The sequence below is a fragment of the Streptomyces sp. NPDC057623 genome (genome assembly GCF_042800355.1).
GTDB lineage: Bacteria > Actinomycetota > Actinomycetes > Streptomycetales > Streptomycetaceae > Streptomyces.
The window spans coordinates 87,596-201,189 of the sequence record NZ_JBHVGZ010000008.1; the positions used below are offsets into that span (position 1 = coordinate 87,596).

The 113,594-nt window shown below is 71.6% G+C and carries 101 protein-coding genes and 1 pseudogene (2 of these 102 running past the window's edge); 40 read left to right on the top strand and 62 right to left on the bottom strand.

From position 1 onward, the window contains the following. Window positions 1-1,213, bottom strand: partial view of a tetratricopeptide repeat protein gene (locus tag ACFU95_RS11500; RefSeq protein ID WP_383825225.1) — the start only. It extends 2,108 nt beyond the left edge of the window; the window shows 1,213 of its 3,321 coding nt (coding positions 1-1,213); the start codon lies at window positions 1,211-1,213; the stop codon falls past the left edge of the window. A gap of 126 nt (window positions 1,214-1,339) precedes the next feature. Between ACFU95_RS11500 and ACFU95_RS11505 the strand changes: the two genes are divergently transcribed. Continuing rightward, the gene (locus tag ACFU95_RS11505) at window positions 1,340-2,446 is read left to right on the top strand and encodes a pentapeptide repeat-containing protein (protein ID WP_383825227.1); all 1,107 of its coding nucleotides are present in this window, start codon (window positions 1,340-1,342) and stop codon (window positions 2,444-2,446) included. 5 nt (window positions 2,447-2,451) lie between these two features. Further along, the gene (locus tag ACFU95_RS11510; RefSeq protein ID WP_383825230.1) at window positions 2,452-2,946 is read left to right on the top strand and encodes a DUF2165 domain-containing protein; all 495 of its coding nucleotides are present in this window, start codon (window positions 2,452-2,454) and stop codon (window positions 2,944-2,946) included. A 7-nt stretch (window positions 2,947-2,953) separates the two neighbouring features. Here the strand turns inward: ACFU95_RS11510 and ACFU95_RS11515 are convergent, their stop codons facing one another. The 4 genes and pseudogenes from ACFU95_RS11515 to ACFU95_RS11530 form a co-directional block, all read right to left on the bottom strand. Further along, window positions 2,954-4,114 carry a DUF418 domain-containing protein gene (locus ACFU95_RS11515; protein ID WP_383825232.1) on the bottom strand — a complete coding sequence of 387 codons (1,161 nt, stop codon included), beginning with the start codon at window positions 4,112-4,114 and terminating at the stop codon, window positions 2,954-2,956. 94 nt (window positions 4,115-4,208) lie between these two features. Beyond that, entirely contained in the window at window positions 4,209-4,760 is a 552-nt protein-coding gene (locus ACFU95_RS11520) for a hypothetical protein (RefSeq protein ID WP_383825234.1), read from the bottom strand. 88 nt (window positions 4,761-4,848) lie between these two features. Continuing rightward, the gene (locus ACFU95_RS11525; protein WP_383825238.1) at window positions 4,849-7,446 is read right to left on the bottom strand and encodes a bifunctional FO biosynthesis protein CofGH; all 2,598 of its coding nucleotides are present in this window, start codon (window positions 7,444-7,446) and stop codon (window positions 4,849-4,851) included. Window positions 7,447-7,605: 159 nt separating this feature from the next. Next, window positions 7,606-8,479: pseudogene (locus ACFU95_RS11530) on the bottom strand (LLM class F420-dependent oxidoreductase). Window positions 8,480-8,687: 208 nt separating this feature from the next. On the opposite strand from ACFU95_RS11530, the gene ACFU95_RS11535 reads away from it, so the two are divergent. Continuing rightward, window positions 8,688-10,211, top strand: a complete 1,524-nt coding sequence (locus ACFU95_RS11535; protein WP_383825241.1) for a CehA/McbA family metallohydrolase — start codon at window positions 8,688-8,690, stop codon at window positions 10,209-10,211. An 11-nt stretch (window positions 10,212-10,222) separates the two neighbouring features. On the opposite strand, the gene ACFU95_RS11540 is transcribed toward ACFU95_RS11535, so the two are convergent. Continuing rightward, window positions 10,223-11,056, bottom strand: a complete 834-nt coding sequence (locus ACFU95_RS11540; protein ID WP_383825244.1) for an endonuclease/exonuclease/phosphatase family protein — start codon at window positions 11,054-11,056, stop codon at window positions 10,223-10,225. 144 nt (window positions 11,057-11,200) lie between these two features. Here ACFU95_RS11540 and ACFU95_RS11545 point away from each other — a divergent pair, with 144 nt between their 5' ends. After that, a complete protein-coding gene (locus ACFU95_RS11545; RefSeq protein ID WP_383825246.1) occupies window positions 11,201-11,596 on the top strand; it encodes a nitroreductase family deazaflavin-dependent oxidoreductase in 396 nt (131 codons plus the stop codon). 15 nt (window positions 11,597-11,611) lie between these two features. Here ACFU95_RS11545 and ACFU95_RS11550 read toward each other — a convergent pair whose 3' ends face one another. The 5 genes from ACFU95_RS11550 to ACFU95_RS11570 all read right to left on the bottom strand — a co-directional run bounded on the left by ACFU95_RS11550 (window position 11,612) and on the right by ACFU95_RS11570 (window position 17,760). Beyond that, window positions 11,612-12,418: an alpha/beta fold hydrolase gene (locus tag ACFU95_RS11550; protein WP_383825249.1), complete on the bottom strand. Its 807-nt coding sequence runs from the start codon at window positions 12,416-12,418 to the stop codon at window positions 11,612-11,614. A 63-nt stretch (window positions 12,419-12,481) separates the two neighbouring features. Continuing rightward, a complete protein-coding gene (locus ACFU95_RS11555) occupies window positions 12,482-13,978 on the bottom strand; it encodes an aldehyde dehydrogenase family protein (RefSeq protein ID WP_383825252.1) in 1,497 nt (498 codons plus the stop codon). Then, a complete protein-coding gene (locus tag ACFU95_RS11560) occupies window positions 13,975-15,708 on the bottom strand; it encodes an amidohydrolase family protein (protein ID WP_383825255.1) in 1,734 nt (577 codons plus the stop codon). The genes ACFU95_RS11555 and ACFU95_RS11560 overlap by 4 nt, the downstream gene beginning before the upstream one ends. Before the next feature lie 48 nt (window positions 15,709-15,756). Next, window positions 15,757-16,875, bottom strand: coding sequence for an LLM class flavin-dependent oxidoreductase (locus ACFU95_RS11565; RefSeq protein ID WP_383825257.1), 1,119 nt, complete (start codon window positions 16,873-16,875; stop codon window positions 15,757-15,759). A 114-nt stretch (window positions 16,876-16,989) separates the two neighbouring features. Next, window positions 16,990-17,760, bottom strand: a complete 771-nt coding sequence (locus ACFU95_RS11570; RefSeq protein ID WP_383825260.1) for an SDR family NAD(P)-dependent oxidoreductase — start codon at window positions 17,758-17,760, stop codon at window positions 16,990-16,992. A 181-nt stretch (window positions 17,761-17,941) separates the two neighbouring features. Here ACFU95_RS11570 and ACFU95_RS11575 point away from each other — a divergent pair, with 181 nt between their 5' ends. Together ACFU95_RS11575 and ACFU95_RS11580 are read left to right on the top strand one after the other, a co-directional pair. Then, on the top strand, window positions 17,942-18,685 hold the full coding sequence (locus tag ACFU95_RS11575) for a hypothetical protein (RefSeq protein WP_383825262.1): 744 nt from the start codon (window positions 17,942-17,944) through the stop codon (window positions 18,683-18,685). A 58-nt stretch (window positions 18,686-18,743) separates the two neighbouring features. Beyond that, window positions 18,744-19,532 carry a hypothetical protein gene (locus ACFU95_RS11580; protein WP_383825265.1) on the top strand — a complete coding sequence of 263 codons (789 nt, stop codon included), beginning with the start codon at window positions 18,744-18,746 and terminating at the stop codon, window positions 19,530-19,532. Window positions 19,533-19,540: 8 nt separating this feature from the next. On the opposite strand, the gene ACFU95_RS11585 is transcribed toward ACFU95_RS11580, so the two are convergent. The 3 genes from ACFU95_RS11585 to ACFU95_RS11595 all read right to left on the bottom strand — a co-directional run bounded on the left by ACFU95_RS11585 (window position 19,541) and on the right by ACFU95_RS11595 (window position 22,457). Beyond that, window positions 19,541-20,176 carry a response regulator transcription factor gene (locus ACFU95_RS11585; RefSeq protein ID WP_383825267.1) on the bottom strand — a complete coding sequence of 212 codons (636 nt, stop codon included), beginning with the start codon at window positions 20,174-20,176 and terminating at the stop codon, window positions 19,541-19,543. A 125-nt stretch (window positions 20,177-20,301) separates the two neighbouring features. Continuing rightward, window positions 20,302-21,222, bottom strand: coding sequence for a TIGR03619 family F420-dependent LLM class oxidoreductase (locus ACFU95_RS11590; protein WP_383825270.1), 921 nt, complete (start codon window positions 21,220-21,222; stop codon window positions 20,302-20,304). Then, window positions 21,219-22,457, bottom strand: coding sequence for an amidohydrolase family protein (locus tag ACFU95_RS11595; protein WP_383825273.1), 1,239 nt, complete (start codon window positions 22,455-22,457; stop codon window positions 21,219-21,221). Before ACFU95_RS11595 ends, ACFU95_RS11590 begins: the two co-directional genes overlap by 4 nt. Window positions 22,458-22,642: 185 nt before the next feature. Here ACFU95_RS11595 and ACFU95_RS11600 point away from each other — a divergent pair, with 185 nt between their 5' ends. Both ACFU95_RS11600 and ACFU95_RS11605 read left to right on the top strand, forming a co-directional pair. Next, the gene (locus ACFU95_RS11600) at window positions 22,643-25,609 is read left to right on the top strand and encodes a BTAD domain-containing putative transcriptional regulator (protein ID WP_383825276.1); all 2,967 of its coding nucleotides are present in this window, start codon (window positions 22,643-22,645) and stop codon (window positions 25,607-25,609) included. A gap of 216 nt (window positions 25,610-25,825) precedes the next feature. Continuing rightward, a complete protein-coding gene (locus ACFU95_RS11605) occupies window positions 25,826-26,014 on the top strand; it encodes a hypothetical protein (RefSeq protein WP_383825278.1) in 189 nt (62 codons plus the stop codon). A 111-nt stretch (window positions 26,015-26,125) separates the two neighbouring features. Here ACFU95_RS11605 and ACFU95_RS11610 read toward each other — a convergent pair whose 3' ends face one another. Beyond that, window positions 26,126-27,676, bottom strand: a complete 1,551-nt coding sequence (locus ACFU95_RS11610; RefSeq protein ID WP_383825281.1) for a FadD3 family acyl-CoA ligase — start codon at window positions 27,674-27,676, stop codon at window positions 26,126-26,128. Window positions 27,677-27,771: 95 nt separating this feature from the next. Between ACFU95_RS11610 and ACFU95_RS11615 the strand changes: the two genes are divergently transcribed. Genes ACFU95_RS11615 through ACFU95_RS11625 form a run of 3 tightly spaced genes read left to right on the top strand, consistent with a single transcriptional unit; the run spans window position 27,772 to window position 30,110 of the window. After that, window positions 27,772-28,920, top strand: coding sequence for a lipid-transfer protein (locus tag ACFU95_RS11615; RefSeq protein ID WP_383825283.1), 1,149 nt, complete (start codon window positions 27,772-27,774; stop codon window positions 28,918-28,920). A 6-nt stretch (window positions 28,921-28,926) separates the two neighbouring features. After that, on the top strand, window positions 28,927-29,343 hold the full coding sequence (locus tag ACFU95_RS11620; protein WP_383825286.1) for a Zn-ribbon domain-containing OB-fold protein: 417 nt from the start codon (window positions 28,927-28,929) through the stop codon (window positions 29,341-29,343). Further along, entirely contained in the window at window positions 29,340-30,110 is a 771-nt protein-coding gene (locus ACFU95_RS11625) for an enoyl-CoA hydratase/isomerase family protein (RefSeq protein WP_383825289.1), read from the top strand. The genes ACFU95_RS11620 and ACFU95_RS11625 overlap by 4 nt, the downstream gene beginning before the upstream one ends. 1 nt (window position 30,111) lies before the next feature. Here the strand turns inward: ACFU95_RS11625 and ACFU95_RS11630 are convergent, their stop codons facing one another. From ACFU95_RS11630 to ACFU95_RS11640, 3 genes are all read right to left on the bottom strand, one after another. After that, window positions 30,112-30,633, bottom strand: a complete 522-nt coding sequence (locus ACFU95_RS11630) for a hypothetical protein (RefSeq protein ID WP_383825292.1) — start codon at window positions 30,631-30,633, stop codon at window positions 30,112-30,114. A 152-nt stretch (window positions 30,634-30,785) separates the two neighbouring features. Beyond that, window positions 30,786-33,161, bottom strand: coding sequence for a PQQ-binding-like beta-propeller repeat protein (locus ACFU95_RS11635; protein WP_383825295.1), 2,376 nt, complete (start codon window positions 33,159-33,161; stop codon window positions 30,786-30,788). A 224-nt stretch (window positions 33,162-33,385) separates the two neighbouring features. Beyond that, entirely contained in the window at window positions 33,386-34,123 is a 738-nt protein-coding gene (locus ACFU95_RS11640; RefSeq protein WP_383825298.1) for a VOC family protein, read from the bottom strand. A gap of 122 nt (window positions 34,124-34,245) precedes the next feature. Here ACFU95_RS11640 and ACFU95_RS11645 point away from each other — a divergent pair, with 122 nt between their 5' ends. Further along, window positions 34,246-34,893, top strand: a complete 648-nt coding sequence (locus ACFU95_RS11645) for a TetR family transcriptional regulator (RefSeq protein WP_383825301.1) — start codon at window positions 34,246-34,248, stop codon at window positions 34,891-34,893. 103 nt (window positions 34,894-34,996) lie between these two features. Here the strand turns inward: ACFU95_RS11645 and ACFU95_RS11650 are convergent, their stop codons facing one another. After that, window positions 34,997-35,449: an Lrp/AsnC family transcriptional regulator gene (locus ACFU95_RS11650; RefSeq protein ID WP_383825304.1), complete on the bottom strand. Its 453-nt coding sequence runs from the start codon at window positions 35,447-35,449 to the stop codon at window positions 34,997-34,999. 82 nt (window positions 35,450-35,531) lie between these two features. Here ACFU95_RS11650 and ACFU95_RS11655 point away from each other — a divergent pair, with 82 nt between their 5' ends. Beyond that, a complete protein-coding gene (locus ACFU95_RS11655) occupies window positions 35,532-36,155 on the top strand; it encodes a LysE family translocator (protein ID WP_383825307.1) in 624 nt (207 codons plus the stop codon). Here ACFU95_RS11655 and ACFU95_RS11660 read toward each other — a convergent pair. Together ACFU95_RS11660 and ACFU95_RS11665 are read right to left on the bottom strand one after the other, a co-directional pair. Continuing rightward, window positions 36,150-36,623, bottom strand: a complete 474-nt coding sequence (locus tag ACFU95_RS11660; RefSeq protein ID WP_383825310.1) for a nitroreductase family deazaflavin-dependent oxidoreductase — start codon at window positions 36,621-36,623, stop codon at window positions 36,150-36,152. The genes ACFU95_RS11655 and ACFU95_RS11660 overlap by 6 nt on opposite strands. Next, a complete protein-coding gene (locus ACFU95_RS11665; RefSeq protein WP_383825313.1) occupies window positions 36,620-37,894 on the bottom strand; it encodes an acyl-CoA dehydrogenase family protein in 1,275 nt (424 codons plus the stop codon). The genes ACFU95_RS11660 and ACFU95_RS11665 overlap by 4 nt, the downstream gene beginning before the upstream one ends. 93 nt (window positions 37,895-37,987) lie before the next feature. Here ACFU95_RS11665 and ACFU95_RS11670 point away from each other — a divergent pair, with 93 nt between their 5' ends. From ACFU95_RS11670 to ACFU95_RS11680, 3 genes are read left to right on the top strand one after another with little or no spacing between them, the layout of a single operon-like run. Then, the gene (locus tag ACFU95_RS11670; RefSeq protein WP_383825315.1) at window positions 37,988-39,163 is read left to right on the top strand and encodes an acetyl-CoA acetyltransferase; all 1,176 of its coding nucleotides are present in this window, start codon (window positions 37,988-37,990) and stop codon (window positions 39,161-39,163) included. Window positions 39,164-39,185: 22 nt separating this feature from the next. Next, the gene (locus tag ACFU95_RS11675) at window positions 39,186-39,611 is read left to right on the top strand and encodes a pyridoxamine 5'-phosphate oxidase family protein (protein WP_383825318.1); all 426 of its coding nucleotides are present in this window, start codon (window positions 39,186-39,188) and stop codon (window positions 39,609-39,611) included. Window positions 39,612-39,644: 33 nt separating this feature from the next. After that, complete coding sequence (locus ACFU95_RS11680) at window positions 39,645-40,310, top strand: pyridoxal 5'-phosphate synthase (protein ID WP_383825320.1); 666 nt, start codon at window positions 39,645-39,647, stop codon at window positions 40,308-40,310. 10 nt (window positions 40,311-40,320) lie between these two features. Here ACFU95_RS11680 and ACFU95_RS11685 read toward each other — a convergent pair whose 3' ends face one another. From ACFU95_RS11685 to ACFU95_RS11695, 3 genes are all read right to left on the bottom strand, one after another. Then, on the bottom strand, window positions 40,321-41,904 hold the full coding sequence (locus tag ACFU95_RS11685) for a serine/threonine-protein kinase (protein WP_383825323.1): 1,584 nt from the start codon (window positions 41,902-41,904) through the stop codon (window positions 40,321-40,323). A 125-nt stretch (window positions 41,905-42,029) separates the two neighbouring features. Beyond that, window positions 42,030-42,914, bottom strand: a complete 885-nt coding sequence (locus tag ACFU95_RS11690) for a GNAT family N-acetyltransferase (RefSeq protein ID WP_383825326.1) — start codon at window positions 42,912-42,914, stop codon at window positions 42,030-42,032. Between the two features lie 64 nt (window positions 42,915-42,978). Next, the gene (locus ACFU95_RS11695) at window positions 42,979-44,286 is read right to left on the bottom strand and encodes an RNA-guided endonuclease InsQ/TnpB family protein (RefSeq protein WP_383825329.1); all 1,308 of its coding nucleotides are present in this window, start codon (window positions 44,284-44,286) and stop codon (window positions 42,979-42,981) included. A 593-nt stretch (window positions 44,287-44,879) separates the two neighbouring features. Here ACFU95_RS11695 and ACFU95_RS11700 point away from each other — a divergent pair. Beyond that, window positions 44,880-45,908, top strand: coding sequence for an NAD-dependent epimerase/dehydratase family protein (locus ACFU95_RS11700; protein ID WP_383825332.1), 1,029 nt, complete (start codon window positions 44,880-44,882; stop codon window positions 45,906-45,908). 10 nt (window positions 45,909-45,918) lie between these two features. Here the strand turns inward: ACFU95_RS11700 and ACFU95_RS11705 are convergent, their stop codons facing one another. Continuing rightward, window positions 45,919-47,241 (bottom strand): DNA-binding protein, encoded by a 1,323-nt coding sequence (locus ACFU95_RS11705; protein ID WP_383825335.1) that lies wholly within the window; start codon window positions 47,239-47,241, stop codon window positions 45,919-45,921. Between the two features lie 328 nt (window positions 47,242-47,569). On the opposite strand from ACFU95_RS11705, the gene ACFU95_RS11710 reads away from it, so the two are divergent. From ACFU95_RS11710 to ACFU95_RS11730, 5 genes are all read left to right on the top strand, one after another. After that, window positions 47,570-47,797, top strand: coding sequence for a hypothetical protein (locus ACFU95_RS11710; RefSeq protein WP_383825337.1), 228 nt, complete (start codon window positions 47,570-47,572; stop codon window positions 47,795-47,797). Beyond that, window positions 47,794-48,243, top strand: coding sequence for an ATP-binding protein (locus ACFU95_RS11715; RefSeq protein WP_383825340.1), 450 nt, complete (start codon window positions 47,794-47,796; stop codon window positions 48,241-48,243). Before ACFU95_RS11710 ends, ACFU95_RS11715 begins: the two co-directional genes overlap by 4 nt. 215 nt (window positions 48,244-48,458) lie before the next feature. Beyond that, complete coding sequence (locus tag ACFU95_RS11720; RefSeq protein ID WP_383825343.1) at window positions 48,459-49,493, top strand: radical SAM protein; 1,035 nt, start codon at window positions 48,459-48,461, stop codon at window positions 49,491-49,493. Then, window positions 49,490-49,627 (top strand): hypothetical protein, encoded by a 138-nt coding sequence (locus ACFU95_RS11725; protein ID WP_383825345.1) that lies wholly within the window; start codon window positions 49,490-49,492, stop codon window positions 49,625-49,627. The genes ACFU95_RS11720 and ACFU95_RS11725 overlap by 4 nt, the downstream gene beginning before the upstream one ends. Before the next feature lie 69 nt (window positions 49,628-49,696). Next, window positions 49,697-50,476, top strand: coding sequence for an aminoglycoside phosphotransferase (locus tag ACFU95_RS11730; protein ID WP_383825347.1), 780 nt, complete (start codon window positions 49,697-49,699; stop codon window positions 50,474-50,476). Window positions 50,477-50,548: 72 nt separating this feature from the next. Here ACFU95_RS11730 and ACFU95_RS11735 read toward each other — a convergent pair whose 3' ends face one another. The 4 genes from ACFU95_RS11735 to ACFU95_RS11750 form a co-directional block, all read right to left on the bottom strand. Next, window positions 50,549-50,950: a Zn-ribbon domain-containing OB-fold protein gene (locus tag ACFU95_RS11735; RefSeq protein ID WP_383825349.1), complete on the bottom strand. Its 402-nt coding sequence runs from the start codon at window positions 50,948-50,950 to the stop codon at window positions 50,549-50,551. Beyond that, the gene (locus ACFU95_RS11740; RefSeq protein WP_383825352.1) at window positions 50,950-51,396 is read right to left on the bottom strand and encodes a DoxX family protein; all 447 of its coding nucleotides are present in this window, start codon (window positions 51,394-51,396) and stop codon (window positions 50,950-50,952) included. The genes ACFU95_RS11735 and ACFU95_RS11740 overlap by 1 nt, the downstream gene beginning before the upstream one ends. A 186-nt stretch (window positions 51,397-51,582) precedes the next feature. Next, window positions 51,583-52,734 carry an RNA-guided endonuclease InsQ/TnpB family protein gene (locus tag ACFU95_RS11745; protein WP_383825355.1) on the bottom strand — a complete coding sequence of 384 codons (1,152 nt, stop codon included), beginning with the start codon at window positions 52,732-52,734 and terminating at the stop codon, window positions 51,583-51,585. A 191-nt stretch (window positions 52,735-52,925) separates the two neighbouring features. Beyond that, window positions 52,926-53,339: a hypothetical protein gene (locus tag ACFU95_RS11750; protein WP_383825358.1), complete on the bottom strand. Its 414-nt coding sequence runs from the start codon at window positions 53,337-53,339 to the stop codon at window positions 52,926-52,928. 189 nt (window positions 53,340-53,528) lie between these two features. On the opposite strand from ACFU95_RS11750, the gene ACFU95_RS11755 reads away from it, so the two are divergent. The 6 genes from ACFU95_RS11755 (at window position 53,529) to ACFU95_RS11780 (ending at window position 60,820) form a co-directional block, all read left to right on the top strand. Beyond that, window positions 53,529-53,849 carry a GYD domain-containing protein gene (locus ACFU95_RS11755; RefSeq protein WP_383825360.1) on the top strand — a complete coding sequence of 107 codons (321 nt, stop codon included), beginning with the start codon at window positions 53,529-53,531 and terminating at the stop codon, window positions 53,847-53,849. A 157-nt stretch (window positions 53,850-54,006) separates the two neighbouring features. Beyond that, the gene (locus ACFU95_RS11760; RefSeq protein WP_383825363.1) at window positions 54,007-55,194 is read left to right on the top strand and encodes a flavin-containing monooxygenase; all 1,188 of its coding nucleotides are present in this window, start codon (window positions 54,007-54,009) and stop codon (window positions 55,192-55,194) included. A 173-nt stretch (window positions 55,195-55,367) separates the two neighbouring features. After that, entirely contained in the window at window positions 55,368-56,882 is a 1,515-nt protein-coding gene (locus ACFU95_RS11765) for a flavin monoamine oxidase family protein (RefSeq protein WP_383825365.1), read from the top strand. Window positions 56,883-57,001: 119 nt separating this feature from the next. Beyond that, complete coding sequence (locus tag ACFU95_RS11770; protein WP_383825368.1) at window positions 57,002-59,227, top strand: acetate--CoA ligase family protein; 2,226 nt, start codon at window positions 57,002-57,004, stop codon at window positions 59,225-59,227. A gap of 34 nt (window positions 59,228-59,261) precedes the next feature. Further along, window positions 59,262-60,107 (top strand): enoyl-CoA hydratase/isomerase family protein, encoded by an 846-nt coding sequence (locus tag ACFU95_RS11775; RefSeq protein ID WP_383825370.1) that lies wholly within the window; start codon window positions 59,262-59,264, stop codon window positions 60,105-60,107. Between the two features lie 74 nt (window positions 60,108-60,181). Next, window positions 60,182-60,820 (top strand): flavin reductase family protein, encoded by a 639-nt coding sequence (locus ACFU95_RS11780; RefSeq protein ID WP_383825373.1) that lies wholly within the window; start codon window positions 60,182-60,184, stop codon window positions 60,818-60,820. Window positions 60,821-60,855: 35 nt separating this feature from the next. Here the strand turns inward: ACFU95_RS11780 and ACFU95_RS11785 are convergent, their stop codons facing one another. Next, window positions 60,856-62,076 (bottom strand): RNA-guided endonuclease InsQ/TnpB family protein, encoded by a 1,221-nt coding sequence (locus tag ACFU95_RS11785; protein ID WP_383825376.1) that lies wholly within the window; start codon window positions 62,074-62,076, stop codon window positions 60,856-60,858. Between the two features lie 317 nt (window positions 62,077-62,393). On the opposite strand from ACFU95_RS11785, the gene ACFU95_RS11790 reads away from it, so the two are divergent. After that, window positions 62,394-62,972: a GNAT family N-acetyltransferase gene (locus ACFU95_RS11790; protein WP_383825379.1), complete on the top strand. Its 579-nt coding sequence runs from the start codon at window positions 62,394-62,396 to the stop codon at window positions 62,970-62,972. A 20-nt stretch (window positions 62,973-62,992) separates the two neighbouring features. Here ACFU95_RS11790 and ACFU95_RS11795 read toward each other — a convergent pair whose 3' ends face one another. Beyond that, a complete protein-coding gene (locus ACFU95_RS11795) occupies window positions 62,993-64,306 on the bottom strand; it encodes an MFS transporter (RefSeq protein ID WP_383825382.1) in 1,314 nt (437 codons plus the stop codon). Window positions 64,307-64,377: 71 nt separating this feature from the next. Between ACFU95_RS11795 and ACFU95_RS11800 the strand changes: the two genes are divergently transcribed. Next, window positions 64,378-65,436: a GlxA family transcriptional regulator gene (locus ACFU95_RS11800; protein ID WP_383825385.1), complete on the top strand. Its 1,059-nt coding sequence runs from the start codon at window positions 64,378-64,380 to the stop codon at window positions 65,434-65,436. A 45-nt stretch (window positions 65,437-65,481) separates the two neighbouring features. Here ACFU95_RS11800 and ACFU95_RS11805 read toward each other — a convergent pair whose 3' ends face one another. The 3 genes from ACFU95_RS11805 to ACFU95_RS11815 all read right to left on the bottom strand — a co-directional run bounded on the left by ACFU95_RS11805 (window position 65,482) and on the right by ACFU95_RS11815 (window position 68,712). Next, the gene (locus ACFU95_RS11805; RefSeq protein WP_383825387.1) at window positions 65,482-66,531 is read right to left on the bottom strand and encodes an alcohol dehydrogenase catalytic domain-containing protein; all 1,050 of its coding nucleotides are present in this window, start codon (window positions 66,529-66,531) and stop codon (window positions 65,482-65,484) included. After that, on the bottom strand, window positions 66,531-67,682 hold the full coding sequence (locus tag ACFU95_RS11810; protein WP_383825390.1) for an acyl-CoA dehydrogenase family protein: 1,152 nt from the start codon (window positions 67,680-67,682) through the stop codon (window positions 66,531-66,533). Before ACFU95_RS11810 ends, ACFU95_RS11805 begins: the two co-directional genes overlap by 1 nt. Window positions 67,683-67,797: 115 nt before the next feature. Beyond that, window positions 67,798-68,712: an SDR family NAD(P)-dependent oxidoreductase gene (locus tag ACFU95_RS11815; RefSeq protein ID WP_383825393.1), complete on the bottom strand. Its 915-nt coding sequence runs from the start codon at window positions 68,710-68,712 to the stop codon at window positions 67,798-67,800. Between the two features lie 95 nt (window positions 68,713-68,807). Between ACFU95_RS11815 and ACFU95_RS11820 the strand changes: the two genes are divergently transcribed. Continuing rightward, window positions 68,808-69,734 carry a cyclase family protein gene (locus tag ACFU95_RS11820; RefSeq protein ID WP_383825396.1) on the top strand — a complete coding sequence of 309 codons (927 nt, stop codon included), beginning with the start codon at window positions 68,808-68,810 and terminating at the stop codon, window positions 69,732-69,734. 460 nt (window positions 69,735-70,194) lie between these two features. On the opposite strand, the gene ACFU95_RS11825 is transcribed toward ACFU95_RS11820, so the two are convergent. The 3 genes from ACFU95_RS11825 to ACFU95_RS11835 all read right to left on the bottom strand — a co-directional run bounded on the left by ACFU95_RS11825 (window position 70,195) and on the right by ACFU95_RS11835 (window position 73,177). Next, window positions 70,195-70,656 carry an ATP-binding protein gene (locus tag ACFU95_RS11825; RefSeq protein WP_383825644.1) on the bottom strand — a complete coding sequence of 154 codons (462 nt, stop codon included), beginning with the start codon at window positions 70,654-70,656 and terminating at the stop codon, window positions 70,195-70,197. A 508-nt stretch (window positions 70,657-71,164) separates the two neighbouring features. After that, complete coding sequence (locus tag ACFU95_RS11830) at window positions 71,165-72,040, bottom strand: acyl-CoA dehydrogenase family protein (RefSeq protein WP_383825399.1); 876 nt, start codon at window positions 72,038-72,040, stop codon at window positions 71,165-71,167. Window positions 72,041-72,043: 3 nt separating this feature from the next. Beyond that, window positions 72,044-73,177 (bottom strand): acyl-CoA dehydrogenase family protein, encoded by a 1,134-nt coding sequence (locus ACFU95_RS11835; RefSeq protein ID WP_383825402.1) that lies wholly within the window; start codon window positions 73,175-73,177, stop codon window positions 72,044-72,046. Window positions 73,178-73,334: 157 nt separating this feature from the next. Between ACFU95_RS11835 and ACFU95_RS11840 the strand changes: the two genes are divergently transcribed. Further along, window positions 73,335-74,840, top strand: coding sequence for a class I adenylate-forming enzyme family protein (locus tag ACFU95_RS11840; protein ID WP_383825405.1), 1,506 nt, complete (start codon window positions 73,335-73,337; stop codon window positions 74,838-74,840). Between the two features lie 3 nt (window positions 74,841-74,843). Here the strand turns inward: ACFU95_RS11840 and ACFU95_RS11845 are convergent, their stop codons facing one another. Beyond that, window positions 74,844-75,356, bottom strand: a complete 513-nt coding sequence (locus ACFU95_RS11845; RefSeq protein WP_383825407.1) for an EF-hand domain-containing protein — start codon at window positions 75,354-75,356, stop codon at window positions 74,844-74,846. 152 nt (window positions 75,357-75,508) lie between these two features. Beyond that, complete coding sequence (locus ACFU95_RS11850; RefSeq protein ID WP_383825410.1) at window positions 75,509-75,889, bottom strand: STAS domain-containing protein; 381 nt, start codon at window positions 75,887-75,889, stop codon at window positions 75,509-75,511. Window positions 75,890-76,258: 369 nt separating this feature from the next. On the opposite strand from ACFU95_RS11850, the gene ACFU95_RS11855 reads away from it, so the two are divergent. Both ACFU95_RS11855 and ACFU95_RS11860 read left to right on the top strand, forming a co-directional pair. Continuing rightward, window positions 76,259-76,843 carry a sigma-70 family RNA polymerase sigma factor gene (locus tag ACFU95_RS11855; RefSeq protein WP_383825413.1) on the top strand — a complete coding sequence of 195 codons (585 nt, stop codon included), beginning with the start codon at window positions 76,259-76,261 and terminating at the stop codon, window positions 76,841-76,843. 119 nt (window positions 76,844-76,962) lie between these two features. Continuing rightward, on the top strand, window positions 76,963-78,231 hold the full coding sequence (locus tag ACFU95_RS11860) for a maleylpyruvate isomerase N-terminal domain-containing protein (protein WP_383825647.1): 1,269 nt from the start codon (window positions 76,963-76,965) through the stop codon (window positions 78,229-78,231). 163 nt (window positions 78,232-78,394) lie between these two features. Here ACFU95_RS11860 and purU read toward each other — a convergent pair whose 3' ends face one another. Together purU and ACFU95_RS11870 are read right to left on the bottom strand one after the other, a co-directional pair. Beyond that, window positions 78,395-79,276, bottom strand: coding sequence for a formyltetrahydrofolate deformylase (purU, locus tag ACFU95_RS11865; protein WP_383825416.1), 882 nt, complete (start codon window positions 79,274-79,276; stop codon window positions 78,395-78,397). 84 nt (window positions 79,277-79,360) lie between these two features. Further along, window positions 79,361-79,861, bottom strand: coding sequence for a hypothetical protein (locus ACFU95_RS11870; protein ID WP_383825419.1), 501 nt, complete (start codon window positions 79,859-79,861; stop codon window positions 79,361-79,363). 117 nt (window positions 79,862-79,978) lie between these two features. Between ACFU95_RS11870 and ACFU95_RS11875 the strand changes: the two genes are divergently transcribed. Next, window positions 79,979-81,289, top strand: a complete 1,311-nt coding sequence (locus ACFU95_RS11875; protein ID WP_383825422.1) for an ABC transporter substrate-binding protein — start codon at window positions 79,979-79,981, stop codon at window positions 81,287-81,289. Between the two features lie 31 nt (window positions 81,290-81,320). On the opposite strand, the gene ACFU95_RS11880 is transcribed toward ACFU95_RS11875, so the two are convergent. After that, window positions 81,321-83,294, bottom strand: coding sequence for a hypothetical protein (locus ACFU95_RS11880; protein ID WP_383825425.1), 1,974 nt, complete (start codon window positions 83,292-83,294; stop codon window positions 81,321-81,323). A gap of 201 nt (window positions 83,295-83,495) precedes the next feature. After that, complete coding sequence (locus ACFU95_RS11885) at window positions 83,496-84,881, bottom strand: transcriptional regulator (protein WP_383825428.1); 1,386 nt, start codon at window positions 84,879-84,881, stop codon at window positions 83,496-83,498. Between the two features lie 376 nt (window positions 84,882-85,257). Between ACFU95_RS11885 and ACFU95_RS11890 the strand changes: the two genes are divergently transcribed. From ACFU95_RS11890 to ACFU95_RS11900, 3 genes are all read left to right on the top strand, one after another. Beyond that, the gene (locus tag ACFU95_RS11890) at window positions 85,258-85,920 is read left to right on the top strand and encodes a bifunctional DNA primase/polymerase (protein ID WP_383825430.1); all 663 of its coding nucleotides are present in this window, start codon (window positions 85,258-85,260) and stop codon (window positions 85,918-85,920) included. Window positions 85,921-86,017: 97 nt separating this feature from the next. Further along, window positions 86,018-86,788, top strand: a complete 771-nt coding sequence (locus tag ACFU95_RS11895; RefSeq protein ID WP_383825433.1) for an ABC transporter ATP-binding protein — start codon at window positions 86,018-86,020, stop codon at window positions 86,786-86,788. Beyond that, window positions 86,785-88,377, top strand: coding sequence for a transporter (locus ACFU95_RS11900; RefSeq protein WP_383825434.1), 1,593 nt, complete (start codon window positions 86,785-86,787; stop codon window positions 88,375-88,377). Before ACFU95_RS11895 ends, ACFU95_RS11900 begins: the two co-directional genes overlap by 4 nt. Window positions 88,378-88,439: 62 nt before the next feature. On the opposite strand, the gene ACFU95_RS11905 is transcribed toward ACFU95_RS11900, so the two are convergent. Both ACFU95_RS11905 and ACFU95_RS11910 read right to left on the bottom strand, forming a co-directional pair. Then, window positions 88,440-89,327, bottom strand: a complete 888-nt coding sequence (locus ACFU95_RS11905) for an alpha/beta fold hydrolase (protein WP_383825437.1) — start codon at window positions 89,325-89,327, stop codon at window positions 88,440-88,442. A gap of 690 nt (window positions 89,328-90,017) precedes the next feature. After that, the gene (locus tag ACFU95_RS11910; RefSeq protein ID WP_383825439.1) at window positions 90,018-90,710 is read right to left on the bottom strand and encodes a metal-dependent transcriptional regulator; all 693 of its coding nucleotides are present in this window, start codon (window positions 90,708-90,710) and stop codon (window positions 90,018-90,020) included. Between the two features lie 269 nt (window positions 90,711-90,979). On the opposite strand from ACFU95_RS11910, the gene ACFU95_RS11915 reads away from it, so the two are divergent. Next, window positions 90,980-91,735, top strand: coding sequence for an SIS domain-containing protein (locus ACFU95_RS11915; protein ID WP_383825442.1), 756 nt, complete (start codon window positions 90,980-90,982; stop codon window positions 91,733-91,735). A 31-nt stretch (window positions 91,736-91,766) separates the two neighbouring features. On the opposite strand, the gene ACFU95_RS11920 is transcribed toward ACFU95_RS11915, so the two are convergent. From ACFU95_RS11920 to ACFU95_RS11940, 5 genes are all read right to left on the bottom strand, one after another. Further along, window positions 91,767-93,215 carry a PAS domain-containing protein gene (locus ACFU95_RS11920; protein ID WP_383825445.1) on the bottom strand — a complete coding sequence of 483 codons (1,449 nt, stop codon included), beginning with the start codon at window positions 93,213-93,215 and terminating at the stop codon, window positions 91,767-91,769. A 175-nt stretch (window positions 93,216-93,390) separates the two neighbouring features. Further along, the gene (locus ACFU95_RS11925) at window positions 93,391-93,855 is read right to left on the bottom strand and encodes a GNAT family N-acetyltransferase (protein ID WP_383825447.1); all 465 of its coding nucleotides are present in this window, start codon (window positions 93,853-93,855) and stop codon (window positions 93,391-93,393) included. Beyond that, window positions 93,848-94,258 carry a RidA family protein gene (locus ACFU95_RS11930; protein ID WP_383825450.1) on the bottom strand — a complete coding sequence of 137 codons (411 nt, stop codon included), beginning with the start codon at window positions 94,256-94,258 and terminating at the stop codon, window positions 93,848-93,850. The genes ACFU95_RS11925 and ACFU95_RS11930 overlap by 8 nt, the downstream gene beginning before the upstream one ends. 306 nt (window positions 94,259-94,564) lie before the next feature. Beyond that, the gene (locus tag ACFU95_RS11935; protein ID WP_383825453.1) at window positions 94,565-96,013 is read right to left on the bottom strand and encodes a serine/threonine-protein kinase; all 1,449 of its coding nucleotides are present in this window, start codon (window positions 96,011-96,013) and stop codon (window positions 94,565-94,567) included. A gap of 227 nt (window positions 96,014-96,240) precedes the next feature. Continuing rightward, window positions 96,241-97,341 (bottom strand): citrate synthase 2, encoded by a 1,101-nt coding sequence (locus ACFU95_RS11940; protein WP_383825456.1) that lies wholly within the window; start codon window positions 97,339-97,341, stop codon window positions 96,241-96,243. 322 nt (window positions 97,342-97,663) lie between these two features. Here ACFU95_RS11940 and pdxH point away from each other — a divergent pair, with 322 nt between their 5' ends. Continuing rightward, on the top strand, window positions 97,664-98,332 hold the full coding sequence (gene pdxH, locus ACFU95_RS11945) for a pyridoxamine 5'-phosphate oxidase (protein WP_383825459.1): 669 nt from the start codon (window positions 97,664-97,666) through the stop codon (window positions 98,330-98,332). A gap of 43 nt (window positions 98,333-98,375) precedes the next feature. Here pdxH and ACFU95_RS11950 read toward each other — a convergent pair whose 3' ends face one another. The 12 genes from ACFU95_RS11950 to ACFU95_RS12005 all read right to left on the bottom strand — a co-directional run. Continuing rightward, the gene (locus tag ACFU95_RS11950; protein WP_383825462.1) at window positions 98,376-98,999 is read right to left on the bottom strand and encodes a TetR/AcrR family transcriptional regulator; all 624 of its coding nucleotides are present in this window, start codon (window positions 98,997-98,999) and stop codon (window positions 98,376-98,378) included. Then, window positions 98,987-99,721 (bottom strand): enoyl-CoA hydratase family protein, encoded by a 735-nt coding sequence (locus ACFU95_RS11955; RefSeq protein WP_383825465.1) that lies wholly within the window; start codon window positions 99,719-99,721, stop codon window positions 98,987-98,989. The genes ACFU95_RS11950 and ACFU95_RS11955 overlap by 13 nt, the downstream gene beginning before the upstream one ends. Next, on the bottom strand, window positions 99,718-101,244 hold the full coding sequence (locus ACFU95_RS11960) for an AMP-binding protein (protein WP_383825468.1): 1,527 nt from the start codon (window positions 101,242-101,244) through the stop codon (window positions 99,718-99,720). Before ACFU95_RS11960 ends, ACFU95_RS11955 begins: the two co-directional genes overlap by 4 nt. Window positions 101,245-101,280: 36 nt before the next feature. Next, on the bottom strand, window positions 101,281-102,417 hold the full coding sequence (locus tag ACFU95_RS11965) for an acyl-CoA dehydrogenase family protein (protein ID WP_383825470.1): 1,137 nt from the start codon (window positions 102,415-102,417) through the stop codon (window positions 101,281-101,283). A gap of 68 nt (window positions 102,418-102,485) precedes the next feature. Beyond that, the gene (locus tag ACFU95_RS11970; protein ID WP_383825473.1) at window positions 102,486-104,327 is read right to left on the bottom strand and encodes a biotin carboxylase N-terminal domain-containing protein; all 1,842 of its coding nucleotides are present in this window, start codon (window positions 104,325-104,327) and stop codon (window positions 102,486-102,488) included. Between the two features lie 10 nt (window positions 104,328-104,337). After that, window positions 104,338-105,936, bottom strand: a complete 1,599-nt coding sequence (locus ACFU95_RS11975; protein ID WP_383825476.1) for an acyl-CoA carboxylase subunit beta — start codon at window positions 105,934-105,936, stop codon at window positions 104,338-104,340. Continuing rightward, on the bottom strand, window positions 105,933-107,633 hold the full coding sequence (locus ACFU95_RS11980) for an acyclic terpene utilization AtuA family protein (protein WP_383825650.1): 1,701 nt from the start codon (window positions 107,631-107,633) through the stop codon (window positions 105,933-105,935). The genes ACFU95_RS11975 and ACFU95_RS11980 overlap by 4 nt, the downstream gene beginning before the upstream one ends. Window positions 107,634-107,659: 26 nt before the next feature. After that, on the bottom strand, window positions 107,660-108,454 hold the full coding sequence (locus tag ACFU95_RS11985; RefSeq protein ID WP_383825479.1) for a TIGR03084 family metal-binding protein: 795 nt from the start codon (window positions 108,452-108,454) through the stop codon (window positions 107,660-107,662). A 153-nt stretch (window positions 108,455-108,607) separates the two neighbouring features. Continuing rightward, window positions 108,608-109,543 (bottom strand): DMT family transporter, encoded by a 936-nt coding sequence (locus ACFU95_RS11990; RefSeq protein ID WP_383825482.1) that lies wholly within the window; start codon window positions 109,541-109,543, stop codon window positions 108,608-108,610. A gap of 127 nt (window positions 109,544-109,670) precedes the next feature. Next, window positions 109,671-110,804, bottom strand: a complete 1,134-nt coding sequence (locus ACFU95_RS11995) for a lipid II:glycine glycyltransferase FemX (protein WP_383825485.1) — start codon at window positions 110,802-110,804, stop codon at window positions 109,671-109,673. Window positions 110,805-110,850: 46 nt separating this feature from the next. Continuing rightward, the gene (locus ACFU95_RS12000) at window positions 110,851-111,435 is read right to left on the bottom strand and encodes a hypothetical protein (RefSeq protein WP_383825488.1); all 585 of its coding nucleotides are present in this window, start codon (window positions 111,433-111,435) and stop codon (window positions 110,851-110,853) included. Between the two features lie 132 nt (window positions 111,436-111,567). Beyond that, on the bottom strand, window positions 111,568-113,594 hold the 3' portion of the coding sequence (locus ACFU95_RS12005; RefSeq protein ID WP_383825490.1) for an FAD-binding and (Fe-S)-binding domain-containing protein. 907 nt of this gene lie beyond the right edge of the window; only the last 2,027 of its 2,934 coding nucleotides appear in the window; its start codon lies off the right edge, out of view; the stop codon is at window positions 111,568-111,570.

A 113,594-nucleotide genomic window follows, 5' to 3' on the forward strand; every position in this document is an offset into this window, starting at 1 on the left:
CGCGGACCAGCTCGTGGTACCGGAGGCGGTCGCCGCGGTCGTCCACGAAGGCAAGCCCGCGCAGCCAGCCGAACAGCTCGTCGGCTTCCGTCTCGGGGCAGTCCACCGCCCCCCTGAACACATCCATGTCCAGCCGCCGGGGTAGCGCGCAGGCCAGGGCGACCGCGCGGCGTACGGGATCCTGCTCCCACCTCAGGAAGCGTTCGACGGCCGTGGCGCTGGGGTCGCCTATGTCGTCCGGGCCGGTCGGGCGTTGCTCGGCCAGGGTCGACACGAGCACCGGCAGTCCGCCGGTGAGCCGGAGCACCTCCTCGACGACCGGCTCGGCCGCGACGCCCTTGTCCGCCAGCAGTCCGCGCGCCTCGGACTCGGTGAACGGGCCGAGCGCCACATCGGTCATGAAGTCGGCGAAACCACCCCAGCGGGCGGCGTCGAAGGGGTGCTGCCCCGCGGTGACCACGACGACCGTGGCCGGGAGGGTGCCGTACCGGTCCGTGGTCATCACCTCGTGCAGCCAGCCGTCCAGCAGCGGGCCGGTGCGTTCGTAGGTGTCGAAGAACAGGACGATCCACGGCACCTCGGACGCCGCGTCGGACAGCTCGGTGAGCAGCACGGGTGTGAGGACCCGCTCCGGTGCCAGGACGAGCTGCACGTCGTCCTGGTTCCGCAGGCGTGCGCTGAGTCCCGCGCGCAACCGGTCGGCGCCCTCGGCGAGTTGGGCCGCGTCGAGTGCTCCGGCGAAGGCTCCGACGCCCGGCACCATCCCCAGCCCCACCAACCCGGCCCGTATCACCGCCGTACTGCCTGTCGACGGCCCTTCCGGCTCGGGCCCCAGTGAGGCGAAGGCGGCCTCCGCCTCGTGGCGTCGTTCCCGATGGGCGGCGAGCTGCCGATCGAGGTCCTTGAACCTGAAACCCTGAGCGGCGAACTGCCGGCTGATCGCCGCCATGGCCTCCGGTACGCTGCCGACGCTCTCGTCGACGTACGCCGTCAACGCTCCCCTCTCGCGGGCGATCTGCTCCAACTCCCGTACCAGAAAGGTCTTTCCGACGCCCGCGTCGCCGTGCACATGGAAGAGGAAGCGATGCCGCTCGTCCTCCGGCCGTAGATCGAGGTTCTCTCGGAACGCCGCCCGCTCGGTGCTCCGCCCCACGAACCCGGCCCGCCTGCGGAGCCTGATCAACTCCTGCATCGACGGCCGCGACTGCGCCATCCCACGTCTCCCTCGCCTCCGCCGACCGGTACCCCCTCATTCTGGTGCAACGTCCGGAAGTGGGGGTCCTGTGAAACGTGCCAACTCCCGTTCTCCCAGGGGCCGCTGTCGGATCCAATGGCAGCCATGACCAGAGGCATACCGCGGGCGGGGGCACGGAGCCGACAGCTTCGGAGGATCGCGGAGCGCCGGGCGGCGCAGCCGGGCCGGCAGGCCGGGCAACGCCCTGCGGCTCCACTGGGAGCCCGCCGCCCGGGACACCGCCGCGGGGCGCCGGAGCGGAACACCACGCGTGCCGGGTCGGGAACGGCCGACGCGCCCGCGGAGGGCGGGGGCCGGGGGCAGCGGGCCGTCTTCGTCGCGATGATGCTCCCCGGGGTCGCCGCGCTCGCCACTCTCGCCTTCACCTGGGTGTCCGTGTCGCAGGTGTCCGAGGAGCTGACCATCTCCGAGCAGGGGCAGATCGCCGACCGGTACGACAAGGCCATGGAACGCCTGGACGACGGCTCCGCCAACATCCGCCGAGGTGCGATCTTCTCCCTGCAAGGCATCATGGAGGACTCTCCGCGGCAGCAGCCGGCCGTGATCTACGCGCTGTCCGAGTACATCCGCACCCATGCCACCGAGAAGCCCGCCAAGAACACGTCCAAGAACCCCTCCAAGACCGAGAAGGCTCCGGACATCCAGGCGGCCCTGTCGGTGCTCGGCCAGCGCGACCCCGCCCACGACGGTGACCGCCCCATCGACCTCAGAGGCGTCCAGCTGGCCGGAGTCGATCTGCACGGGGCCGACCTGAGCCGGGCGAACCTCGCCGGCGCTGTCCTCTCCCAGGGCAACCTGGAGGACACCCACCTGTCCGGAGCGGACCTGCGGGGCGCCTCGCTCCGGGGGACGGTCCTGACCCGTGCCGACCTGGCCGGGGCGAACCTGGGCAGGGCCGTCCTCGACGACGCCGTTCTGACCGAGGCGAACCTCTCCCACGCGTTCCTCGACTCCGCCCGGCTGAAATCGGCCGACCTGGCGGGCGCGGACCTCTCCGATGCCCGTCTGCACAAGACGGACCTGCGGGAGGCGGACCTGACCGACGTGAAGCTGGACGGAGCGGACCTGACCGGCGCGCACCGCCCGGAAGCGGACCTGCCGACGGCGAGCCCGACGCCCACCGTGTTGCGCCAACTCCCGACGGAACCGGCCCAACGAGTTCCGAACACAGGGGCCGCACAGGGAAGATGACCATCATGCCTACGACACCCCCACGCACCGCACTCCACCTCGCCGCCGCCCTCCTCACCGGCACCGCGGCCCTCTACATCGCCCTCGTCGCCTTCGGCAACATCACCGACTTCGGCACCAACCAGCAGTTCGTGCAGCACGTCCTGGCGATGGACACCACGTTCAAGGACGACGACCTGATGTGGAGAGCCGTCACCAGCAAGGGACTTCAGGACGCCGCGTACGTCGCGATCATCGTCTGGGAGACCGTCGCCGCGCTGGTGCTGATATACGGGACCTGGCTGTGGGCCCGGCGCGACGACGTCCGTGCCCGCCGCTTCTCCACCTACGGCCTGCTGATGCTGATGCTCCTGTTCGGCGCCGGGTTCATCGCCATCGGCGGTGAATGGTTCTCCATGTGGCAGTCGGGGGACTGGAACGGACTGGACGCCGCGACCCGGGTGTTCCTGTTCAGCGGCGTCGTGCTGATCGTCAACCACCTGCCGCCGAAGGAGAGCTGACACCGCTTCAGTGGCGCAGGGCCCATTTCTGGATCGACTCCAGGGGCCCTGCCGAGAAGCGCCGCAGCCAGAGGGTGGAGCCCGCCATGAGGATCGCGCAGACCGTGACCCACAGGCCGACCACCCACCAGGGCCCGGTGTCGCCGAGTCGTTCCGCCAGGCCCAGGCCGATGCCGTACGAGACGAGCACGCACAGCACGTTCTGCAGGACGTAGCCGGACAGGGCCGTACGGCCGACCGACGACAGGCCCGTCATCAGCGGGCCCGGCCGCCGTACCCGGTCCACCATCGCGCCGATCAGCCCGATGTACCCGACGGCCAGCAGCGGGGCGGTGCCGTAGCGGGCCAGGAGGAAGAGGTCCTGGCCCGCCAGGGTCGCCGCGATGTTGAGCGGCAGGCCCAGGCCCAGCCCCCACGCCAGCAGGCGGGAGCGCAGCCGGCGTCCTGTCTCGTCCGCGCCGAATGCCCCGGCCCGGAACAGCCGTACGCCCAGGAGGAAGAGGAAGAGGAGAAGGAAGAAGGTCAGGACCGGTTCCATGCGGAGCGCGATCGCGTTCTCCAGGCGGAAGGTGACCTGGTCCAGGTAGGTGCCGTGGGCGTACAGGTCGACGACCTCCCCGGAGACAGCGCCACTGTCATCGCTGTCGGTCATGGCCAGGGCCGCCGTCAGCAGACCCATCAGCGTCAGGTGGATGCCCGCCGCCCACCACATCACCCGTCGCTGGGCCCGTTCCGAGCGGGTCAGCAGCCAGGCGACCAGCAGTGCGGTGACGGCGTATCCCATCAGTACGTCCCAGGCGAAGACCAGCACGAAGTGCACCGTGCCCTCGCCGAACAGGAACAGCGCCCGCCACCGGTAGCGCCCCGGCCACGGCTGCCCGCGCCGCTCCGCCGAGGCGTACTGGATGGCCAGTCCGACGCCGAACAGGATCGTCAGCAGCGACAGGAACTTGCCGTTCGCCAGCACGCTGAAGACGGCTTCGACGGCTCCCGTGTCCGTCCCGGCCTCCAGGGCGCCCCACTCCGCGCCCGGCCCGGTGAAGATCCATACGTTCGTCATGAGCGTGCCCAGGATGGCCGCCCCGCGCAGTACGTCGAGGAGGGGCAGCCGTCGTCCGGTGGGGGCGGCCTGCGGTGTCCGTGTCACTCGCGCGTCCGTGTGCGTCATGCGTTCATCGTCACGGCCGTATCGGACGCAATCGTCATGAGCGAAGTCGAACCCGGCCTACATCGAAAGATGCAGTGGCCTGCTGATACGGGTCCTACTTGACCACGACCACCGACGTACCCGTCTCCCCGAACGTCCACAGCGCCGCCCCGTCGGCCGCGCGCATCCGGACCCCGCCGGTCTGCTTGCCCGCGGCGGGCGGGGGCGAGGAGCCGTCCACGGCGTTGGAGAAGGCGATGGAGATGCCGGACTTGGCGGCGAAGTAGATGATGTTCTCGATCTGCACGCCGTCCGAGCCGGTGGTGGCCATGGTGCGCGACGACACCGCGTAGGTGCCGGCGTCCGGGCTCACCGTGCCCGGCCAGACGGCGAAGGTACGGCGGGTCGCCTCGCTCGCGTCGACCAGCCAGACCCGCTTCTGGCCGAGGGCGTAGACGATCCGGCGTCCCGTGCCCGAGGCGTCCGGCACCGCGGCGGGCTCGGCGGACTTCGACGGGGCGGGGCTCACGCCCGGCGACGCCGACGCGCTCGGGCGGGCGCCCGTGGCCGTCGGGTGCGGCCCCTTGTCGGCCTGCACGGCGAGGACGGTGACGGCGGCTATCGCTCCCACCGTCAGACCGGTCACCCAGACCTTGGGAGCAGGCACGGGCACGCATCTCCTCGGCTACGGAAAGCTACGGAACCCCTCCAGCGGGGGTCGGATCATCGTACCGACCCCCGCGGCACGCTCTTCCTCAGTCCAGCACCGGCAGCAGCTCCGGCAGATGCCCGTCCGAGGCCGCCGCCGCCCGCTGCCGCTCCTCCGGCACCTCGCCGTACAGGGTGGTGCGCGGCTTCGCCGGACGCCCCGCCGCGTCGGCGACGGCCACGAGGTCGCGTACCGACTTGTAGGAGCCGTACGACGAACCCGCCATCCGCGAGATCGTCTCCTCCATCAGCGTGCCGCCGAGGTCGTTGGCCCCGGAGCGGAGCATCTCCGCCGCGCCCTCCGTGCCCAGTTTGACCCAGCTGGTCTGGATGTTGGGGATGTGCGGGTGCAGGAGGAGTCGGGCCATCGCCGTCACCGCCCTGTTGTCGCGGACCGTCGGACCGGGGCGCGCGATGCCCGCCAGGTAGACCGGCGCGTTGGTGTGGATGAACGGCAGCGTGACGAACTCCGTGAAGCCGCCGGTGCGTTGCTGGATGCCGGCCAGGGTGCGCAGATGGCCGAGCCAGTGGCGGGGCTGGTCGACATGGCCGTACATCATCGTCGACGAGGAGCGGATGCCCAGTTCGTGCGCCGTCGTGATCACCTCGATCCACGTGGCCGTCGGCAGCTTGCCCTTGGTCAGGACCCAGCGGACCTCGTCGTCGAGGATCTCGGCGGCGGTACCGGGGATGGAGTCCAGGCCGGCTTCCTTCGCCGCCGTGAGCCACTCGCGGATCGACATGCCGGTGCGGGTGGCGCCGTTGACGACCTCCATCGGGGAGAAGGCGTGCACGTGCATGCCGGGGACGCGCTCCTTCACCGCCCGTGCGATGTCGAAGTACGCCGTCCCCGGCAGGTCGGGGTGGATGCCGCCCTGCATGCAGACCTCCACCGCGCCCACGTCCCAGGCCTGTTGGGCGCGGTCGGCGACCTGGTCCAGGGAGAGCGTGTAGGCGTCGGCGTCCGTACGCCGCTGGGCGAAGGCGCAGAAGCGGCAGCCGGTGTAGCAGACGTTGGTGAAGTTGACGTTCCGCGTGACGATGTACGTGACGTCGTCGCCGACCACCGACCTGCGGACGTCGTCGGCGATGCGCGTGAGCGCGTCCAGCGCCGGGCCGTCCGCGTGCAGCAGCGCGAGCGCCTCCTCGTCGGTCAGCCGGGTCGGGTCGTCGGCGGCGACCCGCAGCGCCTGGCGGACGTCGGTGTCGATGCGCTGCGGCGCCATGCCGGGCGCGGCGGCCTCGCGCAGGGCGCCCCAGTCGCCGTACACCTCGTCGAAGTCGTCGCGGCGGTCGGAGGTACGGCCCTCGGAGTCGATCGTCGTGTGCAGATCCGTACGGCCGGACGCGACGAAGACCTCGTCCGGCTCCTGCCACGGGTGGCCCTCGACCACCGCGTCCGGACGTGCCAGGCCCGTCTCCGGGTCGGCGAGCGCCCTCACGTGCGGGAGCAGCCGCGGATCCAGCCAGGGTTCGCCGCGCTGGACGAACTCCGGGTAGACGCACAGCCGTTCGCGCAGCTCGAAGCCGGCGGCCACCGACCGCTCGACCAGCTCCTCGATCTGCGGCCAGGGGCGCTCGGGGTTGACGTGGTCGATGGTCAGCGGGGAGACCCCGCCCCAGTCGTCGATGCCGGCCCGGATCAGCCGCTCGTACTCGCTGTCGACCAGGTTGGGCGGGGCCTGGAGGCAGGCGCTCGGGCCCATGATGTGCCGGGCGACGGCGACCGTGGCGACCAGCTCGTCGAGTTCCGCGTCCGGCATGCCGCGCATCGCGGTGTCCGGCTTGGCGCGGAAGTTCTGGATGATCAGTTCCTGGATGCCGTGGTAGGCCCGGGAGACCTTCCGGAGCGCGAACAGGGACTCGGCCCGCTCCTCGTACGTCTCGCCGATGCCGATGAGGATCCCGGAGGTGAAGGGGACGGAGGAACGCCCCGCGTCCTGAAGCACCCGCAGCCGTACGGCGGGCTCCTTGTCCGGGGAGCCGTGATGCGGGCCGCCGGGTTCGGACCACAGGCGGGTGGCGGTGGTCTCCAGCATCATGCCCATCGACGGGGCGACCGGCTTGAGCCGCTGGAAGTCGGTCCAGGACATGACGCCGGGGTTGAGGTGCGGGAGGAGCCCCGTCTCCTCCAGGATGCGGATGGAGATGGCGCGGACGTAGGCGATGGTGTCGTCGTAGCCGTGCGCGTCGAGCCATTCGCGTGCCTCGGGCCAGCGGTCCTCGGGCTTGTCGCCGAGGGTGATGAGGGCTTCCTTGCAGCCGAGGGCCGCGCCCTTGCGGGCGATGTCGAGGACCTCGTCCGGGGACATGAACATCCCGTGCCCGGCACGGCGCAGCTTGCCCGGGACGGTGACGAAGGTGCAGTAGTGGCACTTGTCCCGGCACAGCCGGGTGAGGGGGATGAAGACGCTCTTCGAGTACGTGATGACACCGGGGCGCTCCGCTTGTTCGAGGCCGGCGTCCCGCACCCGGCCGGCCGACGCGACGAGGTCGTCGAGTGCCTCGCCGCGGGCCTGGAGCAGGACGGCCGCCTCGGCGACGTCGAGGGCGACGCCGTCACGGGCGCGTTTGAGGGCGCGACGCATGGAGTTGTCGGTCGGGCCAGGTGTCGAGCCGGTTCCGGGGGTCGCGGGAGTCGTCATTCTTTGAGCATACGTTCGAGATTTGGAGGGTCGGAGGCGGTTCGGGGTGGTGCTGCGCAAGGCCGGGTGCGGGCTCGTTGTGGCTGGTCGCGCCCCGCGGCGGAGCCGCATATCGATACAGCCCCGCGCCCCTTTGGGGCCGGCTTCACTGCCCCTCGTCTACAAGTACGCGGCGTATTCGTCCAACACCCTGAGTACCCCCTCCTCCCCTGCCGGCGGCAGTTGCACCACTACCTCCTCGATGCCCAACTCCGCGTAGTGCGCGAGCTTCCCGGGGTTGGGATACACCGCGTACGGCACTACCTGGAGCGCCGCCGTGTCCCGTCCAGCGTGGGTCCAGGCGGCCCTCAGCCGGGGGAGACTTTCGGACAATCCGCGCCCCCCGATCGGCATCCACCCGTCCGCGTACTCGCTGATGTGCGCGAACAGCTTCGGCCCGGCCGCTCCCCCGATGAGCGTGCGAGGGCCGTTGACCTTCGGGACACGCGGCTTCTGCACTGGTTTGGGATAGGCGAAACTGGCGCTTACCGACCCGAACTCCCCCTCGTACGCGACCGGTTCGTCCGCCCACAGCGCCCGCATCAGGGCCATCCGGTCCCGGACCAGCTCACGCCGCGTCCGCCAGTCCACCCCGTGGTCGGCGGCCTCCTCGACGTTCCAGCCGAAGCCGAGGCCGAGGGTGAAGCGCCCGCCCGACAGGTGGTCCAGGGTCGCGATCTGCTTGGCCAGATCGATCGGGTCGTGCTGGGCGACCAGTGTGCTGTGTCGATATGCGGCTCCGCCGCGCGGCGGTGCCGAGACCGAGCCGCTCGGTGACGGCGGCGGCCTGGCCGAGGGCCACGAAGGGGTCGAGGGTACGGCCGTACTCGCCCGGCAGATCGCCGCCGGCCGGGTAGGGAGTGGTCCGCTCGACGGGGATGTGGGTGTGCTCGGGCAGGTACAGCCCGGCGAACCCGCGCTGCTCCAGCTCACGGGCGAGCCGGATCGGGGTGACGGTCTCGTCGGTGAGGAAGATCGTGACGGAGATGCGCATGACTGCATCTGTACCGCGCGGCCGCCACGATGTCCATACCGACCGGTCGGCCCAAATCGGTCAGCGCGCGGGCAGCGCCTCGAAACCCGCCGATTGGCTGCCGATTCCCTTCCCTTGTACGGCAGTTCACGGCTGAATACCAGAGTTGCACGCACCACCACTGCACCACCCACGCCCTGTCCTTCACGACGACCTGGGGAGCAGCAGCATGTGCGAGGACGACCACACGGGCCACGCGGGCCTGGGAAGACGCGCGCTGTTCGTGACGGGCGCCGCCGCCGCGCTTACGTTGGGAAGCGTGACCTTCGCCAGAGGCGCCGACGACAACCGGGACGGACAGACCCGCACCGTGCGGGGCACCCTGCCGCCCGGGTCCCCCGACTTCGTGTACGTGCCGGTCGAAGTGCCTTCCGGCGTACGGGAGATCAAGGTCTCCTACACCTACGAGAAGCCGTCCGTCCCGGCCGGCACCCCGGGCAACGCCCTCGACATCGGCATCTTCGACTGGCGGGGCACGGAGCTCGGCGGCCGTGGCTTCCGGGGCTGGTCGGGAGGGGCGCGCACGGAGTTCTTCATCCGGGCGGACGAGGCGACGCCGGGTTACCTCCCGGGCCCGGTGCGAGAGGGCACGTGGCACATCGCGCTGGGCCCCTACACGGTGGCACCGCAGGGACTGCCGTACGAGATCACCGTCACGCTGGCCTACGGCGAGCCCGGCGAGGCCGTCGAGCCGACGTACCCGCCGGACCGGGCGAAGGGCCGGGGCCGCGCCTGGTACCGGGGCGACTGCCACCTGCACTCCTGGCACTCCGACGGCCGCCGTACGCTCGCCGAGATCGCGGCGCTGGCACGGGCGGCGGGCCTGGACTTCATCAACAGCTCGGAGCACAACACCCACTCGGCGCACGCGCACTGGGCGTCCGAGGCGGGCGACGACCTCCTGGTCATGCTGGGCGAGGAGATCACGACACGGAACGGCCATGTGGTGGCACTCGGCACCGACCCCGGCACCTTCGTCGACTGGCGCTACCGCGCGCGGGACAACCGCTTCGGACGTTTCGCCCGCCAGATCCGCAGGTCCGGCGGCCTCGTCGTGCCCGCCCACCCGCACGCCACGTGCGTCGGCTGCAACTGGAAGTTCGGCTTCGGCGAGGCGGACGCGGTCGAGGTGTGGAACGGGCCCTACACGCCGGACGACGAGGTGACCCTGGCGGACTGGGACAGCATGCTGGTGGCCTCGGTGCGCGAGGGCCGTGACTGGATCCCGGCCATGGGCAACAGCGACGCCCACCGCGACCCCGACCCGGTCGGATCGCCCCAGACCGTGGTCCTCGCCGACGACCTGACGCGCGAGGCGATCCAGGACGGCATCAAGGCGGGGCGTTCGTACGTGGCCGAGTCGAAGAACGTCTCCCTGACCTTCGGCGTGTCCGGCGGCAAGGGCGAACACGCCGGCATCGGCGAGCGCCTGAGGGTCGACCGGAACAGTCCGGTGACGGTCCGCCTGGAAGCCTCGGGCGCCCCCCGCTGCACGGTCCGCTTCGTGACCGACCAGGGCGTCCTGTTCACCAGCCCGCCGCTGCCCGTGACGGGGTCGGGGGTCGTGGAGTGGCGCACGACCCCCTCGTACGCGGCCTACGTACGGGCGGAGTTGCGGCACGAGACGGCGGTGGGACCGCTGCCGGGGGCGCTGGCGGCGTTCACCAATCCGATCTTCCTGGGCCGTTCGTAGGCAGGGGGCGGTCAGTACGGCTGCGCCGGCCCGTCCCCCAGGTCCGCGACCACGGCCGCGTGGTCCGAGGGCCAGACCCCGTCGACCGGGCCGTCCCCCGCGCGCCGGACGCCGCGCACCTGCCCCAGCCCGCCCGTCCCGGGCGGCCCGACGTGGATGTAGTCGATGCGTACGCCCGGTTCCGGGCCGGCCGGCACGTACGGGTTCGAGCGGTCCCAGGTGACGCAGGGGGCGTCCGCCTCGGCGTGCTGCCAGGTGTCGAAGAAGACCTGGCGGGGCACGACCGGCGCGGTCCGGTGGCCGCCGAAGAGACGGATCTCGTCGGAGTCCGGTCCGGCGTTGAAGTCGCCGGTGACGACCGTCGGAAAGGGCGTGCCGCCCCGGTTCCGGGCGACGAACTCGGCGAGCGCGGTGACCTGGCGGCAGCGTACGGCCGAGCCCTGCGGGGCGGAGGTGAGGTGGGTGGTGACGAAGGGGATGTCGTACGCGGGGGTGGCCAGGCGGGTGAAGAGGGCGAGGCGGCCGTCGTCGACTTCGGCGGGCGCGGGGAGCCGCAGCGTCCGTTGCGCCGCCACCGGCCAACGGCTCAGTACGGCGTTCCCGATGTCGGCCGTGGGGTCCCCGATCCGCCGGCGCCAGCGCTCGGGGGCGGGTGAGGGGGCCCAGGCCCAGTGCATGCCGAGTTCGCCGGCGAGCCACTCGGCCTGGTTCTCGCGCCCGTCGGCCCACACCTCCTGGAGGCCGACGATGTCGGGGCGCAGTTCGCGCAGCTCGGCGAGTATCGCCTTCTGCCGGGCCTCCCAGGGCCCGAAGCGCCACCAGAGGTTCCAGGTCACGACCCGCATCCGCAGCCACCCGCTCTCGTCACGCCGCGTCGGAGACCATTGAAGCAACCGTTCGACCGTCGCGCCGTGACGCCCGCACGAGATCCACCAGACTCACGAGATACCCCGGATCCACCCGATCCACGAGACAGGAGCCCCACAGACATGTCCCGCCTCGCCGACCTCAGGTTCCGTGCCGCCACCACGTTCCAGCGCCGTGTCGGCAATCCCGTGCTCCGCCGCCTCCCCCTCCAGACGGTCCTGGAGACCACGGGCCGCGTCTCGGGGCAGCCCCGGCAGACGCCGGTGGGCGGCCGCCGGGTGGGTGACTCGTTCTGGCTGGTCTCGGAGTTCGGGGACAAGTCCCAGTACGTCCGCAACATCAAGGCCGATCCGCGGGTACGGGTACGGATCAGGGGGCGCTGGCACACCGGCACGGCGCACCTGCTCCCGGACGACGACCCGGTCGCCCGCCTGCGCGGCCTGCCCCGCCTCAACAGCGCGGGGGTGCGGGCGTTCGGCACGAACCTGCTGACGGTCCGGGTGGACCTCACGGACTGACGCGCACGGCGCCGGTCAGACGGCCGCCGCCCGCTCGCCCAGCTCCGTCAGCAACCGCGCGACGTCCTGCGGCGCCCGCAGCGTCGGGAAGTGGTCGCAGCCGGGGTGGCGGACCAGCCGGCAGCCGGGGATCCGGGCCGCCATCTCCTCGTTGCAGCGGATCACCTCGGGCTGGTCCCGCTCGCCGAGGAGGAGCGCGCAGGGGAGGTCCAGCTCGCCCAGCCGGTCGAAGGCCGGGGCGCCCGGGACCTCGTGGCCGTGTGTGGTGAACCAGGCGGGGATCGCGGCCCGCAGCTGCGCCGCGGCCTCGGTGTCGGGATCCGGGCCCGCCCCGCCCCACAGGCGCAGCGCCATCGCGACCAGGCCGTCCATGTCACCGGCGGTGGCCAGTTGCCCGATCTCCGCCATCACCTCCGCCGACTCCAGTCCCTCGTAGCCGTTGACGCCGGGGACCAGCAGGCCCAGGGCGGCCACCCGGCCGGGGTCGCTCAGCGTCAGGTCGATGACCGTCCTGCCGCCCATGCTGGAGCCGACCAGGACGACCCGGTCCAGCTCGAAGTGGTCCAGGACGCTCCTGAGGTCCTCGGCCTGGGTGTAGGAGACGGTGGGCTTCGGCGAGCGCCCGAAACCCCGGGCGTCGTACCGGATCACCCGGTGGCGTGCGACGAGGCCGGGCAGTACCGGGTCCCACATGCGGGAGTCCCCGACACCCGCGTGCAGCAGTACCAGGGGCGGCCCGGCGACGGCATGCCCCGCCACCCCGTCCGTGCCCGTGTCGTCCGCCCAGATCTCGCCACCCTTGACCTGCACCATGTGTCCCATACGGGGCACTCTGCCCGTCTCGCCCTCCCGGCGACAGTCACCGGCCGGTCATTCCCCCGCGCGTCACCCCGGCCACACGATCGCCTGCACCTCGCTGTACGCGTGCAGCGCGTACGAGCCGACGTCCCGGCCCACCCCGCTCTTCTTGAACCCGCCGAACGGCGCCTCCATGTTGCGGCCGACGGTGTTGACGCCGACGCCGCCGGCCCGCAGCCGTCGCGCCACCCGGAAGGCGCGGGCCACGTCGCCGGACCAGACGTAGTCGATCAGGCCGTAGTCCGTGTCGTTGGCGAGGGCGACGCCCTCTTCCTCCTCGTCGAAGGGGATGACGCAGACGACCGGCCCGAAGATCTCCTCCCGGGCGACCCGCATGTCGTTGGTGCAGTCCGCGAGGAGGGTGGGGGCGACGTAGAACCCCCGCTCGTGCGGGGGCCGTTCACCGCCGGCCACCACCACCGCGCCCTCTTTGCGGCCCGTCTCCACGTACGACTCCACCCGGTCCCGGTGCTCCGCCGAGATCACCGGGCCGACGATCGTGTCCGCCGCCCGCGGGTCCCCGACCTTCAACCGGCCCGCATACGCGGCCAGTTGCTCGACGAGCCGGTCGTACACGCCCCGCTGGGCCAGCACCCGCGTCGGCGCCGTGCAGATCTGCCCGCTGTAGAAGGAGAACGTCGTCCCGATCCCGGCCACCGCCGAGGCGACGTCCGCGTCGTCGTAGACGACCGCCGCGCCCTTCCCGCCGAGCTCCATCAGCTGGCGCCTCATGTCCCGCCCGCACACCTCGGCGATGCGCTGCCCGACCGCCGTGGACCCGGTGAAGCTCACCATGTCGACGTCCGGGGACGAGACGGCCGCCTCGCCCACCTCCACGGACCTGCCGGACACGACGTTCACCACACCCGCCGGCACGCCCGCCGCCTCCAGCGCCTCCGCCATCCGGTAGACGGACAGCGGGTCCTGCGGCGCCGGTTTCACGACGACGGTGTTGCCCATGGCCAGCGCGGGGGCGATCTTGCCGGCCGGGTTGGCCCACGGGTTGTTGTACGAGGTGACGCAGGTGACGACCCCGACCGGCTGGCGGACGGCCAGCGCCCCCATCACACCGGCCTTCCCCTCCCCCACTGCCTTAAAGGCGTGGGAGGTACCCCCATGCCCCGCCTCGTTGATCTGCGGCGGGATCGCCCACTCGGCGCTCTCCACCCGCGCGTACCGCCGGAATCGGGCCGCCCCGACACCGACCTGCATGCCCCGCGCCGTCCCCGTGGTCGCCCCGGTCTCGGCCTGGGCCAGCTCGGCGTACGGCACGAGGTGGCCGCGGATGATGTCCGCGGCCCGCCCCAGCACGGCCGCGCGCGCCTCCGGTGTCGTACGCGACCACGGCCCGAGAGCCTCGCGGGCCGCGGCGCAGGCCGCGTTCACCTGGTCCCGCGATGCCTCCGGAGCCCACCCGACGGTCTCCTCGGTCGCCGGGTCGACGACGGCGTAGTACCCGCCGTCCGGCTCGACCCACGACCCGCCCACGAACAACCGCTGCCGGTCGGCTCCCTCGAAGCTCACCTGGTGGCCACCGTCCTGGTGTCCCGGCCCGAGCGCAGCACACGCCCCGGCACGGCGCCGGTCACCACGTCGTCCCGGATCGCCTCGACGCCGTTGACCCAGACCGCCCGCACCCCGATCGCCCTGGAGTCCAGCCGCGGGCTGTCGCCCGGCAGGTCGTGCACCAGGGTGGCCGGGCCGGCGTCGATCCGCTGCGGGTCGAAGAGCACCAGGTCGGCATGGAAGCCCTCCGCCACCCTCCCCCGCTCACGCAGCCCGAACAGCCGCGCCGGGTCGTCGGTCAGCATCTTCACGGCCTGTTCGAGGCCGACCAGCTTCCGGCCGCGCAGACAGTCCCCGAGGAACCGGGTCGTGTACGGCGCCCCGCACATCCGGTCCAGGTGCGCCCCGGCGTCCGAGCCGCCCAGCAGTACGTCCTCGTGCTGCCAGGTCTCGGCGCGCAGGGTCCAGGACGCGGGGTCGTTGTCGGTGGGCATGGGCCACAGGACGGTCCGCAGATCGTCGGCGGCGCAGATCTCCACCAGGCACGCGAAGGGCTCCTGGCCGCGCTCACGCGCGATGTCCTCCACGACCCGCCCGCTCAGCCCGCGGTTCGCGGCACTGTACGTGTCCCCGATGACGTACCGCGCGAAGTTGGTCAGCCGCCGGAAGACGCCCGCCTCCTTGGCGGTGGCGTGCCGGAGCAGTTCGGCCTGTACGTCCGGTTCGCGGAGCCTGGCGATCCGCTCGGGCACGGGCAGCGCGAGGACCGGCCCCCATCCGGGGATGAGGTTCAGGGCGCAGAAGGTGCCCAGGGACATGTTCATCGGAGTGAGGATCGGCATGGTGAGGGCCACCACCCGCCCGCCGGCCTTCCGGGCCTGCTCACTGGCGAGCAGCTGCCGGGGCACCCGCTCCGGAACGGCCGAGTCGATGGTCAGGACGTTCCAGTTGAGCGGCCGTCCGGCGGCGGCGCTCATCTCCACGAACAGTTCGATCTCGGCGTCGCTGAACTGGTCCAGACACCCCGCGACGATCGCCTCGATCTGGGTCCCCTCGTGCTCGCCGACCGCCCGCGCCATCGCCAGCAGCTCGTTCGGCCCGGCGTGCCGGGAGGCCACCGGCTTGCCGTCCCCGTCGGAGTGGCTGGAGGACTGGGTGGTGGAGAAGCCCCAGGCGCCGGCGTCCATGGCGTCGTGCAGCAGCCGTACGATCTCGCCCAGTTGCTCCGCACTCGGCTGCCCGCCCACCGCGTCCGGCCCCATCACATGCCGGCGCAGCGCGCAATGCCCCACCATGAACCCGGCGTTGACGGCGATCCGCCCCTCGAGGGCATCGAGATACTCCCCGAAGGTCCGCCAGCTCCAGGGCGCCCCCTCCTCCAACGCCACCAGCGACATCCCCTCGACCTTGGACATCATGCGGCGCGTGTAGTCGGCGTCCTCGGGACGGGCGGGATTGAGCGGCGCGAGCGTGAACCCGCAGTTCCCGGCGGCGACGGTGGTCACCCCGTGATTGAGGGAGGGGGTGGCGTACGGGTCCCAGAAGAGCTGGGCGTCGTAGTGGGTGTGCGGATCGACGAAGCCGGGGGCGAGGACGAGCCCGCGCGCGACCTCAGCGGACTGGGATTCCTCGGTGACTTCCCTGCCGATCACGGCGATACGTCCGTCCCGTATCCCCACGTCGGCGATGTAGGCGGGCGCGCCCGTCCCGTCGACGACGGTCGCGCCCTTGATGACGTGATCGAGCATGACGGTTCCTCCTCGAATTCCGGGGCGGGCCGCGCCCCTCAGGGGCGATTACGTGGCAGCCCGGAACCGGGACGTCCGATGAACCGGATCCGTATCGATCTTCGGAATCACGTGCTCCCCGATCAACCGGATCGTCCGCAACGTCTCCTCCTTCGGCACTCCCACCGGCAGCCCGAAACTCAACTGGTCGGCCCCGGCCTGCTCCCACCGCTTGCACTGCGTGAGCACCTCGTCCGGGTCCCCGCAGATCAGCAGCTCCTCCTCGATGAGAAGCTCCACGAACTCGGCCGTGTACTCCGGCAACGTCTCCGGCCACACCGGGAACCCCTCGGGACGAGGAAACGTGTCGTGGTACCGGAACACCAGCGACGGCAGATAGTGCAGCCCACCGCTCAGGGCGACCTCGATCGCCTCCGCGTGGGTCGGCGCGCAGATGGCCGTCGTCGTCACCATCACGTTGTCGTTGACGAAGTCACCGATCGGCTCGGCGTTCACGACCGCCGTCTTGTACTGCTCCAGCACCCACTCCATGTCGGCGACCTTCTGCACGCTGAACCCGAGGACCCCGAGCCCCTTCTTCGCGGCCATCGCGTACGACGGCGGCGACCCGGCGGCGTACCACATCGCGGGGTGCGACTTCCCGTACGGCTTGGGCAGCACCTTTCGCGGCGGCAGCGACCAGTGCTTGCCCTGGAAGCCCACGTACTCGTCCTGGAGCCACATCTTGGGGAACTCGGCGATGGTCTCTTCCCAGATCTCCTTGGTGTAGTTCATATCCGTCACGCCCGGTATGAACCCCAGGATCTCGTGCGATCCCGCGCCCCGTCCGCTGCCGAACTCGAAGCGGTTGCCGGTGAGATGGTCGAGCATCGCGACCTTCTCGGCCACCTTGACCGGGTGGTTGACCTGTGCGAGCGGGTTGAAGATGCCGGACCCCAGATGGATCCGTTCCGTCGCGTGCGCCAGATAGCCCAGGTAGACGTCGTTGGCGGAGAGGTGCGAGTACTCCTCCAGGAAGTGGTGCTCCGACGCCCAGGCGTACTTGAAGCCCGACTTGTCCGCCTGGATGACGTACTCGGTCTCCTCCATCAGCGCCTTGTGCTCGGCGAGCGGGTCGGTTTCGGCGCGCTTGCCCACGTATCCCTGTACAAAGAGCCCGAATTCCAAGGAGGTTCACCGTCCCACGGTCGGCCACTTCTGACGGATCGTCAGATTTGATAGCCCGACTGTTCCACCGGCCTCGTGGAGCGTCAATAGCTGACGCCCCGTCAGGCGGAGGCGTCAGAGAACCGACACCCCGGCGAGCCAGCCCCCGTCGATCACGAACGGCTGCCCGGTGATGTAGGACGAGTCGTCGCACGAGAGGAACAGCGCGAGCCGGGCCACCTCCTGCGGCTGCCCGATCCGGCCGAGCGGCACGAGCTTGCGGTACAGGCCGTCCAGGGCCCTCGACGTCTCCTCGGCGTCGGCGGCCGGGTCCAGCTGGGCCGGGTTGGACATCGCGGTGTCGATGGCGCCGGGGCACATGGCGTTGACGCGTATGCGCCGGTGGGCCAGCTCCAGGGCGGCGACGCGGGTCAGGCCGAGGATGGCGTGCTTGGTGGCGGCGTACGCCCCCACGGCCGCCATGCCGGTGACGGCCGTGTACGAGGCGGTGTTCACGATCGTGCCGCCGTCCGCCATCTCGGCCGCCACCGTCTTGACGCCGAGGAAGCAGCCGACCTGGTTGACCCGTACGACCTGCATGAACTCGTCGAGGGGCGTGTCGACGAGGGAGTTGAAGCGCAGGATGCCGGCGTTGTTGACGAGGCCGTCGATCCGGCCGTGGGCCTCGCGCGCGGCGGTGACGGCGGCGCGCCAGTCGTCCTCCCGGCCCACGTCGAGGTGGACGTACAGCGCACCGATCTCCTTGGCGAGGGCCTCGCCCTGGTCGTCCAGCACATCCGCCACCACGACCTTCGCCCCCTCCGCGGCGAAGAGGCGCGCCTCCTGCTCGCCCTGCCCGCGCGCCGCCCCGGTGACGATGACGACCCGTCCGTCGAGCTTGCCCATTACGGCCCCCTTCGAAGGGTGGACACGGTGGACCCCGCATCGTGAACTTCGCATCGTAGCGCCATACCTGACGATGCGTCAGATACAAGCCCTGGAGGTTGCTGAGGCGAATATCACGTGACTCGCAAGTAGGGATGTTTGACCCTGTCGGCGTCCGTCAAGGGAATGCAAAATCCCTCGCATGTCCAAGCGGAGACTGAAGAACAGAAAGATCAGGTTCGTGGCGGTCGGATCGGCCGTCGTGACCGGCGGCGCCCTGGCCGCCGTACTCCTTCCGTCGGCGAACGCCGCCGAGGAGAAGACGCCCGACCAGATCATGGATCTGTGCAAGCGAGCCGAGGTGCTCAACGGGAAACAGCAGTCCATTTCCGATTTCGGCGGCCACCCGATCGCCGGCCCGAGTTTCGGGTCGGACAACTGCGATTTCGTGGAGACCGACTTCGAGACCTTCGACGGGCCCACCGAGAAGTCCTCCATCGACTTCCCGAACTGCGAACCCAACGCGACCGAACCGGCGAAGGTGTCGATCACCTGGTCGGCGACGGCGGCCCAGGGCCAGGGCAAGTACACCGTGACCCAGCAGGGCGGCGGCGGAGGGCTCTTCGGCGCCCTGAGCGGCTCCTGGGTCAAGCACAAGGGCACCCTCGACATGACCCTCAAGTCGGCGACGGCCGGCGACACGGAGCAGCGGGACGTGCCGGTCGGCAAGGTGCTCAGCATGGAGTTCACGCCGAAGATGCAGCGCATGACCGGCGAATGGCGGGTACGGATCGACGCCGACCCCGGGAGCTTCGCCGTGAACCCCTCCCCCGAGCAGAACTTCGTGGCGCCGGAGGTCGTCGAGGGCCCCGTCATCCTGCCGGGCGCGGCGGGCGCTCCCGGTGTCGCGGACGGCACCTCCAAGGCCGTCCTGAGCGACTGCTGAGCCCCTCACCCCGGCCTCCGTCCCCCTCCCCCACCTCCACCCCTCACAGGAGAACCCCATGACACGCCCCGGCCGCAGAAGCCACCGGAGCAAGAAGAAGCGCATCACCCTCGCGGTGGCCCCCGTGGCGGCCGTCGCGGTGGCCGCGGCGCTGATGAACTCGGCGGGTGCCGCCACCGCCTCCGAAGTGAGCGCCGACTGCTCGGCGGACTCCGACAGGCTGGAGAACTGCCAGTTCGTCGACGTCCAGTTCAAGCGGGACAACCTCGGACCCAACCAGCGGGTCTCCGCGGTGACCGACAACTGCGGATCGACGGCCACCGCCTCCAAGACCTTCAACGTGAGCGCGTCCGTCACGCGGACCATCCAGCTGGAGGACGGGTTCACCGCGAACGCCGACACCAAGCTCGGCAACTCCTTCTTCGAGATCGGCGCGAAGTTCAGCACCTCGGAGATCAACATCACGCGTGACGACAAGACGACCACCCTGGCGTTCAGCAGGACGGACACCGTTCAGGGCGACAGCCTCGGGTTCTTCATGTGGTCCGCCAAGCGCACCGACGTGAGCGGGTTCCTGAGGGCCACGTACAAGGAAGCGCAGGACGGTCAGAAGGTGTTCTTCTCGCCCGGCGAGGGATCGACGGGCGTGCATGTCTTCTATCCGCAGATCCTGAAGAACGGAACTCCCGACGGCCGCCTCTGGCTGCGCAATGTGAAATGCGGAACTCCTGAGGCCTCCGGCATCCAGAATTCGACGCGCGCCCTGCGGGCGGAACCCGGATTCGGCGAGGGCGGCGAGAACGTCACCGACGTCGAGATCCCGCTGTCGGAGGTTCCGGCACCGTAGCCGCGTTCTCAGCTGCGAAGTACGGGCGCGGCTCCCAGCCACCGCAGGACCGCGTCCGTGCTTCCGCGCGCGTCGAGCTTGGCGTAGATGTTGCTCAGGTTGTTGCGGACGGTCTTCTCGCTCAGCCGTAATCGCAGCCCGATCTCCTGTGCGGCCAGGCCGGTCGACAGCAGCTCCATGATCTGCCGCTCGCGCGGCGAGAGCGCCTCGCGCAGCCGCTCCATCGCCTCCCCGCCGGTGGGCAGCCGCCGGGCCCCCTCCCTCAGGGCGGCGCAGGCCGCGGGGGAGAGGTAGGTGTGCCCGACGCTGGCGCCCACGACGGCGGAGGAGAGCATGCAGGTGCAGTAGTCGCCCTCGACGAGATAGCCGGCGCCGCCGCGGAAGACCTCGACGATGGCCTCGGTGTCCCGGCACGGGCTGATCACGATCACGGGGACGTCGGTGGCCCGCAGTTCCCGGACGGCCGCCGCGGGGTCCTCGCGGCAGAGGATCACCACCACGTCCGTCGCCTCGCCCGCCCCCATCGGCGCGGTCAGGGGCGTCACCCGCCCGACGTACGGGTCGTCCGGGGCCGGCCAGTCGGGATGCGGCCAGGCGTCCTCGGGGCAGGCGAGAGCGACGGTGAGTTTCCGGGGAGTGCGCACGTCATTGTGTCCTTCCGCCGAAGCCGTACGGGCGTACGGGCGTACCTCTACGTCAGTACGTCCATACATACGGCGGTCGACGTGGACATGTTCAAGCTTTCAAGGAGCGCTGTGTGCCGGGTCCGCTACAACAGCGGTCCCACCCGCGCCCCGAACGCCTCGATCTGGTCGGTCAGTTCGGTCCGGCTCCGGCTCCGGAACCGCACCTGGATCTGGTGCACGCCCATGGCGCGGTAGGCGCGCAGCGACTCGGCCAGTTCCCCGGCCCCGCCGGACAGGGTCCGGCGTCCGACGTCCCATGTGGGCTCACCGACGTAGAGCGGCTCGGCTATGGCCCCGACGGTGAACGGCCCCCGCAGGGCCGCCTCTTCGCGCAACCGCCGGATCCGGGCGATCCGCGCGGGCAGCCGGTCCCGCGGATCCCCCTGGGGCAGCCACCCGTCCCCCCTGAGCGCGGCCCTGCGCACGGCGGCCGGGGAGGACCCGCCGACCCAGACCGGGACGCGCTCCTGGGCGGGCCGCGGGAGCTGGCCGAGTCCCTCGAAGTCGTAGAACTTGCCGTGGTGTTCGGGGAACTCGTCGGGCCCGAGGCAGGCGCGCAACGCGTCGATGGACTCGTCCAGCACCGGCCCGCGCCGCTCGAAGTCGGCCCCCAGCACCTCGAACTCCTCCGGCACGTGCCCCGCCCCGACCCCGAGGAGCAGGCGGCCGCCGCTGAGGTGGTCGAGGGTGGCGTACTGCTTGGCCGTGAGGAGCGGGTGCCGCAGGCCCACGACGGCGACATGGCTGAGCAGCAGGATGCGCTCGGTGACCGCGGCGAGATGGGCGAGGGTGGCGACGGGGTCGTACCAGACCGTGCTCATCGCGGGCGCGAGCCGGCGCGGAATGGCGACGTGGTCGCAGCTCGCGAGGTACGCGAAGCCCGCGCGGTCGGCGGCGCGGGCGATGTCGCGCAGGTCTTCGGGGCAGGCGGCGGCTTCCCAGGGCTCGGCGTAGATCGTGCTCTGCGACTGGACGGGGAGCTGGATGCCGTACGCGAGACTCACCTCGCACCACCGCCCGGCCACAGCCCGTCGTCCGTGAGCCCCAGCAGCTCGATGGCGTTCCCCCGCACGATCCGCTCCACGACGTCCGGTTCCAGGTGCCCCATCTGCGCCTCGCCGACCTCGCGGGACTTCGGCCAGGTGGAGTCGGAGTGCGGGTAGTCGGTCTCGTACAGGACGTTCCCGACGCCGATCGCGTCCAGGTTCCGGAGTCCGAAGGCGTCGTCGAAGAAGCAGCCGTAGACGTGGTCGGCGAACAGCTCGGACGGCGGCCGGTGCACCTTGTCGGCGACCCCGCCCCAGCCCCGGTTCTCCTCCCACACCACGTCGGCGCGCTCCAGAATGTACGGGATCCAGCCGATCTGGCCCTCCGCGTACATGACCCGGAGGTTCGGGAAGCGCTCGAACTTGCCGCTCATCAGCCAGTCGACCATCGAGAAGCAGCAGTTGGCGAAGGTGATCGTGGAGCCGACGGCGGGCGGGGCGTCGGCGGAGGTGGAGGGCATACGGCTGGAGGAGCCGATGTGCATGGCGACGACCGTGCCGGTCTCGTCGCAGGCGGCGAGGAAGGGGTCCCAGGCGTCGGTGTGGACGGACGGGAGCCCGAGGTGCGGGGGTATCTCGGAGAAGGCGACGGCGCGCACGCCCCGGGCGGCGTTGCGGCGAACCTCCGCCGCCGCCAGTTCGGCGTCCCAGAGCGGGATGAGGGTGAGGGGGATGAGCCGGCCCCGCGCGTCGGGCCCGCACCACTCCTCGACCATCCAGTCGTTGTAGGCCCGCACGCACAGCAGGCCCAGCTCGTGGTCCGCGGCCTCGGTGAAGGTCTGGCCGCAGAAGCGGGGGAAGGTCGGGAAGCAGAGGGCGGACTGGACGTGGTTGACGTCCATGTCGGCGAGCCGGGCGGGGACGTCGTACGACCCCGGGCGCATCTGCTCGTAGGTGATGACCTCCAGCTTGATCTCGTCCCTGCTGTACCCGACGGCGGTGTCGAGGCGGGTGATCGGCCGGTGCAGGTCCTCGTACACCCACCAGTCGCCGATCGGCCCGTCGTCGCCGGGCCGGCCCATGACGGGCTTGAACCGGCCGCCGAGGAAGGTCATTTCCTTCAGTGGCGCGCGCACGATGCGCGGTCCGGTGTCGAGGTACTTCTTCGGGAGCCGGTCCTGCCAGACGGTGGGCGGCTCGACCGTGTGGTCGTCGACGGAGATGATCAGCGGAAACGCGGTCTCGGTGTCCATGTCCGTCACGGTAGCGCCGATCTGACGACCCGTCAGCTATGCGGGAGTGGCGACGCCGTGCGAAGAGCACGTGAGGGCCTTGTGATATCCCGCGCGCCCACCTGTGATCAGGCCATCCACAGCTGACGCGGCTGCCGGAACAAGGCAGACTGACGGGGATGTAAACGGGTCCTAGGGGGACTGCGATGGGCGGGGTACCGCGAGTGCCGGAGCAATGGCGTCCCGGCTCCTCGACAGATGAGGCGGCACCTGCGGCGGTGCTGCGCTTCAGCGTGCTCGGACCCGTACGCGCGTGGCGCGGCGAGGAGCAGCTCCCCACCGGTTCCCCCCAGCAACGCGCCCTGCTCGCCGCCCTGCTGCTGCGCGAGGGCCGCACGGCGACCGCGCCGGAACTGATCGACGCCCTGTGGGGCGAGGAGCCGCCCTCGCAGGCCCTGGCGGCGCTGCGGACGTACGCCTCCCGGCTGCGGAAGGTGCTGGACCCCGGGGTCCTGGTGAGCGACGCGGGCGGCTACGCGGTGCGGGGCCTGGACCAGGGCGCGCTGGACCTGGCGGCGGCCCAGGAGTTCGCGGCGGAGGGGGAGAAGGCGCGCAGCGCCGGGGATCTCTGCCAGGCGCGGGACCTGCTGGGACAGGCGCTGGCCCGGTGGGACGGGGAGGTGCTGGCGGGCGTCCCCGGCCCGTACGCGGAGGCCCAGCGGGTCCGCCTGGAGGAGTGGCGCCTCCAACTCCTCGAAACCCGCCTCGACATGGACCTGGACCAGGGCTGCCACGCGGAGGCGGTGTCGGAGCTGACGGCGCTGACGGCCGCGCACCCGCTGCGGGAGCGGCTGCGGGAGCTGCTGATGCTGGCGCTGTACCGCAGCGGGCGCCAGGCGGAGGCGCTGGCGGTGTACGCGGACACGCGGCGCCTGCTGGCCGACGAACTCGGTGTGGACCCGCGCCCGGGTCTGCGGGAACTCCAGCAGCGCATTCTCCAGGCCGACCCCGGCCTCGCGGAGCCGTCCACGCCGGTCGCCGAACCGGCCGCGGTCCTGGTGCGCCCGGCCCAGCTCCCGGCCACGGTCCCGGACTTCACGGGCCGTTCCGCCTTCGTCTCGGAGCTGAGCGACGTCCTCGCCTCGGCCGAGGGCCGGGTGATGGCGGTGTCGGCGCTGGCGGGCATCGGGGGCGTGGGCAAGACGACGCTGGCGGTGCACGTCGCCCACCAGGCGCGTTCGGCCTTCCCCGACGGGCAGCTCTACGTCGACCTCCAGGGCGCGGGCCCGCGGGCGGCGGAGCCGGAGACGGTGCTGGGCTCGTTCCTGCGCGCGCTGGGCACCGCCGACTCGGCGATCCCGGACTCGCTGGAGGAGCGGGCGGCGCTCTACCGCTCGGTGCTGGACGGCCGCCGGGTCCTGGTCCTGCTGGACAACGCGAAGGACGCGGCCCAGGTACGCCCGCTGCTGCCGGGCATGGAGGGCTGCGCGGCGCTGGTGACGTCGCGGGTCCGCATGGTGGACCTGGCGGGTGCCCATCTGGTCGACCTGGACGTGATGTCCCCGGACGAGGCGCTGTCCCTGTTCACGAAGATCGTGGGCGAGGAACGGGTCGCCTCCGAACGGGAGGCCGCGCTGGACGTGGTCGCGGCCTGCGGCTTCCTGCCGCTGGCGATCCGCATCGCGGCCTCACGGCTGGCGGCGCGCCGCACCTGGACCGTGTCCGTCCTCGCCGCCAAGCTGGCCGACGAGCGGCGCCGGCTCGACGAGCTGCAGGCCGGTGACCTCGCGGTCAAGGCGACCTTCGAGCTGGGCTACGGCGCCCTGGAGCCCGCCCAGGCACGGGCGTTCCGCCTGCTGGGCCTGGCGGACGGCCCGGACATCTCGCTGGCCGCCGCCGCGGCCGTACTGGATCTGCCGGTGGAGGACACGGAGGACCTGCTGGAATCCCTCGTGGACACCTCGCTGCTGGAGTCGGCGGCGCCCGGCCGCTATCGGTACCACGACCTGGTGCGGCTCTACGCGCGTGCGTGCGCGGAGCGGGACGAGTGGCCGCCGAGCGAGCGCGACGCCGCCCTGTGCCGGCTGCTGGACTTCTACCTGGCCACGGCGGCGGGGGTCTACGCGATCGAGCGGCCGGGGGACCGGCTGGTGGACCATCTGGCGGCCACGACGTATCCGGCGGTGCCGTTCCCGGGCCGCAAGGAGGCGCGGGACTGGCTGTACACCGAGGCGCCCTGTCTGCTGTCCTTCGCCCGCCAGTGCGCCGACCACCCGGAGGCCCTTCGCCGCGCCGTCGACCTGCTGTGGGCCGCCGTCGACATCTCGGAGTCGGGGGCCAACTCCAAGGAGTACGAGGCCACGGCGAGGACCCTGCTGGAAGCCGCCCGGCGGCTCGGGGTGGAGCCGGTCGAGGCGCGTGCGCTGATGACCCTGTCCCACGCACACCTCGACAGCGGCCGGTTCGACATGGCCGACCAGGAAGCCGAACAGGTCATCAGCCTCGCCCACCGGGCCGACGACCTGCTGCCCGTCTGCTGGGCCCACAACGCCCGCGGGGTCATCGCCCTGTACCAGGGACGCAACGGGGACGGCGAGGAGCACCTGTCCCACGCCATAAGGCACTTCCGGGCCCTGGACGACCGCCCGGGCGAGGCCTCCATCCTGTGCAACCTCTCCCGGATCCACCTGGCGACCGGACGCACCCAGAGCGCGGTGTCCCTGGCCCAGGAGGGCATGGAGCTCTACGACGCCATGGGCAACTCCATGCGCGGCGCGAACGGCCGCTACGCCCTGGGCATGGCCCTCACCCAGAGCGGACAGCTCGGTCCCGCGGCCGAGCGGCTCCTCGAAGCGCTGGAAGTCTTCCGCGACAGCCGCCAACGGCTGTGGGAGGGGATGACCCTGTTCCGCCTCGCGGAGGTCGACATCGCCGCGCGGCGCTACGCCCAGGCGGCGGCGAACGCCGAGATGGCGCTGACCGTGCTGCGCGGCATCGGCGGCGAGTGGCGGCGCGGCAACGTCCTCACGGTGCTGGGCCGCGCCCTGACCGCCGTCGGCCACACGGGGCGCGCCCGGGTCTGCTGGGAGGAAGCCGTCTCCATCTACGACGAGCTGGACTCACCGGAGGCCGCGGCCGTGCGGGCACTGCTGGCTCCCGCCCAGGCCGCCTGAGGGGCTTGCCGCGGCGTTCATCGTTCGTTTATCGCCGCCCTACATCCTCTAGTCAGTCGATCCGTCGCGTCGGGGGGCAGACGGGTCGGGGAAGAGGGCCGCACACCTGCGGACTAGGGTGAACGGCCCGACGGGCCCGTCCGGCCATCCTCGGGGGAATGACCGGACGGGCCTTGTCAACCTACTGCCGGACAAGACCAGTGGAGAGCAACGATCATGAGTGACGAGCAGGTCGTCAAGCTGGAGGACATCCACGCCACCTCGGAGCCCGTCGAGGCCGCGGCCGCCGACAAGAAGGCGACGGACGGGGGCGCCACCACCCAGGGGGACATCCACGCCACCGAGGAGCCTCTCGAGACGAAGGACATCCACGCCACGTCGGAGCCCTTCAAGCCGAAGAAGTAGACCTCGTCCCACGGGGATCGGCCGCGGCGGCGCGGAGGGGGAGCCGTCGCGGCCGACGTGTGTGAGGCGACGGGCGGGTGTGCCTCGTCGTCGGCGGGGGGTCGCGCCGGCCTAGTCGCCCCGCAACTCCCCCTTGACCACCTTGCCGCTCGCGTTGCGCGGCAGTTCCCCCAGGAACTCCACCACCCGCGGCACCTTGTAGTTCGCCATCTCCCGCCGGGCCCAGGCGATCAGGTCGTCCCCGGTCAGCACCGTCCCCGGCCGCCGCACCACATACGCCTTGCCGACCTCCCCCAGCCGCGCGTCGGGTACGCCGACCACCGCCACGTCCGCCACATCGGGATGCAGGCCGAGCACCTGCTCTATCTCCGCCGGGTAGGCGTTGAAGCCGCCGACGATGAACATGTCCTTGATGCGGTCGGTGATCCTCAGACAGCCCGCCGGGTCCAGCACGCCCACGTCGCCCGTCCGCAGCCAGCCGTCCGCCGTCAGCACCTCCGCGGTGGCCGCCGCGTCCTCGTAGTAGCCCCGCATCACGTGGAAGCCGCGCACCAGGACCTCGCCGGGCTCGCCGGGCGGGGCCTCGACGCGGACCTCCGTGCCCGGTATCGCCCGGCCCGACGTCGACGCGATCACCTCCGGGTCGTCGCCGCGGCGGCACATCGTCACGATGCCGCTGGCCTCCGAGAGGCCGTAGGCGGTCAGGACCGTCTCCACGCCCAGCTCCCCGCGCAGGCGTTCCACCAGCCTGAGCGGCACCACCGCGGCGCCGGTCACCACCAGCCGCAGCGCGGAGAGGTCGTGGGAGTCGCGCGCGGGGTGGTCCAGGAGCGACTGGTGCAGGGTCGGCGGGCCGGGCAGCACCGACACCCGTTCCGCCGCGATGTTCGCCAGGGCCGTGCCGACGTTGAACACCGGCTGGGGGATCATCGTCGCGCCCCGCATCAGACAGGCGATCACCCCGGCCTTGTAGCCGAAGGTGTGGAAGAAGGGGTTCACGATCAGATAGCGGTCGCCCCGGCGCAGCCCGGCCAGGTCGCTCCACACCTCGTACGCCCGCAGCGTCTGCGCGTGCGTGATCACGGCGCCCTTCGGACGGCCCGTCGTACCGGACGTGAAGACGATGTCCGAGGGCCAGGAGCCCTCCACCGCCCCCGCGCGCGCCCGCACCTCCGCCTCGCTCACCCCGTCCCCGCTCGCCAGGAAGTCCTTCCAGGTGCGGAAGTCCGCCGGGGCGTCGTCCGAGAGCACGACGACCTGTTCCAGTTCCGGCAGCCCCGGCCCGCGCGCGACCGCCCGGCGCAACGACGCCACGTAGGAGGTGCCCAGGAAGGTGCCGGTCACGAAGAGCAGCCGGGCCCCGCTGCGGCGCAGCACGTCCGCGGCCTCCGTGCCCTTGAAGCGGGTGTTCAGCGGCACCAGCACCGCACCCGCCGCCACCGCGCCCAGCGCCGACACGATCCAGTCGAGCGTGTTCGGGGCCCAGATGGCGACCCGGTCGCCGGGTGTGATGCCGTTCGCGATGCAGGCGGCCGTCGACCGTTCGACGCGGGCGCCGAGTTCGCCGTACGAGATGCGGGTCCGGCCCTCCACCACCGCCTCGGTGTCCGCGTACCGCTCGGCCGCCGCGCGGACCAGCTCCGGGATGCTCTGCCACTGCACGATGGGCCTCCCCGAACACGCTAGCTGACTACCCGTCAGATTAGCTGTAGTCTGACGCTCTGTCAGCAGCCCGTCCGCAGCGCGGAGGTGTGCACATGGCAGGACTCAAGGACGCGACCGCCGTCGTCGGCATAGGCGAGACGCCGTTCGCCAAACACCTCCCCGAGGACGAGAAGACCCTCGCCTGCCGTGCGGTCCTCGCCGCCCTCGACGACGCCGGGATCGCCCCCGGCGAGGTCGACGCGCTCGCCTCGTACACGATGGAGGAGACGGACGAGGTCGAGCTGGCGAAGGCCGTCGGCCTCGGTGATCTGACCTTCTTCAGCAAGGTCGGGTACGGCGGCGGCGGTTCGTGTGCCACGGTCGCGCATCTCGCGGCCGCCATCGCCACCGGGCAGGCGACGGTCGGCGTCGCCTGGCGCTCCCGCAAGCGGGGCAGCGGGCCCCGGCCCTGGCGCGACACCGCCGCCCAACTGCCCACCCCCGCCCAGTGGACACGGCCGTACGGCCTCCTGCGCCCCGTCGACGAGATCGCGATGCTCGCCCGCCGCTACATGCACGAGTACGGAGCGACGCGCGACCATCTCTTCAACGTCGCCCTCGCCTGCCGCAACCGGGCCAACCAGAACCCCGCCGCGGTGATGTACGAACGGCCGCTGACCCGCGAGATGTACATGACCTCGCGGTGGATCAGCGAGCCCCTCTGCCTCTTCGACAACTGCCTGGAGACGGACGGCGCCCTGGCCTGCGTGATCGTCAGTCGCGAGCGCGCCCGCGACTGCCGGCACACCCCCGTCTACGTCCACTCCGCCGCCCAGGGCCTGCCCGCCCAGCACCACGGCATGGTCAACTACTGGAACGACGACCCGCTCACCGGTCCCGCCTGGACCGCGGCCCGCCACCTGTGGAAGCACGCCGACCTCACGCCGCAGGATGTGGACGTCGCCCAGATCTACGACGCGTTCACGGCCCTCATACCGCTCTCGCTGGAGGGATACGGGTTCTGCGGGCGCGGCGAGGGAGGCGCCTTCACGGAAGGGGGCGCCCTGGAGATCGGCGGGCGGCTGCCCCTCAACACCGGCGGCGGCGGGCTCAGCGAGGGCTACGTCCACGGCTTCAACCTCATCAACGAGGGCGTCAAGCAGCTCCGCGGCACCAGCACCGCCCAGGTCCCGGGCGCCGCCACCTGTCTCGTCACCGCCGGCGAAGGCGTCCCCACCTCCGCGCTGCTCCTGAGGAGTTGACCGAAGATGCTCTCCCCCGTCACCGACCCCGACGGCGCCCCCTTCTGGCAGTACGCCGCCCGGGGCGAACTCCGCGTCCAGACCTGCGCCGACTGCGGCGAGCCCCGCTTCCCGCCCCGCCCCTGCTGCCCGCACTGCCAGTCCTTCGCCTGCGAGTGGCGGCAGGTCGGCGGACACGGCCGCGTCTGGTCGTACGTCGTCCCCCACCCGCCCCTGCTGCCCGACTACGCCGAGCAGGCGCCGTACAACGTCGTCGTCGTCGAGCTGACCGACGCCCCCCGCGTCCGCCTGGTCGGCAACCTCGTCACCGACCCCGACGCGCCCCTGGACTCCCTCGCCCCGGACCGGATCCGCATCGGCGCCAAGGTCCAGGCCGTCTTCAGCGGCACCGGGCTGCCGCGGTGGGTCCTGGAGCGCCCATGAGCCTCGCCCTCACCACCGACAAGGACACGGGCGTCGCCGTCGTCACCCTCGACCGGCCCGACCGGCTCAACGCCATCGACCTGGAGATGCGGGACGAACTCGTCGCCGCCTGGCGGGAGTTGCGGTTCGACGACACCGTACGGGCCATCGTGCTCACGGGCGCCGGAGAGCGGGCCTTCTGCACGGGGCTGGACCGGGACGCCGTCGTCGCGCAGCCCAACTCGCCGTACATGACGGACGATCCGCTGCTGCGGGTCGGGCCCAAGGCCAACGACCTGTGGAAGCCGGTCGTCGCCGCCGTGCGGGGCATGGCCTGCGGCGGGGCCTTCTACCTCCTCGGGGAGGCGGACTTCGTGGTCGCCGACCCGACCGCCGCCTTCTTCGACCCGCACACCACCTACGGGATGGTCAGCGCGTACGAGTCCATGCTGATGGCGCTGCGGATGCCCTACGGGGAGGCCGCGCGCATGGCGCTCATGGGGAGCGCGGAGCGGATGTCGGCGCGACGGGCCCACGAGGTCGGGCTCGTCTCCGAACTCACCGAGACCGGCGGGGCGTTGGCGGCGGCGGTGGACCGCGCGGCCGTCATCGCCGGATATCCGGCGGAGGGCGTGCAGGGGACGGTGCGGGCGCTGTGGGCGGCCAGGGAGGCCGCCCTCGACCGGGCGTTCGCGCAGGCGCCGCACCTGATCGCGCTCGGGAACCTGCCGGGCGAGCGGCAGGCGGAGCTGTTCGCCGCCCGCCGCCCGGAGTTCAGGACGCGCTGACCTACCGCATGCGCGTGGCGTCCTTCAGCTCGCAGGTGCCGCCGCTGACCCAGAAGCCCTTGCCGGCGGGAGCCTTGCCCCCGATGACGAGGGTGGATTCGGCGGAGCCGGGGGCGACGGACATGATCCCGGCCTGCTGGGTCTTGAAGTGCTTGCCGTTCGGGTCCTTGAAGGACACCTCGAAGGTGTAGGAGTACGTCGTGGTCGCGCTGCTGTTGGTGGCACGGACATCAGCGACGAGGCCCTGGTCCTCGGGCTTGCACGACGTGATCTTCACGTCCTCGGTCGGCTCGGCGGCCGGATCCTCGGTGGCCTCGGCACCGCCGGACCCCGACCCGGCGTCGATGTCGATGTCGTCATCGTCGTCGTGCGTGCTGCCGCCGCTCGTCCCACCCGAACTGCTCGACGAGCTGCTGGAGCTGGAACTGCTGTCGCAGCCGCCGCCGCTGGAGTGCCGCGCACCCGTGAGCGCGACCACCACACCGACGAAGACAGCTACAGCGCGGACATGGCGAAGCTTCATGTGGTGCGACCCCCGAATGTCTGGCAACCCCGTTGCGTTGAGCGTGAGCACGTCACGCTAGCAGCGGTCGCACGGCGGCAAGAGCTCACCGGGCGTAGCGCGACGTGTAAGAGCGGTGAAGATGACCGCCCCGGCCGACGGCCGCACCGCGCCTACCCGGCGGAGCGTGCCGTGCCCGTGCCCTTCTCCGCGTCCAGCGCGTACACACAGCGGTCCTTGCTGCACGCGTACACGACTCCGTCGCGCACCACCGGCGACCCGGTGATCTCGCCACCGGTCGCGAGCTTCCAGCGCAGGCGGCCGTCGTCGGCCTTCAGGGTGTACAGCAGATGGTCGGTGGAGCCGAAGTGGATCCGGCCCTCGGCCACCGCCGGGGCGCCCACGATGTCGCCGCCCGCCTGGAAGCGCCACTTCGGCGTCCCGGTGACGGCGTCCAGCGTGTACAGGCCCTTGCCGCTGCCGACATGGACGTGCCCGCCGGCCACCAGCACCGGCTCGATCGAGGACCGGGACTCGGTGGCGATACGCCAGCGGTCACGGCCGTCGGTGGCGTCCAGGGCGTAGACCGTGCCGAGGTAGTCGGCGAGGTACACACCGCCGCCGGTCACCGCCGGGCCCGGCACGAAGGCCGGCGGGCACAGGAAGACCGCCGGGGCCTCGAAGTGCCAGCGGACCAGGCCGCTCACGACGTCGAGGGCGAGCACCCGGGTCCCGGCGGAGACGTACACATAGCCGTCGTGCGCCTGCGCCACCCGCACCGGCACCCCGCCGCAGGAGGCGGCGTCGCCGATGGGGTACGACCAGCGCTCGTCGCCCGTCCGGGCGTCCAGGGCCTTGAGCCGGGCGTCCTGCCAGACGTACACCGTGCCGTCGTACAGCGCCGGCCCGGCCTCCGGGGACTCGAAGTCGGCCTGGGCCCCGGTGAGCTCCCACAGCTTCTGGCCGTTCGAGGCCTCCCATGCCTGGACCCCGCCACCGCGCGTGCCGGTGATGACGGTGCCCCGCTCGGCCTTGAGGGAGTACACCCAGGCGTCCGTCTGGAGGCGCCAGAGGTCCGCGCCCTCGCGGCAGTCCAGGGCGAACAGGGTCGGGCCGTCGGAGGCGTGGATACGGCCGTCCGCGACCGCCATCGACCAGGCCACGTCCCGCGTCTTGAAGCGGCGGCGGCCCGTGGCCACGTCCAGGGCGTGCACCTCGAAGGAGGTGACGTAGACGAGGTCGTCGGCGACCGAGGGAGTGCCCCAGACGTCGTTCGACATGCGGAAACGCCAGGGCCGCCAGCCGGCCGCCGGCTCCGGGGGCGTGGGCGGCAGTACGGGGACGGCAGGGCCCACGGCGGGGTCCGTGCCGTTGACGCCGGGGCGGGGTCTGGACCAGGAGGCGACCAGGCCCGCCTCCGGCGGGGGTGCCTGCATGGCGGCGGCGCGGGCGTCGGAGACGCGGGGGCCGGGGCCGATGGGGACGGCGGCGCCGGCCAGCCGGACCGGGCCGGTGTCGGGGGCGCCGACCGGGACGGGCGCGGGCTGCCCGCCCGGCACCACCGGGTCGTGCGAGGGCGGCGGGGGGACCGGCCCGGGGCCGACGTGTCCGCCGCCGCTGCGGCCGGAGGACGACGGGGGCTTCGCCGCCTGGCGGCCGCCGCGCCGCGTCTCGATCAGGCCGACCGCCCGCTCGGGCAGCCACGCCGACGCCGTACCGCTGTCGTCGGAGCCGGAGCCGAAGAGGTGGGGGGCCAGCTGGGCCTGGAGATCGGCCGGGTTGGGCCGGGCCGTGGCCTCCATCTGCATACAGGACTCGATCAGCGGGCGCAGCTCGTCCGGGAGACCTTCGAGGTCCGGACCCTCACGCAGCAGCATGAAGACCGTCTCGACCGGGTTGGCGCCGTGGAACGGGGGGTGTCCGGTGGCGGCGAACACCAGCATCGAGCCGAGCGAGAAGACATCGCTCGCGCCGGTCACGCTGCGCGAGTCCTTCGCCTGCTCGGGCGACATGTAGGCGGGCGTACCGACGGCGACGTTGGTCATCGTCAAACGGGTGTTCGATACGCCGGACGCGATGCCGAAGTCGATGACGCGGGGGCCGTCCTCGACCACGAGCACGTTGGACGGCTTCAGGTCGCGGTGGACGAGTCCGGCGCCGTGGATGGACTGGAGCGCTTCGGCCACACCCGCCGCCAGCCAGCGCACCGCCTGGGCCGGGAGCGGCCCGCATTCGTTCACTATCTCTTCGAGAGAGGGCGCGGGAACGTACGCGGTGGCCAGCCACGGCACGGCGGCCCGCGGGTCGGCGTCGACGACCGCGGCCGTGTAGAAACCGGAGACCGCCCGGGCCGCCTCCACCTCGCGGGTGAAGCGGACGCGGAACAGCTGGTCCTCGGCGAGCTCCGTACGGACCGTCTTGATCGCCACGCGCCGGCCCGAAGCCGAGCGCGCGAGATAGACCAGCCCCATGCCGCCGGCACCCAGCCGTCCGAGCACCTCGAACGGCCCGATCCTGCGCGGATCGTGCTGCGTCAGCTGATCCACCACTCTGCCTGCCACCTCCCCGTACGGGCCCCGTCACCAGATATGTACGCGACCCCGTGCAGCGTCTCACCACCGCACCGCCTTGGCGGCACGCACCCCGATTCTTCCTGTCCGGAGGCGTGGTTGCGAACCCGCGGGCGGAACGGGGTGTCTTGGGACAAAACCACAGCCCGCCGCCCGGCGAAAGCGCCGGTTCGCATAGTGGGACACCGAAGGTAAGAGTGCGGTCAGCGTTCCAGCACCGCGAAGGACGCCCCCTGGTCGTCGGTGACCACGGCGACCGTGCCGTACGACGTTTCGAAGGGCGGCACCTGCACGCGTCCGCCGAGCCGGTTCACCGTGCCGAGGGCCTCCTCGCAGGAAGCCACCCGGAAGTGGACGAGGAAATGGGGCGGCATCATCTCCGGGAAGACCTCGGAGACGGCCGCACGCCCGAAGTCGGGCTTGGCGTCCGGCCCGAACAGGGCGTCCTGGAAGAGCGTGCCGTAGAACCGGTTGGCGGCCTCGGCGTCCCGGGCGTACAGCTGCGCCCAGGCGAAGGTGCCGGCCTCGTGCCGTCGGCCGAAGCCCTGGTGGCTGCCCGCCTGCCAGAGCGCGAAGACGGCACCCTCGGGGTCGGTGACCAGCGCGGCGGCGCCCAGCCCGGCCCCCATCGGCACGGGCGGGATGACCACCTGCCCGCCCGCTTCGCGGATGCGCTCCCCCAGCGCCCGCGCGTCCGGGGTGGCGAAGTACACCGTCCACACGGTGGGCATCCGCCCGTCCGTCTTACGGGAGAGCGCGGCGACCCGGTCACCGTCCAGGCGGGCCCATACGGTGGAGTCGTACGCCTCCTCGAAGTCCCACCCGAAGAGCTCGCCGTAGAACCGCTTGCCCGCCTCCACGTCGGCAAGCTGGACGTCCACCCAGCACGGGACGCCCTCCCCGTATCCCGTTCCGTCTGTGGATGCCCTGTTTTCGGCCATGTGGCAAAAGTAACGGCGTCTTCCGCGGCGCGCAGACCAGGCACACCCGCCTCCGCATGCTCATGCACCCCATTTGCAGTCGGCCGAATCGCGCCCCGATCACGCCTCGGTAAGCTGACGACATGACAGGACAAGTGCGTACCGTCGACGGCCGCGTGGCCGGCCGGCGTGGGCAGGCGACCCGGCAGAAGCTGCTCGACTGCCTCAGCGAGATGCTCAGCTCCTCCCCCTACCGGGACGTCAAAGTCATCGATGTCGCCCGGAAGGCGGGAACTTCACCCGCGACCTTCTACCAGTACTTCCCGGACGTCGAGGGCGCCGTACTGGAGATCGCCGACCAAATGGCCACCGAGGGAGCCGGGTTGACCGAGCTCGTCGAGGGCCGCAGCTGGGTCGGCAAGGCGGGCTGGCAGACCGCCCAGGAACTCGTCGACGGATTCCTGGAGTTCTGGCGCCGCAACGACGCGATCCTCCGGGTCGTCGACCTCGGCGCGTCCGAGGGCGACAAACGGTTCTACAAGATCCGTATGAAGATCCTGAACACGGTCAACAACTCCCTGGCCGAGGCGGTCACCCAGTTGCAGGCCAAGGGCAAGGTCGACAAGGACGTCAACCCGGCCGCGGTCGCCGGCTCGATCGTCGCGATGCTCGCGGCGGTGGCCTCGCACCAGAAGGGCTTCCAGACCTGGGGCGTCAAACAGGCCGAACTCAAACCGAACCTGGCCCTGTTGGTCCACCTGGGCGTGACCGGCAAGAAGCCGACCAAGTAACTCCGGGCACCGATGCGCGGCGGCCCGGCGTCAAGTCCTGTCTGGCAGGCGGTGGTTCACACACACGTGGGCCACCGCCTGCCGCGCTCCGCGGCCCCCGCTCTCAGGCCGGCAGCGGCCGGTCCCGCACCACGTGCTTCATCACCAGCGTCGACGTCAGCCGCTGCACCCCCGGCAGCGTGGCCAGCCGCTCGACGTACAGCCGCTGGTAGGCGGTGAGGTCCGCGGCGACGATGCGCAGCAGGTAGTCCGGCTCCCCGAACAGCCGCTGGGCCTCCAGCACCTCCTCCACCTCGCCGACGGCCCGCTCGAACTCGGCGACGGTCTCCCGGTCCTCCTGGCGCATGGAGACGAAGACGAGCGCCTCGAAGTTCAGCCCGACGGCGGCCGGGTCCACGACGGCCCGGTATCCGCTGATGGCACCGCCCCGCTCCAGCTCGCGCAGCCGCCGGTGGCACGGCGAGACGCTGAGCCGTACCCGCGCGGCCAGCTCGGTCACGGTGAGCCGCCCGTCCTGCTGAAGCTCGGCAAGAATCTTTCTGTCCACGTCATCCATGGGGCAGATCTTCCCCCACAATCCCCGATCATGGGCAAACTTCGACAACACTTTCGGGCCATTCCCGCCTAATGTCGCCCTCATGGACTCCGGATTGCTCATTTCCTTCCTCGCCATCGACCTGCTCCTCGTCTGCGTGCCGGGCGCCGACTGGGCGTACGCGATCTCCGCCGGGCTGCGCGACCGCTCCCCGCTGATGGCGGTGACGGGCCTGGTCACCGGGTACGCGCTGCACACCGTCCTCGCGGTGGCCGGTCTCGCGGTGCTGGTGGCGAGCGAGCCGGCGCTGCTCACCGCGCTGACGGCGGCGGGCGCCGCGTATCTGGTGTGGCTGGGCTGGAGCGTACTGCGGCGCCCGGGCACGCCGGGGGCGGCCGAGGAGCCCGTGGCCACGCGTCCGGCCCGTGCCTTTCTGCGCGGGGCCGCGATCAGCGGCCTGAACCCCAAGGGCCTGCTGCTCTACCTGTCCGTGCTGCCGCAGTTCCTGCTGACGAAGGGCGACCATCTGCCGGTCCCGGCCCAGACCGCCGTACTCGGCCTGCTCCACATGGCGTGCTGCGCGGCCGTCTACCTCACGGTGGGGCTCGCGGCCCGCGCGGTCCTCGGCGCCCGCCCGGCGGCGGCCCGCGCGGTCGCGCGCACGTCCGGGGCGGCCATGCTGGGCATCGGCGCGTTCCTCCTGGTCCAGCGCCTGGCGACGCTATGACCGGCGGACGATCCTGAAGAGCCGGATCTCCCGCTCCACCCGGGCCTGGTACGTCGCGTACGGCGGCCAGAAGCCCAGCACCGCCTTCCACGCGGCCGCCCGTTCCTCCCCCTCCAGCAGCCGGGCCGTGACCGGGATGTCCCGGCCCTTCCAGCTGACCTCGGCATCGGGGTGCGCGAGGAGGTTGTGGGTCCAGGCGGGATGGCCGGGGCGGCCGAAGTTGGAGCCGACGAGGAGCCAGGAGCGGCCGTCGTCCTCGGGCATGCAGGCGAGCGGCGCACGACGGGGCCGACCGCTGCGGGCGCCGGTGGAGGTCAGGATCACCCCGGGCAGCATCCGGGCGCTGAGCAGCACCTTTCCGCGCGTGAGCCGGTGCACGGCCCGGTCGAGCACCGGGATGACATGCGGGGCGACCCTGGCGAAGCCCCGCGTCGAGGACACCTTCTGGACGACCCGGACGCCGATCACACCGCCACCTCCTGGGCGTCGAAGAGCCGGGCGGCGTCGGCGGCGTGCGCCCGCAGCCGGTGCACCGGCCCGAAGAGCAGCTCGTCGCCGGCGGCTCGCTTGAAGTACAGGTGAGCCTCGTGCTCCCAGGTGAAACCGATGCCGCCGTGGAACTGGATGCCCTCGGCGGACGCGGTGCGGAGCGCTTCCAGGGCCTGCGCGAGGGCGAGGCGCTCCGCGGGGGGTGCCGCGATGGGTTGCCGGGCGGCCGCGGCGCCGTCGTGGCTGGTCGCGCCCAAGCGGCGGAGCCGCATATCGACACCGCCCGCGCCCCTTGAGGGTGTTGCGGCCCAGGATGCGTAATAGGCCGCCGATCTCGCTGCTTGCACCGCCACGTACACGTCCGCCAGCCTGTGCTTCACCGCCTGGAAGGAGCCGATCGGGCGGCCGAACTGCTCCCGCTGCTTCACGTACTGCACCGTCCGCTCCAGTACCCGGTCGGCGGCGCCCACCGCCTCGCAGGCGAGGACGGCGGCGGCCACCTGCCCCACACCCGCCAGCACACCCAGCACGTCAGCGCCCTCCTCCCCCAGCAACTCGGCCTCCACGTCCCGGAGTTGGAGCCGGGCCTGCGGGCGGGTGGCGTCCAGGGCGGTCTGCCGTACTCGTACGGCCCCCGCCGCGTCCCCCGCCAGCAGGAACAGCAGCGTCCGCGAGCGGGCGAACCCCCCGGCGTGCGCGGCGACCACCAGCAGGCCCGCGCTGTGCCCGTCCAGCACCTGGTCGACCTGCCCGTACAGCCGCCATCCGCCCTCCGTCCGCCGCGCCTGTACGCCCCCGGCCCGCCCGCCGCCCGCCCAGTCGCCGCCGTTGTCGCCGGTCAGGGCGAGGGCGGTGGTGAGGGCGGGGCCGGGGACGGCGAGGGTGGCGGTGAGCGTGCCGGAGGCGAGGCGGGGCAGCAGTGCGGTGCGCTGGGCCTCGGTGCCGAGGGCGGCGATCAGCGGTGCGGCGAGGACGGCGGTGGCGAGCAGCGGGGAGGGCGCCAGCACCCGGCCCGTCTCCTCGCAGGCGAGGGCGAGTTCGGTCGCCGAGCAGCCGACACCGCCGTAGTTCTCGGGGAGGGCGAGGCCGGGCAGGCCGAGCTGTTCGGCCAGGGCGGTCCAGAGGGCGGGGTCGTGGCCGGCCGGGGTGTCGACGGCCGCCCGCAGCTCGTGCGGGCCGCAGCGGCTGTGGAGCAGCTCGCGGAGGGTGCGGCGGATCTCGTCCTGCTCTGGGGTGAGGCTGGCGTCCATGGGTTCTTCCCTCCGGCTCTTCCCTCCGGATCTGACGGGCCGTCATATTAGGAGGGCCGGACCGAGATGCCCAGAGGTTGGAGGCCCCCTCTCATGACTTCCGCGAGCCGGAAAGTCGCCGTGGTCGGCGTCGCCCTCTCCGACTGCGGCCGGGTGGACGACGCCACTCCGTACGCCCTGCACGCCCAGGCGGCCCGCCGCGCCCTCGCCGACGCCGGGCTGGGCCGGGAGGCGGTGGACGGCTTCGCCTCCGCCGGACTCGGCACCCTCGCCCCCGTCGAGGTGGCCGAGTACCTGGGCCTGCGCCCCACCTGGGTCGACTCCACCTCCGTCGGCGGCGCGACCTGGGAGGTGATGGCGGCCCACGCGGCGGACGCGATCGCGCGGGGACACGCGAACGCCGTACTCCTCGTCTACGGCTCCACGGCCCGCGCCGACATCAGGGCCGGCCGCCGCACCGGCAACCTCTCCTTCGGCTCCCGGGGCCCCCTTCAGTTCGAGGTCCCGTACGGGCACACGCTCATCGCCAAGTACGCCATGGCCGCCCGCCGCCACATGGTCGAACACGGCACGACGATCGAGCAGTTGGCGTCCGTCGCGGTCCAGGCCCGGGCCAACGCGGCCCTGAACCCCGAGGCGATGTTCCGCCACCCGATCACGGTCGACGACGTGCTCGACGGGCAGGTGATCGCCGACCCCTTCACCAAGCTGCACTGCTGCATCCGCTCCGACGGCGGGGCCGCGGTGCTGCTGGCCGCCGAGGAGTTCGTACGGGACTGCCGCACGGCCCCGGTGTGGGTGCTCGGCACCGGGGAGCACGTCTCGCACGCCGCGATGTCCGAGTGGCCCGACTTCACGGTGGGCCCGGCGGCGGTCAGCGGGCGGCTCGCCTTCGAACGGGCCGGGGTGCGGCCCGAGGAGATCGACTTCGCCGAGATCTACGACGCCTTCACCTATATGACCCTGGTGACGCTGGAGGACCTCGGCTTCTGCGGGAAGGGCGAGGGCGGGGCGTTCGTGGAGAAGGGGCGGCTCCTGGTGCGGGGCGGGGAACTGCCGGTCAACACGGACGGGGGCGGGCTGTCGGCCCAGCACCCCGGGATGCGGGGGCTGTTCCTGCTGGTGGAGGCGGTGCGGCAGCTGCGGGGCGAGGGCGGGGAGCGGCAGGTGCGGGGGCGGCGGGACGGGGGGCTGCCCAGGCTGGGGGTGGCGTCGGCGACCGGGGGATGGTTCTGCTCGTCCGGGACGTTGGTACTGGGCAGGGATTGACGACGACCGAGAGGAAACAGGCATGGCCCTGACCCGGGAAGAGCGTGAGCAGTTCCTGGCCGAACCTCATATCGCCGCGCTGTCGGTCGACGCGGGCGCGGGGCGCGCTCCGCTGACCCTGCCGATCTGGTACCAGTACGAACCCGGGGGCGACATCTGGGTCATGACCGGTTCGGACACCCGCAAGAACGAGCTGATCCAGGCGGCCGGCCGCATCTCCCTGATGGTCGACCGGCTCGACCCCACCATCCGTTACGTGTCCGTCGAGGGGCCGGTCGTCAAGACGATCCCCGCCACCCTCGAACAGCTCCGCGAGATCTCGGCCCGCTACCTCCCGGCCGAGAAGGTCGACGGGTACGTCGACTTCGCCTGGAAGAACCACGGCGAGCAGGTCGTCATCCACATGCGGCCCGAACGGTGGGTGTCGTCCGACCTGGGACAGGTGTGAGCGGGGGCGGCGCCCGCACGTGACAATCGGGGCATGGGAACAGATCTTCATGAGCTGCTGAGGTCGCTGCGGGTGTGGGACCCGGCGGTCACCGGGTTGCCGGAGTTCGACCCGGCCACCGCGCCCGCCGCCCCGCTCGCCCTGTTCACGGCGTGGTTCGCGCAGGCCGTGGCGGCGGGGCAGGTGGAACCGCACACCATGTCCCTCGCCACGGCCGACGAGGAGGGGCTGCCGGACGTACGGACCGTGATGCTGCACGGCGCCGACGCGTCCGGCTGGTCCTTCGCGACGCACGTCGACAGCGGCAAGGGCCGCCAGCTCACGGCCCGCCCGTACGCGGCCCTCGGCTTCTACTGGCCGGTCCAGGGCCGCCAGGTGCGGGTGCGGGGACCGGTGACGGCGGCCCCGGCCCAGGAGGGCCAGGCGGACCTGCACGCCCGCTCGACCGGCGCGCTGGCGGCCGCGCTGACCGGACGCCAGAGCCAGGTCCTGGGCTCACCGGCGGAGTTGGCGCGGGCCTCCGAGGATGCCTGGGAGCGGGCCCGGCGCGAACCCGACGCCCCGGTGCCGACCTGGACCCTGTACCACCTGCGCCCGGACCGGGTGGAGTTCTTCCAGGGGGACGCCGGGCGACGGCACGTGCGGCTCAACTACCGGCGCGCGCAGGGCGGTTGGGCGAAGGAGCTGCTCTGGCCCTAGGGGCGTGCCGTCATTCGGGGAGGCGGATCCCGTTCACGGCGTTGTCGAAGACCGGGCGGTACTCGTCCCACTGCGCGTCCGGCGCGGAGAGGTAGATGGCGTACTGGGTGTTGTCGGCGCCGTTGATGGCCAGCTCGACCCCCCGGAACCCCCGCACCCTGCCCTGGAAGGTGAACTCCCAGTACCCGGCGGTCCGCCCGCGGAACGTCGTGCGGCTCATCCTGATCCGCTCGTAGTCCGCGTTGTCGCGGCGTGTCTGGGCCTCTTCGGTGTCCCGCCAGTGCTGGAGCGGATCGGCCCCCGCGAACTCGACCACCTGGACCCTCAGGCCCACCAGACCGGTCGGGTCGATGTAGGCGACCTCACCGGTCTTGGGCACGTCCTGGGCCTTCCAGCCGTCCGGGACGGGCACGGAGAAGCCCTGGCCGGCCTTCACCAGGTGGTATCCGGCGGGAACCGGCGACGGGGAGGCGCTCGCCTCCGAAGAGGGGTCGGAGCCGCCGGAGGTGCCCGAGGTTTTGGACGCGGACCGGGAAGGGGACGGGGAGGAGGCGCCGTCGTCCCGCGAGGCACCGCCGTTCCCCGGCAGCAGCAGCACGGCGCCCGTCGCGGTGGCGGCGATCACCAGTGCCGAGGCGATCCACAGGACCGTGCGGCGGCCCCGCTTGCGCACCGGCGCGGCGGAGGCGACGGGAGCGGTGGGGGTGGCGGAGGCTGGGGAGGTGGCGTGCACCCGCTCCGGCCGCGTGGGCGGATCGAGGGGGGCGGTCGCCTCGCCGGCCACCCGGCTCAGGATGTGCTCGGCCTCCCGGGCGTCCATGCGCAGGCCGGGCTCCTTCACCAGCAGGCCCTCGATCACCGGGGCCAGGTCCCCGGCACGGCTCGGCGGCTCGTGCGGGTCGGCGGCGATGGCGTACGCCGTCTCGATCGCCGTGTCCCGGCGGAACGGCGGCCGCCCCTCGACGGCCTCGTACAGCGTCGTTCCGAGCGACCACAGGTCGCAGGCGGGGCCGGGCTCGGCGATCCCGCTGCGCAGGCGCTCCGGCGCGAGGTACTGGATCGAGCCGACCAGTTCCCCGGTCCTGGTCAGCGACGATGTCCCGGACTCCACCGCGATGCCGAAGTCGGTGAGGACGATCCGCCCGTCGTGCCCGAGCAGGACGTTGGCCGGCTTGACGTCCCGGTGCAGCACACCGGCGTCGTGCGCGGCGCGCAGCGCGGCGGCCATGCTGCGGCCGACCCGGGCGGCCTCGCCCGGCGGCAGCGCGCCCTGGCGCTTCAGTACGTCCCCGAGCGTGACCGAGGGGACGTACTCCATGACGATGCACGGCAGGCCCTCGTCGTCGACGACGTCGTGCACGACGATCACATGGGGGTGGGTGATCCGGGCCGCGCTGCGGGCCTCGCGGCGGGTGCGCTCGTAGAGCCGCTGGACCTCGTCCTCGTGCAGGTGGGGCGGGACGTGCAGCTTCTTGAGGGCGACGTGCCGGTTGAGCAGTTCGTCCTCGGCCCGCCACACGGTGCCCATGCCGCCACGGCCCACGCGCTCCACCAGCCGGTACCGGTTGGCGATGAGCCTCCCCAGATCGGACACCCTGAGACCTACTTTTCCCCGTACACGCGAGCACTCTTCGAACAGATTGCAGATGCACCATAGCGCGTACGGATCACACGTCACGGCGGCGGTTCACGCGGCCGCGGTCGCGAATTCCCCGGGGCTCAGGCACGGCCCGGGAAGCCCCGGGTCCCCCGGAAGTCGTATGCCGTGAAGTCGGCCACCGCCCGGTACCCGATGCGCTGGTAGAGGCCGTTGCTGGTCTGGTTGGCGAGGTCCGTGAAGAGCAGCACCTCGCGCACCCCGGAACCGAGCACGGCCCGGCTGACCTGGGCGGTGACCGCGCCCGCATAGCCGCGTCCGCGCAGCTGGGCCGGGGTGTAGACGGGGGCCACCCGGACCTGTCCGGCGACCACCGGGGTCACGCCGGCCATCGCCAGGGGGGTGCCGTCGTCGCCCTCCCAGAAGGTGACGCCGCCGTAGGAGATCCGCGAGTCGGCCCAGGCGGCGGCGTCACGGGCGGCGTGGTCGCCGACGGCTTCGACGAACTCGCCGTACCAGCGCGCCAGTTGCTCCCGGTCCTCCTGGCCCGCTACCCGCGCCCGGCCCGCCGGGAGGGGCTGCGGCACGGTCAGGTTGCCGAGCCGGTAGAGGCGTTGGCGCTGACTGACCACGGCCCGGCCACCCGCGAGACGCCGCCAGGCGGCGGCGAAGGCCTCGGCGGTCTCCTGGGCCGCGATGACGCCGGGGACCGAGTGGCCGAGGGCGACCAGGTGGGCGGCGAGCGACTCGGCCTCGTCGGGGGTGAGCGGTGTGACGTTCAGGCGGAAGGGCGGGGTGTGGAAGTAGGCGGCTCGCACCTGCCCGCCCACCTCCAGCACACCGAACACCGGCGCCTCGTCGCCGTACGCGCGCAACCCGCCGGTGCGCAGCGTCTCGGTCACCGTCAGGACGACGGTGTGCAGATCGGGGCGTGAGCGCAGGAAGCCACCGGCGTGGGAGAGGAAGCCGCTGAGATCCTGGGTGCAGTACCAGTCGTCCGGGCGCATACCTCATGATCCCGCGCCCCGGCGGCGGTTGTGCACCCTTTTCCGCCTTGACATCCTCCCCCTTTTAAGAAAGCGGGATTCCAACCCTTTTGGGTTGAGGTTCACGGGCGCTCGAACGGCCGGTGGCCGTTGTCACCCCTCCGGCACCGGCTGAGAGCCGGGGGCGAGGGATCCCGCCCTGTCCTGCCGCGACGTTGTTGGCTGCGTTGTTGTCCGCGTTGCAGGTGAAGCCGCAGGATACGCACTCGAAGTCAGCTTGGCTCTTGCGTGACTTCTTCTCGATCCATCCGCAGGCACTGCACCGCAGGCTGGTGTAGGGCGCGGGAACGTCTTCGACCCGGCCGGGGGCCTTGTGACCGGTGCGCTGCCGGAGCAGGCCCCAGCCCTGGGCGAGGATCGACCGGTTCAGGCCGGACTTCTGCGCCACGTTCCTGCCGGGCTGCTCCACGGTTCCCTTCGCGGAGCGGGTCATGTTCTTGATGTTCAGCTTCTCGAACCGGACAAGGTCGTAGGAGCGGGCGAGCATGGTGCTGGTCTTCTCGCACCAGTCCTTGCGCCGATTTGCCTCCCGCGCCTTGAGCCTGGCGGCCTTCGCGTACTCGGCCGCCTTGTGGGGGCTGCCCTTGCCCGCTCTGGCCGCCCGCCGCTCATGCTTTCGGACCTGGGCGCGTTCCTTGACGGTGAGCTGCGGGCAGTTCAGCTTCCGGCCGTCCGACAGGGCAGCGGTGATCGTGACGCCCCGGTCGATGCCGATCACCTCACCCGTGCCCGGCGCCGGCGCCGGCACCGGCACCGGGACGACAGCGAACGCAATGTGCCACTGGCCGTTGCGGAAGGTGACCCGGAACGACTTCGCTTCGGGCAGCCGCGCACCCTTGCCCTGGGCGCTGAGGCGGAAGCGGACCCAGCCGCAGCCAGGCACCCTGACCTGAGCCCATCGCCGGTTGAGCCTGAGCACGACCACCGACCGGCCCATGACCTGCCTGCCGGTCTTCGCGTTGAGCTTCGGCGTCCCGTCCGCGTCGTATTCCGGTACGCGGCCGGTGCCGATGACCCGGAAGCCCTCGTGCCGGTATTTCTTGCGCCAGGTCGGCTCACCGAACCCGGACGTGAACATGGCGTTCCTGGCCTTGGCGAAGTCCTTCAGTGCCTGCTGCTGCACGTCCGCGTTCCCCGAGCCCAGCCACTCGTTCTCCTGCCGGGCCTCGGTGAGCTGACGGCACTGCTCCGCGAAACCTGGCGCGCTCTTACGCCACCGGCGCCAGTGCGCATGCTGCTCAACGGCAAGATTCCAGACGTACCGGGCGTGCGCACAGTGCGTGAGCATCTGCTCGGCCTGCGCGCACGTCGGATACATCCGGAAACGAGACATGCCACGAACCTAGCCACCCCGTTCCCCTCACGCGCACACCTTCGACCAACATCACCCCTGAGAGTGACCGGCACACTTTCGCCTACCACGCGGGAACGGGCATTCACCCCGGCCCTGAAGGACCGGGCACTCTGCCCGTCGAGCAAGGTGGTGATCCGCAGCGGGTGGTGCAGCGCCGTAACTGGGGGTCGGTGCACGCTCGGAACCAGGCATCGAACGTCGGTTTCGGAGTCCGGGGTCCCACGGGCGCAGGCGTAGACCGTGGCCGAGCAGTTCGGGGAGGTGTGGATGGAAGGTCGTATGCCAGCGTGGGTCACGAGGGTAGTGAACCGGCTTGAGGGCCTCTTTGATCCGGGGAGCCATTGATCAAGCGGCGCGGGCCAGTCGGCGCTGGCAGCGCAGTGTGCGGATACGCAGGGGTTCGCGCTGCAGGTGGCGGGTCGAACCGGCGTCCGCCAGGCCTCAGCTCAACCAGCCGGCCGCTACGCTGCTCACCGCTGCGGCCCACTTCTCGCGCGGGCGCATTCCCCATGTGTCTCCTGTCGGTTCCGTGAATTTCCTCTGGGCCAATCCGCCCGGCAGGATCAGGGCCCATGAGGATTCTGGTGCTGGGTGGTACATGGTTCCTGGGCAAAGAGCTGGTCGTCGGCGCACTGGCGCGCGGGTGGTATGTGACAACGTTCAACCGTGGCCGTTCGGGACCCGATGTCGTCGGCGTTGACGCGGTGCATGGTGACCGGACCGACCCGGAAGACCTTCAGCGGCTGGCTGGACACGGTGCGTGGGATGCCGTGGTGGACACGTCCAGCTCAGAACTTCCGCCTCGTGACGTTCTCCTGGCCACACGTGCTCTGGCCGGTCAGGCCGCTCGGTGGGTGCACATCTCCACGGTGTCCGTGTACCAGGGCTGGCCCCACCACCCCCTCACGGAGGAATCGCCGCTTCTCGACTGTCCGGCGGACGCCGACGAAACGTTCGGCTACACCGGTCCGGATGGCTCCCCGACGAAGTACGGGTTCCAGAAGGCGGGGGGAGAGCGGGCCGTGTCCGAAGCGCTCGGCGACCGGGCAGTGTTCCTGCGGCCCGGGGTGATCCTCGGCCCCGGCGAGTACGTCGGACGCCTGCCCTGGTGGCTTACCCGTGCCGAGCGCGGCGGCCGGATCCTCGCGCCGTCTCCGGGCCAGCGGCGGATTCAGCCGGTAGATGTCCGCGACGTGGCCGCCTTCGCCCTGGACCAGGCTGCCGATACGAACGCCGGCGAGGCCTTCAACGTCGCCCACCCCGAGGGGCTGACGTTCGCCGAGTTCGTGACCGCGTGCCTGACCGTGACCAGCGCCGCAGGGCGGCCCGTCTGGGCAGCGCCGGAGGACCTCACCCGCCACGGCGTCAAGCAGTGGACGGAATTCCCGCTGTGGCGCACGCACGCCGGGGTGTGGGCCGTCGACCCCTCGCGGGCCGTGACTGCCGGTCTGCGCTGCCGCCCGCTGAGCGAGACGATCGCCGACACCTGGACTTGGATTCAGGCCGACGGGCGCCCCGTCGAGCATCCACGGTGGGCCGAACACGGCATCGCCCCCGAGAAGGAGGCCAAGATCCTGGCGTCTCTCCCGGGAGCTGGCTGACAGGCGCTGGTCAGGCCTCCAGGGCGGCCAGGGGGCCGGAGCCGGTTCCGAGCTGATGCTGTGCGGACAGGCGGGTGAAGTCCTCGATCCGCTCGCCGAGTTCTCCGGCAAGCTGGGCACCCCGGAACGGTCCGCCGGTCAGCGCGCGCCGCACCCGGGAGGTGCGGGTCAGCAGTCCGGTGGCGCGCTGGTCGCGCGGGACGACCCACACCCGTTCGAGGGCGTCGGCCGCGCCATCGAGGTCACCGCGCAGCAGCCGAGCGGCAGCCAGATCCGCACCTGCCCCACCGACCACGCGGGCTGAGCGCTGCTGCGCCGGTCGCTGGGCCGCAAGCTCCAGTGCCCTCGTCGCGGCGGTCTCGGCCTGGCCCCCATCACCGAGCAGCAGGCACGTCGAACTGTTCGACATGGCGATGCGTTCGGCGGAAAAGCCGAACTCTCCGGCCACCCCGTCATGGAGGTCGTCTGTCGCCCCCGGTCCGTCGAGCTGCGAGGCGTCCAACGCCCGCTGCGCGGAGGCGGCATCACCGAGGTACCCGAACGCGCGGGCCTCGATCGCCGCGAGCCTGCGTCGTGCCACATCCCCCAGGCCCGTGAACATCTGGGCCTGCCGCGCCAGCCTCGCGGCCTCCGCAGGCTGATTCGAGAAGTACGCGATGTACGCCAGCGTCCCGCCGGCGAACCCGCGCAGCGGATCGAACCGCGCCGTCTCCCCATACAGAGCCGCCGAACGGCACAAGCGCTTTGCCCCGTCCAGTGACCCGAGGTCGAATGCGGCCGTGGCCAGCAGCGCGCAAGCCTGGCCCGCCACGATCAGCAACTCTTGGGCCTGCGCCGGGACTTGCGTCCGGCCGCGCTGTGTCTCGGCCTCGTCACGCAGCCGCCGTGTCTGCTGGAACACGTCGAGAGGCGCCGTGCTGCTGTACGTGCGCGCCAGCGTGGCCACGTCGTCCCGCAGCTGGTCAAGGGTCGTATCCGAGATGGAAGCGGCGGCAGCCTCGGCGGCCTCGCTCTGGGCGTCATGTGCAGTCATCAGAATTTCGTCTTCCAGGTTGAACGTGGGTGCGGGTGCAACGGAGGGAGGCGCATCAAACAGCGCTGCCGCATCGACCCCGAACATGTGCTCCAGCGCCGTGCACGCCTCGGCGCCTGGAAGGGTCTGGACCCGACCGCCCGTCCAGCGCCGAAACTGCGCCTCGGACACCGTCAGATTCCGGGACCCCTCATCGAGTGCCTGAGCTGCCGCGCGGCGGAAGGCACGCTCGAAGTCCACGTAGCGCCAACGCCGTTGATCCACTAAGACCTTCAACAGCGTCCGAGCCGTCGTACTCATGTCACTCCCCGGTCTGCCGACGCGCTCGCGTCGGCGTTTCCCTCACTGGAAGGGGAACCGCCAACGCCCCGGCAGCACAACACCCCCACCGCACATGACACGTTGACGCTACCCGCACGCCACGTCGGTCACCTGAAAGAGCACCGGATGAGACCCGGTACGGCATGGCGACGCCACCCGGAACGGGCGGAATCTGTCCGTCGTCGCTCGACGCTCCGCAATCCGTACGTACCCGCCCGGAGCCCGACGGCATACGGCCCCGCCGCCCCCCTTCCTCCGAGGGCAGCCGGGGCGCCGACCGCGACCGCTAGGGCGAGGCAGACGACCCATGACGACGCGAACCACCCCCACCTCCGCAGCCGGTGAACTCGTGGACGCCCCCTTGATCCATTTGGAGAGACTGAGTGACCGGCAGCGCGCGGGGACCTCGTGCTGCTGGTGCAGCGGCACCCCGGACCGCCGGTTTCCCGTCCGGATACTCCGTCTGACCGGCGTCCGCCTGTACGCGTTCACCCCGTGCACGGGCATGTACGGCGTGCGGGAGACGGCCTCGTGATCCTGATCGCCCCCGACCTCAGGCCCGCCTCGCACACGGTGCCGACCTACACGCAGACACTGTCCCTGGTGGCCTCCTCTGCTGCATTAGCCCGTCTGTCGACGCGCACCACACTCAGGTGCTGGTCGCTCGACGAACTGGCCGACGATGCCGAGCTGATCGTGTCGGAGCTGGTGACCAACGCCGTACGGCATGCACGCCCACCGGCAGCGACTCGGGACGAGCCGGGCCGGTGCAGGCTGACGCTGGAGCAACCGGAGCCGGACAGGCTCCGGGTGTGGGTCACGGACGCCTCATCGCGTCCCGTCGTACGACGCGAGTCGGGCGACGGTGAAGAGGGCGGCCGCGGCCTGAACATGGTGGACGCCCTTGCCGCGGCGTGGGACGTCTTCGCGATGCGAGGCGGCGGGAAGGCGGTATGGGTCGAGCTCAAGGCGTCCTCGTGATCCTCGAGGGGATCGACAAGGCCCTCGAAGAAGTCAGGTCCACCGGCCGGGGCTGCCTCATTTGCTCCAACCGCTCCGGACCACAACACCATCCGCCACCACCGACGACACGGAGAGGTAGTGACGCGAGCATGCATGACTTGATCGCGAGTCCGTTCCAAGACGATCACCTGGTGCTACGTCCGGGAAGCCCGAAGGCCCTCAAGATCCCCCGCGTGAAGTTCGTGCAGCTCAAGGCGGCCGTCTCCGGCGGCGAACCAGTCCCTGCGTGGCTCGCGGACGCGGCCAGGCGTTTTTGGAAATTCGACCTCGCCGGGCGCCCCGCCGCAGGAGCCGTCCTGATCCGTGCCAGCGGCCCCTACAGGATCAGCCGGGCCACCTGGGAACTGAACCTCGGCTGCGACTACGACTGCGTGATGTGCTACCTCGGCGAGAAACGGTTCGAAGGCCTGGACATGGCCGGGAAACGACGGCTGCTGGAGGTCATGACCGAAGCGGGGGTCATCTGGCTTCAGATGACAGGCGGCGAACCACTGATCGACCCGGACTTTTCAGCGGCATACCGGTACGCACATGAGCTGGGCATGCAGGTCGAGTTGCTGTCGAACGGATCGCGGCTGCACAAGGACCACGTCCTGGAGCTGCTTGTCGAGCTGCCGCCTTCGAAGATGTCGCTGAGCGTTTACGGCGCGACGGCCGACACGTACGACACCGTGACCCGCAACCGAGGCGCCTTCGAGCGGTTCTCCACCGGGCTGGACAAGGCCGTCGACGCCGGTCTGAATCTCGATCTGAGCCTGATCATCACGCGGCAGAACGCACACGAGATCGACGCGATGCGCGTGTGGGCGAAACGGCTCGGGCTGCCGTTCCGCGAGTACGCGAACCTCTCACCGACGATCCACGGCACCGCCGAGCCGCTGCCGTCGCAATCACCCGAACACCTCACCAGCAGAGCGCCGTTCACCGGCTGCCCCGCCGGCGTCACGTTCTTCCACACCGACCCGTTCGGCCGCGCGTCGATCTGCAAGGTCAGCCGCGAACCGAACGTCGACCTGATCGCGGAAGGCACGGACGGACTCGCCCGGCTCGGCGGCATCGCCGAGTCCCTGATGCTTCGCACCGGAGGATGCAACGGCTGCAAGCTCTCCGACTCATGTCGGGTGTGCAGGCCGATGGCGAAGGTCTTCCAGGAGGCGAAGGCACCACTGCACCACTACTGCCAGCACGGAATGAAGGAGACAACATGAGCACACTCCTGCTCGAACTCGGCCCCACCCGGACCGAGGAAACCGACGAGATCGTCCTCATCGACGACGTGGAGACCTACACCGGCGCCGCCGGGACCCTCCCGGGATGCGGCGACGACAACCCTTACAACTGATCCCCATCCGATCCGGGGCTCCGGCGCATCGCGCGCCGGAGCCCCGCCCTGTGTGGAAAGGTGGCCACCATGCCGACCGTGCGCCTGCCCGAGCTTCCCGCCGACGTCCTGGCCCTCGTGGAAGCCAAGGCCGGTTCTGTGATCAAGACGGAGAACCTGAACGCGGGCCTCAACAGCGAGATCGCCGCCCTTATCCACACTGCAGACGCGACGATCTTCGTCAAGGGATTGCGCGAGGAGCACCGACGGGTGTGGACACAGGCGCGCGAGGCGGACGTCAACCCTCACGTGCGAGGCATCGCCCCGGCCTTGCTGTGGCACATCCAGGCAGGCGGCTGGGACCTCCTCGCCTTTGAGGCCATCCCCGGCAGCCACGCCGACTACGCGCCCGGCTCTCCCGACCTCCCGCTGGTGGCCGACGTAATCGGTCGCGTCTCCACGGTCCAGGCGCCGGACAGCATCACACGCACCATGCCCGACCGGATGAAGGCACACACCGACGCCCCGGAGCTGTTCGCCGGAGACACTCTCTGTCACACGGACTGGTTCCCCACCAACATCCTGATCACCAACCGCGCCGTGATCGTCGACTGGGCATGGGCCTCCCGAGGAGCAGCATGGATCGACCCCGCTCTGTGGGTCGTGTGGCTCATCAACTCCGGGCACACGCCGGCCCAGGCCGAGCAGTGGGCCGCCCACGTCCCCGCATGGCACACCGCTCCGGCGGAGAGTCTCGACGTCTTCGCCCGCGCCACCGTCAGCGTCTGGGAAGGGATCGCGAGCGGCCAGACGGAGCCCTGGGTGCTCGGCATGCTAAACGCCGCCCGCACCTGGAGCGCCCACCGCTGACGGCTTCTCCCAACACGGTGGCGCGGGGGCCCAACAACTCCCCGCAGCGGAGCGGCACTCAGCCGGCTTCGCTCACCTTGCGGCCGGCCGGAACACCGGCACCCCGTCCCGGAAGGCGACCGAGAGCTCCATGCCGGCCCGCAGCCGTCCGGCGTCCCCGTACTCCACGACCTCGGTCATCATCCGCGGCCCCTCGGCGAGATCGACGACCGCGGCGACGTACGGCGTCCGCTCCCCGAAGGGCGGCAGGTCGTTGCGGTGCACGACGGACCAGGTGTAGAGGGTGGCCCGGCCGCTCGCGGGCTCCCAGTGGACGTCCTCGCTCCAGCAGTGCGGGCAGAACTCGCGGGGGTAGTGGTGGGCGCGTCCGCAGGCCCGGCACGCGCGGACGAGCAGCCTTCCCCCGGCCGCCGCGTCCCAGTACGTGCGCGTGAAGGCGTCGGCTTCCGGGAGGTCGTGGCGCTGCCCCGCCATCAGAACAGCCCCAGCGCGCTGTCCACCGACCACGACTGCCACGACATCCCGAACAGCGCGACCAGCGAGATCAGCGCCATCATCGAGTTCTGCCCCTGCTCGCCCCAGTCGTGGATCATGAGGGTGAAGTAGAGGACGTTGAGCAGCAGCCCGCCGACGAGGGCGACCGGCGTCAGGAACCCGAGGACGAGCCCGAGCCCGAGGGCCAGCTCCGCGTACAGGACGACGTACGCCATCGTCCGCGGCCGTGGCGCCACGACGGTCTCGAAGCCGGACCGTACGGCGTTCCAGCGGTGCTTGGCCGCCACGTCCGCCGCCCAGGAGATCCCCGCCCCCTCGAACCAGCTCTTCTTGTCCTTGTGCCGCCAGCTCTCCAGCCACCACAGCCCGAGGCCTATCCGGAGCACGGCCAGCCATTGCGCACCTGTGAGCCAGATCGCGTCCATGGATCTGACGGTACGTCAGATAAGCGGGACCTGACAATCGCCTGTCGTGAAGCACAGGGCACTGGCCTCCTCCTGAGCCTGAAGGCCCAGGGTTCCATCCGCCCGCACAGCGCGGGCCCTGGCGGGTTCCTGTTTCATCACGCACCGCCCTGGCTAGGCAGGGTCTTACACGCGCTCCGCAGGCGTTTACTTCTCGGCGAGCCCCGCCGCGAAGATCCTGCGCCCTTCGGCGCGGATGTTGGCTTCCGCGTTCTGATCCCGGTCGTGGACAGCCCCGCATGAGCAGGTCCACGACCGGATCCGCAGCCCTGCCTGCCCCTTGGGTCCTTCGATGCTGCCGCAGGTGGAGCACATCTGAGTGGAGGGGAACCAGCGAGAGACCTTGGCAAAGCCGCGCCCGTACCGTGCGCACTTCGCTTCGAGAGTGCTGGCGAACATGCCGAGCGACTGGTCATGGACGGACTTGCCGCGCTTACCCTTCGCCGATCCCAAGCCCTTCAGGTTCAGGTCCTCCACATAGACCGCTTGGCTCTCGCGGACGATGCGGGTGGTTTCCTGCTCGATGAAGTCGCGGCGCTGGTCCGCGATCCTGCTGTGGATCTTGGCTACGGCATGCTTGGCCTTGCGCCGATTGTTCGATCCCTTCTCAGCGCGGGACAGTTTGCGCTGCGCCCGGCGGAGTTTCTTCTCCTGCCGCCGGAAGAACTTGGGGGAAGCGATCTTCCGGCCGCGTAGGACCGCGTAGGCAGACAGGCCCACGTCGATACCGGTCTCGGTCTCGTCCATATCCAGCTCGGGAAGTGGCTTGTCCTCGGTTGCGACCACAAAGCTCGCGAAGTAGCGGCCCGTGGAGTCCTTGATGATCGTGACACTGGACGGCTCGGAGGGAAGCGGACGCGACCAGCGCACCTCGACATCCCCAAGCTTCGCGATGAACAGCTTCCCATTGCCCCGCAGCACGAACCCGTTACGAGTCAGCCGGATCGACTGACGCCCGGACTTCTTCTTCATCTTCGGCGGTGCGACCTTCGGCCCCTGCCGTAGCCCCCTCTTGGAGGCGAAGAAGTTCCGGTAGGCGGCATGCAGATCCGCGAGCGACTGCACCAGCGCCACCGAGGGCGCTTCCTTCAGCCACTCCCGCTCCGGCGTCTTCTTCGCAGCCGTGATGACCATCTTCTGCAATGACACGTCGGAGATGTACGGCTCGCCGTTCCTCCACGCTGCACGCCGCTCCCTCAATCCGTCGTTGTAGATCACGCGTGCACACCCGAAGAAGCGCGCCAGATCCCGCTGCTGCCGACCGGTCGGATAGATCCGCTCGTTGTACCGCAGCTTCATGGCTCACCTCCCCGGCGTTTCACGTCTCCCTGAGCCTCACGGTGACCCTCTGATCTTCCTTTTCGGTATGACTAATTGTCAAGTGATTTGGCCTGCCGAACCATTCCTCTGTCTCGGCCATGAAAAGGCTGGACTTGGGACGTGAGCGGCCACCGCCCGAGGGCTCTCCGGCCCCCCACCCGCACACGGGCTCAGCCCGGTTGGCCGCGTCGCGGGGCGATGACCGCGCCGATCACGGCGGCCAGGGCGGCGGTCACGGCGAGGGTCCCCACCATGACCATCCCCACCCCGATCACGAACAGCCCACTGGCGTCGTCCGACCAGTCGTAGAAGGCCGCGACGGTCAGACCGGCCGTGGTGCCGAGCACGGCACCGTTGGCGTGGCGCCGGGAGGCCGCCCAGTACACCGGCACCAACAGCGTCAGCACCAGCCCGATCACCTGCCACGCCTCGTACGGGCCGGTCGTGCTCCCGTCGGGATGCACATCGCGATGCTGGTCCCAGCCCAGCCAGGCGGCCCACCCCGCGAGAGCGAGTCCGGCCGGCACGAGGATCGGCAGCAGCAGCTGAACGGGGCGCTGTGGTCCTTGATGTCCTTGACGCATGGTCCAAGCGTCTTCGCCTCACCCGGTCACCGAACAGAGCGCGGATACTCAGCCCCACCCGAGTACCTGAGCCAGGGGGTCCGAGGTCCGGCGCCCAACGGGTGAATCCCGCCCTTCCGTGAGCAGCCGCCGCCGTGCCGGGGGAAGGCCATGCTGCGTACCGGACGAGCGAGGTCAGGAAGCAGCCCCATGCCCAAGTTCCTCATCCAGGCCACCTACACGCCCGACGGCGCGAAGGGTCTGCTCAAGGAAGGCGCGAGCGGCCGCCGCGCCGCCGTCGACCGGGTCGTCAACGATCTCGGCGGCAAGGTCGAGGCCATGTACTTCGCCTTCGGCGAGGACGACCTCGTGTGCGTCATCGACTTCCCCGACGCGGTCTCCATGGCCGCCGTCAGCCTCACCGTCAAGGCCAGCGGGGCCCTGCGCACCCGGGCCACTCCGCTCCTCACCCTGGACGAGATCGACAAGGCCACCCGCCGCCAGGTCACGTTCCGCGCGCCCGGCGCGTAACGGGACAGACTTTCGGCGCCCTTGCCCACCCCACCCCCACAACCAGGAGATCTACGCCACAGGTTCCACCCACCCCTCCTACAGCCGTGATCGATCCGCAACCAATTCCGGGCTTGACCGAGACCCATCAACCGGCTGCGTGATTACGCTCCCGGACATGGCCGACTCCACAGCGTCCCCGACCCCCACGGACCGCCCCGTCTACGTCATCGGCGGCGGCCCCGGCGGACTCTCCGTCGCGCACGCGCTGCGCGCCCGGGGGCTGCGGGCCGTCGTGCTGGAGAAGTCGGACCGGGTCGGCGCTTCCTGGCGGCGCCATTACGACCGGCTCCATCTGCACACCACCCGACGGCTGTCGGCTCTGCCGGGGCTGCCGATGCCGCGCCGCTTCGGGCGCTGGGTGTCACGGGACGACGTCGTGCGCTACCTGGAGAAGTACGCCGAGCACCACGACCTGGAGATCGTCACCGGCGTCGAGGTCTCCCGCGTCGAGCCCGCACCGGACGGCTCCGGCTGGCTGCTGCGCGCGACCGGCGGCCGTGAACTGACCGGCGCCGCGGTCGTCGTGGCCACCGGCCACAACCACACCCCGCGCGTCCCGGACTGGCCCGGCCGCGTCGGCTACACCGGCGAGTTCCTGCACGCCGGCGAGTACCGCAACCCGGCCCCCTACGCGGGCCGCGACGTCCTGGTCGTCGGTGTCGGCAACACCGGTGCCGAGATCGCCGTGGACCTGGTGGAGGGCGGCGCCGCACGGGTACGGCTCGCGGTCCGTACCGCCCCGCACATCGTCCGCCGCTCCACCGCCGGCTGGCCCGCCCAGCGCACGAGCATCCTCGTACGGCGACTGCCGGTCGGGCTCGTCGACCGGCTCGCCCGGCCCGTGGCCCGGCTCAGCGTGCCGGACCTGTCGGCCCACGGGCTGCCGCGCCCGGACTCCGGCCTCTACAGCCGGGTCAAGGACGGCGCGATCCCGGTCCTCGACGTCGGCCTCGTCGACGCCGTACGCAAGGGCCGCGTCGAGATCGTGGCCGCCGTCGACGGCTTCGAGGACGACAAGGTGCTCCTGGCCGACGGCAGCCGCGTCTCCCCGGACGCCGTCATCGCGGCCACCGGGTACGTCCGGGGACTCGAAGGGTTCCTCGGCCACCTCGACGTGCTCGACCCCCGCGGCAGGCCGGTCGTCCAGGGCGCACGGACCCCTGCCCAGGCCCCCGGCCTGTACTTCACCGGCTACACCAATCCCATCAGCGGCAACCTCCGCGAGATGGCGATCGACGCCCAGAAGATAGCGAAGGCCATCGCCGGGGACGGCAGCCGACGCGTCTCCCGGCTGCCGGTCTGACGCCGGCTTCCGGGCTTCGCTCAGACACTCTCAACTCTCTTGCGTAGATCTGCTGTTACTTACGAGTCAGAAGTTGCGTGAGAGCTGTACCGCGCCACCGCACGGAGCCAGAATGTGAGCACTGTTCAACTTTCTGGCTCCACTCCCTCTCTCCCGCACGACGGAGGACGCACGTGGCACACGAAGGACAGCACCCCCAGCACACCCGACTCCCCCGGGTCTCCCGGCGCTCCCTCCTCGGTGGCGCGGCCGCCGCGGCCGGTGCCGCCACCCTCACCGCGACCGGATCCGGCACGGCCTCGGCGGCCACCCGCCAGGCCGACGTCGCGATCGTCGGCGCCGGCCTGGCCGGACTCACCGCGGCCCGCGACCTGGTGGCGGCCGGCAAGTCGGTCGTCGTCCTGGAGGCCCGCGACCGGGTGGGCGGCCGGGTCGTCGGGCTGGACCTGGCGAACGGAGGCGTCCCCGAGGGCGGCGGCGAGTTCATCGGCCCCACCCAGGACCGCATCAGAGCCCTCGCCGACTCCCTCGGCGTCGGGACCTTCCCGACCTACAACACCGGCGACAACCTCCTCTACAAGGACGGCAAGAAGACCCCCTACGCCACCGACGGCATCCTCGGCGCGGTCCCGCCCATCGACGCGGCCGGGCTCGCCAACGCCGCGATCGTGCAGGCGACGCTCGACGACCTGGCCAAGCAGATCCCGGTCGACGCCCCCTGGACCGCCGAGAAGGCCGACGAATGGGACCGGCAGACCTTCGAGACGTGGCTGCGCGCCAACGCCGTCGTCCCGTCGGCCAAGTTCCTCTTCGACGTGGCCTGCACGTCGATCTTCTCGGCCGAACCCCGCGAACTCTCCTTCCTGTTCGTCCTGTTCTACATAGCCGCCGCGGGCAACTCCTCGAACCCCGGCACCCTGGAACGCCTCACCGAGACCGCGAACGGCGCCCAGGAACTGCGCTTCGTCGGCGGCTCCCAGCTGGTGCCGGTCAAACTCGCCGCCACCCTCGGCGACCGGGTGGTGCTCAGCGCCCCGGTGCGCACGATCGCCCGGTCCGGTGGCGGTTACGTCGTCACGGCCGACGGTGTCACCGTCACCGCCAAGAAGGTCGTCGTCGCCGTGCCCCCGCCGATCGCGGCCCGTATCACCTACGACCCCGTGCTGCCGGCCTCCCGCGACCAGCTCACCCAGCGCCTGCCGATGGCCTCGGTCGGCAAGGCGATCGCGATCTACGACACCCCCTTCTGGCGCGCGGACGGCCTCAACGGCCAGGTCGTCAGCGACACCGGCGTCATCAGCTCCACCTTCGACAACTCCCCGCCCGACGCCTCCTACGGCGCCCTGATGGGCTTCATCGAGGCTGACGAGGCCCGGAAGCTGGACGCGGTGAGCGAGGCGGAGGTCCGGGCGGCCGTACTGAAGGACTACACGACCTACTTCGGCGCGAAAGCGGCCTCCCCCACCTCCTTCGTCCTACAACGCTGGAACAACGAGGCACACACCCGCGGCGGCCCCGTCTCCATCGCGGCGCCCGGCGTCCTGACCCAGTACGGTCCCGCCCTGCGCGCGCCCGTCGGCGGCATCCACTGGGCCGGGACGGAGACCTCCACGTACTGGATGGGCTTCATGGACGGGGCGGTGCGGTCGGGTGAGCGGGTGGCGAAGGAGGTGCTGGCGGTGCTGTGAGCAGCGCGGTCCGCGCTCTCCGGCCAACTTTGCGTGCACAGCCATTCCTGACGTGGCGTCAGTTCCCTTAATCTGACACTGCGTCAGTTAATCGCTGTCACACAGGAGCGGGCGGACCGATGCTTGGATCAACCCACGGCACCCTCACCACCGACTCCCGCCGAGCCCGGGTCATCGCCTGTGGCGAGCAGCCCGGGCCCGCCGTGCACGGCCGGCCGGCCGATGTCGACGATCTCGACGTCAGCGGCCGTCCGCTGTACTCCGACGTACCCGATCTGGACCGCTTCTTCCGGCCGGAGTCGGTCGCCGTGATCGGCGCCTCCGACGCCGAGGGCCGGCCGAACACCGGTGTCACCCGCCAGCTGATGGCCTGGTCCGAGCGGGTCGGGGCCCGGCTCCACCCGGTGCATCCGACTCGCCCGTCCGTCTTCGGCATCCCCTGTTCCCCCTCCGTCGCCGACCTGCCCGAGCAGATCGATCTCGCTGTACTGCTGGTCGCCGAACCCCTCCCGGTGATCGAGGAACTCGCCGAGGCCAAGGTGAAGTTCGCCGTCGCCTTCGCCTCCGGGTTCGCCGAGACCGGTGCGGAGGGCGCCGCCGCGCAGGCCCGGCTGGCCGCCGCCGTCGAGCGGTCCGGGATGCGGCTGCTCGGCCCCAACACCAACCTCAACGCCTTCGAACGCTTCCGCGACGACCTGGACGGTCCCGCGATCGCCCTGATCACCCAGTCCGGCCACCAGGGCCGCCCCGTGTTCGCCCTCCAGGAGCTCGGCATCCGCCTCTCCCACTGGGCACCCACCGGCAACGAGGCCGACCTGGAGACCGCCGACTTCATCTCCTACTTCGCCGAGCGGCCCGAGGTGGGTGCCATCGCCTGCTATGTGGAGGGCCTCAAGGACGGCCGCTCGTTCCTGCTCGCCGCCGACCGCGCCGCCCGCCGCAAGGTGCCCGTCGTCGCCGTCAAGGTGGGCCGCACCGAGACCGGCGCCCGCACGGCCGCCTCACACACCGGCAAGCTGACCGGCGCGGACGCGGTGGTGGACGCGGCGATGCGGCAGTACGGGGTGATCCGGGTCGACGGACTGGACGAACTCCAGGACACCGCGGCCCTGCTGGCCCGCGCACGGCCGCCCCGTGCCGACGGCGTCGTCGTCTATTCGATCTCGGGCGGCACGGGCGCGCACTTCGCCGACCTGGCGACCGAGGCGGGGCTGCGGCTGCCGGCGCTGTCGGAGGCCAGGCAGGCGGAGCTGCACCAATGGATACCGGAGTATCTGAGCGTGGCCAACCCGGTCGACAACGGCGGGCACCCGGTCGGCGACTGGCGGGGCCGGAAGATCATCGACGCGATCCTCGCCGACCCCGAGGTCGGGGTGCTGATCTGCCCCGTCACCGGCCCCTTCCCGCCGCTCAGCGACCGGCTCGTGCGGGATCTGGTGGACGCCGCCGAGCGGACGGACAAGCTGGTGTGCGTGGTGTGGGGGTCGCCGGTCGGCACCGAGCCCGCGTACCGCGAAGTCCTGCTCGGGTCCTCGCGCGTGGCCACCTTCCGCACGGTGGCGAACTGCATCACCGCGGTCCGCGCCTACCTCGACCACCACCGCTTCGTGGCCGGCTACCGCTCGCCCTTCGACGAAGCCCCGCGCACGCCCTCGCCGTCCTTCCGCAAAGCGCAGGCACTGATACGCCCGGGCGAGCAGCTGAGCGAGCACGCGGCGAAGCAACTGCTGCGGGCGTACGGCATCCGTGTCCCGCGCGAGCAGCTGGTGACCAGCGCGGCGGCGGCCGTGCGGGCCGCGGGGCAGGTGGGCTACCCCGTGGTGATGAAGGCGTCCGGCGCGCGGATCGCCCACAAGACGGAGCTCGGCCTGGTCAAGATCGGGCTCACGTCCGCCAGCCAGGTCCGCGACGCCTATCGCGAGTTGACCGACATCGCCCGCTACGAGGATGTCTCGCTGGACGGCGTCCTGGTCTGCCAGATGGTCGAGCGGGGCGTCGAGATGGTCGTGGGTGCCGCGCACGACGACCTGTTCGGCCCGACCGTGACGGTCGGACTGGGCGGGGTGCTCGTGGAGGTACTGCACGACACGGCCGTACGCGTGCCGCCCTTCGGTGAGGAGCAGCCCCGGGACATGTGCGCGGAACTGCGCGGGCGGGCCCTCCTCGACGGGGTCAGGGGGCGGCCCCCGGCGGACCTCGACGCGCTCGTGGAAGTCGTCCTGCGTGTGCAGCGCATGGTGCTGGAGCTCGGGGACGACCTCGCGGAGCTCGACATCAATCCGCTGATGGTGCTGCCCCGGGGGCAGGGCGCGGTGGCGCTGGACGCGTTGGTCGTGTGCGGCTGACGTCAACTCCGACGATTCGGATAATGAAGTGAACATGCCCGCTTCCCCCCATGTGTCCGGAAATTCCGTTGAGTCATTGGTACTGCACGCCACTGACAATCAGGTCTGCCGCATCACCCTCAACCGCCCCGAAGCCCTCAACGCCATCACCCCTGACCAGCGCGAACGCGTCATCCACCTGCTCGCCGACGCCTCCGCGGACCCGGACGTACGGGCCGTCGTCCTGACCGGCACGGGCCGCGGTTTCTGCACCGGGGCGGATCTGCGGGGCGGACAGGGCGGATCCACGGCCGCGGCCCAGGCGGCGGGCGAGCGGATTCCCGGCGACGTCGCCCGCACGATCCGGCTCGGCGCCCAGCGCCTCGTCGCCGCCGTCCTCGACTGCGAGAAGCCGGTGATCGCGGCGGTGAACGGCACCGCGGCCGGCCTCGGCGCCCATCTCGCGTTCGCCTGCGATCTCGTACTGGCCGCCGAATCGGCCCGGTTCATCGAGGTGTTCGTACGACGTGGCCTCGTCCCCGACGGTGCTGGGGCGTATCTGCTCCCCCGCCTGATCGGCCCGCGGCGGGCGAAGGAGCTGATGTTCTTCGGTGACGCCCTCACCGCCGCGGACGCGGAGCGGCTCGGGCTCGTCAACCGCGTCCTCCCGGACGACGAGTTGGACAAGACGGCGCGTGCGTGGGCCGAGCGCCTCGCCGCCGGCCCGACCCGCGCCCTCGCCCTCACCAAACAGCTCGTCAACGCCTCCCTCGACGCCGACCGCGCCACCGCCTTCGCGGCGGAGGCGGCCGCGCAGGAGATCAACATGACGACGCGGGACGCCCGGGAGGGAGTGGCGAGCTTCGTGGAGCGCAGGAGCGCCGAGTACAGGGGGCGGTGAGGGCGGCCCGGCGTGGGCCGGTGCGATCGCGCCCCTTCCTATCTGACATACCGTCAGGTTCAATGGTCGGTGTGATGGGACACGCAGCAATGGCCGCCGCAGCCGTCCGCTACCTCAGGTCGGCCGACGCACCGCCCGTGACGGCGCCGCCACGCCCGGCACTGCGCTGCGTCGGCGAGGACGAGCGGGCGCCGGTCGGGCAGGCGGAGTTCAGGCGGGTGCTCGGGAACTTCGCGACGGGCGTGGCCGTTGTCACGGCACCAGGAACCACCGACGACCCTCAGGCACCCGCCCCGGCCACCGCCGGCGCCCCCGGCTCCCTGCCCGCCCCCGCCGGTTTCGCCTGCCAGTCCTTCTCCGCCCTCTCCCTCGACCCGCCCCTGGTCGCCTTCATGGTCGGCCGCACGTCGACGACGTGGCCGCGCATCGCGCGCGCGGGCGTCTTCTGTGTGAACGTCCTGAGCGCCGGCCAGGGCGAGTTGTGCCGCGCCTTCGCGGTGCGCGGCGCGGACAAGTTCGCGGGGGTCGCCCACGACGCGGCTCCCGTCTCCGGCTCGCCCCGCCTCGCGGGCACGCTCGCGTGGATCGACTGCACGATCCACGCGGTGCACACGGGGGGCGACCACCTCATCGTCGTAGGCCGGGTGGACGCCCTGGGGGCGAGCGACGGGGACATGGCGCCGCTGCTGTTCCACAAGGGGCGGTTCCTTTGAATCCTCCCCTCCCTGAAGGGAAGGGGATTCCTGGCTCAGGCCGCCTCCTGGAGCAGTGCTCCAGGAGGTCTTGCGCCATCGGCACCAGCCGGGTTGAGACCAGCCCGGACGAGCATGACGTGTGCGGAGTTCTTGTCCCTTGGGGACGTGTTTCCGCACGCGGTGCAGGTGTAGGTGCGCTCACCCAGCGGCAGGCGATGCTTGGCTCTCGCATCGCAGTGCGCGCAGTCCATCGTGGTGTGCGCGGGGTGGACGAGACGGATGTCCCGCCCGTGTTTGCGGCCCATCTCGATCAGCGCGGCCTTGGTGGCGCCGATGGCGGCGTCAGCGGCCTTGCGGGCCATGGTGCTCTTGGCGAGGAACTTGGGACGGAAGTCCTCGACAGCGATGGCGTCGTGGTCGCGGACGACCTTCTTGGCCCACTTGCGGCCGGTGTCCTCACGCTGCCTGGCAACCTTCTTGTGCTCCTTTGCCCGCAGTTTCTTCGCCTCGCGGTAGCCCTTCGATGCGGGCCGGCCCTTCTTCGGCCGACGGCGGGCCATCATCCGGTCGTACCGCGTCAGCTTCGTCCCGGCCTTCCTGCCATGCCCGGAATGGGGGAGGTCGTGGGCATCGGATGTGGTGGTCGCGGTCTCCTTCACACCCCAGTCGATGCCGAGTACGCGGCCGGTCTCCGGCAGGGGCTGGACCTGGGCGGGGACGACGAACGAGCAGTACCAGTGGCCGAGACTGTCCTGGTAGACGCGTACCGAGGACGGCTCGGCCGGCAGTTCCCGCGACCACACCACCGTCAGGACGATGCCGCCCGCCAGGTGCAGACGGCCGTCCTTCAACCGGAACCCGCGCCGGGTGTAGTTGAGGGTCGCCAGCGTCTCGTGCTTCTTCTTGTACGCGGGCATACCCGCCCGGCGTGCCATGGGCAGGCGCTCTTCGATGTCCCTGAGCGCCTTGGCGCGGGAGCGGCCGAAGTCGCGGATGACCTGCTGCTGGACAACCGACGAGCCCTCACGCAGCCACGGTGTACGAGCGCGGGCTTCGGTCAGCATCCTGTCGAGCTGGGCGGGACCGCAGGTGGCCTTCTGGCCGGTGGCCTTGTTGTGCAGGTGTACGGCCCTGGACTTGCCAGCGCATTCGTTCCACACCCAGCGGCAGCGGCCCCACTCCGCCGCCAAGGCGGCGCCAGCAGCGCACGACACGCGAAGCCGGTAGGTGTAGCGGGCACACCCAGCCTCCACAGCCGCCCCCACCCGCGCCATCTCGCCCCTCACGATCCCCGGCCGGGACACCGTGCCGTCCCGAACCCTCCGAAAGACCATACGTACGACAGCCGCACAAACGCCCCCGATTCCCCAGCCATCACCCCGACCAGCGGTCACGGAAACACGCGTTCGTATCACCTTGGCGATATCTACGGCGGCACGGGCGCTCCGCGCCCTGAACCGGATACGGCGACGCTCCGCGTCACGCCACCCGGATGCGATTCCTCCCCGGCGTGAACGCCGGGGCCGCCTCGCAAGAAACAGGTGAAGGGAACCGCGGAACCGCGCACCTCGTAGGGCGCGTGTCTGCGAGGGTGACGACTCCCCGGATCCTGCTGCGAGCCGCCGCCCCGAGCGACGTGGAAGAGATCACCGACCTGCACACCCGGTCCCGCGCCGCCTACTACCTGGCGGGAGGAATCCCGGAGGCGGAGCTGGTCTCTCCCGAAGCACGCGCCGACCGGCGGAACGCGTGGAGGCGCGCCCTCCAGGCGGACGACCGGACGGTTCTGTGCGCCGTGCGGGAGGGCGAGTTGGCGGGCATCCTCTCGATGGGCGAGCCGGCGGACGCGGACATGAACGCCACGACCACCGGCCAACTGCACCAGATCCACGTCCGCCGGGACAGCTGGAGTCAGGGCATCGGCGGCCTACTGCACGCGGCATTCGTGCGGCACCTGCGCGACGCGTCCCTCACGAACGGGGTCCTCGAAGTCTGGGAGCGCAACACCCGGGCCCGGGCCTTCTACGCCCGCCACGGCTGGACCCCCGACGGCCACCGGCGCCCCGGCCCGTCAGGCCCGTCAGGTCCGACCGACACGCACTACGTGCGGCTACGCCTGGACCCGGCCCCCGGACTCGGGTCCGGACCGGGGAGCCTCGATCTGACGTAGGAGGCTCCCGGAGTCACTCCTCACGCAGCCACCATCGCGGGGGCCACCGGCCGCCGCCGGATCACCAGCGCCATCAGCGCCGCCGCCGCGCACAGCGCGCCCGACGCGTACCAGACCACGTCGTACGAGCCGAAGACGTCGCGCGCGACCCCGCCGAGGACGGCCACCAGCGCGGCTCCGACCTGGTGGGAGGCGAGGACCCAACCGAAGACGATCGCGCTGTCCTCGCCGTACTGCTCCCGGCACAGGGCGACGGTGGGCGGGACGGTGGCGACCCAGTCGAGGCCGTAGAAGACGATGAAGAACAGCATCGGCGGGTGCACCGACGGGGCCAGCAGCATCGGGAGGAACAGCAGCGAGACACCGCGCAGGGCGTAGTAGACCGCGAGCAGGCGGCGCGCCTCGAAGCGGTCGGTGAGCCAGCCGGAGGCGATCGTGCCGATCACGTCGAACACGCCGATGACCGCGAGCAGCGAGGCGGCGGCCGGGACAGGCATGCCGTGGTCGTGGGCGGCGGGCACGAAGTGGGTCTGGACGAGGCCGTTGGTGGAGGCACCGCAGATCGCGAAGGTGCCGGCCAGCAGCCAGAAGGGGCCGGTGCGGGCCGCCTTCAGCAGGACCGTGACGGCGCGGCGCGCGGCGCCCCGTACGGGGTCCGGCTTGGGCACGAACTCCTTCGCGCCGTACGGCTTCAGGGCCACGTCGGCCGGGTGGTCACGCAGGAGCAGCAGGACGAAGGGGACGACCGCGAGAGCCGCGAGGGAGACCGTGACGGCGGCCGGACGCCAGTTGCCCCCGTCGACCATCAGGGCCATGAGGGGCAGGAAGATCAGCTGGCCGGAGGCCGAAGCGGCGGTGAGGATGCCGGTGACCAGGCCGCGCCGCTCGGTGAACCAGCGGTTGGTGACGGTCGCGGCGAAGGCCAGCGCCATCGAGCCGGTGCCGAGGCCCACCAGCAGACCCCAGCACAGCAGCAGCTGCCATGCCGCCGTCATCCACACCGTCAGGCCCGAGCCGAGCGCGATCAGGACGAGCGCGAACGCGACCACGCGCCGGATACCGAAGCGGTCCATCAGCGCGGCGGCGAAGGGGGCGGTGAGGCCGTACAGGGCCAGGTTGATGGAGACGGCGGCCCCGATGGTGCCGCGCGACCAGCCGAACTCCTGGTGCAGCGGGTCGATGAGCAGCCCCGGCAGGGAGCGGAAGGCGGCCGCGCCGAGGATCGTCACGAAGGCGACGGCGGCGACGAACCAGGCGCGGTGGATGCGGGGACGACCCGGCCCGGGCGGGGTCCTCTCGACGGTGGCGGTGGTGGCTTCGGTTGTCTGCGTCACGACAACGAGCTTCGGGCCTGCGCGGCCACGAAGCCATTGGCCCGAAGGACAGCATTCGTTAGGATCGGGCCATGAGCAGTGAGCCGGAGCACCAGGAGCGCGAGCCCGGGTCCGCGCCCGAGCCCGATTTCCGACCGCACCGCGTCGTCGTCCTGGCCCTGGACGGCCTGCTCCCCTTCGAGCTGGGCATCCCGCACCGCATCTTCGGCCGCCCCAGGGACGCGCGGGGACGGCTCCTGTACGAGGTCGTCACCTGCTCGATCCGGCCGCCCGGCCCGGTGCAGACGGACGCCGACTTCGCCATCCAGGTCGAGCACGGGCCGCGGGCCCTGGCCACCGCCGACACCGTGATCGTCCCGGCGTCGTACGAACTCGGCCCGGTCTTCGACGACGGCGTACTGACCGACGACCTGGCCGCCGCGCTCGCCCACGTCCGCCCCGGCACCCGCTTCGCCTCCATCTGCACCGGCGTCTACGTCCTGGCCGCCGCCGGCCTGCTCGACGGCCGCCCGGCCACCACGCACTGGGCCGACGCCGAGCGCTTCCAGCGGCTGTTCCCGAAGATCGAGGTCGACGCGGACGTCCTGTTCATCGACGACGGCGACGTGCTGACCTCGGCCGGTGTCGCGGCCGGGATCGACCTGTGCCTCCACATGGTCCGCCGCGACCACGGCACGGCGGTCGCCAACGAAGTGGCCCGCCGCACCGTCGTACCGCCCCACCGGGACGGCGGCCAGGCCCAGTACATCCACCGCCCGGTCCCCGACCCGCAGCAGGCGTCCACGACCACGGCCCGCGCCTGGGCACTGGGCCGCCTCCACGAGCCGATCCAGCTGCGTGACATGGCGGACCAGGAGTCCATGTCGGTGCGCACCTTCACCCGCCGCTTCCGCGAGGAGGTCGGCATCAGCCCGGGCCAGTGGCTCGCGCAGCAACGCGTCGAACGCGCCCGCCACCTCCTGGAGTCCACCGGCCTCTCGGTCGACCAGGTGGCCAGGGACGCCGGTTTCGGTACGGCCCAGTCGATGCGGCAGCACCTACAGGCGGCGCTCGGTGTCACGCCCACCAGCTATCGGCGCACCTTCCGCGCCGCGGGCCGCGTCGACGTCGAGGTCCCCAGCGGCACTTGAGGCGTCCCGGCGGGCCGGCGCGGGGACAGGGCCCGCAATCCTCAGTCAGAAGGTGAGCACTCCGCGAGCCACCTTCCCCGCCTCCGCGTCCGCCGCCGCCCTCTCGAACTCCTCCACCGGATACGTCTGCGTCACCAGCTCGTCCAGCATCAGCCGCCCTTCCCGGTACAGCTCGGCGTACAGCGCGATGTCCCGCTGCGGCCTCGACGACCCGTACCGGCACCCCAGGATCGACTTGTCCAGGTACATGGCGGACACGACGAAGGACGCCTCGGCGCCGGCCGGCGGAACCCCCAGCAGAACCGCCTGCCCGTGCCGGTCGAGCAGGTCGACCGCCTGCCGGATCAGCTCCACCCGCCCCACGCACTCGAAGGCATGGTCCGCCCCTGTCGGCAGCAGTTCCCGCACGCCCTCCGTCGAGGTCAGGAAGTCGGTCGCCCCGAACTGCCGTGCCACCGCCTCCTTCGCCGGATTCGCGTCCACGGCGACGATCCGCAGGGCACCCGCGATCCGCGCCCCCTGAAGGACGTTGAGGCCGATACCGCCGGTGCCGATCACGAGCACGCTGTCGCCACGGTCCACCCTCGCCCGGTTGAGAACGGCTCCCACACCCGTCAGCACCCCGCACCCGATCAACGCGGCGGACGGCAGGGGAATGTCCTTCGGGACGCGAACCACCTGCACGGCCTTCACCACGGTCCGTTCCGCGAAGGCGGAGTTGGAAGCGAACTGGAAGACAGGCCGGCCCCCACGGGTGAACGGCCGCCCGGGCCGACCGATCGCCTGCCGGCACATCGTCGGCCTCCCCCGGTCGCACTCCGCGCACGTACCGCAGTTGGCGAGCGTGGAGAGCGCCACATGATCGCCGGGTTCTACATGGGTGACCCCCACACCCACCGCCTCCACCACCCCCGCCCCCTCATGGCCCAGCACCACAGGAACCGGAAAAGGTATGGTCCCGTCCACCACGGACAGATCGCTGTGGCACAACCCGGCGGCCGAGATCGCGACCAGCACCTCCCCGGGCCCCGGATCCCGCACCTCCAGGTCGTCCACGACCTGGACCTGCTTCCCGTCGAACACCACACCGCGCATCAGACGACCCCCTTGGGCTCCCTGGGCAGGCCGAGCACCCGCTCGGCGATGATCGTGCGCTGCACCTGATCGGACCCGCCGTAGACGGTGTCGGCCCGGGAGAACAGGAACAGCTGCTGGGCCTCGTCGAGTTCGTACGGCGTCGAGGGCGACCACTGCCCCGGCCCGACCCCGGCGGCGGCGCCCCGCACCAGCATCGCCAGCTCCCCGAGCCGCTGATGCCAGCCGCCCCACAACAGCTTGGCCACGCTGGGCGCCCCCGCGTCCCCGGACCGCCCCAGGGTGCGCAACGCGTTCCAGCGCATCACCCGAAGCTCGGCCCACTGCCGCACGAGCCGCTCACGCACCACGGGATCACCGACCGCCCCCGTCTCCACGGCCGCCCGCACCACCCGCTCCAGCTCCCGGGCGAACCCGACCTGCTGGGCCAGTGTCGACACTCCCCGCTCGAACCCGAGCAGGCTCATGGCGACGCGCCAGCCACCGCCCGCTCCCCCCACGACGTGCTCCGCACGCGCGCGTGCGCCGTCGAAGAACACCTCGTTGAAGTCACTGGTGCCCGTCATCTGCCGAATGGGCCGCACCTCGATACGCCCCGGCTGGTCCATGGGGACGAGAAGGAAGGTCAGCCCGTGATGCCGACTCGACTCGGGATCCGTACGGGCCAGCACGAAACACCAGTCGGCCTCATGAGCGAGGGAGGTCCAGATCTTCTGCCCGGTAATCCGATACGCCCCGTCCGCGCCCAGCTCGGCCTTGGTCCGCACCCCAGCGAGGTCCGACCCCGCCCCGGGTTCGCTGTACCCCTGACACCACAGCTCGTCCCCCGCCGCGACCGCCGGCAGGAACCGTGCCTTCTGCTCCTGGGTGCCATGCGCGATGAGGGTGGGCGCGAGAAGCTTCTCCCCGATATGCCCGGACCGCGCCGGCGCCCCCGACCGCGCGTACTCCTCGGCCCAGACGACCTGCTGGGTGAGGGTGGCGCTCCGATTCCCATAGCCGGCCTCACCCCAACCGAGCCCTATCCACCCGGCTTTACCAAGCACCCGTTCCCAACTACCACGGTCCTGGGCGTCCTTGGTGTACTCGTCCAGCCACGCCCGCGCTTCCACACGAAACGCTTCATCCTCCGCCGTGAACCCGAAGTCCATAAAGGGTCTCCTTGTAGTTTCCGGCCAGAGACAACGCCCCTTCCTCAGGGGCGCGGGGAACCGCGGCGACCAGCCACGACGAACCCGCAGCCGCCATACGACCTTCCGCCCCGAGCTATTGGGCGTTAGGCCGAGAACCCTCCACCGCAGCCCGCCTCATCTCCCGCACCCGCTCCAGCATCGGCATCGGATCCACCCCCACCGACCCCGGCAGAACCTCCGCGATCCGCTCCGGCGTCCAGCCCCCCACCGCATAGGCCGAACGCAGCTCCCGCGGCTGGGCCCACACCGCGATCTTCGGCCCCGCGACCGTGTACACCTGCCCTGTGATCCCCTGCTCCCCGGCCCCGTCCGACAGCAGATAGACCACCAGGGCGGCCACGTCCTCCGGCTCCCCGATCTCCGTCAGCTCCATGGGCACCCCGGCCGACATCCGTGTACGGGCGACGGGCGCCACCGCGTTGGCGGTCACCCCGTACCGGTTCAGGCCCAGCGCGGCGCTGCGCACCAGCGAGATGATCCCGCCCTTCGCCGCGCTGTAGTTCGCCTGCGACACCGACCCCTGATGGTTCCCGCTGGTGAACCCGATCAGGGTCCCCGTCCGCTGCTTCCGCATCACCGCCGAAGCGGCCCGGAACACCGTGAACGTCCCCTTCAGATGAGTGGCGACCACCGGATCCCACTCCTCCTCGGTCATGTTGAACAGCATCCGCTCACGCAGAATCCCGGCGACACAGACGACACCGTCGATGCGTCCGTACGACGAGAGCGCGACGTCGACCACCCGCTGTCCGCCCGCCATGGTGGAGATGTCGTCGGCGACCGCGACCGCTTCCCCGCCCGCCGACTCGATCTCCTTGACCACCGCCTCGGCGACCTCGCTGGTGGGTGAGGCACCCTCCACCGACACCCCGTAGTCGTTGACGACCACCCGCGCCCCCTCGGCGGCCGCCGCGACTGCCACCGCCCGGCCGATGCCCCGGCCCGCGCCCGTCACGGCGACGACCTTGCCTGCCAAGAAGTTCCCCATGCCCCGGCCCCTTCCCGCAGTTTCTGACGGTCCGTTAGATTCGACTTGATTCTACGACCCGTCAGATACGCGGAGACAAGCCCCGGGGAGGACTCATGTCACTGCCGGACGCATTCCACGAGATCGCCAAGCGCGTGAACAACTGGGGCCGTTGGGGCGCCGACGACGAGATGGGCACACTGAACCTGATCACCGACGAGGTGGTCCGCGAGGCGGCCGCCTGCGTCCGGAGCGGCCGCCGCATCCCGCTCGCCCTCCCCCTCCAGCAGGACGGCGTGCAGACCGGCATGATCCCCGGGCGCGTGAACCCCCTGCACACCATGGTGCAGATCAACCAGGAGCTCTTCGGCCCGGGAACCGTCGCGTGCAGCGACGACGCCGTGACCATGGGCCTCCAGGCCGCCACGCACTGGGACGCGCTCACCCATGTCTCGCACTCCGGGCGGATCTACAACGGCCGCCCGGCCGGCACCATCACTGCGCACGGCGGTGCCGAGTTCAGCGGCATCGACAAGGCGCGGCACGTCGTCTCGCGCGGGGTGCTGCTGGACGTGGCACGCGCGCGTGGCGTCACGCGGCTCGACGGCGGGCACGCGGTCACCCCGGAGGACCTGGAGGCGGCCGAGGAACTGGCGGGCACGCGGGTGCGCGCCGGCGACATCGTGCTCGTACGGACGGGGCAGATCCAGGCGTATCTCGCCGGCGACAAGCACGCGTACGGCTACCCCTCACCCGGCCTGTCGATCCGCACCCCGGAATGGTTCCACGCGCGCGATGTGGCGGCGGTGGCCAACGACACCCTCACGTTTGAGATATTTCCGCCTGAGACGGAGGATTTGTGGCTGCCGGTGCACGCGCTCGACCTGGTGGAAATGGGGATGCTCCAGGGCCAGAACTGGAATCTCGAAAAGTTGTCCACAGCCTGTGGAGAAGAGGGTCGCTACGCGTTCCTGCTGTCGGCGATGCCTGAGCCCTTCGTCGGCGGCACAGGGACTCCCGTCGCACCCGTGGCCGTGCTCTGAACTCTCCGGCGAGGTCGGCTGGCGGCGCGGCTTCCCCACTCTCGGCTAAACCCGAGCAGGGGGTGCCCCCACCGCCCCGAGCACGGCACCGCGCGCCGCCATCCGACTCCGGCGTACCCGCCCCGATCCTCCTGGCCCTGGGGAGGACCGACGCCGAATCACGACCCACACTCGGCAAGGGCCTCCGTCACCGAAGCCCTCGTCGTCCCCTCGCGGCGAATCGCTGACCACAAGCGTGATCAACCGGACACGCGGCGTCAACACCCGCTCGGGGATTTGTCACTTACGCCCTATTTCCTGACGGCCGCGCACAGAAGCATGCCGGGCGCACCGACGCTCCCCCGCACTGGAGGTACAGCGCTTCTCTGCAACCGTGCACCGGATCCGGCGGAATGGTCACGCCGTGCGCCCGTCACACCGCTCACCCGCACCGGTCACACACACCGGCCCCACGCACCGGTCACACCGCTTCGTACGCGAGCCCCTCGTACGCCGACGCCCCGCTCCCGTAGGCGGAAGCGGACGCCGCCGACTCCGCGCCGCGGTCCAGTTCGCACCAGATCCGCTTGCCGGCGCCCTCGGAGCTCCAGCCCCACCGGTCCGCGAGACCGTCGACGAGGGCGAGTCCACGGCCGCCCGTCGCGTCACCGTCCGCGCACCGGGGCACCGGCGCGTGGCCACTGCGGTCGGCCACCTCCAGCCGGACGGTGGCGCAGCCCTGGGCCGCCCCTGGCAGAGACAGGCGCAGCACGGCCGGACAGCCGGTGTGCACCACGGCGTTGGTGACCAGTTCGGAGACGAGCAGGATCAGCGTCTCGGCGAGCGGCTCGTCGGCCTCTATCCCGGACCCGGCGAGCCGCGAGCGCGCCCACCGCCGGGCTCGCCCCACTTCAGCGGGGTCGGGCCGGATCTCCAGCTGCACTTGAAGCACCTGCACCGCTCACACCATCCGAACCGGCGGACACATAGCCCCGCGCCTCACGAGGGCCACGATCCTAGCCATTCTTTTCATGGCCAGAACAATGGCCAAAGCCAGGGTCACGGAACGTGAATCCCTTAGCCGACAGCATGGTTGACGTACAGTCACCCCAACAAGCGCTTCGGGCATATTCCAGCGCGAAGGAGTACCCCTGCGGCATACTGTGCGACGCTTGTCGTGGGGAGTCGAACAGGCGGGGGCAGAACGCCTTCCCGCCTTGCGAACAGCGGCGCGCACCGCCGGATCCGGAGCCGCATCAAGGGCAACTCCGGGATGGCTCGTGCTCGGAACCACTCGCATCTCACACAAGGTACCGGAGCGGACGGCCGACTCCAGGCCGTGACGAGTCACGCGTAGGACACAACCCGATATCAACGCTCCGTAATTCCGGTATGCCACAATCCGCGACATCCGCGCCGGGGCCGTCGATGACATCGCAGACCAGCGGCCTTCAGCTCGATTCGGCGAGAAGCTCGGCCGCCAGATTCTCCTCACTCTGCGTAGCATCGCCCGCACGATGCGTCCGCACCCATGCGCGCTTCAGATGCAGGTGGAGCTCGAACTCCCAGGTGAAGCCCATGCCGCCGTGCACCTGAAGGCAGTCGCGGGCGCCGCGCACGGCGGCCTCGTCGGCGAGCAGCCGGGCGGTGTCGACGTCGGCCGGGTCGGCCGTGACGGCCGCCGCGTAGACGGCGGCACGGGCCGTCTCCGTCCGCACCAGCATCTCCGCGCACAGATGCTTCACCGCCTGGAAGGCCCCGATCGGCTGCCCGAACTGCTCACGCGTCCGGGCGTGTTGCACAGCCAGCTCGCACGCGCGTGTGGCACTGCCCAACTGTTCGGCCGCGGTGAGGAGTACGGCGACGGGGGCCGGGCCCGCGCCTGCGGGGACCCGGTGCAGGGGCGTCAGCGGGTCGACCGAGCGCAGCGGTACGGCCCCGGCCGCGACCCCCCGTACGACGTCCGCCTCGGCGAGCCACTCGACCAGCCCGTTGCCGACACCCGCCACGACCGTCTCCCCGGTGGCCGCGCCAGGCACCGCCCCCGCCGCGAGGTGCGTGGCCACCAGGGGCCCGGGCAGTAGCGCACGTCCCGCCTCCTCGAAGGCCAACACCGCCTCGGGCAACCCGAGTCCGACTCCGCCCCGCGCCTCCGGCAGCCGTAGCGCGAAGAAGCCTGCCGTGCCGAGCTCCCGCCACAGGGCCCGGTCCAGGCGGCCGGGCTCGTCGACGGCGGCCCTGAGCGCCTCCGGGCCGAAGCGCCGCGCCAGCATCTCCCGCACACCACCGCGCAACGCCCGCTGGTCCTCGGTCAGTTGGAAACGCATCCGTCACCGCCCCTTCGGCAGTCCGAGGATCCGCTCGGCCACGATGTTCCGCTGGATCTGCGAGGTGCCGGCGGCGATGGTGTACGACAGCGAGGACAGCCGGTCGAGCACCCACGGCCGGCCGAGGTCCAGCGCCTCGGGGCCCAGCACGTCGGCCGCGGCGTCATAGAGGTCCTGGCGGGCATGCGAATACCTGAGTTTGAAAACCGAACCCCCTACGCCCGGCACCCCACCGCTCCCTTCCGCCTCGCTCACGTTCCACTGCGTCAGCCGCCACAGGGCCCGGAACTCCGCGTTCAGCCGCCCCAGCCGGCGCCGGAGCACGGGATCGTCCCAGCGCCCGTTCTTGCGCGCCTCGCCGGCGAGTTCGCGCAGGACCCGGCGGCAGGCGACGACCTCGCCCACGAAGGCCGTGCCGCGCTCGAAGGAGAGGGTCACCATCGTCACGCGCCAGCCGTCGTTCTCCTCCCCGACCCGGTTGGCGACCGGCACCCGCACCTCGTCGAGGAACACCTCGGCGAACTCGGCCGACCCGGCGAGGGTCCTCAGCGGCCGTACGGTGATGCCCGGCGCGTCCATGGGCATCGCCAGCCAGCTGATCCCGCGGTGCCTGGGCGCATCGGGGTCGGTGCGGACCAACAGCTCGCACCAGTCGGCCACTTCCGCATGGGAGGTCCAGATCTTGGACCCGCTCACCACATAGTCGTCGCCGTCCCTACGCGCGCGCGTGCGCAGTGCCGCGAGGTCGGATCCGGCGTCCGGCTCACTGAAGCCCTGGCACCAGACCTCGTCCCCGCGCAGGATCGGCGGCAGCCAGCGCGCCCGCTGTCCGGCGGTTCCCTCGGCGGCGACGGTCGGCCCCGCGTGCAGCAGCCCGACGAAGTTGGCACCCACATAGGGCGCGCCCGCCTTCTCGGTCTCCTCCAGGAAGATCAGCCGCATGGTCGGGGAGGCGTCCCAGTGGACGTCGGCGTACCCGGCGTCGTACAGCCTGCGCTGCCAGCCGAGGTCGTAGGCGCGGCGTCCCGGCCAGTCGTCCGGGGACGGCTTCGGCGCGAGCGCGGGCAGCACCCGGCCCAGCCACTCCCGCAACCGGGCGCGGAACTCCTCTTCTTCGGGCGTGTACGCCAGATCCACGAGCCGTTCCCCCTCCGCCGGAGGCCGCCACCATCTGATGCGCCGTCAGATCATGCCGCCACGGGAAGGCTAGACCCGCACCCCTGGACCGACAAGGCGGTGAGCCCTACGCTCTGCCCACGATCTGACTGACCGTCAGTTGACGCAGGGGGTTGTCATGAACGACACCGCTCAGGCCCTGAGTTCCTCGCGCACCCTCTGGGACCTGCTCGCCGGCCGCGCCGTCCGCACCCCCGAGCGCCCCGCTCTCCTCCAGGAGAGCCGCACCCTGTCCTTCGGCGGCCTACGCGCGCGTGCCGAGCGCGTGGCGGCGGGCCTGTACGACATGGGCGTACGCCCCGGCACGGTCGTCGCCTGGCAGCTGCCCACCCGCATCGAGACAGCCGTGCTGTCCTTCGCGCTGGCCCGGCTCGGTGCCGTGCAGTCGCCGGTCATCCCCTTCTACCGGGAGCGCGAAGTGGGGTTCGCGCTGCGGGAGTCGAAGGCGGAGTTCTTCGCGGTGCCGGGCGCGTGGCGGGGCTTCGACCACACCGGGATGGCGCGACGGCTGGGCGCGAAGGGGATCTTCGAGGCGTACGACAGCCTGCCCGACGGGGACCCGTCGGTCCTGCCCCCACCGCCCGCCGAGGGCACCTCGGTGCGCTGGATCTACTGGACCTCGGGGACGACGTCCGACCCCAAGGGCGTGCTGCACACGGATCGCTCACTGATCGCGGGCGGCTCCTGCCTGGCGCACGCGCTGCGTCCGACCGCCGGGGACATCGGGTCGATCGCCTTTCCGTACGCGCACATAGGCGGCCCGGACTACATGGTGATGCTCCTGCTCTACGGCTTCCCCGCGGTGATGTTCGAGCAGTTCGCGCTGCCGGACGCGCTGAAGGGGTACCGCGGCCACGGTGTGACGATCGCCGGCGGGTCCACGGCGTTCTACTCGATGCTCCTGGCGGAGCAGCGCAGGCAGCCGGACGGCGAGAAGGCCGTTCCCTCCCTGCGGCTGCTGGCGGGCGGCGGGGCGCCGAAGCCGCCGGAGCTCTATCACGCCGTGGTCCGCGAGATGGGCGTGCAGCTGACGCACGGCTACGGCATGACCGAGGTGCCGATGATCACGATGGGGGCACCGGACGACACGGCGGAGAACCTGGCGACGACCGAGGGGCGGCCGCCCGGGGAGATGGAGATACGGATCGTGGAGGGGGAGGTGCGGCTGCGCGGGGAGGCGGTGTGCCGGGGCTATCTGGACCCCGCGCAGACGGCTCGGGCCTTCGACGGGGAAGGGTTCCTGCGGACCGGTGACCTCGGGTATCTGACGGACAGCGGGCATCTGGTGCTGACCGGCCGCCTGAAGGACGTGATCATCCGCAAGGGGGAGAACGTCTCGGCGAAGGAGATCGAGGACCTGCTGCACCGGCATCCGGCGGTCGGGGACGTGGCCGTGATCGGCCTGCCGGACGCGGAGCGCGGGGAGCGGGTCTGCGCGGTCGTGGAACAGCCGGCCGGCGCGGACCGGCTGACCCTGGAGGCGCTCACGTCGTATCTGCGCGGGGAAGGGCTGTCGACGCACAAGCTGCCGGAGCAGCTGGAGGTGGTGGACGCCCTTCCACGCAACGAGACCCTGCGCAAGGTGCTCAAGTACCAGCTCAGGGAGCGCTTCTCGGGGGCGTAGGGATCACTCGGGGACGGTGAAGTAACGGGCGAACGCGGTGATGATCTCGCCCTCCGCCACCTTGCCGTCGCCGTCCGCGTCGAGCGAGCCGGCGGCCGCCCGGGCGATGTCCTGCTGGACGCCGAGGCAGCCCAGCACGCGCGCGGTGTCGGCGACCGTGGCGGCACCGTCACCGTCGGAGTCGGCGAGGTCGAAGGCGGCGTGCAGGAAGGGGCGGGCGATCTCGGCGAACCGGTCCGGGTTGTCCCGCAGCCGCTTGACCGCGCCGTTCACGAACTCCTCGCGGGTGATGCGCTGGTCACCGTCCCGGTCCGCGATGCCGGCCATGCCCTGCCAGAACGCCTCGGCTCCGCCGTACAGCGCCTGGCCCTTGTCGGACCGGGCCGCGATACCGAACTCCGCGAGCAGTGCCTTGGCCGCCGCGCTGAAGTCCTCCCGGTCGATGTAGCCGTTGCCGTCCTGGTCGAAGGTGGCGAACCGGGCGGCGCTCCTGCGCTCGTACTCGCTGCTGACCATGTCTTATCGGGCCGCCTTACGTCACGTGGGGTACCTCTGGCACGGAGCGTACGACGCCGGAGGGCGTCCGGGCGTGGGAAAGCGGCGGTTGTGCCAAGACCGGGGGAATTTCGGGACAACGGTGTGGCACTACCGACGGTGATCGGGCCTGTTCAGGCCGACAGCGGACGGGTGTCGCCCGCGACCGCCGCCGCGACGTCCGGGTAGACCTCGAAGAGCCGGCGTACTCCCAACGCGCCCAGGACACGGTTGACGTGCGACCCGTCCGCCGCGCCCTGCGCCGGCAGTATCAGCCGCAGACTGCCCTGGCAGGAGCGGATGAGCCGGCGGGCGGCGATGAGGACGCCGACACCGCTGGAGTCGCAGAACATGACCTCGGACAGGTCGAGGACGAGGCTGTGGCGCCCCTCGGCCACCACGTCATGGATGTGCTGACGCATCACCGGCGAGGTCACCAGATCCAGCTCGCCCGACACCTGGAGCACGGCCCAGTCGCCTCGCTCGCCACCGGTCACTTTCAACGTCACCACCACGCCCCTCGCTCGCCGAACCGGAAGTGATACCTACGCTTCCTTGCAGCGCGGCTGCCCAGCGGCTGTGCCCTGAAACTCCCTCCAGAAAACGGTCACCGATCAGAAAAGGCTTGTTTCAATCGCATTCGATCCTGTTCGATCGAGTCTGATCGCACGGGGGCCGGGTAGCCGACCCGGTGCGGGCCCGAGCGGGGCCCGTGGGTGATCCGAGCGCGAGGTCCTCTACCACGAGAGCGAGGTGCGTCACCAGCCATGGCTCTACAAGGGGCGCACATTGCGACAAAGGGGCGTGCGCTGTCGGACGTGCCGACTACATTCGGGGGGACGGAGGACGCACGCTGGACGGATCGGACCGGTGAGGGGGGCCGTATGGCGAAGAAGGACGCACCGCCCCGCTGGGACCGCAAGATGCAGCAGCGGCTCGCCCGCGGCGAGGCGGCCGCCCTCGGCGAGCTCTACGACCGGTTCGCCTCGCTCGTGCACGGCCTCGCCCACACCGTGCTGGGCGACGAGCGCGCCGCCGACCACATCACCCGCGACGTCTTCGCCCACGTCTGGGAGCACCCGGACGCCTACGACCCCAAGCAGGGCCCGCTGCGCTCCTGGGTCGCCACCTTGACCCACCGCCTCGCCGTGCAGCGGCTGCGCGCCACCGAGACCGCCGCCCTCGTCCAGGCCGGCCAGGGCTGCACCGAGGAACTGGAGCGCAAGGTGCGGCACGCCTCGGTCGCCGCCCGCGCCGACTACATCGTCCAGTCCATGCCCGTCCCGCTGCGCGCCGCCCTGGAGCTGGCCTACTTCCAGCGCCGCGACTACCGCCAGACCGCCGCCGACCTCGGCGTCACCGAGGACGAGGCCCGCCGCCGTCTGCGCCTGGGCCTGCAACTGCTGTCCACCGCCCACGACGCCGGAGCCGCCCCGGGAGCACCGCCGGGATACGGGGGTGCGGTGTGAACGAGGCAGAGCGTTTCCCGGACCGGGACCCGGACCGGGACCCTGGTGACGATCATGAGAAGCACCAGGAGACCAAGGGGGAGGACGGCTCCGGAGACACCACCCGCGGAGCCGGGGGTATGAGCAGCGGCAACGGCGACGACCAGCACCCCACCCCGGACCCGAGCCCCGATCAACCGCCCCGCATACCGCTCCCCCGCGCCTCCGTCGAGGACACCGGACGCCCGCTGCCCGCCCTGGAGGACCTCGGCGACCCGGCGCCGCGACCCGCCCCGCTCGTCCTGGAACACCGCGTCCTGAGGTCGCTCCTCGGCGCGTGGGCGCTTGCCGCCTGCTCGTCGGAGGAGACGGCAGCCGTCGAGGAACACCTCGGCGACTGCGGTCTCTGCGCGGACGAGGCCCGGCGGCTGCGCGAGGCCGTCGGCCTGCTGCACCCCACCGAGAGCCTCGACCTGGCCCCCTCTCTGCGCACCCGCGTCCTGGAAGGCTGCCTGGAGCGGCGCCCACCGCGCATCCCGGTGCCCGAGTGGGCGACTCCGTACGACGCGGAGACGGCCCGCCTGGACGCCCTGCTCCAGGACTTCGGGGACGCCGAGTGGCACGCGCCTGTGCGGCTGCGGTGGTTCGAGAGGGACGAGCCGACGAGCCGTCGTACGACCGTCGCCGGGGTCATCGCCCATCTGCTGACGGTGGACGGGCTGGTGGCGGTCGCGCTGGGCCTGGAGGACCCGATGGGCGAGGTGGCCGCCGACCGCCCGACCCCGGCCGCGCGCACCGACGCGTACTGGCGGGCCTCGCACTTCCCGCCGACCCGAGCCGTGCGCGCACCCTGGCGGGAGCAGACCCACGCCCTGGTCCGCACGGTGTCCTTCACGGGTGGCGGCACGGGCGGACTGTCCGTCCCTTACGGCGACTTCGAACTGCCGCTGCGCGACGCGATGCTGGACCGCGCCTTCGAGTGCTGGGTGCACGCCGAGGACATCGCCGAGGCGGTGGACTACCCGTACGAACCGCCGGTCGGCCGCGACCTGCACCAGATGGTCGGCCTGGCGGCCCGCCTGCTGCCCACGGTGCTGTCGGCCCGCCGCCGCGCGGGGCTGGCGGCGCCGCCACCGGGCCGGCACCTTGTCCCCGCGGGAGAGCCCGGCCGCAGTCTGCGCCTGGAGATCGAGGGATCGGGTGGCGGGGAGTGGCTGATCCCGCTGGATTCCCCGGCCGCGGTGGGCTCCGCGGAGCATGAGGTGGCCCATGTCGCCCTGGACGGCGCGGAGTTCTGCCGGCTGGCGGCCGGCCACGTGTCTCCTGCGGAGGCTGCGGCGGGGCAGGTGGGTGATCGTGCGGCGATCCGGGATGTGCTGCTGGCTGCGGCGAGCTTGAGCCGGATGTAGGGGGCGGTTGCGGATTCGCGGGCGGCTGCGGGCGAGTGGGGGCTGCTCGCGCAGTTCCCCGCGCCCCTTGAGTACGTGCAGTGGACGCACCCAAGGGGCGCGGGGAACTGCGCGAGCAACCACGAACCACCCGCAGCCGCCCTGAAACAGCTGGACCGAGCTACTAGGCGAAGACGACCGTCCTGCGCCCGTTCAGCAGAATCCTCCGCTCGGCATGCCACTTGACCGCCCGAGCCAGCGCCTGGCACTCCACGTCGCGTCCGATGGCCACGAGCTGGTCCGGCGTGACGTCATGCCCCACGCGCTCGACCTCCTGCTCGATGATCGGCCCCTCGTCGAGGTCGGCGGTCACATAGTGCGCCGTCGCCCCGATCAGCTTCACACCGCGCGTGTGCGCCTGGTGGTACGGCTTCGCGCCCTTGAAGCTCGGCAGGAAGGAGTGGTGGATGTTGATGATCCGCCCGCTGAGCGCCTTGCACAGATCGTCGGAGAGCACCTGCATGTACCGGGCGAGCACGACCAGCTCCACGCCCTGTTCCCGCACGATCTCCAGCAGCCGCGCCTCGGCCTCGGCCTTGTTGTCCTTGGTCACCGGGATGTGGTGGAAGGGGATGTCGTACGACCCCACGAGTTCGGCGAAGTCGGTGTGGTTGGACACCACGGCGGCGATCTCCACCGGCAGCGCCCCGATCCGCGCCCGGAACAGCAGGTCGTTCAGGCAGTGCCCGAACTTGCTGACCATGAGGACGATCCGCATCTTCTCCTCGGCCCGGTGGATCTGCCAGTCCATCTGGAAGGCGTCACCGATCGCCGCGAAGCTCGCCCGCAGCTTGTCCACCGTCACCGGCGCCTCCGCCGAGAAGTGGACGCGCATGAAGAACAGTCCCGTGTCGTGGTCGCCGAACTGCTGGCTGTCCTCGATGTTGCAGCCGGTCATGAAGAGGTAGCTCGACACGGCGTGCACGATGCCCTGCTTGTCGGGGCAGGCGAGGGTGAGGACGTACTGGTCGGCGAGGACCGCGGCTCGGCCGGACTGCTGGTTCATGCAGCACAGGGTCCCATATTCGGCACCCGCGGTGGACAGGTGTCCCGTCACGCGGACCCTGTGCGGACCGCCCGCGCTGACCGCCTACGCGGAGCGCGTCATGATCGCCAGCACCTCCAGCGTCCGCGGCGGAGCGTCCGGGTCCTCGCCGTCGGCCACGGCCATCCGGACATGCGCGTCCCGCGCCGCCCGCACCGCCTCCGGCCACCCCTGGTTCTCCAGGTAGGCGCCGACCTGCGCGTCCGGGCCGACCTGGTGCATGATCCGCAGCACGCGCAGTACGGCGGTGTCGACGAGCGCCGCCTCCTGCGAGTCACGGAAGATCGTGCCGACGTACTTCTCGGCGGACCAGCTGTCCAGCCAGGTGTCCTCGACCAGGCGGTACACGGCGTCGGTGACGTCGCCGTATCCGTCGACGCCGGCCAGCCAGACCTCGCGCTGGAAGACCGGGTCGGAGAGCATGTGCAGCGCGGAGCGCACATTGCTGCGCCAGCGCCACCACGGCATGTCGTTGAGTGGCATGCCGCCCATGGTGGAGGAGCGACGGCCGCGACGGGAAGAGCTATCCGAACCTTGCACGGTCATCGATCGTACGTTCCCCCTCACAGGCGCCTCACCGGCCCCCGTAATTCACCTTCCCGTCACTGAAGGATAACCAAGGGTCACGCTCGGGTTAGCGGTGTGGCGGAATCGTGCGTATCCATGACCGGCAGGCGACGCACGCGCAGCACCGTCCTCCCCACGATCACCGACCGGCCCGTCCGGGCCTCCGCACGCGCTGCGGGGGCGCTGGTGGCGTGTGCCTCGCTGGCCGTCGGATGCGGTGTCATCCCCGGTACCACGGGGGGTTCCGGGGATGACACGATCACCGTGATGACCTGGGCGCCGGAGAACACCAAGGCGACCAACAAGCCCGGCATGCCCGCCCTCGCGCAGGCGTACGCGCGCTGGATCAACGCCCACGGCGGCCTCGGCGGCCGCAAGCTCAAGGTCCTCACCTGCAACGACCACAACGACAGCGTGGCCGCGGCCCGGTGCGCCGACCGTGCGATCGAGGAGAACGTCGTCGCGGTCGTCGGCTCCTACAGCCAGTACGGAGACACCTTCCTGCCCTCACTGGAGGGCGCCGGCATCCCGTACATAGGCGGCTACGGCGTCACCAACGCCGAGTTCACCAGCCCGCTCTCCTACCCCGTCAACGGCGGCCAGCCCACCCTCCTGGCCGGCCTCGGCAGGGAACTGGCCGGCTCCTGCGGCCCCGTCGCGCTGGTGCGTCCCGACAGCATCGCGGGCGACGAGCTGCCGCCGCTGCTCAACTCCGGCCTCCGGGTGGGCGGGCACCGGGCCGCCGCCGACCAGCTCGCCGAGGAGGACTCCACCGAGTACGGCGGCCAGTCGGAGCGTGCGCTGCGGTACTCCGCCACCGACCTGGCGGACCCGGGATGCGTGGTGCCCGCCCTCGGCGACCGCACCACCACCTTCATGGACTCCTTCCGGCGCTCCCGCGAGGACTACTCCGACGTGCGCACCGCCACCGTGCTCGGCAGCGTCGACCAGACCGTGATCAACGCGAACGGCGGGGCGTCCAGCCCCTACGAGGGGTCGTACATCACCGGCTGGTACCCCGTCGCGAGCGATCCGCGCTGGGACCCGATGAAGAAGGTGATCAGCGAGCAGGCCTTCGGCGACAACCGCATCGATCCCGCGGACGCCGGAGTGCAGACGACGTGGATCGCGTACACGGCGTTCAAGAAGGTCGTCGAGTCGCTCGGCGACGACGCGGTGACCGCCGACTCCGTGCGCGCGGCTCTGAACAAGGGCCTGAAGGTCTCCACGGGCGGGCTCACGCCGACCCTCCAGTGGAAGTTCCAGGACGTCCTGGCCGCCATCGGCTACCCCCGCCTGGTCAACCGGAAGGTGACCCTCCAGGTCGTACGCGAGGGCAGGCTGGTGGCGGCCCGCAAGAGCTTCATCGACGTGACGCGGACGCTGCAGAGTGCCGAGCTGAACTGAGCAGAACAGGACAGACCGCCCGGCGCCCCTCCTAGAGCTGCGTCGGCTGGCGCTCCGTCAGCCCGTACTTCCTGGCGATCGTGTTCCACAGCTGCGCGGCCGTCTTCTTCTCCGCGCTGGCCGTGCCACTGGCCCGGTTGCCTGCCTGGGTCTGGCCGGTGGAACGGGCCTGGCCCTTCTTGCAGAGCTGCCCCTTCTTGGCCGCCACCTGGTCCGCCCACGCCGCGTAGTGGTTGTCGGCGGAGGCCGACGCCTGCCACGCCTTGGTCAGCGCGGTGGTCAGCTCGGTGTGGCTGGGGAGCTGGTCGACGGAGAGCTTGGACAGGTCGGTGACCAGCTGGTCGCGCTGCTTGGCCGCGCCCCGCAGGTTGGTCGCGGCCTGCGCGAGGTTGCCGCAGGACTTCACGTCGGCCACGGCCTTGATCACGGCGTTACGGCTGTCGCCGCTGTCCGCGAGCAGCTTGTCCAGGGCGACGGCCTGCTGCTCGGCCGGGTCCTCGGACGGCGACGGAGAGCCCTCGGTCGCCGGAGCCGTGGCGGAGACGGGCCTGTTGTCGTCGCTCTTCTGGTCGTCCCCGCCTCCACCGGCGAGCATCGCGCCCGCCCCGATGCCGAGCACGGCGATGCCGACGCCCACGGCAGCGATGAGCGGCACCCGAGAGCCCGTACGACGGCCGCCGCGGCCTCCCCCGCCGATGTCGTCGACGTCCGGGCCATGGCCGTGGCCGTGGCCTCCGTGCTGGCCGTGCGGTCCGGGCGGGAAGTACCCCGTCTCGCGCGGGCCCTGGGGCTGCGGTTGGGGCTGCTGGAAGCGCGGCAGCTGCTGGGTGGCCGCGGCCGGGGGCTCGCCGCCCGGCTCGCTGCGGAAGAGGTTGTCGAAGTCGGAGAGCGGCTGCCGCCCCGACCCCGGCTGGGGCGCCCCGCCCGGCTGGCCGGTCACGGGCGGAATGTACTGAGTGGCGGCCGCGTCGGTCCCGGAAGCGGCCGGCATCGCTCCGGCGCCTGACTGCCGGGCCCGGCCCAGGATCTGCGTGCTCTCACCGGGCACCTCGGGCGGAAGCGCCCCCGGCCCCACGGGCGGGATGTACTGCGTCGCTCCCTCGTCGGCGGCGGGCGCGGGCGGCGCGCCGACGGGCGGTATGTAACGGGTGGCCTGGTCGTCCGCGCCCGCGGGGGCATTGGCGACCGGCGGCATGTACTGGGTGGCGCCTTCGTCGGCCGGGGGCAGCGGGGCCCCGAAGCCGCCGGCACCGGCATGCGGCAGAGGCGCGCCGGGCGCCGCGGGCGGCAGCGGCGCACCCGCACCACCCTGCTGGGCCGGCGGCAGCGCACCACCGAAGCCGGGAGCGCCGTACTGCTGACCGCCGGCCGGGGGCAGCGAAGCCGACGGCGAACCACCCTGACCGTACGGCGGCTGAGGCTGCGGCTGGTACTGCTGCTGAGGCTGCGGCTGGTGCTGCGGCTGGTGAACCTGCGGCTGGTGCTGCTGGAGCTGGTGCTGCTGCGGCATGAGCGACCCGGCGGCCGGGGCGCCCTGCCCGTACTGCGGCGGGCCCTGCGGTGCGCCCTGCGCTCCCCCGCCGTACGACCCGCCCTCTGCCGGCAACGGCTGGGACGGCACGCCCCCGGCGACGTCCTGCGCCGCGCCCCACGGGGCCGGTGACGGCGCCGCCCCGGCGTGGCCGCCCTGGTACGGCTGCTGCTGTTCCTGTCCGCCCCAGGGATGGCCGGGCGGCGTTCCCCAGGACTGGCCGGGCGCGGCCGGCGGTTGCGGCGACGCCTCGGGCGGGGTCTGCTCGGGTCCCCAAGGGCTGCCCCAGGACTGGCCGCCGGGCGGCGCCGAGGGCTGGGGCGTGGGCGGCGGTGCGGCCGGAACCGGCGCCGGCCGGCCGCCCTGGCCACCGATCATGCCCGGCAACAGCGGCTCACCGCCGTCGGAGGGCAGCACGATGCCTTCGCGCGCGGGTCGCGCCGAGGGCTCCTCGCCCCGTCCACTCTGCGTCACCGGGACTCCTACTAATGGGGGACCTTGTGAATCGTCGGGTCACGCTACCGGGTCCGCCGATCCGCGTGCTACGCAGCTCAGAACGTGACCTGCATCGCTGTGACCGCCGTAACAATCCCGGCCCCCATCAGCTACATACGCCCCTCTTTCCGTACCGGCGCCTTCGTTTCCCTGTCGTTCACGCCCTGGTGCCCCTTGGTCTCACGCCGCCGCCGGGAGATCCAGTCGTGCCCCGAACTCCCTTACCACCGGCTCGTCCCGGTACGGCTCCAGCCGCTGCTGGAAATCGTCCAGGTACTCGGCGCCCCGGTTGGAACGCAGGGTCTCCAGGAGTTCCACGGCCCGCAGCCCGGTGTGGCAAGCCTGTTCGATCTCGCGCTGCTGCACCTGCGCTGTGGCGAGCAGCACATAGCCGATCGCCCGGCGTCGCGCCTTCGTCTCCGGGAGCCCGGCCAGCGACTCCTGCGCGCACCGCGCCGCCGCCTCGGCCTGGCCGAGATCACGGTGGCAGTGCGCCAACTCGTCGGCGAGATAGGAGGCGTCGAAGTGCGCGATCCACGTCGGGTCGTCCCCGGACTCCGGATCCGCCGTCTCCAGCGCGGTCACGGCCCGTCCCGAGGCCAGCTGGGCGGCCCGCGCGTCCCCCATCAACGCATGCCCTCGCGCCTCGGCCGCATGGAACATCGCCTCCGCACGTGGTGTCACGCGCCCCCGCGCCCCCTCCTGCGCCGCCCGCGCCAACTGCGCGATCTCACGCGGGTTTCCGAGCTGCGCGGCGAGATGGCTCATGGAGGCGGCCAGCACATACCCGCCGTAGCCCCGGTCTCCCGCGGCCTGCGCCAGCCTGAGCGCCTGGATGTAGTACCGCTGGGCGAGCCCCGGTTGGCCGGTGTCGACGGCCATGTACCCGGCGAGCTCGGTCAACCGCGCGACGGCGGCGAACAGTTCCCGCCCCACCGCCTCCCGGTACGACCCGGCCAGCAGCCCGGACACGACGCTGTTCAGATAGTGCACGACGACCGGGCGCACATGCCCGCTGCCGTACTGGTGATCAAGGTCGACGAGCGCCTGCGTCATCGCGCGCACGGCCGCCACGTCGGACTGGCCCACGCGCGGCCCGGCCGAGCGCGACACCTGTGAGTCCGGCGACGAGATCAGCCAGTCGCGGCTGGGCTCGACCAGCGCGGACGCGGCGACGGACGAGCCGGACAGGAAGTCCCGCCGCCCGACGTCGCTCCGCCACAGCTCGCAGACCTGCTCGATGGCCCCCAGTACAGTCGGCGAGAACTGGAGGCCGACGCCGGACGCGAGGTTCTTGCCGTTGGCCATGCCGATCTCGTCGATCGTGACCGTACGGCCCAGTTTGCGGCCGAGCGCCTCCGCGATGATCGCCGGCGCCCGCCCCCTCGGCTGCTGTCCTCGTAGCCAACGGGCCACGGATGTCTTGTCGTAGCGCAGATCGAGGCCGTGCTCGGCGCCGCACATGTTGACCCGGCGAGCCAGCCCGGCGTTCGAGCAGCCCGCTTCCTGGATGAGCGCCTGCAGCCGTTCGTTCGGCTGTCGCGCGACGAGAGGCCTTGCGGCCATGGCGTACCCCCTGTGGCTGCGGTGCCTGCCCACGCACCGAGTTGACGTCTCTTTCGCCGCCGGAGTCCGGCGCGGGGGCACTGGCTGTGCACCGCGGGATTCCGGCCGTGAAGATCAATGCCCCGTCGACATACCGAAAATGCGAGGCTTGCGAGGATTGCCGGGGTAAAGGCGGAAGCCGACCCCACAATGGGCTACCCAGCTCCGGCCACGGATCCTCCTGCGCGCCCCCACACATGCACCCATGCGCCCCAGATGAGGAATCAATGCTCCTCCCCCGCGCAAAAAGGGAAGGTGCAGGTCCGAAGGGCCTTCTTTGGAAGGGTGGTGGTGGGAGACGGGCGGGCGCCCGTAACCCGAGGTGGGTGCGGGAGTTGTGTTCAGCGTGGAAGAGACGATCCCGGCCACCGAAGCCGCACAGATTCCGAAGCAGCGCGGCGAAACGCTGCTGGAGACCGCCGTTCGCTATGCCGAGGAGCGTCACTGGGACGTGTTCCCCGGGACCTGGCTGGAGGCCGTCGACGGCGCACAGCTCTGCTCCTGCGGCGACACCGCGTGCCCCGCGCCCGGCGCGCACCCCGCACGCCCGGACTGGGCTACGCAGGCGACCGGGAGCGCGACGGTCGCACGCCGGATGTGGCAGAAGCAGCCGAACGCGTCGATCCTGCTGCCGACGGGGCGCACCTTCGACGCGATCTCCGTCCCGGAGACCGCGGGGTTCCTCGCGCTGGCCCGCATGGAGCGGATGGAGCTGACGCTCGGGCCGGTGACGTTGACGCCGGATCGTCGCATGCACTTCTTCGTGTTGCCCGGTGCGTCGGTGAAGATTCCCGACCTGGTGCGCAAGCTGGGCTGGTCGGTCGGCTCGCTGGATCTGGTCGCGCTCGGTGAGGGGGCGTGGGTCGCCGGGCCGCCGACTCGGTTCGGGTCGCGGGGTGCTGTGCAGTGGGCCTGTCGGCCCACGCCGGCGAATCGGTGGCTGCCGGACGCCGAGGAGCTGATCTCGCCGCTCGCGTATGCCTGCGGCCGGGATCGTTGACAGCGCCTCCCCATTTGCCTGGTTGCTGATCAACGGCGGCTGCCCATTGTGTGTGGTTGCTCGCGCAGTTCCCCGCGCCCCTCTTAGGTTGGCTTCCATGACGTCGGCCGTAAGTGTGCGTGGGCTCTGGAAGCGGTTTGGGCAGCAGGTTGCTGTCGCGGGGATCGATCTGGAGTTGCCTGCGGGGAAGTTCATCGGGCTCGTCGGCCCCAATGGAGCCGGTAAGACCACGACCCTCTCGATGGTGACCGGGCTGCTGCGGCCCGATCAGGGGTCCGTCTCGGTCGTCGGGCACGACGTCTGGCGGGACCCCGTCGAAGTCAAGGCGCGGATCGGGGTGCTGCCCGAAGGGCTTCGGCTCTTCGAGCGGCTCTCCGGGCGGGAACTGCTCGCGTACTCGGGGCGGTTGCGCGGGCTTCCCGGCGCCGAGGTCGACAAGCGGGCCACTCAGCTGCTGGACGTGCTCGATCTCGCGGGGGCCCAGCACAAGCTGGTCGTCGACTACTCGACCGGCATGCGCAAGAAGATCGGGCTCGCGGCCGCGCTTCTGCACAATCCCGAAGTGCTGTTCCTGGACGAGCCGTTCGAGGGCGTCGACCCCGTCTCCGCCCAGACCATCCGGGGCGTCCTGGAGCGCTACACCGCCTCCGGCGCGACCGTCGTCTTCTCCTCCCACGTCATGGAGCTCGTCGAGTCGCTGTGCGACTGGGTCGCCGTCATGGCCGCCGGGCGCATCCGGGCCCACGGCACCCTCGCCGAGGTGCGCGGTGACGCGGCCTCGCTCCAGCAGGCGTTCCTCGAACTCGTCGGCGCGAACGGCCGCGACGCCGGGACCGACCTCGACTGGCTGGGCGGCGGGGCCCGATGAGCGCCGATGTGACGGGAGTCGTCGTACGCCTGAAGCTGTCGCTGCTCCGCAACGGGCTGCGGCAGTCCGGTGGGCGGCGGGCCGCCTACATCGCCTCGGCGGTCGTGGCGCTCCTCTTCGCCGCGCTCCAGCTCCTCGGGCTGATCATGCTGCGCGGCAACGGACACGCCGACTCGGTGGTCGTTCCCCTGGTCGCGGTCCTCGCGCTCGGCTGGGCCGTGATGCCGCTGTTCTTCCCCGGCGGTGACGAGACCCTCGACCCGACCCGGCTCGTGATGCTGCCGCTGCGCCCCCGGCCCCTGGTGCGGGCCCTGCTCGCGGCCTCACTGGTCGGCATCGGCCCTCTGTTCACCCTGTGCCTGCTCGCCGGTTCGGTGATCGCGGTCGCGCACGGCGGGCCGGCCTACGTCGTCGGTGTCATCGCCGTCGTCCTGGCGCTGTTGGTGTGCGTGGCGCTCGCGAGAGCCGTCGCCGCCGCCAACATCCGGCTGCTGACCAGCCGTAAGGGACGCGATCTCGCGGTGCTGAGCGGGCTGGTCATCGCGATCGGGGCGCAGCTGGTGAACTTCGGTGCGCAGCGCCTGGGTTCGTCGGGGCTGGCCCAGCTCGATCCGGCGGCGGAGGTGCTGCGGTGGGTGCCGCCGGCGTCCGCGATCGGGGCGGTGCACTCGGTGAGCGAGGGCTCGTACGGGTTCGCTGCCATCCAACTCGCCCTGACCGTCGGCGCGTTGGCGGTCGTGATCGCCGTATGGTCACGCCATCTCACCCGGCTGATGACCTCGCCCGACGGCTCCACGCTCCAGGCGGCCACCGAGGCAGCCGTCCGCGAACGCGACTCGACGGGCCTGGCCCGCCTCCTGCCGGCCGGCCGCACCGGCACCGTCATGGAACGCAGCCTGCGCTACGTCTGGCGCGACCCGAAGACCAAGGCTGCCTGGGTGACCTCGCTCGCCATCGGCCTGATCGTGCCGCTGTTCAACGCCCTCCAGGGCACCGGCTCGATCTACTTCGCCTGCTTCGCGGCCGGGATGCTCGGCATCCAGATGTACAACCAGTTCGGGCAGGACACGTCCGCGTTCTGGATGGTCGCGCTGACCATCTCGTCCCCCCGGGACGCCTACGTCGAGCTGCGTGGCCGGGCCCTGGCACTCCTGCTGATCACTCTCCCCTACGCCACCCTCGTCACCGCGCTGACGACGGCACTCCTCGGTGCCTGGCCCAGGCTCCCCGAAGCGCTCGGCCTGTCCTTCGCCCTCCTCGGGGCGATGCTGGCGACGGGCGCCTGGACGTCGGCCCGCTTCCCGTACTCCATCCCGCAGGAGGGCTACAAGAACGTCGCCCCCGGTCAGACGGGCCTGGCCTGGATCTCGATCTTCGGCGGCATGATCGCGGCGGCCCTGCTCTGCGCCCCCGTCATCGCCCTGACGATCTGGCTGAACGTGAGCGAGGACGGGGATGCCTGGACCTGGCTGCTGCTGCCGGCGGGCACGGCGTACGGCGCGGCGACCACCTGGCTGGGCCTACGTCTGGCGGCCCCGCGCACGGCGGCCCGCCTGCCGGAGATCCTGCTGGCGGTGAGCAAGGGCTGACGGGTCTGTCCGACGCGGGGGCCCTACGGCCCGTAGTCGCCGTCGGACAGCAAGCCCCGCCCTCAAAGGCGCCCGGCGTCTCCAGCGGAGCGCACCGCGTCCAGGAACGGCTCGATCGCCGCGCGCCAGCCCTCCGGCTGGTCGTAGTGCACCAGATGACCGGCGTCGGCCACCTCCGCGTACTCGCCGCGCGGCAGCACCCGCACCATCTCCTGGGCCTCGGCCCGCCCCAACTCCCCGTCAAGTCCGCGCACGACCAGCGCAGGACACCGAACCTGCGCCAACTCCTCCCAGTGCGCGTCGAACACCCACGTCTCCCGCGAGTTGAGCATCTGGTCCGGCTCGAAAACCGGCCGCCACCCGTCCTCGCACTCGTGCATCACCTCGGCGTAGAACTCACCCCGCGCGGCGCTCGGCCGCTCCACCCAGGGGTCGTCCTCGCCGAACCACTTGCGCACGTCGGCAAGCGTGGCGAAGGGAACGGGCCAGGACCTGAACCAGTCCGCCCACTCCCGCTGCGAGGCCGAGCCGAGCGCGGAGGCCCGCATGTCGCAGATGATCACGCCGTGCACCAGGTCGGGCCGCTTGGCGGCGAGCTGCCACGCGGTCAGCGCACCCATGGCGTGGCCGATGAGGACCGCCGGGGCGAGAGCGAGCTGTTCGAGGGCCGCCTCGGCGTCGTCGACGTACGCGTCGCGTGTGAAGGCCGCTTGCGTGGGCTTGCCGCTGCGGCCGTGGCCACGCTGGTCCAGCGCGACCGCGCGGTGTCGCTCGGAGAGCCAGCGGGCGGTGGAGGCCCAGTGCGAGGCGCGGCCCATGAGGCCGTGCAGTAACAGCACGCCGGGCGTGCCGTCGGGCTCCTTGGCGGGGTCGGTCTTGGGAGGGTCGCCGAACTCCCAGGCCGCCAGACGTACCCCGCCCTTCCCGGTCACGTCGATGCGCCGCGCCATTGGTCCTGGCACCCCCCTAGCTCCGCTCGGACCGCTCGAGCCGGCCGGTCCTGTGAACCGTGTCCTGCCTGCCGTGCCTGCCGTATCTGCCGTTTCTGCCGTCGCTCGTGCCGACACCGCACGTCACCTGCGGTGCAGGCGTCGGCGGTGCCGTCGCACACGATGTGCATGTCCTGTGTGTCTGACGTGATCTTATGCGCACACCCATGAAGCGCACGTTCCGCCCGACCCGTCACCCGCAGACTATCGAACTCCTATTCGAAAATGCGGTCTCCGTGACCAACACCCCTCATTCGAGTGACCCCTGCCAAGGATTGATCGGCGCCGCCGGGGGGAGATCTTCAGCGGGAGGCGGACCGCTCGGGGAAACCGGTCCGAGGGGAATGACCCTGAGAGCTCGGGGCTCCGGGTCAGCACAGGGGAGGACAGGCCCCGGCGCCACACAGCGCCGGGGCCCTCTCCACTTCCACGGCACATCCGCCCGCCCCTTCCCCGGCCGGACGCATCGCTGTCGATCACGGCCAAGAGCTCTTCAGGTCATATGCCTCACGCGACAGACTGGCACGCGAATCGGCGGAGCGCTGCGATTCGGCGCACTGGATCTTGGAACCGGACGGCATCCGCGGAAGGCCACAACTCCCGCTCGCTCTACGGGAGTTACCGGGAAGGAAAGCCGAAGGGGCCGATGGCTCAGCGCTTCGCCACGAACACGTGCGAGGCGACGTCCGTCTCCAGCTCGGCCGCCTCACCACCGCTGCCCACGAGCACACCACCCGCGGACTCGGTCACACTCACCACCGAGCCGGGCTGCACACCGGCCCGACGCAGCGTGTACATCAGCTGCGCGTCGGTCTGGATCGGCTCACCGATACGCCGGACCACGACCGTCTTGCCCTCGGCGCCCGGGTCGAGGTCGGCCAGCGAGACCATGCCCTCGTCCAGGAACGGATCGGCGCCGTCCTTCTCGCCGAGCTCCTCCAGCCCCGGGATCGGGTTGCCGTACGGCGACTCGGTCGGATGCCGCAGCAGCTCCAGCACCCGCCGCTCCACGGCCTCGCTCATGACGTGCTCCCAGCGACACGCCTCGGCGTGCACCTGCTCCCACTCCAGCCCGATCACGTCGACGAGCAGACACTCGGCGAGACGGTGCTTGCGCATGACGCGGGTGGCCAGGCGCCGCCCCTCGTCGGTGAGCTCCAGATGCCGGTCGGACGCCACGGACACCAGCCCGTCACGCTCCATCCGCGCCACCGTCTGGCTGACGGTCGGCCCACTCTGGTCCAGCCGCTCGGCGATACGGGCGCGCATGGGGACCACGCCTTCCTCCTCCAGCTCGAGGATGGTGCGGAGATACATCTCCGTGGTGTCGATCAGTCCGGACATACGTGCCCCTCGATTAGCTCTGCGATTAGCTCAGCCGGAAGCGAGACAGCTCCACGGCGCGTGCGCTGGCCCTGTACTCAATTCTGCCGGATACCACGGACAACCGTGCCGCGCCGTTGAAACCAGGGGATTACACGACCCGCCCGGACCCGTACCGCCGCGGGCACCCCGCCGTATTGACACCGCACTGGTCCAGACCGCACGGTGATCCGCGACACACCCCCACCCGATCGTCCCCGCCGAACCCCGCCACCCCCGGAGGGCCCCGCATGAGCGACAGCAAGCCGGCCGAGCAGTTCTTCGACGCCGCGATCGGACTGCTCCAGCGGGTCCGTGACGAGGAGACCGAGAACATCGAGGCGGCCGGCACCCTGCTCGCCGACACCGTCGCCGCCGGGGGCCGGCTCTTCGCCTTCGGCGCCGGCCACTCCTCCCTCGCCGCCCAGGACGTCGTCTACCGCGCCGGCGGCCTCGCCCTGATGAACCTGTTGGCGGTCCCCGGCGTCGTGGGCGTCGACGTCATGCCCGCCACCCTCGGCTCCGCCCTCGAACGCGTCGACGGTCTCGCGAGCGCGGTGCTCGACAGCTCCCCGCTCCGCGCCGACGACACCCTGGTGATCATCTCCCTGTCCGGCCGCAACGCCCTGCCCGTGGAGATGGCCATGAGCGCCCGCGGCCTCGGCGCCCGGGTCATCGGCGTGACCTCAGTGGCATACGCCTCGGAGACGACGTCCCGCCATGTCTCCGGCACCTACCTCAAGGACCACTGCGACATCGTCCTCGACTCGAAGATCGCGATCGGCGACGCGGAACTCACCCTCGACACGATCCCGGCCCCCTTCGCCCCCGCCTCCACGGTCGTCACGTCGGCCCTCCTCCAGGCCGTAATGGCCACCGCGGCCGCCTCCCTGGCCGCCCGCGGCATCGAGCCCCCGCTGCTGCGTTCCGGCAACGTCGACGGCGGCCACGACTGGAACAGCAGGGTGTTCGAGCAGTACGGCGACAGGATCTTCTACCGCCGGTGAGGCAGCGGGCGCCGCCCGGGCCGCAGCCGCGCTACTCCGAGCCCAGCGCCCCCGCCAGATCCAGCGCGGAAGCGATCCGCACCGCCACATCCTCCGCGTGCACCGCGTCGCTCCGCTCGAACGCGCTGCGCCCCGCGCCCCGCAGAAACGTCACGACCCCCAGCGTCCGCCCCCGGCTCCGCAGGACCGCGCACAGCGCGTGCACCGCGTCCGGGGGCCACTGCCGGCCCACCGCCCACGCGCGCGCCTGCTCCGCCGGCATGCTGCCCGCGTCGGCCCGCACCGACCCGGCCCGCGCCACGCACTGCAACGCCGGATGCCCCTCGGCGTACCGCACCGGCAGCCCGGCCTCCCCGCCCAGCAGACTCGGCCCCGGCGCGCCGGAGGGCGTCACGGCGACCCGAACGAGCCGTACCGGCCCGGCGGCGTCCGCGTCCTCGTCCGTGTGCGGATCCGCCAGCGACCCGCCCGCGACCCGGTCGATCAGCGCGTGATCGGCGAACCCGGCCAGCGCGAAGTCCAGATGCACGGTCGCCGCGTCCGCCGGGTCCTCGCACTCCGAGGCGGCCCGCGCCGCCCGATGCAACTGGTTGGTCCGGAACCGCAGCAGCGCCGCCTCCTGCTCGGCCTGCTTGGCCTCGGTCATGTCCTGGAAGAGCCAGCCCACCCCCAACGGCACCGGCTCCTCCGCGAGCGGCGAGGCCAGCCGTACGAAACCGCACCGCCAGCACCGCCGCCGCTCGCCCTCAGGCGTCCGGACGCTCACCCAGATCTCGGCGGGCGCGGGCGGCGCGCCCTCCGCCAGCACATGGGTGAGCGCGCTCTCCAGCTCCTCGACCCCTTGGGCGAGCAGATCCCCGAGCGGCCGTCCGAGCACGGACGTACGCCCGATCCCCAGCGCGCGGGCCGCGTGAGCGTTGACCACAGCCGGCCGCAGATCGGCGTCGACGAGCACCACACCCCACGACGCGTCCTCGAACAACGCCTCGCTCAGCGCGATCGACCGCTCCAGATCGATCTGCGCGTGCACCTCGCTGAAGGCGCAGTACACCCCGGCGGGCTTCCCGTCCGGACCGCGTACGGCCGCCGACTGGGTGCGTACGAGCACCCGCCCGCCGTCCTTGGTCAGCAGCGCGAACTCGTGCACCTGCCGCCCGGGAGCGTCCATGGCGGACATGAGCCGCGTCTCGACCTCCTCGGCGTCGGCCTCGCGCACCGCCCACCCGGCGAACCCGGGCCGCCCGACGGCCTCGGTCGCGCTCCACCCGAGGATCCGCTCCGCCTCACGGTTCCAGTGGGTGACGACCCCGTCCGCGTCGAAGGCGCACAGGGCAGCGTCCATCCCGTCCAGCAGTGCGGCCAGCAGATCAGAGCCGCCTGCGGAACCCTCCGAACCACCCGCCGAACCGTCCGGACCGTCCCGCTCGGGTTCGTCCGGCCCCAGCTCGTCCGTGGTCCCACTACGCCGGGAAGCACTCACCTGGACCCCCTGCCAAGCCTGCCAAGCTGCGTCCGCACGTACGACGCGTCGGTGCGCTCACTCGCAATCATCTAACTGGAACGTGACGCAGCACACACCGAGTTCCCACAAGATTGAAGGAATCGTTGTACGGCGAAAATCCCGGGAAACCGGCCGCAACCGCCACGCCCCATCGTCACGTCCCACTGACCTCGAAGCCTGCCAACTGCAACGTCAGCCACACCTCGTTCTCGTCCTCCGGCGCCACATACCGGTCGACCTCCACGAATCCGCGCCTCTCGGCGAACCGGAGCCCTGCCCCGTTGGCGGTCAGGACCACGGTCCGGACCGCCCGCGCACCGAGCACGCGCGCGTGCGTGAGCCCGTCCTCGTACAGCGCCGACCCGAACCCCCGCCGCCGGTACTCGGGCAGCACGCGCGCGATGACGGTCGCCACGCTCTCCTCGCCCTGCGGCGGCCGGACGGTCGAGCAGCCCACGAGCGCGTCCCCGGCATAGGCGTTCCGCAGTTGATGCCGCCCACTGCGCTCGCGTACCTCGTCGAGGCTCAGCTCGTCCGGCGGCACGATCACGTTGTGGACGTGCCGCCACTGCCGAAGCATGGCGTCACCGTCCACCGGCGCAATCCGAAGATCAGACATGAGACCCGCTTCCCCTCCTCGCGTACACCTCAATCTCGATCTTCATACGCGGATCCGCAAGCCCGCACATCATCATCGTCGCCGCCGGCCGCACCTCACCGAAGTACCGCCGCAGCACGGGCCAGCACGGCTCGAAGTCCTCCCGCTCGGGCAGCAGGTACCGCACCCGGACCACGTCCGCGAACGAGGACCCGGCCTCCGCCAGCGCCGCCCCCACGTTCCGCAGACACTGCTCGGCCTGCTCCACCACGTCCTCGGAGATCGTCATCGTCGCGTAGTCGAACCCGGTCGTCCCCGACACGTGCACCCAGTCCCCGTCAACCACGGCGCGCGCGTACCCGATCTGCTCCTCGAAGGTCGAGCCGCTGAGAATCGCCGACCGCCCCGCCTGCTGATCCGTCATGCACCGAACGCTAGGTGACCTGCGCGGACACGGCCAAGCAAAAAACACTTGATCGAGGGCCGACCCGCTTCTTAGTGTGTGGGCACACGAGAAGGGAGGTGGTTCGGCAGATGTATGAATACCGGACGCGTGAGGTGGCTGCGGGCTAGCGGCCCGACACCCCACCCAGTGCGGTGCCGGACCAGCGCGTGAGAGACGCGTGCAGCCGGCCCAATCCCAGCAGTCACCCGACCCGCGAGCTCGCCGGTACGTCCGGCCGGCTCCTCCGCCCCGGCGGAGGGACCCGAGCTCGCGGGTCGTCTGCGTTCAGCCGTCGTCGCCGTCGTCGTCGCCCCCGTCGTCGTCCTGCTGCACCGCGCGTTGCTGTTCCCGCCTCTCCTGTTCCCGCCTCTCCTGTTCCCGCTTCTCCTGCTCCCGCTCCTCGTCGTGCCGCCCGTCCTGACCGGCACTCGTCTCCACCGCGGCCGGGCTCGGGGAGGTGATCGGAGAAGTGATCGGGGAGGGGGACGAGTCCAGGGGAGACGCGGGGGCGGAAGCGGGGCCCGGGGCGGACGCCGACGGGCTCGGCGGGGCCTCGGATTTCGTACCCTCCGCGCCGGTCTTGTCGGGAGAGAACCACAGCATGCCGATGAGCATCGCGGCCATGAAGAGCGCCGCCGCGGCCGCCGTGACCGCCACGCGGGTCCGGGGCTGCGAGCCGGGCCTGGACCTCGATCCGGATCTGCTTCCGGGTCTGGCCCTGGATCCGGTTCCGGGTCCGGTTCTGGGGCTGGTTCTGGGTTCGGTTCTGGGTCCTGCGGCGGACGCTGTCCCCTGGGCCGAGGGCAGCATGTACGTGGTCGGGTTGCTGGTCTCCCCCACCTGCTGCGATCCGGGGGCGGACGCCGCCGCGGCCGTCGGCCGGCGGGACGGCTGCGTCGCGTCGGGCAGTGGCTCGGGGCGTCCCTGCCAGGCACCGTCGGCGAACCAGTCGGCGGCCTGCTGGGCGGCGGGCCGGTGCTCGGGCTCCTTGGCGAGCAGGCCGAGGAGGTAGCTCTCGAAGGCGGGCGGGAGACCCGGGACACCCAGTTCGCGGGGCGGCACGGGGACGGCGTCCAGGTGCTGGTGCAGGATCGCCACGGCGGTGTCGGCCTGGAAGGGCGGGCGGCCGGTGAGGAGCTGGTAGAGCACACAGCCCAGCGCGTAGACGTCGGAGGCCGGGCCCGCCGGCTGCCCCAGGGCGCGCTCGGGGGCCAGGTACAGACTCGTGCCGACGATCTGCCCGGTGGCGGTCAGCGCGGCGCCGGGGTCGTCGAGGAAGCGGGCGATCCCGAAGTCACCGATCTTGAGGGTGCCGTCGGCGTCCAGGAGCAGGTTGCCGGGCTTGATGTCCCGGTGGACGATGCCCTGCCGGTGCGCGGCGGCCAGTCCCGCGGCGGCCTCGGCGGCGATACGGGCGACGCGTTCGGCGGGCAGCGCACCGGACAGCGCCAGCGTCCGGGCGAGGCTGTCGCCCTCGACGATCTCCATCACCAGGAAGAGCCGGTTGTCGTACTCGCCGAAGTCCCGCACGCCCACCACGTTGGGGTGGTCGATCCGCGCCGCCGTCTGCGCCTCCAGCCGGAACCGGGACGTGGCGGTGGGGTCGGAGTCCTGGGGCAGCAGCAGCTTGACGGCCACATGCCGGGCGAGCGTCTCGTCGTAGGCCCGCCAGACCTCCCCCATCCCTCCGCGCCCGATCGGCTCGCTCAGCCGGTAGCGGCCCGCTATCAGCACCTGATCCCCATCCCCCTCATACCGTGACGTCTCGATCGCCGCGGGCAGCAACTCACCACGTGGGGACGGGTGATGGTGGGATGCCGCAGCCGCCCCAGCATACTGGCGGAGTGGATCAGTCACGTTCCGTACGGCGGCGGCGCCGGACAGCGTTCCGGCCGCCGAGCGGCATCGCGCGGAGCTGATCGGCTCCGTGCGACGCCGGCCCGCCGGAGGGGGTTCGGGGATCAGTGCGCGATGTCGGCGTAGCCCTCGACCTCGCGCGGGTCGCGCGGGCCCGGGCCGATGTAGCGCGCGGAGGGGCGCACGAGGCGGCCGGTGCGCTTCTGCTCCAGGATGTGCGCCGACCAGCCCGCCGTCCGGGCGCAGGTGAACATGGACGTGAACATGTGCGCCGGGACCTCCGCGAAGTCCAGCATGATGGCGGCCCAGAACTCCACGTTGGTGGCCAGGACGCGGTCCGGGCGCCGGTTGTGCAGCTCCTCCAGGGCCGCCTTCTCCAGGGCCTCGGCGACCTCGAAGCGCGGGGCGCCCAGCTCGCGGGCGGTGCGGCGCAGGACCCGGGCGCGCGGGTCCTCGGCGCGGTAGACACGGTGGCCGAAGCCCATGAGGCGTTCGCCCTTGTCGAGGGTCTGCTTCACATACGCCCCGGCGTCACCGGTGCGCTCGATCTCCTCGATCATGTGCAGCACACGGGAGGGGGCACCGCCGTGCAGCGGGCCGGACATGGCTCCTACGGCACCGGAGAGCGCCGCGGCCACGTCGGCGCCGGTGGAGGCGATGACGCGGGCCGTGAAGGTGGACGCGTTCATGCCGTGCTCGGCGGCGGAGGTCCAGTACGCGTCGACGGCGGCCACGTGCTTGGGGTCGGGCTCGCCACGCCAGCGGATCATGAAGCGCTCGACGACGGACTGGGCCTTGTCGATCTCGCGCTGCGGGACCATGGGCAGGCCCTGACCGCGCGCGGACTGGGCGACGTAGGACAGGGCCATGACGGCGGCCCGGGCCAGGTCCGCGCGGGCCTGCTCCTCGCTGATGTCCAGGAGGGGTTTCAGCCCCCACACCGGGGCCAGCATGGCGAGCGCGGACTGGACGTCGACGCGGATGTCGCCGGAGTGCACGGGAATCGGGAAGGGCTCGGCGGGCGGCAGGCCGGGCCGGAAGGCGCCGTCCACGAGCAGTCCCCAGACGTTGCCGAACGAGACATGACCGACCAGATCCTCGATGTCGACGCCCCGGTACCGGAGTGCGCCGCCCTCCTTGTCCGGTTCGGCGATCTCCGTCTCGAACGCGACGACTCCCTCGAGTCCGGGTACGAAGTCGGACATCAGGCGGCTCCTCGTGAGGTGTGCGACGGATGGGGTTGTGGGTGGAACGACCACACGTCGGTCGACAGAGATGGGCGTACGCCGGTGGTTCCACGGTCACGGACTCGCAGTCCGGGCCTTGCCGGTCTCCGAGCCTCGACGGACTCGCGGTCCGGGGCGTACCCGTGTGATGCCCCGTTCGGTTGGCGGTCATCCAATCGAAACAGCAACAGCACGATAACCCCGAGTGCCACTCGCCGGTGGGTTTTGCGGCACTCAGTGCCATCCAATGCCGAACGGCATTGTCCCGGACGGCGCCCGCCGCATACGGCAAGATGACGGCGTGACCGACCCAGACGCCGTCCCCCTCGACCCCGCCGCGATGCGCAAGCAGTACCGGGCCGAGGGCCTCGCCGAGAACGACCTGGCCGCCACTCCGGTGGAACAGTTCGCGCGCTGGTTCAAGCAGGCCGCGGCGGAGGCCCACCTCTTCGAGCCGAACGCGATGATCGTCTCCACCGCGGACGCCGAGGGGCGGCCCAGCTCCCGCACGGTCCTGCTGAAGCAGTTCGACGAGCAGGGCTTCGTCTTCTTCACCAACTACGGCTCCCGCAAGGCCCGCGACCTCGCCGAGAACCCGTACGTCGCCCTGCTCTTCCCCTGGCACGCGATGGCCCGCCAGGTCATCGTCACGGGCGTGGCGCGCCGGACCGGACGCGACGAGACGGCCGCCTACTTCCGCACCCGCCCGCACGGCTCCCAGCTCGGCGCCTGGGCCAGCACCCAGTCCTCGGTCGTCGCCGCCCGCGCCGATCTCGACGCCTCGTACGCCGAGCTGGCCGCGCGCTATCCCGAGGGCGAGCAGGTGCCCGTGCCGCCGGACTGGGGTGGCTTCCGGGTGGCGCCGCAGTCGGTGGAGTTCTGGCAGGGGCGGGAGAACCGGCTGCACGACCGGCTGCGGTACGTGGCGGAGCAGGACGGGAGCTGGCGGGTGGAGCGGCTCAGCCCGTGAGCCGGGCGGCCCTCTCCGGCACGGGAGCGGGCCGACAGCGCCCTCAGCCGAGCGATTCCTCCAGCAGCACGGCCCACTGCGCCACCACCCGTTCCCGTCGCCCGGCGTCGTCCGTGAGGAGGTTGGCCAGGCCCAGACCGCGGGCCATGTCCAGGACGCCCTGGACGGTTTCGCGGACGCCGGGGCGGGACTCGTCGGCGCCGAGCAGGTCCACCGCGATCCGATGGGTCTCGCGGCCCACGCGGGCCTCCAGCTCCGTGACCCGGGGGCGTAGCTGCTCCTCGTTCGAGGCGGCCACCCACAGGTGCAGGGCCGCGCGGAACAGGGGGCCGGTGTAGAGGTCGACGAGGGCGGAGACGACCGCGCGCCGGTCGCCCGCGGCGCCCTGCGGGAACAGGTCGCGCAGCGCCGTCGAGCGTCCCTCGGCGACGTACTCGACCGCCGCGGTGAAGAGGTCCTCCCTGGTCGGGAAGTGGTGCTGGGCGGCGCCGCGGGAGACACCCGCCCGTTCGGCGACGACGGAGACCGTGGAGCCCGCCCAGCCGTGTTCGGCGAGGCAGGCCACGGCGGCTTCCAGGAGCCGCTGCCTGGTGGCCCGGCTGCGGTCCTGCTTGGGCACGCGGTCGGTACGGTCCACGCGGTCGCCGACTGTGCTCACACCACCCATTCCGGATCCCGTCTGTCTAGGAAGGCCGTCATCCCCTCGCGGGCCTCGGCGGAGGAGAACAGCCGGGCCGAGAGTGCGGTCAGGTCGGCCGCGTCCCGGTCGAAGGTTTCCAGCACCTTAGCCGTGAGCAGCGCCTTCGTCTCGGCCAGGGCGTGGGGGGAGGCCCGGCGCAGGCCGTCCAGGAGGGGGACCAGTGTCTCGTCGACGTCCTCGCCCTCGGTCGTGAGCAGGCCGATGCGGGCCGCCTCGGGTGCGGTGAAGCGTTCGCCGGTGAGGTAGTAGCGGGCCAGGGCGCGGGGGTCCGTGCGGGGCAGCAGGGGCAGGGAGATCACCGCGGGGGCGACGCCTATGTGGACCTCGGTGAAGGCGAAGGTGGCCCGCGCCGAAGCGGCCGAGATGTCGCAGGCCGCGAGCAGGCCGAGGCCGCCCGCGCGGACGTGCCCGGTGACCCGGGCGACGACCGGTTTGCACAGCTCCACGATCTGCCGTAGCAGTGCCACGAGGCCGTCCGGGGGCGGCGGGTCGCGCAGGTCGGCGCCCGCGCAGAACGTGTTGCCGGTGTGGGTGAGGACGATCGCGCGTACGTCGGCGTCCTTGCCGCAGTCCATCAGCGCGTCGGCCAGCTCGCCCACGAGCGGCGCCGAGAGCGCGTTGCGGTTGCCCGGGGAGTCGAGTGTGAGGGTTTCCACGGCACGCGCGCGTGCGCGGTCGATCAGCGTCATGTGCCCTCCTTGGGTGCCCGCAGTCCGCGGCGCAGGATCTTGCCGGACGCGGCCCGCGGGACGCCGTCGACGAAGGTGACCTGGCGGACGCGTTTGTAGGGGGCGACGCGTTCGGCGACGTGCGCTGCCCGACAGCTGCCGGGGACACAGGCTCGGGGCGCCCAACGACGCGGCGCTCCGGGGATGACCACCGGAGCGCCGCGTCGTACCCACGGCAGCAGCTTGGTTTTCGCTGTGCCACCGTGCACAGGCCTCCCGGTCAGGCGTGGAAGCCCTTGTACTTGTTGACCTCCTCCCCGCCGCGAGCGGCCGGGAGCCCGACCCTCACGGATCGGCCCTTCTGCTTCGACGTCGGTCGCTGCCCCGGTCAAGGCGAGGGACGGTGTGCCGCCCAGCAGTCTTACACCAACTCCACAGACGTGACTTCCCGCCAGCCCGGCGGTAGGCGCGGGACCCCCTAGGGCACCCCGAGCATCACCAACCGTAACAGTTCGACCACGGACGGCCCTTGAGATCCGCACAACCCGCGGGACTACATGGGTGCCGGGGGACAGTTCCGTCATGCCGTACGCCTGCCCGACCGGCGGCAGGCCGAGGCGCCGCGAGCAGGCGCCCGCGAGTTTCGCGTCCAGGGGCGCGGCGGCGCTGATCATGTACTTCAGGGACGAGAGGTCGTAACTCGCGACCAGTGGGTGCTTGGCGAGGGCCAGGACGATCGGCGGGGCCACGTACAGGCCGGTGATGCGGTGGTTCTGGATGGCGGCGAGGAAGGTCTCCAGGTCGAAGCGGGGCAGGACGACGACCGTGGCGCCCAGCCTCAGGGGCGCGTTCATCAGGGCGGTCAGGCCGTATATGTGGAAGAAGGGCAGCACGGCCAGGATGCGGTCGCCGGGGCCTGCCGGGATGGTGGGTTCCAGCTGGGCGAGGTTGGTGGCGATCTGGCGGTGGGTGAGCATCACGCCCTTGGGGATGCCGGTGGTGCCCGACGAGTACGGCAGGGCGGCGACGTCCGTCACGGGGTCGATGTCGACCTGCGGGTCGGGGGCGGCGGAGGCCAGCATGTCGATGAGCGACCGGTGTCCCGGGGCGCTGTCGCACACGAAGATCTCCTGGACGCCGCCCGCGAGTTCGGCGGCCCGGCGTGCCGCCTCCAGCAGCGGTGAGACGGTGACGATCCAGCGGGCCGCCGAGTCCGTCAGCTGTTTGGCGAACTCCTCCGGCGTCGCGAGCGGGTGCACGGTCGTGACGGAGGCACCCGCGCGGGTGGCGGCGTAGAACGCCGTGGGGAAGGCGACCGTGTTGGGGCTGTGCAGCGCGAGGACGTCGCCCTTGCGTACGCCGGCCTCGGCGAGGGCGGCGGCGACGCGCCGGTGGAAGCGGTCGAGCTGGTCGTACGTGAGGGTGGTGCCGTCCGTGCCGTCGATGAGCGCGGGCGCGTCCCCGAACTCGGCGGCCCGGCCCAGTACGGCCTCGTGGATGGGGAGTTCTACGGCCGGGACGTCTGCGTACTCGCTGCGGAACACGGTTCCTCCTCGCGACACGGTCCGGGCGGCTGCCGGTCAGTACGACTTGGGCAGGCCCAGGGTCTGGTGGGAGACGTAGTTGAGAATCATCTCCCGGCTCACCGGAGCAATACGAGACACGCGTGCCGCGGTTATCAACGAGGCGAGTCCGAACTCGCGCGTGAGGCCGTTTCCGCCGAGGGTGTGCACGGCCTGGTCGACGGCCCGCACACAGGCCTCCCCCGCCGCGTACTTGGCCATGTTGGCGGCCTCACCTGCGCCGACGTCGTCCCCCGCGTCGTACAGGCAGGCCGCTTTCTGCATCATCAGGCGGGCCAGTTCGAGGTCGATGTGGGCCTGGGCGAGGGGGTGCGCGATGGCCTGGTGGGCGCCGATGGGGGCCTTCCAGACGGTCCGGTCGCGCGCGTACTCGACGGCGCGCGCGAGGGCGTACCGGCCCATGCCGATCGCGAAGGCGGCCGTCATGACGCGTTCGGGGTTGAGGCCGGCGAAGAGCTGGAGGAGACCTGCGTCCTCGTCGCCGACAAGGGCGTCGGCGGGGAGCCGTACGTCGTCCAGGGTCAGCTCGAACTGCTTCTCCGCGGCGTTCAGTTCCATGTCGATCTGACGCCGCGTGAAGCCTTCGGCGTCGCGCGGGACCATGAACAGGCAGGGCTTGAGGTTGCCGGTGCGGGCGTCTTCGGTGCGGCCGACTATGAGGGTGGCGTCCGCTATGTCGACGCCGGAGATGAAGACCTTACGGCCGGTGAGCAGCCAGTCTCCGGTGTCCGGGTCGCGGCGGGCCGTGGTGGTGATGCGGTGGCTGTTGGAGCCGGCGTCGGGTTCGGTGATGCCGAAGGCCATGGTGCGGGTGCCGTCGGCGAGGCCGGGGAGCCACTCGCGTTTCTGTGCCTCGGTGCCGAAGCGGGCGATGACCGTGCCGCAGATGGCGGGCGACACGACCATCATCAGCAAGGGGCAGCCCGCGGCGCCGAGTTCTTCGAGGACGATGGAGAGTTCGGCTATGCCGCCGCCTCCGCCTCCGTACGCTTCCGGCAGGTTGACGCCGAGGTAGCCGAGTTTGGCTGCTTCGGACCAGAGGGCTTCCCGGTCGTATTCGCGGCCGTGGCGTTTGCCGAGGGCGGCTACGGCGGATCGTAGGGCCTTGTGTTCTTCGGTTTCGATCGTGGCCATGTGACTCCTTCGTCGTGGCTGGTCGCGCTCACGCGGCGGCAGCCGCACATTGATACAGCCCCGCGCCCCTAGGCTTCTTGCACTACCGCCAGCAAGGCGCCGACCGTCACCTGCCGGCCAGGTACGGCGTGCAGAGCGCTCAGCGTTCCCGAGGACGGTGCTGTGATCTTGTGTTCCATCTTCATCGCCTCCAGCCACAGGAGGGGCTGACCGGCCTCTACGGCCGATCCCTCCGTCAGGCCCTCGGCCACGCGCACCACCGTTCCCGGCATCGGTGCGAGCAGCGAACCCGGCGCGTGCTGGGCCGTCGGGTCCGGGAAGCGGGGCAGCGCGGTCAGACGGGTGGCGTTGACGTGGATCTCGTCGCCGTATCGGGCGATCTCGAAGTTCCGCCGTACGCCGTCCACTTCGAGTACGACCAGGGACGCGTCGGCGTGCACGACGCGCACCCCGTCGGCCTCCAGGCCCGCGCGCGTGTGGCGGTAGTGGACCTCGATCTCCTCGCCGGCCATCGCGTAGCGCTTGGTCTGGGGCTGGGAGGGGACGTTGCGGAAGCCGCCGAAGCGGGAGCGGGAGCGGGCGTCGGCGAGGGCCGCGGCGAGGGGGGCGTGCGGGTCGGGGGCCGGCTCGGTGAGTTCGGTGAGGTGGCGGTCGTAGAAGCCGGTGTCCATGCGGGCGGTCGTGAACTCCTTGTGCCGCAGGGAGCGGACGAGGAGGTCGCGGTTGGTGGGCGGGCCGTGGAGCGTCGCCCGGTCCAGGGCGCCCGCGAGCTTGCGGACCGCCTCCGCGCGCGTGGGGGCGTGGGCGACGGCCTTGGCGAGCATCGGGTCGTAGTGGACGCCGATCTGGTCGCCGTCGGTGAAGCCGGTGTCCAGGCGGATGCCGTCGGGGACGGCCAGGCGGTGCAGGGTGCCGGTCTGCGGGGCCCAGTCGCGGGCCGGGTCCTCGGCGTACAGACGGGCCTCGACGGCGTGGCCACACGCGCGTGGCGGGTCCTCGTCGAGGGCACGGCCTTCGGCGACGCTCAGCTGGAGGGCGACCAGGTCGACGCCGTACACGGCCTCCGTGACGGGGTGTTCGACCTGGAGGCGGGTGTTCATCTCCAGGAAGTGCGCGGTGTCGCCGGCGACGAGGAACTCGACGGTGCCGGCGCCGACGTAGCGGACGGCACGCGTGGCGCGTACCGCCATCTCGTGGAGGGAGTCGGTGAGTTCGGGGGTCAGGCCGGGTGCCGGGGCCTCCTCGATCACCTTCTGGTGGCGGCGCTGGAGGGAGCAGTCGCGGGTTCCGAGGGCCCAGACCGTGCCGTGGGTGTCGGCGAGGATCTGCACCTCGACGTGCCGGCCGTCCTCCAGGTAGGGCTCGACGAACACCTCGCCGTCGCCGAACGCGCTGCGGGCCTCGGCGCGCGCGGCTTCGAGTTCGGCGTCCAGGTCCGCGAGCCGCCGTACGACCCGCATGCCGCGCCCGCCGCCGCCCGCCGCCGCCTTCACCAGCACGGGCAGGTCGGCCTCGGTGACCTCGCCCAGCGGGGCCAGCCCCATCAGCTGCTTCGCCCGCGTCTTGGACGCCATCGCCTCGATCGCCTCGGGGGCGGGCCCGATCCAGGTGAGTCCCGCGTCGAGGACCGCGCGGGCGAAGCCGGCGTTCTCGGAGAGGAAGCCGTAGCCGGGGTGCACGGCGTCCGCGCCGGCGGCGAGCGCCGCCTTCACGATCAGGTCGCCGCGCAGATACGTGTCGGAGGGCGCCGCCCCCGGCAGTCGTACCGCCGTGTCGGCCACGCGTGCGTGGAGGGCGTTCGCGTCGGCGTCCGAGTACACGGCGACCGTCCGGATTCCCAACTCACGGCAGGTGCGGAAGACCCGGCAGGCGATCTCGCCCCGGTTGGCCACGAGCACAGAAGTGATCACTGGTGATCCCTCACATCCGGAAGACGCCGAAGCCACCGCGCGCGCCCTCGTACGGCGCGGTGTGGATGGCGGACAGACACATGCCGAGGACCGTGCGGGTGTCGCGCGGGTCGATGACGCCGTCGTCGTACAGCCGCCCGGACAGGAACATCGGCAGGGACTCGGACTCGATCTGCTGCTCCACCATCGCCCGCAGCGCCGCGTCGCCCTCCTCGTCGTACGGCTGCCCCTTGGCGGCCGCCGACTGCCGGGCGACGATCGAGAGCACCCCGGCGAGCTGCTGGGGGCCCATGACGGCCGACTTGGCGCTGGGCCAGGCGAAGAGGAAGCGGGGGTCGTAGGCGCGGCCGCACATGCCGTAGTGGCCGGCGCCGTACGAGGCGCCCACGAGGACGGAGAGATGGGGCACGCGGCTGTTGCTGACCGCGTTGATCATCATCGCGCCGTGTTTGATGATGCCGCCCTGCTCGTACTCCTTGCCCACCATGTAGCCGGTGGTGTTGTGCAGGAACAGCAGCGGGATGTCGCGCTGGTTGGCGAGCTGGATGAACTGGGCCGCCTTCTGGGACTCCTCGCTGAACAGGACCCCCTGGGCGTTCGCCAGCACGCCGATCGGATACCCGTGCAGGGCCGCCCAGCCGGTGGTCAGGCTCGTGCCGTACATCGGCTTGAACTCTTCGAAGTCGGAGGCGTCGACGATGCGGGCGATGACCTCGCGCGGGTCGAAGGGGGTCTTGAGGTCGCCGGGGACTATGCCGAGGAGTTCGTCCGCGGAGTACTTGGGGGATTCGGCCGGGCCCGGGTCGCCGTACGCCTTGCGGTGGTTGAGGCGGGCGACCACGCGGCGTGCCTGGCGCAGGGCGTCCGGTTCGTCGACGGCGAAGTAGTCGGCGAGACCCGACACGCGCGCGTGCATCTCCGCACCGCCCAGCGACTCGTCGTCACTCTCCTCGCCGGTCGCCATCTTCACCAGGGGCGGGCCGCCGAGGAACACCTTGGCGCGCTCCTTGACCATGATCACGTGGTCGGACATGCCGGGGACGTACGCGCCCCCTGCCGTCGAGTTGCCGAAGACGACCGCGACGGTGGGGATCCCGGCCGCCGACAGCCGGGTCAGGTCCCGGAAGACGGCGCCACCGGGGATGAAGATCTCCTTCTGGGACGGCAGGTCGGCGCCGCCCGACTCCACGAGGTTGATGACGGGCAGCCTGTTGGTGAGGGCGATGTCGTTGGCGCGCAGGGCCTTCTTCAGCGACCAGGGGTTGCTCGCTCCGCCGCGCACGGTCGGGTCGTTGGCGGTGATCAGGCACTCCACGCCCTCGACGACCCCGATACCGGTGACGAGGGACGCGCCGACCGTGTAGTCGCTGCCCCAGGCGGCCAGCGGCGACAGCTCCAGGAAGGGTGTGTCGGGGTCGAGGAGCAGCTCGACGCGCTCGCGGGCCGGCAGCTTGCCGCGCCCCCGATGCCGTTCGACGTACTTGGGGCCACCGCCGGCCAGGGCCTTGGCGTGCTCGGTGTCGAGTTCGGTGAGCTTGGCGAGCATGGTCTCTCGGTTGGCCCGGTAGTCGGAGCCGTTGGTGTCCAGCGTGGACGGCAGCACGGTCACAGCAGGACCTCCGGGATGTCCAGGTGGCGGGAGCGCAGCCATTCGCCGAGGGCCTTGGCCTGCGGGTCGAAGCGGTGCTGGGCGGCGACGCCATCGCCGAGGATTCCTTCGACGACGAAGTTGAGGGCGCGCAGGTGGGGCAGGACGTGCCGGGTGACCTTCAGCGGCCGGCTCTCGGGGATCAGTTGCCGGAACCGGTCGGCCGTCAGCTCGTACGCGAGCCACCGCCAGGCGTCGTCCGAACGCACCCAGACGCCGACGTTGGCGTTCCCGCCCTTGTCCCCGCTGCGGGCACCCGCGACGAGCCCGAGCGGAGCCCGCGCGGTGGGCCCGTGCGACAGCGGCTGCGGAAGCGGCGGCTCCGGCACTTCGTCGAGTACGCCGGTGTCGTGGGGCGGCGGCACAGTGATCCGGCGTCCGTCATGGAGGACGGCCACATGGTCGACGCCACCATGGGGGACGTACACATCCTCGAAGACCCCATAGGGCGAGCCCTTTCCGGGTGGGGCCAGCACATGGAAGCCGGGGTAACTGGCGAGCGCCAGCTCCACGGCGGCCCCGCTCAGGGCCCGCCCGACGCTCTCCTGGTCCTTGTCCCGCACAACCAGCCGCAGCAGCGCGCTCGCCGTCTCCTCGGTCGGGGCGTCGGGCCGGTCGGTGCGCACCAGGTCCCAGCGGACGTCGGCGGGCGGCGACTTGGCGAGTGCGTCGGTCAGCTGCTCGCGCACGAGGGCGGCCTTGGCCTCGATGTCGAGGCCGGTGAGCACGAAGGTGACCTCGTTGCGGAAGCCGCCGAGGCGGTTGACGCCGACCTTGAGGGTCGGAGGCGGGGCCTCACCCCGCACGCCGTCGATGCGGACGCGGTCCGGTCCGTCCTGGGTGAGCCGTACGGTGTCCAGTCGGGCGGTGACGTCCGGCCCGGCGTAGCGGGCGCCCGCCGTCTCGTACAGCAGCTGGGCGGTGACCGTGCCGACGTCGACGAAGCCGCCGGTGCCGGGGTACTTGGTGATGACGCAGCTGCCGTCCTCGTGGAGCTCGGCGAGCGGGAAGCCGGGGCGGCGGCCGCGCCGCGGATCGCCGCCGCTCTTTGCGGCCTCGTGGAAGAAGGCGTAGTTGCCGCCGGTGGCCTGCGCCCCGCACTCCAGCACATGTCCGGCGACGACGGCGCCCGCGAGCCGGTCGTGGTCGCCCGGCCCCCAGCCGAAGTGGGCGGCGGCCGGCCCGGTGACCAGGGCCGCGTCCGTCACCCGCCCGGTGACGACGACGTCGGCGCCCTCCCGCAGACAGGCGGCGATGCCGAAGCCGCCGAGGTAGGCGTGGGCGGCGAGGCTGCCGGGGTGGGACGCGGTGAGGTCGTCGCCCTCGACATGGGCGACCCGGACGGGGATGCCGAGACGATCCGCCAACTGCCGTACGGCGTCCGCCAGTCCGGCCGGATTGAGCCCGCCCGCGTTGGCGACGATCCTGACGCCCCGCTCGTGGGCGAGCCCGAGGCACTCCTCCAGCTGCCGCAGGAAGGTGCGGGCGTATCCGGCGCCGGGGTCCTTCAGCCGGTCGCGGCCGAGGATCAGCATGGTCAGCTCGGCGAGGTAGTCGCCGGTGAGGACGTCCAGTTCGCCGCCGGTGAGCATCTCGCGCATGGCGTCGAAGCGGTCGCCGTAGAAGCCCGAGGCGTTGCCTGTCCGTAGGGGCGGCAGGGGCCTCGGGGCCGGCGTCGGCGGGGTCACCGCGTCGCCCCCTTAGGCGGGCGGCCCTCGCCGGGCGGGCCCGCGAAGACCTGGGCGATGTCGAACCAGCGGTCGGCGTCGGCGCCTTCGGCGTGCAGGGCGAGGTCGGAGCGGTGGGCCCGCTGGGTGACCAGGAGGCAGAAGTCGAGGGCGGGGCCGGTGACGCGCTGCGGGGCGTCCTCGGGACCGTACGCCCACACCTCTCCGGAGGGCGCGACGAGCTCGACGCGGAAGTCGTCGAGCGGCACCGGGAGGTCGTGCACCCCGAAGGCGAAGTCACGGGTGCGCACCCCGATCCACACCACATGCCTCAGCCGGTCGGTGGGTGTGCGCACCACACCCACTGCGTCGGCGATGTCCAGACCGTGGGCCCAGGTCTCCATAAGTCGGGCCGTGGCCATGGAGGCGGCGGACATGGGCGGGCCGTACCAGGGGAAGCGGCCTCCGTGTGGCGCGTCGCGCAACGCCGTGTCGAGGGCGGCCCGCCCTTCCCGCCACCGCGCCAGCAGCTCGGCGGGCGGGAGCGCGGCCCCTTCCTCCGCCCCTGCGTCGACGAAGGACCCCGGCGTCACCAGCGCCTTCTCGACCAGCGTGTGGAACGCCTCCACGTCGGTCACCGACAGCAGCGCCGAGTGGTCCGTCCAGGCGAGGTGCGCGATCTGATGGGCGACGGTCCAGCCGGGGGAAGGGGTCGCGAGCAGCCACTGTTCAGGGCTCAACTCGGCGACGAGGGCGTCGAGTTCGTCACTCTCGGCACGCAGGTCGTCGAACACGGGCGTCGGGTCGGCCATGGGGGCGAGCATGGCAGCGGGACCAGAAACAAGCAAGCATGCTTGCATTGATTTGTTTCCACGACTTCGGCACCCGTGTGCACACCTGGAGCCACGTCGGTGTCGGGAGGTGGTGCGTGCGCGCAGCCGTGAACCGGACGGGTCCGTCCGGCCTCAGGGCTTCGCCTTGCCCCGCCCCACCTGCGTCCGCACCGCCCCCATGCTCGCCGCGATGACCAGGGCGATCGCCAGGGCCTGGAAGGCGGAGAGGGCCTGGTCGAGGATGAGGAAGCCGGCGGCCGCGGCGACGGCCGGTTCGAGGCTCATCAGGATGGCGAAGGTCGCCGCGGGCAGGCGGCGCAGGGCGAGGAGTTCGAGGGTGTAGGGGAGGACCGAGGAGAGCACGGCCACGGCCGCGCCCAGTCCGAGGGTCACCGGGTCGAGGAGCTTCGTGCCCGCTTCGGCGAGCCCCAGGGGGAGGAACAGTACGGCGCCCACCGCCATGGCGAGCGCCAGCCCGTCGGCCTGGGGGAAGCGTCGGCCCGTGCGGGCGCTGAAGATTATGTAGGCCGCCCACATGGCGCCGGCCGCCAGGGCATAGGCGACACCTATGGGGTCGAGGCTTTCGAAGCCCCCGCCGCCGAGGAGGAAGACACCGGCGAGGGCGAGTCCGGCCCAGATGACGTTGACCGCACGGCGGGACGACAGGACGGAGAGGGCGAGCGGGCCCAGCACTTCGAGGGTGACCGCGGGGCCGAGCGGGATGCGGGCGACCGACTGGTAGAAGAGGCCGTTCATCGCGGCCATGGTGATACCGAAGACGATCACCGTGCCCCAGTCGGTGCGGGAGTGGCCGCGCAGCCGGGGGCGGCAGATCAGGAGCAGGACGACCGCCGCCACGACCAGCCGCAGCGCCACCACCCCGAGCGCACCCGCCCGCGGCATCAGGCTCACCGCCAGGGCGCCGCCGAACTGCACCGAGATCCCGCCGGCGAGCACGAGGCCCACGGGGCCGAGGGAGCCCCAGCGGCGCGGGGCGCCGGCCGCAGGCTCGGGGACGGCCCGGGTGCGGGTCGGTGCGGGCGTGGCGGCGGCATCGGGGGTACTCACGGGCGGTCCAGGGGCTTGGCTCGGCGGGTGTGCATCATGCTGTACTGCCGAGTCCAGGGTAGTGGACCACGTCAGGCGTGTGAACCCGTTATGCCACTGTCCCGGAATGTGGACGGAGGACCGACCGCTACCGCCGTGCCATGTACAGATCCAGCGCCTTGTGCAGCAGCCGGTTGAGCGGGAAGTCCCACTCCCCCAGGTACTCGACGGCCTCGCCGCCGGCGCCCACCTTGAACCGCAGCAGGCCGAGCAGGTGGTTGGACTCCTCCAGCGTGTCGGTGATGCCGCGGAAGTCGTAGACGGCGGCGCCGAGTTCATGGGCGTCGGCCATCATGCGCCACTGCATGGCGTTGTTGGGCTGGACCTCCCGCTTGCGGCTGGTGGAGGCGCCGTAGGAGTACCAGACATGGTCACCGACGGTGATCATGGTGGCGGCGGCGAGGATGTCGCCGTCGTGCTGGGCGAGGTAGAGCCGCATACGGTCGGGGTGTTCGGCGGTGAGCGCGCTCCACATGCGCTGGAAGTAGGGCAGCGGGCGCGGGATGAAACGGTCGCGCTCGGCCGTCTCGGCGTAGAGGTCGTAGAAGGCGGGCAGGTCCTCGTGGCCACCCCGGACGACCTTCACACCGGCCTTCTCGGCCTTCTTGATGTTGCGCCGCCACTGCTGGTTGAGGCCGCGGTGGATGTCGTCCAGCGACCGCCCGGCGAACGGCACCTGACAGACGTAGCGCGGCTGCCCGGCGGCGAAGCCCTCCTCGCTCCCCGGCTCGGCCTGCTGCCAGCCGCCCCTCCGCAGCCGTTCGGCGATGTCGAGGGCACGCTGATCGCAGGACGTCGGCTCCGCGTCACGCAGGCGCCGGGCGGCAGGGTCGGCGATGGCGGCCTTCGCCGCGTCGTTGTTCCAGCGGCGCACGACGACGGGCGGGCCCATCTTGACCGAGAAGGCGCCCTTGCTCTTGAGGTACGCGAGCATGGGTGCGAGCCACCGCTCGGCGAGGTCGGGCGCGTACCAGTCGATCAGCGGCCCCTCCGGCAGATACGCCAGGTACCTCTTCAGCCTCGGCAGCGGACGGAAGAGCACGAGCCCCGCCCCGACCAGCCCGCCTTCCTCGTCGAACCACCCCAGGCTCTCCGCCCTCCAGTCCGGCTTCACCTCGCCCCAGGAGGGGAGCTGGGTGTGGCTGGCGGAAGGGCGGGCCGCGACGAAGGAGAGGTGCTGGTCGCGGGTGAGGGGCTGGATGCGCAGGGGCGTTCGGGTCACGGACGGGGCTCCTTGCGGATGGCTGGTCGGGCCGGGTCGGGCCAGCCTACGAAGCCGTCCCCCGGGCGAAGCGGACCGGGATGTACTGGTCGTAGAGCCTCACTCCGGTGGCCGTGAAGTCCGCCCGGGTGACGATCGCGCAGCGCACGTCCACATCGCACACGACCCCGTCGGCGATCTCGGGCCTGAGGTTGAGCGTCGTACGGAAGGAGCCGCCCTCCTCGTACGGGATCGTGACCCCCGGGGTGCCGGTGCCGGTGTCGGTGATGCGGCGCGACGAGCCGTCCGCCGCCTCCCGGCCGCCGAGACAGGGGGTGGGCGCCGACGTGTACGTCGTGGGGTCACCGACGCGGACGCCGTCGGGGATCACGCAGAAGGCCAGGAAGATGCCCTGGGCCCGGTTGTATCCGCTGCCCTTGACGTACACCGTGCCACCGTCGGCGGGCAGCACGGTGGGGGCGGCGGCCAGCTTCAGCCGGAAGGTCTCGCCGTCGGCCGTGGTGACGGTGCGGTGGGCGTGCCCGACGAACGGTGAGGCGGTCGCGGTCCCGGCCAGGGGGAGCAGCGCGGCGAGCCCGGCGGCCGCGGTCGCGAGCACGCCGCGCAGGAGGTGTCCGGTGGGGGGTCGCATGGAGGAAGGGCGCCCTTTCGTCGAGAGGCTCCTCGCGCGTGGAGCGAGGGGGCGAGCGAGCCCCTGTGAAGTACTTGATTGGTCAATTACGTAGAACACGACTGATCGGTAGGCAATGCGGGACAGAACCCTTCACGGTTCACCCACCACATCACCACCGCCACCCGCCTCCGGCCCGTTCGCCAGCCCGTCCGCCAGCACCTCCGCCAGATGCCGCCCTCGCACCCCCGCCAGCTGCTCCAGCTGTGTCCGGCAGGAGAACCCGTCGGCCAGCACCACGGCACCCTCCGCCGCCGCCCGCACCCCCGGCAGCACCTGCTCCTCCGCACACGCCACCGACACCTCGAAGTGCCCCTTCTCGAAGCCGAAGTTGCCCGCGAGACCGCAGCAGCCCCCGCTCAGCTCCCCGTTCAGCCCCGCGGCCTCGCGCAGCCGGCGGTCGGCCGCGTCGCCCAGGACGGCGTGCTGATGGCAGTGGGTCTGCCCGACCGCCGACCGGTCCAGCCGGGGCGGGGTCCAGTCGGGAGCGAGCCGCTCCAGCGCCTCCGCGAAGGTCAGGACCCGGTCGGCCAGTCGGCGCGCCCGCGGATCGTCGTGCAGCAGTTCCGGAAGGTCCGAGCGGAGGGCGGCCGCGCAGCTCGGCTCCAGGACCACGACCCGGGCGGCCGTCTCCAGCACCGGCTCCATGAGGTCGAGCGTGCGCCGCAGCACGGCGCGGGCGCGGTCGAGCTGCCCCGTGGAGACGTACGTCAGCCCACAGCAGACCCGCTCCCGGCCCCGCAGCAGCGAGACCGGGTCCATCGCCACCGCCACGCCCCCGTCGGCTCCCCCGCCTCCCGAGGGCGCCCTCAGCCGTACCGTCGGCGGCAGCGCCACCCGCAGCCCCGCCGCCTCCAGCACGCGTACGGCCGCCTGCCCCACGGACGGCGAGAGGTGCTCGGTGAAGGTGTCCGGCCACAGGATGACCAGCTCACCGCCCGCGCCCATGCCCCCGCCCGCGCCCGCCTTCCCGCGCCGCTGCTCCCACCACCGGCTGAACGTCCGGGTCGCCAGCCGCGGAATCTCCCGCTCCGGAGCGATCCCGCCGAGCCGCTTCGCCGCCCACGCCAACGGCGGTACGGCGGCGAGGGCGTTGGCGAGCGACGCCGTACGCGTGCGTGCCACCAGGCGCAGCCACTCCGGCAGCCGCCCCATGCTGTGGTGCGCGGCCGGACGCCGCCGGCCCTCGTAGTGGTGGTGCAGGAACTCCGCCTTGTAGGTGGCCATGTCGACCTCGACCGGGCAGTCGGACCGGCACCCCTTGCACGCCAGGCACAGGTCCAGCGCGTCCCGTACCTCCGTCGACCGCCACCCGTCGGCCACCAGTTCCCCTGCGAGCATCTCGTGCAGCAGCCGGGCACGCCCGCGCGTGGAGTGCTCCTCGTCACCGGTGGCCCGGAAGGACGGGCACATGACGGCGGAGCCGGTCGCCGACGTCGTACGGCACTTGGCGACCCCGACGCACCGCCGTACGGCCGCCGAGAAGTCCCCGCCGTCGGCCGGGTAGCCGAAGGCGACGTCCACCGGCTCGCGGGGCAGGACGGAGAAGCGGAGGTTCGAGTCGAGCGGGGCCGGGCGCACCAGCATCCCCGGGTTGAGCAGGTCGTCCGGGTCCCACACCCCCTTGGCCCGCTCGAAGAGTGCGACCATCTGCGCCCCGTACATCTTCGGCAGCAGCTCGGCCCGTGCCTGCCCGTCGCCGTGCTCCCCGGACAGCGAGCCCCCGTGCGCCACGACGACCTCGGCGAGCTCCTCCGAGAAGCGCCGGAAGCGGCCGATGCCCGCCTCCGTGAGCAGGTCGAAGTCGATCCGGACGTGGATGCAGCCGTCGCCGAAGTGTCCGTACGGCGTGCCGCGCAGCCCGTGGGCGGTCAGCAGCGCGCGGAAGTCCCGCAGGTAGGCCCCGAGCCGCGCCGGCGGCACCGCGCAGTCCTCCCAGCCGGGCCATGCCTCCGTCCCGTCCGGCATCCGGGTCGCCGTACCGCTCGCGTCCTCCCTGATGCGCCACAGGACCCGCTGCCCGGCCGGATCGGTGACGACCAGGGCGCCGACGACATCGGCGGCCCGCACGATCGCCTCCGCACGCGCGCGTGCCTCTCCCTCCGACTCCCCGCCCGTCT

Coding starts and splice junctions, on each gene's coding strand:
- ACFU95_RS11505 (WP_383825227.1), top strand. CDS start 1,340: ATGACCAGAGGCATACCGCGGGCGGGGGCACGGAGCCGACAGCTTCGG.
- ACFU95_RS11510 (WP_383825230.1), top strand. CDS start 2,452: ATGCCTACGACACCCCCACGCACCGCACTCCACCTCGCCGCCGCCCTC.
- ACFU95_RS11515 (WP_383825232.1), bottom strand. CDS start 4,114: ATGACGCACACGGACGCGCGAGTGACACGGACACCGCAGGCCGCCCCC.
- ACFU95_RS11525 (WP_383825238.1), bottom strand. CDS start 7,446: ATGACGACTCCCGCGACCCCCGGAACCGGCTCGACACCTGGCCCGACC.
- ACFU95_RS11535 (WP_383825241.1), top strand. CDS start 8,688: ATGTGCGAGGACGACCACACGGGCCACGCGGGCCTGGGAAGACGCGCG.
- ACFU95_RS11540 (WP_383825244.1), bottom strand. CDS start 11,056: ATGCGGGTCGTGACCTGGAACCTCTGGTGGCGCTTCGGGCCCTGGGAG.
- ACFU95_RS11545 (WP_383825246.1), top strand. CDS start 11,201: ATGTCCCGCCTCGCCGACCTCAGGTTCCGTGCCGCCACCACGTTCCAG.
- ACFU95_RS11550 (WP_383825249.1), bottom strand. CDS start 12,418: ATGGGACACATGGTGCAGGTCAAGGGTGGCGAGATCTGGGCGGACGAC.
- ACFU95_RS11560 (WP_383825255.1), bottom strand. CDS start 15,708: ATGCTCGATCACGTCATCAAGGGCGCGACCGTCGTCGACGGGACGGGC.
- ACFU95_RS11570 (WP_383825260.1), bottom strand. CDS start 17,760: ATGGGCAAGCTCGACGGACGGGTCGTCATCGTCACCGGGGCGGCGCGC.
- ACFU95_RS11575 (WP_383825262.1), top strand. CDS start 17,942: ATGTCCAAGCGGAGACTGAAGAACAGAAAGATCAGGTTCGTGGCGGTC.
- ACFU95_RS11580 (WP_383825265.1), top strand. CDS start 18,744: ATGACACGCCCCGGCCGCAGAAGCCACCGGAGCAAGAAGAAGCGCATC.
- ACFU95_RS11595 (WP_383825273.1), bottom strand. CDS start 22,457: ATGGACACCGAGACCGCGTTTCCGCTGATCATCTCCGTCGACGACCAC.
- ACFU95_RS11600 (WP_383825276.1), top strand. CDS start 22,643: ATGGGCGGGGTACCGCGAGTGCCGGAGCAATGGCGTCCCGGCTCCTCG.
- ACFU95_RS11605 (WP_383825278.1), top strand. CDS start 25,826: ATGAGTGACGAGCAGGTCGTCAAGCTGGAGGACATCCACGCCACCTCG.
- ACFU95_RS11615 (WP_383825283.1), top strand. CDS start 27,772: ATGGCAGGACTCAAGGACGCGACCGCCGTCGTCGGCATAGGCGAGACG.
- ACFU95_RS11620 (WP_383825286.1), top strand. CDS start 28,927: ATGCTCTCCCCCGTCACCGACCCCGACGGCGCCCCCTTCTGGCAGTAC.
- ACFU95_RS11625 (WP_383825289.1), top strand. CDS start 29,340: ATGAGCCTCGCCCTCACCACCGACAAGGACACGGGCGTCGCCGTCGTC.
- ACFU95_RS11630 (WP_383825292.1), bottom strand. CDS start 30,633: ATGAAGCTTCGCCATGTCCGCGCTGTAGCTGTCTTCGTCGGTGTGGTG.
- ACFU95_RS11640 (WP_383825298.1), bottom strand. CDS start 34,123: ATGGCCGAAAACAGGGCATCCACAGACGGAACGGGATACGGGGAGGGC.
- ACFU95_RS11645 (WP_383825301.1), top strand. CDS start 34,246: ATGACAGGACAAGTGCGTACCGTCGACGGCCGCGTGGCCGGCCGGCGT.
- ACFU95_RS11650 (WP_383825304.1), bottom strand. CDS start 35,449: ATGGATGACGTGGACAGAAAGATTCTTGCCGAGCTTCAGCAGGACGGG.
- ACFU95_RS11655 (WP_383825307.1), top strand. CDS start 35,532: ATGGACTCCGGATTGCTCATTTCCTTCCTCGCCATCGACCTGCTCCTC.
- ACFU95_RS11665 (WP_383825313.1), bottom strand. CDS start 37,894: ATGGACGCCAGCCTCACCCCAGAGCAGGACGAGATCCGCCGCACCCTC.
- ACFU95_RS11670 (WP_383825315.1), top strand. CDS start 37,988: ATGACTTCCGCGAGCCGGAAAGTCGCCGTGGTCGGCGTCGCCCTCTCC.
- ACFU95_RS11675 (WP_383825318.1), top strand. CDS start 39,186: ATGGCCCTGACCCGGGAAGAGCGTGAGCAGTTCCTGGCCGAACCTCAT.
- ACFU95_RS11680 (WP_383825320.1), top strand. CDS start 39,645: ATGGGAACAGATCTTCATGAGCTGCTGAGGTCGCTGCGGGTGTGGGAC.
- ACFU95_RS11690 (WP_383825326.1), bottom strand. CDS start 42,914: ATGCGCCCGGACGACTGGTACTGCACCCAGGATCTCAGCGGCTTCCTC.
- ACFU95_RS11695 (WP_383825329.1), bottom strand. CDS start 44,286: ATGTCTCGTTTCCGGATGTATCCGACGTGCGCGCAGGCCGAGCAGATG.
- ACFU95_RS11700 (WP_383825332.1), top strand. CDS start 44,880: ATGAGGATTCTGGTGCTGGGTGGTACATGGTTCCTGGGCAAAGAGCTG.
- ACFU95_RS11705 (WP_383825335.1), bottom strand. CDS start 47,241: ATGAGTACGACGGCTCGGACGCTGTTGAAGGTCTTAGTGGATCAACGG.
- ACFU95_RS11710 (WP_383825337.1), top strand. CDS start 47,570: ATGACGACGCGAACCACCCCCACCTCCGCAGCCGGTGAACTCGTGGAC.
- ACFU95_RS11725 (WP_383825345.1), top strand. CDS start 49,490: ATGAGCACACTCCTGCTCGAACTCGGCCCCACCCGGACCGAGGAAACC.
- ACFU95_RS11730 (WP_383825347.1), top strand. CDS start 49,697: ATGCCGACCGTGCGCCTGCCCGAGCTTCCCGCCGACGTCCTGGCCCTC.
- ACFU95_RS11735 (WP_383825349.1), bottom strand. CDS start 50,950: ATGGCGGGGCAGCGCCACGACCTCCCGGAAGCCGACGCCTTCACGCGC.
- ACFU95_RS11740 (WP_383825352.1), bottom strand. CDS start 51,396: ATGGACGCGATCTGGCTCACAGGTGCGCAATGGCTGGCCGTGCTCCGG.
- ACFU95_RS11745 (WP_383825355.1), bottom strand. CDS start 52,734: ATGAAGCTGCGGTACAACGAGCGGATCTATCCGACCGGTCGGCAGCAG.
- ACFU95_RS11750 (WP_383825358.1), bottom strand. CDS start 53,339: ATGCGTCAAGGACATCAAGGACCACAGCGCCCCGTTCAGCTGCTGCTG.
- ACFU95_RS11755 (WP_383825360.1), top strand. CDS start 53,529: ATGCCCAAGTTCCTCATCCAGGCCACCTACACGCCCGACGGCGCGAAG.
- ACFU95_RS11760 (WP_383825363.1), top strand. CDS start 54,007: ATGGCCGACTCCACAGCGTCCCCGACCCCCACGGACCGCCCCGTCTAC.
- ACFU95_RS11770 (WP_383825368.1), top strand. CDS start 57,002: ATGCTTGGATCAACCCACGGCACCCTCACCACCGACTCCCGCCGAGCC.
- ACFU95_RS11775 (WP_383825370.1), top strand. CDS start 59,262: ATGCCCGCTTCCCCCCATGTGTCCGGAAATTCCGTTGAGTCATTGGTA.
- ACFU95_RS11780 (WP_383825373.1), top strand. CDS start 60,182: ATGGGACACGCAGCAATGGCCGCCGCAGCCGTCCGCTACCTCAGGTCG.
- ACFU95_RS11785 (WP_383825376.1), bottom strand. CDS start 62,076: ATGGCGCGGGTGGGGGCGGCTGTGGAGGCTGGGTGTGCCCGCTACACC.
- ACFU95_RS11800 (WP_383825385.1), top strand. CDS start 64,378: ATGAGCAGTGAGCCGGAGCACCAGGAGCGCGAGCCCGGGTCCGCGCCC.
- ACFU95_RS11805 (WP_383825387.1), bottom strand. CDS start 66,531: ATGCGCGGTGTGGTGTTCGACGGGAAGCAGGTCCAGGTCGTGGACGAC.
- ACFU95_RS11810 (WP_383825390.1), bottom strand. CDS start 67,682: ATGGACTTCGGGTTCACGGCGGAGGATGAAGCGTTTCGTGTGGAAGCG.
- ACFU95_RS11815 (WP_383825393.1), bottom strand. CDS start 68,712: ATGGGGAACTTCTTGGCAGGCAAGGTCGTCGCCGTGACGGGCGCGGGC.
- ACFU95_RS11820 (WP_383825396.1), top strand. CDS start 68,808: ATGTCACTGCCGGACGCATTCCACGAGATCGCCAAGCGCGTGAACAAC.
- ACFU95_RS11830 (WP_383825399.1), bottom strand. CDS start 72,040: ATGCGTTTCCAACTGACCGAGGACCAGCGGGCGTTGCGCGGTGGTGTG.
- ACFU95_RS11840 (WP_383825405.1), top strand. CDS start 73,335: ATGAACGACACCGCTCAGGCCCTGAGTTCCTCGCGCACCCTCTGGGAC.
- ACFU95_RS11845 (WP_383825407.1), bottom strand. CDS start 75,356: ATGGTCAGCAGCGAGTACGAGCGCAGGAGCGCCGCCCGGTTCGCCACC.
- ACFU95_RS11855 (WP_383825413.1), top strand. CDS start 76,259: ATGGCGAAGAAGGACGCACCGCCCCGCTGGGACCGCAAGATGCAGCAG.
- ACFU95_RS11860 (WP_383825647.1), top strand. CDS start 76,963: ATGAGCAGCGGCAACGGCGACGACCAGCACCCCACCCCGGACCCGAGC.
- purU (WP_383825416.1), bottom strand. CDS start 79,276: ATGAACCAGCAGTCCGGCCGAGCCGCGGTCCTCGCCGACCAGTACGTC.
- ACFU95_RS11870 (WP_383825419.1), bottom strand. CDS start 79,861: ATGACCGTGCAAGGTTCGGATAGCTCTTCCCGTCGCGGCCGTCGCTCC.
- ACFU95_RS11875 (WP_383825422.1), top strand. CDS start 79,979: ATGACCGGCAGGCGACGCACGCGCAGCACCGTCCTCCCCACGATCACC.
- ACFU95_RS11885 (WP_383825428.1), bottom strand. CDS start 84,881: ATGGCCGCAAGGCCTCTCGTCGCGCGACAGCCGAACGAACGGCTGCAG.
- ACFU95_RS11895 (WP_383825433.1), top strand. CDS start 86,018: ATGACGTCGGCCGTAAGTGTGCGTGGGCTCTGGAAGCGGTTTGGGCAG.
- ACFU95_RS11900 (WP_383825434.1), top strand. CDS start 86,785: ATGAGCGCCGATGTGACGGGAGTCGTCGTACGCCTGAAGCTGTCGCTG.
- ACFU95_RS11905 (WP_383825437.1), bottom strand. CDS start 89,327: ATGGCGCGGCGCATCGACGTGACCGGGAAGGGCGGGGTACGTCTGGCG.
- ACFU95_RS11910 (WP_383825439.1), bottom strand. CDS start 90,710: ATGTCCGGACTGATCGACACCACGGAGATGTATCTCCGCACCATCCTC.
- ACFU95_RS11915 (WP_383825442.1), top strand. CDS start 90,980: ATGAGCGACAGCAAGCCGGCCGAGCAGTTCTTCGACGCCGCGATCGGA.
- ACFU95_RS11925 (WP_383825447.1), bottom strand. CDS start 93,855: ATGTCTGATCTTCGGATTGCGCCGGTGGACGGTGACGCCATGCTTCGG.
- ACFU95_RS11930 (WP_383825450.1), bottom strand. CDS start 94,258: ATGACGGATCAGCAGGCGGGGCGGTCGGCGATTCTCAGCGGCTCGACC.
- ACFU95_RS11940 (WP_383825456.1), bottom strand. CDS start 97,341: ATGTCCGACTTCGTACCCGGACTCGAGGGAGTCGTCGCGTTCGAGACG.
- ACFU95_RS11950 (WP_383825462.1), bottom strand. CDS start 98,999: ATGGGTGGTGTGAGCACAGTCGGCGACCGCGTGGACCGTACCGACCGC.
- ACFU95_RS11955 (WP_383825465.1), bottom strand. CDS start 99,721: ATGACGCTGATCGACCGCGCACGCGCGCGTGCCGTGGAAACCCTCACA.
- ACFU95_RS11965 (WP_383825470.1), bottom strand. CDS start 102,417: ATGGCCACGATCGAAACCGAAGAACACAAGGCCCTACGATCCGCCGTA.
- ACFU95_RS11985 (WP_383825479.1), bottom strand. CDS start 108,454: ATGGCCGACCCGACGCCCGTGTTCGACGACCTGCGTGCCGAGAGTGAC.
- ACFU95_RS12000 (WP_383825488.1), bottom strand. CDS start 111,435: ATGCGACCCCCCACCGGACACCTCCTGCGCGGCGTGCTCGCGACCGCG.